General features: G+C 37.8%; 113 protein-coding genes, 1 tRNA gene, 2 pseudogenes and 3 other annotated features (2 of these 119 running past the window's edge). Of the genes and pseudogenes, 94 read left to right on the plus strand and 22 right to left on the minus strand.

Annotated elements, in window-relative coordinates:
* Together AB1280_RS23310 and AB1280_RS23315 are read left to right on the plus strand one after the other, a co-directional pair.
* Positions 1-1026, plus strand: partial view of an ABC transporter permease gene (locus tag AB1280_RS23310; protein WP_429757161.1) — the 3' portion only. Its footprint begins 201 nt before the window's first position; the window shows 1026 of its 1227 coding nt (coding positions 202-1227); its start codon lies beyond the left edge, outside the window; it ends in the stop codon at positions 1024-1026.
* A 176-nt stretch (positions 1027-1202) separates the two neighbouring features.
* Positions 1203-1634: an Rrf2 family transcriptional regulator gene (locus AB1280_RS23315; RefSeq protein ID WP_429757162.1), complete on the plus strand. Its 432-nt coding sequence runs from the start codon at positions 1203-1205 to the stop codon at positions 1632-1634.
* Positions 1635-1676: 42 nt separating this feature from the next.
* On the opposite strand, the gene AB1280_RS23320 is transcribed toward AB1280_RS23315, so the two are convergent.
* Together AB1280_RS23320 and AB1280_RS23325 are read right to left on the minus strand one after the other, a co-directional pair.
* Positions 1677-2312, minus strand: a complete 636-nt coding sequence (locus AB1280_RS23320) for an NAD(P)-dependent oxidoreductase (RefSeq protein WP_429757163.1) — start codon at positions 2310-2312, stop codon at positions 1677-1679.
* Between the two features lie 215 nt (positions 2313-2527).
* Positions 2528-2719 (minus strand): PspC domain-containing protein, encoded by a 192-nt coding sequence (locus AB1280_RS23325; protein WP_272186590.1) that lies wholly within the window; start codon positions 2717-2719, stop codon positions 2528-2530.
* Positions 2720-2990: 271 nt separating this feature from the next.
* Between AB1280_RS23325 and gerE the strand changes: the two genes are divergently transcribed.
* Together gerE and racE are read left to right on the plus strand one after the other, a co-directional pair.
* A complete protein-coding gene (gerE, locus tag AB1280_RS23330) occupies positions 2991-3215 on the plus strand; it encodes a spore germination transcription factor GerE (RefSeq protein WP_020060005.1) in 225 nt (74 codons plus the stop codon).
* A gap of 125 nt (positions 3216-3340) precedes the next feature.
* Positions 3341-4195: a glutamate racemase gene (racE, locus tag AB1280_RS23335; protein WP_429757164.1), complete on the plus strand. Its 855-nt coding sequence runs from the start codon at positions 3341-3343 to the stop codon at positions 4193-4195.
* Positions 4196-4356: 161 nt separating this feature from the next.
* Here racE and AB1280_RS23340 read toward each other — a convergent pair whose 3' ends face one another.
* The 5 genes from AB1280_RS23340 to nirB are packed head-to-tail and all read right to left on the minus strand — an operon-like array spanning position 4357 to position 9725.
* Positions 4357-4806 carry a precorrin-2 dehydrogenase gene (locus AB1280_RS23340; protein ID WP_429757165.1) on the minus strand — a complete coding sequence of 150 codons (450 nt, stop codon included), beginning with the start codon at positions 4804-4806 and terminating at the stop codon, positions 4357-4359.
* A complete protein-coding gene (locus AB1280_RS23345; protein WP_429757166.1) occupies positions 4799-5509 on the minus strand; it encodes a sirohydrochlorin chelatase in 711 nt (236 codons plus the stop codon). Before AB1280_RS23345 ends, AB1280_RS23340 begins: the two co-directional genes overlap by 8 nt.
* Complete coding sequence (locus AB1280_RS23350; RefSeq protein ID WP_429757167.1) at positions 5506-6930, minus strand: uroporphyrin-III C-methyltransferase; 1425 nt, start codon at positions 6928-6930, stop codon at positions 5506-5508. The genes AB1280_RS23345 and AB1280_RS23350 overlap by 4 nt, the downstream gene beginning before the upstream one ends.
* A gap of 59 nt (positions 6931-6989) precedes the next feature.
* Positions 6990-7307 (minus strand): nitrite reductase small subunit NirD, encoded by a 318-nt coding sequence (gene nirD / locus AB1280_RS23355; RefSeq protein ID WP_429757168.1) that lies wholly within the window; start codon positions 7305-7307, stop codon positions 6990-6992.
* Between the two features lie 12 nt (positions 7308-7319).
* Positions 7320-9725 (minus strand): nitrite reductase large subunit NirB, encoded by a 2406-nt coding sequence (gene nirB / locus AB1280_RS23360; protein WP_429757169.1) that lies wholly within the window; start codon positions 9723-9725, stop codon positions 7320-7322.
* Between the two features lie 312 nt (positions 9726-10037).
* Here nirB and AB1280_RS23365 point away from each other — a divergent pair, with 312 nt between their 5' ends.
* The 6 genes from AB1280_RS23365 to AB1280_RS23390 all read left to right on the plus strand — a co-directional run bounded on the left by AB1280_RS23365 (position 10038) and on the right by AB1280_RS23390 (position 14337).
* Positions 10038-11078 carry a GerMN domain-containing protein gene (locus AB1280_RS23365; protein ID WP_429757170.1) on the plus strand — a complete coding sequence of 347 codons (1041 nt, stop codon included), beginning with the start codon at positions 10038-10040 and terminating at the stop codon, positions 11076-11078.
* A 135-nt stretch (positions 11079-11213) separates the two neighbouring features.
* The gene (gene rph, locus AB1280_RS23370) at positions 11214-11951 is read left to right on the plus strand and encodes a ribonuclease PH (protein WP_429757171.1); all 738 of its coding nucleotides are present in this window, start codon (positions 11214-11216) and stop codon (positions 11949-11951) included.
* 10 nt (positions 11952-11961) lie between these two features.
* On the plus strand, positions 11962-12573 hold the full coding sequence (locus tag AB1280_RS23375; RefSeq protein ID WP_429757172.1) for an XTP/dITP diphosphatase: 612 nt from the start codon (positions 11962-11964) through the stop codon (positions 12571-12573).
* A gap of 65 nt (positions 12574-12638) precedes the next feature.
* Positions 12639-13145 (plus strand): metallophosphoesterase family protein, encoded by a 507-nt coding sequence (locus tag AB1280_RS23380; RefSeq protein ID WP_272186638.1) that lies wholly within the window; start codon positions 12639-12641, stop codon positions 13143-13145.
* Positions 13146-13245: 100 nt separating this feature from the next.
* Positions 13246-13319, plus strand: a tRNA-Gly gene (locus AB1280_RS23385).
* A gap of 607 nt (positions 13320-13926) precedes the next feature.
* On the plus strand, positions 13927-14337 hold the full coding sequence (locus AB1280_RS23390) for a hypothetical protein (RefSeq protein ID WP_429757173.1): 411 nt from the start codon (positions 13927-13929) through the stop codon (positions 14335-14337).
* A gap of 560 nt (positions 14338-14897) precedes the next feature.
* On the opposite strand, the gene AB1280_RS23395 is transcribed toward AB1280_RS23390, so the two are convergent.
* Entirely contained in the window at positions 14898-15512 is a 615-nt protein-coding gene (locus AB1280_RS23395; RefSeq protein ID WP_429757174.1) for a PH domain-containing protein, read from the minus strand.
* 159 nt (positions 15513-15671) lie between these two features.
* Between AB1280_RS23395 and AB1280_RS23400 the strand changes: the two genes are divergently transcribed.
* The 8 genes from AB1280_RS23400 to yihA all read left to right on the plus strand — a co-directional run bounded on the left by AB1280_RS23400 (position 15672) and on the right by yihA (position 25901).
* Positions 15672-16085, plus strand: a complete 414-nt coding sequence (locus AB1280_RS23400) for a group I intron-associated PD-(D/E)XK endonuclease (RefSeq protein ID WP_429757175.1) — start codon at positions 15672-15674, stop codon at positions 16083-16085.
* Positions 16086-16353: 268 nt separating this feature from the next.
* Positions 16354-16602: a hypothetical protein gene (locus AB1280_RS23405; RefSeq protein ID WP_429757176.1), complete on the plus strand. Its 249-nt coding sequence runs from the start codon at positions 16354-16356 to the stop codon at positions 16600-16602.
* Between the two features lie 206 nt (positions 16603-16808).
* The gene (locus tag AB1280_RS23410) at positions 16809-17813 is read left to right on the plus strand and encodes a hypothetical protein (protein WP_429757177.1); all 1005 of its coding nucleotides are present in this window, start codon (positions 16809-16811) and stop codon (positions 17811-17813) included.
* A gap of 321 nt (positions 17814-18134) precedes the next feature.
* On the plus strand, positions 18135-19418 hold the full coding sequence (tig, locus tag AB1280_RS23415) for a trigger factor (protein WP_272186644.1): 1284 nt from the start codon (positions 18135-18137) through the stop codon (positions 19416-19418).
* 264 nt (positions 19419-19682) lie between these two features.
* Complete coding sequence (gene clpX, locus AB1280_RS23420) at positions 19683-20948, plus strand: ATP-dependent protease ATP-binding subunit ClpX (RefSeq protein WP_272186645.1); 1266 nt, start codon at positions 19683-19685, stop codon at positions 20946-20948.
* A gap of 155 nt (positions 20949-21103) precedes the next feature.
* Positions 21104-22774 carry an ATP-dependent protease LonB gene (gene lonB / locus AB1280_RS23425; protein WP_272186646.1) on the plus strand — a complete coding sequence of 557 codons (1671 nt, stop codon included), beginning with the start codon at positions 21104-21106 and terminating at the stop codon, positions 22772-22774.
* Between the two features lie 203 nt (positions 22775-22977).
* Positions 22978-25308, plus strand: a complete 2331-nt coding sequence (gene lon, locus AB1280_RS23430) for an endopeptidase La (protein ID WP_429757178.1) — start codon at positions 22978-22980, stop codon at positions 25306-25308.
* Positions 25305-25901: a ribosome biogenesis GTP-binding protein YihA/YsxC gene (gene yihA, locus AB1280_RS23435; RefSeq protein WP_272186649.1), complete on the plus strand. Its 597-nt coding sequence runs from the start codon at positions 25305-25307 to the stop codon at positions 25899-25901. Before lon ends, yihA begins: the two co-directional genes overlap by 4 nt.
* Before the next feature lie 22 nt (positions 25902-25923).
* On the opposite strand, the gene AB1280_RS23440 is transcribed toward yihA, so the two are convergent.
* Positions 25924-26340 carry an organic hydroperoxide resistance protein gene (locus tag AB1280_RS23440; protein WP_429757179.1) on the minus strand — a complete coding sequence of 139 codons (417 nt, stop codon included), beginning with the start codon at positions 26338-26340 and terminating at the stop codon, positions 25924-25926.
* A gap of 2 nt (positions 26341-26342) precedes the next feature.
* Positions 26343-26795 carry a MarR family winged helix-turn-helix transcriptional regulator gene (locus tag AB1280_RS23445; RefSeq protein WP_272186651.1) on the minus strand — a complete coding sequence of 151 codons (453 nt, stop codon included), beginning with the start codon at positions 26793-26795 and terminating at the stop codon, positions 26343-26345.
* 475 nt (positions 26796-27270) lie between these two features.
* Between AB1280_RS23445 and hemA the strand changes: the two genes are divergently transcribed.
* From hemA to ysxE, 8 genes are all read left to right on the plus strand, one after another.
* Positions 27271-28608: a glutamyl-tRNA reductase gene (hemA, locus tag AB1280_RS23450; RefSeq protein WP_429757180.1), complete on the plus strand. Its 1338-nt coding sequence runs from the start codon at positions 27271-27273 to the stop codon at positions 28606-28608.
* Positions 28609-28624: 16 nt separating this feature from the next.
* Positions 28625-29458 (plus strand): cytochrome c biogenesis protein, encoded by an 834-nt coding sequence (locus AB1280_RS23455; protein ID WP_429757181.1) that lies wholly within the window; start codon positions 28625-28627, stop codon positions 29456-29458.
* Between the two features lie 15 nt (positions 29459-29473).
* On the plus strand, positions 29474-30403 hold the full coding sequence (gene hemC / locus AB1280_RS23460; protein WP_429757182.1) for a hydroxymethylbilane synthase: 930 nt from the start codon (positions 29474-29476) through the stop codon (positions 30401-30403).
* A 4-nt stretch (positions 30404-30407) separates the two neighbouring features.
* Positions 30408-31163, plus strand: a complete 756-nt coding sequence (locus AB1280_RS23465) for a uroporphyrinogen-III synthase (protein ID WP_429757183.1) — start codon at positions 30408-30410, stop codon at positions 31161-31163.
* Between the two features lie 28 nt (positions 31164-31191).
* The gene (gene hemB / locus AB1280_RS23470) at positions 31192-32181 is read left to right on the plus strand and encodes a porphobilinogen synthase (protein ID WP_429757184.1); all 990 of its coding nucleotides are present in this window, start codon (positions 31192-31194) and stop codon (positions 32179-32181) included.
* Complete coding sequence (gene hemL, locus AB1280_RS23475; protein ID WP_272186657.1) at positions 32181-33470, plus strand: glutamate-1-semialdehyde 2,1-aminomutase; 1290 nt, start codon at positions 32181-32183, stop codon at positions 33468-33470. Before hemB ends, hemL begins: the two co-directional genes overlap by 1 nt.
* Positions 33471-33640: 170 nt before the next feature.
* Positions 33641-34627 (plus strand): stage VI sporulation protein D, encoded by a 987-nt coding sequence (gene spoVID, locus AB1280_RS23480; RefSeq protein WP_429757185.1) that lies wholly within the window; start codon positions 33641-33643, stop codon positions 34625-34627.
* Between the two features lie 64 nt (positions 34628-34691).
* A complete protein-coding gene (ysxE, locus tag AB1280_RS23485) occupies positions 34692-35714 on the plus strand; it encodes a spore coat protein YsxE (protein WP_429757186.1) in 1023 nt (340 codons plus the stop codon).
* 30 nt (positions 35715-35744) lie between these two features.
* On the opposite strand, the gene AB1280_RS23490 is transcribed toward ysxE, so the two are convergent.
* Positions 35745-35939 (minus strand): hypothetical protein, encoded by a 195-nt coding sequence (locus AB1280_RS23490; RefSeq protein WP_272186660.1) that lies wholly within the window; start codon positions 35937-35939, stop codon positions 35745-35747.
* 211 nt (positions 35940-36150) lie between these two features.
* Positions 36151-36385 (plus strand) — a binding site (T-box leader).
* Positions 36386-36423: 38 nt separating this feature from the next.
* Here AB1280_RS23490 and AB1280_RS23495 point away from each other — a divergent pair.
* The 24 genes from AB1280_RS23495 (at position 36424) to pheA (ending at position 61107) form a co-directional block, all read left to right on the plus strand.
* Entirely contained in the window at positions 36424-39069 is a 2646-nt protein-coding gene (locus AB1280_RS23495) for a valine--tRNA ligase (protein WP_429757187.1), read from the plus strand.
* A 144-nt stretch (positions 39070-39213) separates the two neighbouring features.
* On the plus strand, positions 39214-40524 hold the full coding sequence (locus AB1280_RS23500; RefSeq protein ID WP_429757188.1) for a bifunctional folylpolyglutamate synthase/dihydrofolate synthase: 1311 nt from the start codon (positions 39214-39216) through the stop codon (positions 40522-40524).
* A gap of 156 nt (positions 40525-40680) precedes the next feature.
* A complete protein-coding gene (locus AB1280_RS23505; protein ID WP_272186663.1) occupies positions 40681-41625 on the plus strand; it encodes a stage II sporulation protein B in 945 nt (314 codons plus the stop codon).
* A 211-nt stretch (positions 41626-41836) separates the two neighbouring features.
* Positions 41837-42397, plus strand: a complete 561-nt coding sequence (locus AB1280_RS23510) for a Maf family protein (RefSeq protein WP_429757189.1) — start codon at positions 41837-41839, stop codon at positions 42395-42397.
* Between the two features lie 13 nt (positions 42398-42410).
* Positions 42411-43088: a RadC family protein gene (gene radC, locus AB1280_RS23515; RefSeq protein WP_429757190.1), complete on the plus strand. Its 678-nt coding sequence runs from the start codon at positions 42411-42413 to the stop codon at positions 43086-43088.
* Positions 43089-43257: 169 nt separating this feature from the next.
* Complete coding sequence (gene mreB, locus AB1280_RS23520; protein ID WP_272186666.1) at positions 43258-44274, plus strand: cell shape-determining protein MreB; 1017 nt, start codon at positions 43258-43260, stop codon at positions 44272-44274.
* Between the two features lie 49 nt (positions 44275-44323).
* On the plus strand, positions 44324-45178 hold the full coding sequence (gene mreC / locus AB1280_RS23525; protein ID WP_272186667.1) for a rod shape-determining protein MreC: 855 nt from the start codon (positions 44324-44326) through the stop codon (positions 45176-45178).
* A 12-nt stretch (positions 45179-45190) separates the two neighbouring features.
* Positions 45191-45733, plus strand: coding sequence for a rod shape-determining protein MreD (gene mreD / locus AB1280_RS23530; RefSeq protein WP_429757191.1), 543 nt, complete (start codon positions 45191-45193; stop codon positions 45731-45733).
* 35 nt (positions 45734-45768) lie between these two features.
* The gene (gene minC / locus AB1280_RS23535) at positions 45769-46455 is read left to right on the plus strand and encodes a septum site-determining protein MinC (RefSeq protein WP_272186669.1); all 687 of its coding nucleotides are present in this window, start codon (positions 45769-45771) and stop codon (positions 46453-46455) included.
* Between the two features lie 2 nt (positions 46456-46457).
* Positions 46458-47255 carry a septum site-determining protein MinD gene (minD, locus tag AB1280_RS23540; protein WP_272186670.1) on the plus strand — a complete coding sequence of 266 codons (798 nt, stop codon included), beginning with the start codon at positions 46458-46460 and terminating at the stop codon, positions 47253-47255.
* Positions 47256-47471: 216 nt separating this feature from the next.
* The gene (locus tag AB1280_RS23545) at positions 47472-48188 is read left to right on the plus strand and encodes a M23 family metallopeptidase (protein ID WP_272186671.1); all 717 of its coding nucleotides are present in this window, start codon (positions 47472-47474) and stop codon (positions 48186-48188) included.
* Positions 48181-49041, plus strand: coding sequence for a M50 family metallopeptidase (locus tag AB1280_RS23550; protein WP_272186672.1), 861 nt, complete (start codon positions 48181-48183; stop codon positions 49039-49041). The genes AB1280_RS23545 and AB1280_RS23550 overlap by 8 nt, the downstream gene beginning before the upstream one ends.
* 62 nt (positions 49042-49103) lie before the next feature.
* Positions 49104-50486 (plus strand): Rne/Rng family ribonuclease, encoded by a 1383-nt coding sequence (locus AB1280_RS23555; RefSeq protein WP_429757192.1) that lies wholly within the window; start codon positions 49104-49106, stop codon positions 50484-50486.
* Between the two features lie 77 nt (positions 50487-50563).
* Positions 50564-50641 (plus strand) — a sequence feature (ribosomal protein L21 leader region).
* Between the two features lie 14 nt (positions 50642-50655).
* The gene (rplU, locus tag AB1280_RS23560; protein ID WP_272186674.1) at positions 50656-50964 is read left to right on the plus strand and encodes a 50S ribosomal protein L21; all 309 of its coding nucleotides are present in this window, start codon (positions 50656-50658) and stop codon (positions 50962-50964) included.
* Between the two features lie 11 nt (positions 50965-50975).
* Positions 50976-51320, plus strand: a complete 345-nt coding sequence (locus AB1280_RS23565) for a ribosomal-processing cysteine protease Prp (RefSeq protein ID WP_272186675.1) — start codon at positions 50976-50978, stop codon at positions 51318-51320.
* Between the two features lie 3 nt (positions 51321-51323).
* Positions 51324-51614 carry a 50S ribosomal protein L27 gene (gene rpmA / locus AB1280_RS23570; RefSeq protein ID WP_017150650.1) on the plus strand — a complete coding sequence of 97 codons (291 nt, stop codon included), beginning with the start codon at positions 51324-51326 and terminating at the stop codon, positions 51612-51614.
* Positions 51615-51679: 65 nt separating this feature from the next.
* Complete coding sequence (locus AB1280_RS23575; RefSeq protein WP_272186676.1) at positions 51680-52228, plus strand: sporulation initiation phosphotransferase B; 549 nt, start codon at positions 51680-51682, stop codon at positions 52226-52228.
* On the plus strand, positions 52228-53514 hold the full coding sequence (gene obgE / locus AB1280_RS23580) for a GTPase ObgE (protein WP_429757193.1): 1287 nt from the start codon (positions 52228-52230) through the stop codon (positions 53512-53514). Before AB1280_RS23575 ends, obgE begins: the two co-directional genes overlap by 1 nt.
* Positions 53515-53659: 145 nt before the next feature.
* Positions 53660-54367, plus strand: coding sequence for a response regulator transcription factor (locus AB1280_RS23585; protein ID WP_272186678.1), 708 nt, complete (start codon positions 53660-53662; stop codon positions 54365-54367).
* The gene (locus tag AB1280_RS23590) at positions 54357-55439 is read left to right on the plus strand and encodes a sensor histidine kinase (RefSeq protein ID WP_272186679.1); all 1083 of its coding nucleotides are present in this window, start codon (positions 54357-54359) and stop codon (positions 55437-55439) included. The genes AB1280_RS23585 and AB1280_RS23590 overlap by 11 nt, the downstream gene beginning before the upstream one ends.
* A gap of 93 nt (positions 55440-55532) precedes the next feature.
* The gene (locus AB1280_RS23595; RefSeq protein ID WP_272186680.1) at positions 55533-56309 is read left to right on the plus strand and encodes an ABC transporter ATP-binding protein; all 777 of its coding nucleotides are present in this window, start codon (positions 55533-55535) and stop codon (positions 56307-56309) included.
* A complete protein-coding gene (locus AB1280_RS23600; protein ID WP_429757194.1) occupies positions 56284-58197 on the plus strand; it encodes an ABC transporter permease in 1914 nt (637 codons plus the stop codon). Before AB1280_RS23595 ends, AB1280_RS23600 begins: the two co-directional genes overlap by 26 nt.
* 47 nt (positions 58198-58244) lie before the next feature.
* Positions 58245-60155, plus strand: a complete 1911-nt coding sequence (locus AB1280_RS23605) for an ABC transporter permease (protein WP_429757195.1) — start codon at positions 58245-58247, stop codon at positions 60153-60155.
* Between the two features lie 97 nt (positions 60156-60252).
* On the plus strand, positions 60253-61107 hold the full coding sequence (gene pheA, locus AB1280_RS23610) for a prephenate dehydratase (protein ID WP_429757196.1): 855 nt from the start codon (positions 60253-60255) through the stop codon (positions 61105-61107).
* Between the two features lie 324 nt (positions 61108-61431).
* Here the strand turns inward: pheA and AB1280_RS23615 are convergent, their stop codons facing one another.
* The 5 genes from AB1280_RS23615 to AB1280_RS23635 all read right to left on the minus strand — a co-directional run bounded on the left by AB1280_RS23615 (position 61432) and on the right by AB1280_RS23635 (position 65002).
* On the minus strand, positions 61432-62184 hold the full coding sequence (locus AB1280_RS23615; RefSeq protein WP_429757401.1) for an MBL fold metallo-hydrolase: 753 nt from the start codon (positions 62182-62184) through the stop codon (positions 61432-61434).
* Positions 62162-62377 carry a hypothetical protein gene (locus AB1280_RS23620; protein ID WP_429757197.1) on the minus strand — a complete coding sequence of 72 codons (216 nt, stop codon included), beginning with the start codon at positions 62375-62377 and terminating at the stop codon, positions 62162-62164. The genes AB1280_RS23615 and AB1280_RS23620 overlap by 23 nt, the downstream gene beginning before the upstream one ends.
* A gap of 205 nt (positions 62378-62582) precedes the next feature.
* Positions 62583-63230, minus strand: a complete 648-nt coding sequence (locus AB1280_RS23625; RefSeq protein ID WP_429757198.1) for an MOSC domain-containing protein — start codon at positions 63228-63230, stop codon at positions 62583-62585.
* 87 nt (positions 63231-63317) lie between these two features.
* Entirely contained in the window at positions 63318-63863 is a 546-nt protein-coding gene (locus AB1280_RS23630) for a transcription repressor NadR (protein ID WP_272186684.1), read from the minus strand.
* The gene (locus AB1280_RS23635) at positions 63860-65002 is read right to left on the minus strand and encodes an IscS subfamily cysteine desulfurase (protein ID WP_272186685.1); all 1143 of its coding nucleotides are present in this window, start codon (positions 65000-65002) and stop codon (positions 63860-63862) included. Before AB1280_RS23635 ends, AB1280_RS23630 begins: the two co-directional genes overlap by 4 nt.
* 124 nt (positions 65003-65126) lie before the next feature.
* Here AB1280_RS23635 and nadB point away from each other — a divergent pair, with 124 nt between their 5' ends.
* From nadB to AB1280_RS23660, 5 genes are all read left to right on the plus strand, one after another.
* Complete coding sequence (nadB, locus tag AB1280_RS23640; RefSeq protein WP_429757199.1) at positions 65127-66653, plus strand: L-aspartate oxidase; 1527 nt, start codon at positions 65127-65129, stop codon at positions 66651-66653.
* A 15-nt stretch (positions 66654-66668) separates the two neighbouring features.
* Positions 66669-67502 (plus strand): carboxylating nicotinate-nucleotide diphosphorylase, encoded by an 834-nt coding sequence (gene nadC / locus AB1280_RS23645; protein ID WP_429757200.1) that lies wholly within the window; start codon positions 66669-66671, stop codon positions 67500-67502.
* A 25-nt stretch (positions 67503-67527) separates the two neighbouring features.
* The gene (nadA, locus tag AB1280_RS23650; RefSeq protein ID WP_429757201.1) at positions 67528-68634 is read left to right on the plus strand and encodes a quinolinate synthase NadA; all 1107 of its coding nucleotides are present in this window, start codon (positions 67528-67530) and stop codon (positions 68632-68634) included.
* A gap of 128 nt (positions 68635-68762) precedes the next feature.
* A complete protein-coding gene (safA, locus tag AB1280_RS23655; RefSeq protein WP_429757202.1) occupies positions 68763-70832 on the plus strand; it encodes a SafA/ExsA family spore coat assembly protein in 2070 nt (689 codons plus the stop codon).
* 375 nt (positions 70833-71207) lie between these two features.
* The gene (locus AB1280_RS23660) at positions 71208-71915 is read left to right on the plus strand and encodes a YhcN/YlaJ family sporulation lipoprotein (RefSeq protein ID WP_272186690.1); all 708 of its coding nucleotides are present in this window, start codon (positions 71208-71210) and stop codon (positions 71913-71915) included.
* On the opposite strand, the gene AB1280_RS23665 is transcribed toward AB1280_RS23660, so the two are convergent.
* On the minus strand, positions 71899-72459 hold the full coding sequence (locus tag AB1280_RS23665; protein ID WP_429757203.1) for an AAA family ATPase: 561 nt from the start codon (positions 72457-72459) through the stop codon (positions 71899-71901). The two genes, AB1280_RS23660 and AB1280_RS23665, sit on opposite strands and share 17 nt — an antisense overlap.
* A 659-nt stretch (positions 72460-73118) precedes the next feature.
* Here AB1280_RS23665 and AB1280_RS23670 point away from each other — a divergent pair.
* The 7 genes from AB1280_RS23670 to yajC all read left to right on the plus strand — a co-directional run bounded on the left by AB1280_RS23670 (position 73119) and on the right by yajC (position 78153).
* Positions 73119-73649 carry a BofC C-terminal domain-containing protein gene (locus AB1280_RS23670; protein ID WP_429757204.1) on the plus strand — a complete coding sequence of 177 codons (531 nt, stop codon included), beginning with the start codon at positions 73119-73121 and terminating at the stop codon, positions 73647-73649.
* A gap of 167 nt (positions 73650-73816) precedes the next feature.
* A complete protein-coding gene (ruvA, locus tag AB1280_RS23675; RefSeq protein WP_272186694.1) occupies positions 73817-74434 on the plus strand; it encodes a Holliday junction DNA helicase RuvA in 618 nt (205 codons plus the stop codon).
* 5 nt (positions 74435-74439) lie between these two features.
* Positions 74440-75441 (plus strand): Holliday junction branch migration DNA helicase RuvB, encoded by a 1002-nt coding sequence (gene ruvB / locus AB1280_RS23680; RefSeq protein ID WP_429757205.1) that lies wholly within the window; start codon positions 74440-74442, stop codon positions 75439-75441.
* Complete coding sequence (locus AB1280_RS23685; RefSeq protein WP_429757206.1) at positions 75438-75638, plus strand: DUF2905 domain-containing protein; 201 nt, start codon at positions 75438-75440, stop codon at positions 75636-75638. Before ruvB ends, AB1280_RS23685 begins: the two co-directional genes overlap by 4 nt.
* A gap of 19 nt (positions 75639-75657) precedes the next feature.
* Positions 75658-76710 (plus strand): tRNA preQ1(34) S-adenosylmethionine ribosyltransferase-isomerase QueA, encoded by a 1053-nt coding sequence (queA, locus tag AB1280_RS23690; RefSeq protein WP_429757207.1) that lies wholly within the window; start codon positions 75658-75660, stop codon positions 76708-76710.
* A gap of 15 nt (positions 76711-76725) precedes the next feature.
* Positions 76726-77865 carry a tRNA guanosine(34) transglycosylase Tgt gene (tgt, locus tag AB1280_RS23695; protein ID WP_272186697.1) on the plus strand — a complete coding sequence of 380 codons (1140 nt, stop codon included), beginning with the start codon at positions 76726-76728 and terminating at the stop codon, positions 77863-77865.
* A gap of 27 nt (positions 77866-77892) precedes the next feature.
* Positions 77893-78153, plus strand: coding sequence for a preprotein translocase subunit YajC (gene yajC, locus AB1280_RS23700; protein ID WP_272186698.1), 261 nt, complete (start codon positions 77893-77895; stop codon positions 78151-78153).
* A 329-nt stretch (positions 78154-78482) separates the two neighbouring features.
* Here the strand turns inward: yajC and AB1280_RS23705 are convergent, their stop codons facing one another.
* Positions 78483-78869, minus strand: coding sequence for a TIGR04086 family membrane protein (locus AB1280_RS23705; protein ID WP_272186699.1), 387 nt, complete (start codon positions 78867-78869; stop codon positions 78483-78485).
* A gap of 114 nt (positions 78870-78983) precedes the next feature.
* On the opposite strand from AB1280_RS23705, the gene AB1280_RS23710 reads away from it, so the two are divergent.
* Positions 78984-79631, plus strand: a complete 648-nt coding sequence (locus AB1280_RS23710; RefSeq protein WP_429757208.1) for a DUF421 domain-containing protein — start codon at positions 78984-78986, stop codon at positions 79629-79631.
* Between the two features lie 77 nt (positions 79632-79708).
* Complete coding sequence (locus tag AB1280_RS23715) at positions 79709-80179, plus strand: GNAT family N-acetyltransferase (RefSeq protein WP_429757209.1); 471 nt, start codon at positions 79709-79711, stop codon at positions 80177-80179.
* Between the two features lie 40 nt (positions 80180-80219).
* On the opposite strand, the gene spoVB is transcribed toward AB1280_RS23715, so the two are convergent.
* Positions 80220-81779, minus strand: coding sequence for a stage V sporulation protein B (spoVB, locus tag AB1280_RS23720; protein WP_429757210.1), 1560 nt, complete (start codon positions 81777-81779; stop codon positions 80220-80222).
* 121 nt (positions 81780-81900) lie between these two features.
* Between spoVB and AB1280_RS23725 the strand changes: the two genes are divergently transcribed.
* From AB1280_RS23725 to AB1280_RS23795, 15 genes and pseudogenes are all read left to right on the plus strand, one after another.
* The gene (locus AB1280_RS23725; RefSeq protein ID WP_272186993.1) at positions 81901-82185 is read left to right on the plus strand and encodes a post-transcriptional regulator; all 285 of its coding nucleotides are present in this window, start codon (positions 81901-81903) and stop codon (positions 82183-82185) included.
* Positions 82186-82291: 106 nt separating this feature from the next.
* A complete protein-coding gene (gene secDF, locus AB1280_RS23730; protein ID WP_272186703.1) occupies positions 82292-84553 on the plus strand; it encodes a protein translocase subunit SecDF in 2262 nt (753 codons plus the stop codon).
* Between the two features lie 311 nt (positions 84554-84864).
* Entirely contained in the window at positions 84865-85758 is an 894-nt protein-coding gene (locus AB1280_RS23735; protein WP_272186704.1) for a cation diffusion facilitator family transporter, read from the plus strand.
* Positions 85759-85847: 89 nt separating this feature from the next.
* On the plus strand, positions 85848-88187 hold the full coding sequence (gene recJ, locus AB1280_RS23740; RefSeq protein ID WP_429757211.1) for a single-stranded-DNA-specific exonuclease RecJ: 2340 nt from the start codon (positions 85848-85850) through the stop codon (positions 88185-88187).
* Positions 88188-88235: 48 nt separating this feature from the next.
* Entirely contained in the window at positions 88236-88748 is a 513-nt protein-coding gene (locus AB1280_RS23745; protein WP_272186706.1) for an adenine phosphoribosyltransferase, read from the plus strand.
* A 205-nt stretch (positions 88749-88953) separates the two neighbouring features.
* Positions 88954-91134 carry a GTP diphosphokinase gene (gene relA, locus AB1280_RS23750; RefSeq protein WP_272186707.1) on the plus strand — a complete coding sequence of 727 codons (2181 nt, stop codon included), beginning with the start codon at positions 88954-88956 and terminating at the stop codon, positions 91132-91134.
* A gap of 16 nt (positions 91135-91150) precedes the next feature.
* Positions 91151-91591, plus strand: a complete 441-nt coding sequence (dtd, locus tag AB1280_RS23755; RefSeq protein WP_272186708.1) for a D-aminoacyl-tRNA deacylase — start codon at positions 91151-91153, stop codon at positions 91589-91591.
* 265 nt (positions 91592-91856) lie between these two features.
* The gene (locus AB1280_RS23760) at positions 91857-92270 is read left to right on the plus strand and encodes a hypothetical protein (RefSeq protein ID WP_429757212.1); all 414 of its coding nucleotides are present in this window, start codon (positions 91857-91859) and stop codon (positions 92268-92270) included.
* A 132-nt stretch (positions 92271-92402) separates the two neighbouring features.
* Positions 92403-92579 (plus strand): hypothetical protein, encoded by a 177-nt coding sequence (locus AB1280_RS23765; protein ID WP_020060835.1) that lies wholly within the window; start codon positions 92403-92405, stop codon positions 92577-92579.
* A gap of 68 nt (positions 92580-92647) precedes the next feature.
* Positions 92648-92877, plus strand: a binding site (T-box leader).
* 67 nt (positions 92878-92944) lie between these two features.
* On the plus strand, positions 92945-94216 hold the full coding sequence (gene hisS / locus AB1280_RS23770) for a histidine--tRNA ligase (protein WP_429757213.1): 1272 nt from the start codon (positions 92945-92947) through the stop codon (positions 94214-94216).
* A 12-nt stretch (positions 94217-94228) separates the two neighbouring features.
* Positions 94229-96004, plus strand: a complete 1776-nt coding sequence (gene aspS, locus AB1280_RS23775) for an aspartate--tRNA ligase (protein ID WP_272186712.1) — start codon at positions 94229-94231, stop codon at positions 96002-96004.
* A gap of 331 nt (positions 96005-96335) precedes the next feature.
* Positions 96336-96565, plus strand: a pseudogene (locus AB1280_RS23780) (recombinase family protein); the annotation flags it as partial.
* Positions 96566-96569: 4 nt separating this feature from the next.
* Positions 96570-97127 (plus strand): annotated as a pseudogene (locus AB1280_RS23785) (RNA-guided endonuclease InsQ/TnpB family protein); the annotation flags it as partial.
* Positions 97128-97286: 159 nt separating this feature from the next.
* Positions 97287-98054 carry a tRNA threonylcarbamoyladenosine dehydratase gene (locus tag AB1280_RS23790; RefSeq protein WP_272186713.1) on the plus strand — a complete coding sequence of 256 codons (768 nt, stop codon included), beginning with the start codon at positions 97287-97289 and terminating at the stop codon, positions 98052-98054.
* 109 nt (positions 98055-98163) lie between these two features.
* Positions 98164-98580: a hypothetical protein gene (locus AB1280_RS23795; protein ID WP_272186714.1), complete on the plus strand. Its 417-nt coding sequence runs from the start codon at positions 98164-98166 to the stop codon at positions 98578-98580.
* 79 nt (positions 98581-98659) lie between these two features.
* Here AB1280_RS23795 and AB1280_RS23800 read toward each other — a convergent pair whose 3' ends face one another.
* Together AB1280_RS23800 and AB1280_RS23805 are read right to left on the minus strand one after the other, a co-directional pair.
* A complete protein-coding gene (locus AB1280_RS23800; RefSeq protein ID WP_429757214.1) occupies positions 98660-99310 on the minus strand; it encodes an RsfA family transcriptional regulator in 651 nt (216 codons plus the stop codon).
* Positions 99311-99347: 37 nt separating this feature from the next.
* Positions 99348-100634: a replication-associated recombination protein A gene (locus AB1280_RS23805; protein ID WP_272186716.1), complete on the minus strand. Its 1287-nt coding sequence runs from the start codon at positions 100632-100634 to the stop codon at positions 99348-99350.
* A gap of 216 nt (positions 100635-100850) precedes the next feature.
* Between AB1280_RS23805 and cymR the strand changes: the two genes are divergently transcribed.
* The 7 genes from cymR (at position 100851) to AB1280_RS23840 (ending at position 107144) form a co-directional block, all read left to right on the plus strand.
* Positions 100851-101267 (plus strand): cysteine metabolism transcriptional regulator CymR, encoded by a 417-nt coding sequence (gene cymR, locus AB1280_RS23810; RefSeq protein WP_272186717.1) that lies wholly within the window; start codon positions 100851-100853, stop codon positions 101265-101267.
* A gap of 35 nt (positions 101268-101302) precedes the next feature.
* Complete coding sequence (locus AB1280_RS23815; RefSeq protein WP_429757215.1) at positions 101303-102448, plus strand: cysteine desulfurase family protein; 1146 nt, start codon at positions 101303-101305, stop codon at positions 102446-102448.
* A 16-nt stretch (positions 102449-102464) separates the two neighbouring features.
* Positions 102465-103580 carry a tRNA 2-thiouridine(34) synthase MnmA gene (gene mnmA / locus AB1280_RS23820; protein WP_272186719.1) on the plus strand — a complete coding sequence of 372 codons (1116 nt, stop codon included), beginning with the start codon at positions 102465-102467 and terminating at the stop codon, positions 103578-103580.
* A 115-nt stretch (positions 103581-103695) separates the two neighbouring features.
* Complete coding sequence (locus tag AB1280_RS23825) at positions 103696-104352, plus strand: tetratricopeptide repeat protein (RefSeq protein ID WP_272186720.1); 657 nt, start codon at positions 103696-103698, stop codon at positions 104350-104352.
* 18 nt (positions 104353-104370) lie between these two features.
* Complete coding sequence (gene recD2, locus AB1280_RS23830) at positions 104371-106701, plus strand: SF1B family DNA helicase RecD2 (RefSeq protein ID WP_429757216.1); 2331 nt, start codon at positions 104371-104373, stop codon at positions 106699-106701.
* A gap of 108 nt (positions 106702-106809) precedes the next feature.
* Positions 106810-106998 carry a hypothetical protein gene (locus tag AB1280_RS23835; protein ID WP_035434183.1) on the plus strand — a complete coding sequence of 63 codons (189 nt, stop codon included), beginning with the start codon at positions 106810-106812 and terminating at the stop codon, positions 106996-106998.
* Positions 106999-107015: 17 nt separating this feature from the next.
* On the plus strand, positions 107016-107144 hold the full coding sequence (locus AB1280_RS23840) for a YrzQ family protein (RefSeq protein WP_272186722.1): 129 nt from the start codon (positions 107016-107018) through the stop codon (positions 107142-107144).
* A 101-nt stretch (positions 107145-107245) separates the two neighbouring features.
* On the opposite strand, the gene AB1280_RS23845 is transcribed toward AB1280_RS23840, so the two are convergent.
* Complete coding sequence (locus tag AB1280_RS23845; protein WP_272186723.1) at positions 107246-107461, minus strand: hypothetical protein; 216 nt, start codon at positions 107459-107461, stop codon at positions 107246-107248.
* A 195-nt stretch (positions 107462-107656) separates the two neighbouring features.
* Here AB1280_RS23845 and AB1280_RS23850 point away from each other — a divergent pair, with 195 nt between their 5' ends.
* The 8 genes from AB1280_RS23850 to AB1280_RS23885 form a co-directional block, all read left to right on the plus strand.
* On the plus strand, positions 107657-108733 hold the full coding sequence (locus AB1280_RS23850; RefSeq protein WP_429757402.1) for an AI-2E family transporter: 1077 nt from the start codon (positions 107657-107659) through the stop codon (positions 108731-108733).
* Between the two features lie 368 nt (positions 108734-109101).
* Positions 109102-111744 carry an alanine--tRNA ligase gene (alaS, locus tag AB1280_RS23855; RefSeq protein ID WP_429757217.1) on the plus strand — a complete coding sequence of 881 codons (2643 nt, stop codon included), beginning with the start codon at positions 109102-109104 and terminating at the stop codon, positions 111742-111744.
* A 72-nt stretch (positions 111745-111816) separates the two neighbouring features.
* The gene (locus tag AB1280_RS23860) at positions 111817-112083 is read left to right on the plus strand and encodes an IreB family regulatory phosphoprotein (RefSeq protein ID WP_035434175.1); all 267 of its coding nucleotides are present in this window, start codon (positions 111817-111819) and stop codon (positions 112081-112083) included.
* A 3-nt stretch (positions 112084-112086) separates the two neighbouring features.
* Positions 112087-112500, plus strand: coding sequence for a Holliday junction resolvase RuvX (gene ruvX, locus AB1280_RS23865; protein WP_272186725.1), 414 nt, complete (start codon positions 112087-112089; stop codon positions 112498-112500).
* A 12-nt stretch (positions 112501-112512) separates the two neighbouring features.
* Complete coding sequence (locus AB1280_RS23870) at positions 112513-112797, plus strand: DUF1292 domain-containing protein (protein ID WP_272186726.1); 285 nt, start codon at positions 112513-112515, stop codon at positions 112795-112797.
* A 298-nt stretch (positions 112798-113095) separates the two neighbouring features.
* Positions 113096-113548: a hypothetical protein gene (locus AB1280_RS23875; RefSeq protein ID WP_429757218.1), complete on the plus strand. Its 453-nt coding sequence runs from the start codon at positions 113096-113098 to the stop codon at positions 113546-113548.
* Positions 113549-113756: 208 nt separating this feature from the next.
* Positions 113757-114827: an endolytic transglycosylase MltG gene (gene mltG, locus AB1280_RS23880; RefSeq protein WP_429757219.1), complete on the plus strand. Its 1071-nt coding sequence runs from the start codon at positions 113757-113759 to the stop codon at positions 114825-114827.
* 197 nt (positions 114828-115024) lie between these two features.
* Positions 115025-115343: the beginning of an O-methyltransferase gene (locus tag AB1280_RS23885; protein WP_272186729.1), read on the plus strand. 329 nt of this gene lie beyond the right edge of the window; only the first 319 of its 648 coding nucleotides appear in the window; it begins with the start codon at positions 115025-115027; its stop codon lies off the right edge, out of view.

The raw sequence follows: 115343 nt of genomic DNA on the forward strand, positions 1-115343 counted from the left end.
GAGATGTTAAATAAAATTCTTCCATCAGCCCAAATACGAGTAGAAAAGAAAGAACAGCTAGAAAAATTTCATAAGCAAGTTGAAGAAGGGGAGTTAGATGGCCTCTTTTACGTTACAGAAAAAAATGGAGTACCCGAAGTAACGTATATGTATAATGGTTTTCCAAGTAAAGAAACGTCTACTATTATAGCGAACTATTTAAAACAGCAATATATGCAAGTGATTCTTTCGAACCATAAGGTGCCGTCTGATGTAGCGCGGCAATTACAAGCAGATATTTCGGTGAAAGAAGAAGCGATTAAAGATCGTGCTTCCTCCTTCGGTATTGCATATGCGTTTATATTTGTACTATATATGTTTATCATGGCGTTTGGAAATACAATTGCGATGAATATCGCATCAGAAAAATCTTCTCGTGTTATGGAGATTATGCTTTCGAAAGTGAAACCATTGTATATGATGTACGCTAAAATTCTTGCTGTTGTTACAACAGCGTTACTTCAAATTGCTATCCTTGCATGTGGTTTTCTCGTTCCAGTTTTAATTGGATGGATAGATTTAGATAATGCGTCTTTATTTGGTCTTCCAATTGATTTTGCAAAGTTAGATGCAAAAGTTATTAGTTTGTTTATTGTATTTTTCATTACGGGCTATTTATTGTATGCGATGATGTATGCGGCAGCTGGAGCTGTTGTATCAAAAACGGAGGACTTACAATCAGTATCATTTCCAGTCGCAATTTTAATTATGGCAGCGTTTTTCATTAGTATTAAATCATTATCAGATCCAAATAGTACAATTGTTGTGATTAGCTCATATATTCCTTTCTTTACGCCAATGGTCACATTCTCACGTGTTGTAGCTGGAGAAGCTGGTGCTTTAGAAATTAGCATTGCCTTATCGTTATTACTTGCGACAATTCTCCTTTTAAACTTTATTACAAGTCGCATTTACGTAAACGGTGTTATGAGCTATTCCGATAAAGTGAAATTTAAAGATCTCACTAAATTTATAAAGCGTCATTAATACAGAAAAATCCTGATTCTTTTAGAAGTAAATCAGGATTTTTTTTTCTGGATTTACAATGCTATTTATTATATACCACTTTCTTTCGCTTTATATAACGAAAGAAAGTGGTATATAATAAAAGGCACGTTGTTTTTTGTGATTGATAGAGAATGGAATAAAGGAGGGGAATACAAGTGGGGATTAGTAGTCGTTTTACGGTGGCTGTTCATATGTTAACATTGCTAGCAGTGGACAGAACTTCACGTTGTACGTCTGAATGGATTGCTGGTAGTGTCAATACAAACCCAGTCGTTATTCGCCGAATTACAGGAATGCTAAAAAAAGCAGGACTAGTTGATGTGCAAGCTGGAAAAGGCGGCACTTCTTTAGCTCGAGATTTAGCCGAAGTGACATTACTTGATGTATACAAAGCGGTTGAAGTTGTGGAGGAAGGACATTTATTTTCTTTTCACGATAATCCGAACGTACAATGTCCAGTTGGGGCAAATATTCAAAATGTGTTAGAAATTATATTATTGCAAGCGCAAGAAGCGATGGAAAATGTACTTGCAAATGTAAAAGTAAAACAGCTCGTTACGAATTTAGAAGAAAAAATAAAACGATAAAAGAACCTAGCCTTCTATCATGCAAGGCTAGGTTCTTTTTCATTAAGCGTTACGCACTGTGAAGCGTTGACGTAAGAATTGAGGAGTTTCTACTTCATCTAATAAAGCAACGGCGTAGTTTGGAATGGAAACGCGGCTTTCGCCGTTTTCATCCGTTAATAACTGGTCTGTACCTGTTACATATTTGCCTGTGCGTTCCCCAGGTTCGATCATTGCAGCGGGGCTTAAATTTGTCCAGTTAAAGTCCGACTGTTTATATACTTCTAATGCATCGCGGTGTGCTAATGCGATTGGTTTCCAATCGGCAGGAAAGTCTGATGTATCCACAACTTGTAAGCCAGGTGCTACTTCTAAACTACCTGCGCCTCCAACTGATACTAGACGAGAGATGCTAGCTTGGTTTGCTGCTTGTAATAAAGAATGTGTTGCTTCTACAAGTTTCTCCTCTTCACCATGTTTAGGACCAAATGCACTAATTAATACGTCATGATTTACTGCTTCTTTTGCAATGCTGCTTGTATGAAAGATATCACCTGTTACAACATGTAAATTTTCATGTGTCGTTTCTACGCGAGATGCATCGCGCACAATAGCTGTTACTTCGTGCCCTCGTGTTAAAGCTTCCTCAATGATTTGTTTTCCGATATTACCAGTTGCGCCTACTACTGCAAGTTTCATGTTCATTCTCCTTTTTCATTTTATATAAAAATGTATTTATCTGCACTTAAGTTGTAACTTGTTCGATTACAACTATATGTAACCATTATAGTTACTACTATATTTTTTTGTCAACAGAAAAAACAAATTGAAGAAAGAGAAAGTTTCTATTTTATTTAAAGCAAACAGAAAACAAGGGGGGAATAAAGAAAAGGGCACCGCAGAAAGCAGCGCCCTTATTCATAAGAACTTGGCATAAGCAACATGAGAATGAAATAAGCTAAAAAACCTGTTCCGAAACATAAGATAGCGATTAGCCAAAGAATGCGAATCATACTTGTGCTTATGCCGAAATATTCTCCTAAACCACCGCATACGCCGAGAAACACTTTATCTGTTGAAGATTTACACAATCTTTTTTCTGTCATGAACGTCTCTCCTTTTCATAATTCATCATTTTTTATGTAGCAATGAACAGGAACGATTGAATTATATTGCGATTTTTAGAGAGAAGATGACTGCTTTATCCCGCATTAGCGGACAATGCTTGTGAAAGTGCAAACAATTTTTTATAAATACATGCAATTTCTGCTTATTTGTATTCACCACGCCTTGCTTCTATTCATACAATATCTTGACTAAATAAACACCCAACTTACACACATACAGCTCTGGCTTAAGCAAGGAGGGTTATACCAATTGAAGGAAAAAGAATATCAATCTAAACCGTTGCTCACAAAAAGAGAAAGAGAAGTGTTTGAGTTACTCGTTCAAGATAAAACAACAAAAGAAATTGCAAGTGAACTTTTTATTAGTGAAAAGACCGTACGTAATCATATTTCAAATGCAATGCAAAAGCTAGGAGTTAAAGGACGCTCACAAGCAGTTGTCGAGCTCCTTCGTATGGGAGAGCTTGAACTATAAAGGATAAAACCGGCTTTCAGGTGAAGAAAAGCCGGTTATTTTTGTATCTTGCAAATTACTAGGAAAAGGAGGAAAATGAAAAGGTCTATTCATGTACATAAGGTGAACCTTCTATTATTCTATGAATGAGTGCACTGTTTGGAAATGTACAGTTAGATTATGAAAGAGAAAACGGGGCGATTGTTTTGAATAGAGCGATTGGTGTAATTGATTCAGGTGTTGGTGGTTTAACAGTAGCGAAAGAATTAATTCGACAATTACCGAAAGAGCGAATTATATATTTAGGAGATACAGCACGTTGCCCGTATGGTCCGCGATCTCGTGAAGAAGTAAGACAATTTACATGGGAAATGACAGAGTATTTACTAGCACAGGATATTAAGATGCTTGTAATTGCTTGTAATACTGCAACGGCAGTTGTGCTTGAAGAAATGCAAAAGAAATTATCTATTCCAGTTGTAGGTGTCATTCATCCAGGTGCGCGTACAGCACTTAAAGTGACAAATACGTACCATGTGGGTGTAATTGGAACGATTGGAACAGTAAAAAGCGGTGCATATGAATACGCGTTAAAATCGATTAACAACCGCGTATTAGTAGAGAGTTTAGCTTGTCCGCCGTTTGTTGAGCTTGTAGAGAGCGGGAATTTTGAGAGTGAAATGGCGTATGAAGTGGTAAGAGAAACATTGCAACCATTGAAGAACACGGAAATTGATACGTTAATTTTAGGTTGTACACATTATCCGATTTTAGGACCAGTTATTGGGCGGGTTATGGGCGATTCCATACAATTGATTAGTTCAGGTGATGAAACAGCTCGTGAAGTAAGTACGATTTTGTATCATAGTAAGATGCTGTATGATATAGAAGAGCAAAGTGATCATCTTTTCTTAACAACAGGAGAAATTGATGTGTTTAAAGAAATTGCTTCAAAATGGTTCGGACAACCGATTGAGAATGTGAAGCATATCGTTTTATAAAGCTACTGTTTATGTAAAATATATAAAAGACCAGCCTTATTCAATGTGTATTTGAATAAGGCTGGTCTTTTGTTTGACTGGAAATCATAGTTTAAAGATGAATGAGTCAATACTGTTCATAAGAGCTCGATTGACGAAACTAACCCAACTGATGGTTAGTTTCACTTGATAAGTTGCGGAAGAACAGCTGTTAGTTCTTGTTTGATTCGTTTTGCAAATGCTGGATGTTTACCTGAAGTAGATATACTTACAATATACTCATGATCTCGAATAACAGCAGGTGTGTGAAAAGATGATTGTGTGCCGTCACTTACGATATTAACCCACTGAAAATCATGCGCTGCTTGTTTGACCCTTATATTTACATCGTGATGATTTGTTGCGGCATAAATGAGATGAGCATCTTGTATGTCTTCATCTGTGAACGCTTTTTGTTTCCATGTAATATAGGAGAGTTGCTTCATTTCCTCGCAAATGTCCGGACTCACAACGGTGACAAGGGCTCCTGTATCCTGTAATCCACACGCTTTTCGGTATGCAATTTTGCCACCTCCGATAATGACAACACGCTTGCCTTGTAGATTACATATAAGGGGATATAAGTTACACATGTACATATTCCTCCATTCGTTCTAATAATGCGGACTTCATATAGGGATCAAATTGAAGGCAGTTACATGTTGTCACGTTCGTATGTGTGTGTGCATGGCGCTCAATTTTTCGAAGTAATAATCCGGTAAAGAGAAGGTATGGCATGACATATACATGCTCGGTCGCTGTTGCTATACGATCAAGTTCTTCGGTAAAAGAAGGTGATCCTTTTGTTAAAAAAGAGCAGGAAACTCGTATGTTAATTTTTCGCTCAACTGCTTCTCCAATTTGCTGTAATTCATGTATAGGCTGAGGGTCGCTACTGCCTCGGCCGACGAGTAGAATTTCGCTATCTTGTATAGGCAATGCTTCTTGTATTCTTTTGATTACAAGTTCAATCATGAGCGGGTGTGTACTAAATGGTGGTACAACTGAAAATATAATATGCGGATAGCGCTTTTTCAGTTGATCAATTTCGAAAGGAACGTCACGTTTATAATGAGCCGCTGCAAATAATAAAACAGGGACAAGTAAAACTTCAGTTGCTCCATCTAAAATTGCTTCTGTAATTGCATCTTGGACAGTTGGTGTTGTGAGTTCAAGAAAGCCGATTTTTTGAATACCTTCATTTCGCTCCTTTATAACGGACTGGACAAAGCGGATGAATTGCTCATTGCCTTCTTGTAATCGACTGCCGTGCCCAATATAAACAATTCCTTTCATTGTGCCGTCACTTCTTTCTCGTTAAAAATCGCTTGTAATTCATAATCGATGTTTTGGAATCCGACTTTATTTGCGTACTGTAAAGTTAGTTCATCAGTATACGAGAATGGTAAATTGACAATATGCATGAAACCAAGGCGTCTGGCTTCCGCTATAAATGTATCAATTGCGGCACGTCCTTCAAATACAATGCTATCCCATGTAAATTCAGAGAGCATACGTGTATGAATTTCATCAAAACGATAATCTATTTTATATTCATGTGTCATTATATAAGAACCAGGGCCGATTTTTTCTTGAATAACAGCAATCCGGTTAATATTCCGTCCGAGATACACAGTTGATTTTGTAGAAAAACTTGCTTGTTCACTGATAAGCCCATATTTCATAAGTGCTTCCTCGGTAGTATGATTCATATGCTGGAGAACTCCTTGTAAGGAACGGATATCTTTCCGATGCTGTGTACATGATTGTAACAAGATTGCAACGCTTTCGGCTGAACAGAAAACAAGACGCTTGGCATCGAATATTTCACGGAGTTGTTCCTGTGTTAACGTGTAATCTCGTTTTTGGAAAGTTGGAATTTGATAAGTTTCTGCTCCAGCTTCTTGTAATGTTTGGTCTGCTTTACTTGTTTTATTTGATGAAGAGGCGAGCAAAACTTTTTTTCCATGTAATGGCTTATGCTCTTTCCAAGCGATTTGTTTACGTAAGGATACGACATCCCCAACAATTGTCATGGAAGGATTTGAAATGTGTTCCTTTTTGACACTATCAACAATTGTGGAGAGCGTACCTGTAACAACTCGCTGTCTTCCGGTTGTCCCCCATTCGATGACTGCTACTGGTGTATCTTTTTTCTTTCCGGTTTGTAGTAAGTTTTCGCAAATGGTTGGTAAGTTTTTAATACCCATATAAAAGGCAACAGTATCACTATTTAAGAGTGAGTTGTAGTTGACATGATCCTGAATTGGTCCTTTTGTATGACCAGTTAGTAATGTCACGCTATTACTGTAATCGCGATGGGTGAGAGGGATGCCGGCATACGCGCTTGCGGCGATGCTAGATGTAATACCTGGTACAATCTCATATGGAATGTTTTCTGCTGCTAAAGTGGCTGCTTCTTCACCAACTCGGCCAAAGATAGAGGGGTCTCCGCCTTTTAAGCGGACAACAGTCTTACCTTCTTTGGCAGATTGAAGTAAATGCGTGTTAATCATTTCTTGGCGCATAATATGATTTGTTGGCATTTTTCCGCAATAGACAAGTTCGCATGTTGACTTCGTATAGCGAAGTAAATTTTGATTCAACAAGCGGTCATATAGAACAATGTCTGCTTTTTGTAAGCAATCGATTGCCTTTTTTGTAATAAGCCCTTCATCACCAGGTCCTGCACCAACTAAATATACGTATCCGTTCATCTTTACACCTCATCTGTTTTTACTGGAAAGGAAGCCGAGAAGGGGCTTCCTTGTATAAGTTACATGTATATATAAATATCGCCATCAATAATTTGTACTTCATACGTTTGAATACAGCCATCATCAGGTTTTTGTACTTCACCTGTTCGTAATGAAATTTTCCAATCGTGCAGCGGACAAAAGACAAATTCGCCAGAAACAATTCCTTCCGCTAATGGACCATTTTTATGAGGACACCGATTTTCTACAGCGCGAATGTCACCGTTTGCTAGACGAAATAAGGCAATAGACATGTTCTTTATGCGCACTTCCTTACCGATTTGTACAGGAAGATCCGCGGCAGCCATAATTTTTATTTTTTCTTTCGTTTGTAACATATGAATCACTCCTTATTTTACACTCTCTACTTCATACATCGTTTTTAGTGACTCGGTTTCTAGTGCTTGTCCCCAAGCTTCTTCGTAGGTATTTCGTGCTGTTTGGAAGCGTTCGTTTAATATAGCGACCATGCTTTCATCTTGCAGCACTTCTTTTATTTGATCTAAGCCTATTCGTTCTACCCAAGGAGCTGTACGTTCGCCGTAAATACCAGTTTCACGATAGTATTGTACGTACGCTGTGGCGATGCGAAGTACATCTTCTTCTGAAGGAACAATCATTACAAAGTCAGCTTCACGTACTTCTGTACCGCCGTTACCCCCGATATAAAGCTGGAAGCCATTTTCAACACAAACGACGCCAAAGTCTTTCGTTAATGCTTCTGCACAGTTGCGCGGACAACCTGTTACACCCATTTTCATTTTATGTGGTGTATCTACCATTTCTAATGACTGCTCAAGCAACATGCCAAGTCCTAATGAATCCTTTGTACCGAAGCGGCAGAAGCGGGAGCCAACGCATGATTTTACATTGCGAAGAGACTTCGAATAGGCGTAGCCAGAATTCATATCAAGATCAGCCCACACTTTTGGTAAATCTTCTTTTTTAACACCATATAAACCGATGCGGCTTGCACCTGTTATTTTCACGAGCGGGACGTCGTATTTCTTAGCAACTTCTGCGATTTTCATTAAATCATCTGCTGTTGTAACGCCGCCGTACATACGTGGAATCACAGAAAATGTTCCGTCATGTTGAATATTTCCATTCATTCTTTCGTTAACGAAGCGGGATGCTTTATCATCGGCATACTCTTCTGGACAAATCATACGTAAATAATAATTTAATGCAGGGCGGCATTTTGAACAGCCTTCTTCGTGCGAGAAGTTAAGAACGTTTCGTACTTCTTTCGGTGACTTTAACCCTTTCTCATGAATTGCAGCTACAACTTCATCGCGAGATAAGGTTGTACACCCGCACATGCCTGCAACTTGGACAGAAGCGTCAAAGTTATCTCCAAGTGTATGAGATAAAATTTGTTCCACAACTGGGCGACATTTACCGCAAGAACCTGCTGCTTTTGTACACCCTTTTACTTCTTCGAATGTCTTTAAGTCTTGTTCTAAAATAGCGTTAACAATTGTTCCTTTTGTGACACCGTTGCATCCGCAAACAGTTTCATCAGCACTCATACTTGCAACGTCAAGTCCGTTATCTTCACCAGCTTTATGAAGAAGAGAAGCAGGTGTATATTCTTGTATATCTTCTTCTTTTTTTAACATGCTGAAGAGGCGTGTGCCGTCAGTTGTATTTCCGTATAAAACAATACCAACAACTTTATTGTCTCGGATGAGTACCTTTTTATAGGAACGTGTGCATTCATCGAAAATGGAGATTGCTTTTGTCTTATCATCTTCATAAATTTGACCAGCAGAGAATAAATTGCATCCTGCAACTTTTAGCTGTGTACCGACGATGCTGCCAGTATATCCACTTGTTTGTGTATCTGTAATGTGTTTTGCTAATATAGCACCTTGTTCATAAAGTGGTGCAACAAGTCCATATGCAATCCCGTCATGTTCTGCGCATTCTCCAACTGCATATATTGCTTCATCATTTGTTTGCATATAGTCATTGACTACAACACCACGGTTTACAATTAAATCAGCATCTTTTGCTAATTGTGTATTCGGACGTATTCCAACAGCCATCACAATTAAATCGCATGTTACAATATCGCCATCTGCAAATTGAATGCCCTCAACGTGGTTTGTACCAAGAATTTTTACTGTTTTCTTTTCCATAAGGAACTTCATACCTTGTGATTCTAAATCTTCGCGTAGTAGTGAAGCTGCTTTAGCGTCGAGTTGTTGTTCCATTAAGTGCGGCATTAAATGAACAACATGTACGTCCATTCCTAAGTCAATAAGTCCTCGTGCTGCTTCTAAACCAAGCAATCCCCCACCAATGACAACAGCTTTTTTATATTGTTTAGCGGTATCCATCATAAATTGTGTATCTTCAATTGTACGAAAACCTGTTACACCAGGGAGGTTTGCACCTTCCACTGGTAAAATAAATGCACTGGATCCTGTTGCGATTATGAGTTTGTCGTACATAACAAGACGATTTTTTTCTGTAACAATGACTTGTTCTTCTCGATCAATTTTCAGCACTTTTTCATTTGTATACAACGTAATATCATTTTCTTCGTACCAACTATATTCGTTCATAATGATATCTTGCATGTTTGTCTTTCCTTGTAGGACGTGGGAGAGCATAATGCGATTATAGTTTGGGTGCGGTTCATCTCCAAAAATGGTAATGTCATATAAGGTATCGTTTTGTTTTAAAATTTCTTCGATGCAGCGTATTCCAGCCATACCATTCCCGATCATGACTAAACGTGTTTTCATATTTATTTCCCTTCTTTTATGTGAAATGTTTAACAAACTTTTATACTTGTATTATAAAAGTTTTGGAAAATAAGGAGATGTGATATTTATCACATCTTTGGAGGATTCATAAATTGTTCAAAAATGTATATAATCTATTTTTGCATTTGATGATTGGATCCTACTAGTTATAGGTAGTAATCCGTTGCTAATAGAAAATTCCTTTTATCTAGATGTTTTTTTAAAAAGATAAGTTGTCATTGCTTGTTCTAAAGTGAAAACGAGGCTCGTATATATATAGTACAAACTTAGATTTTTTTAGGGGGAAAGCGTATGCCTAAATCGACTTTCAAATGGATTGTTTGTGCTACATTAAGTACAGTTTTATTAACGGGATGCGGTTTGTTTAGTAAGGAAAAAGGGACAGAGCAAATTGATCCACCTAAGAAAGTAACATATACGGATGGTGAGAAGAAAGAAACTGCAAAACAAGGGGAAACAAAAAAATTAGATTTATATCTTGTAGATAAAAATGGTTATGTTGTGCCGCAAACGGTACAGTTACCCGCTCCGAAAGATAACGCAGTAATTAAGCAGTCATTACAATACCTAGTGAAAGACGGACCGGTAACAAATGTATTGCCAAATGGATTTCAAGCTGTGCTCCCAGCGGATACAGAAATGACAGTTGATGTGAAAAAAGATGGGACTGCAGTTGTTGACTTTTCAAAAGAACTGAAAAACTATAAAAAAGAAGAAGAACGCCGCATTGTAGAAGCGGTTACTTGGACATTAACGCAGTTTAAAGAAGTAAAGAATGTGAAGTTCAGCATGAATGGGCAAGATTTAGCGAAAATGCCTGTTGCTGGTACGCCGATTGGTAATGGATTCAGCCGAGCGAATGGTATTAACTTTGATGATGAGCAAGTTGCGGATCTTGCAAATACAAAACCAATTACGCTGTATTTCTTAGCGCAAAATAATAAGCAAACGTATTATGTGCCGGTAACGCGCCGCGTTGCTGAAGGGAAAGAAAATGAAGCTGCGACAATTGTAAAAGAACTTGTGAAAGGACCGTCGCAGAAATCGGCGTTAACATATGATTTTAATCCAGATGTGAGGTTAATTAATGAACCAAAACTTGAAAAAGGGACCGTGACATTGAACTTTAATGAAAATATTTATGCAAATAAAGATAAAAGTGCGATTTCCAACTATGTATTACAGTCGCTTGTATTATCTTTAACAGAAAAACAAGGTGTGGAAAAAGTGTCCATTCAAGTGAATGGAAAGGCAAATCTTGTTACAGAAAAAGGTGATAAATTAATAAAACCGGTCGATCGGCCACAAAACGTGAATACAGGTGGTTTTTAAACAGAAATAATTTGATATACTGAATGTAGGAAGAGAAGGGGAATGCAGCTAATTCCCCTTCTTTTATTTCAATACATAACATAAATTTTGAATGGGCTATACTAACAAGTAGTAGTTACAAGGGGGTTATTTTTTATGCGAGTAGATGGTAGACAAGCATCAGATTTGCGTCGTATACATATTCAAACGAATTATTTAAAACATCCAGAAGGATCGGTATTAATTGAAGTTGGTGATACGAAGGTGATTTGTACAGCAACGATTGAAGATCGAGTTCCTCCGTTTATGAGAGGGGAAGGAAAAGGATGGGTTACAGCGGAGTATTCCATGATTCCTCGTGCAACAGAACAGCGTACTATCCGTGAATCAAGTAAAGGAAAAGTAACGGGACGTACAATGGAAATTCAACGTTTAATTGGACGAGCATTGCGTGCTGTTGTTGATTTAGAAGCGCTTGGTGAAAAAACAATTTGGATTGACTGTGATGTCATTCAAGCTGACGGCGGAACGCGAACTGCTTCGATCACCGGTGCATATGTAGCGATGGTATTAGCATTTGAAAAGCTTGTGGAAGCCGGGAAAGTATCGAAACTTCCAGTGAAAGATTTCTTGGCGGCAACGTCTGTTGGGATCGTTGATGAGCATGGAGTTGTATTAGATTTAAATTATGCAGAAGATTCTAAGGCGAATGTTGATATGAATGTCATTATGACAGGAAAAGGACACTTTGTTGAAGTACAAGGTACAGGAGAAGAAGCGACATTTAGCCGCGGTGAATTGAACGAGTTGCTTGATGTAGCAGAACAAGGGATTTTACGGCTTGTTGAAATACAAAAAGAAGCATTGGGTGATATTGTAACTCATATGGAATAGAGGTGGAAATATGAAACAAGTTGTCGTAGCAACAAAGAATGCCGGGAAAGTACGTGAATTTGCCGAGCTATTTGAAAAATTTGATTTAGAAGTAAAATCACTTTATGATTTTCCTCATATTGAAGAAGTAGAAGAAACAGGTGAAACGTTTGAAGAAAACGCGATTTTAAAGGCGGAACATCTGTGTAAAGAGCTAGATGAAATTGTCATTGCTGATGATTCTGGTTTAATTGTAGATGCATTGCAGGGGAAACCAGGAGTACACTCTGCTCGTTATGCAGGTGAGGAAAAGGATGATCAAGCTAACATTCAAAAAGTGTTAGACGGATTAAAGAATATTTCAATGGAGAAACGTACGGCACGTTTTTACTGTGCATTAGCTGTTGCATTCCCGCAAGAAGATAAAGAACCATTGATGGTAAATGGAACGTGTGAAGGGAAGATTTTAGAACAGCAGCGCGGGGAAAATGGTTTTGGATATGATCCTATTTTTTATGTAGAAGAATACAAAAGCGCGATGGCGGAATTGTCGTCGGATGAGAAAAATAAAATTAGTCATCGCGGACGTGCGCTTCGTAAATTAGAAGAAAAAATTCCAGTCTGGTTTTTAGGGGAAGAATAAAGTGAAACTGCTATTCGTGGGGTCTTACTGCCCACGAATAGCAGGATAATAAGGGAGCGAAACCGATGAAGGCGTTAATTGTGAGCGACAGTCACGGTTCTGTAAAAGAGTTAAAGCAATTAAAAGAGCAGTACGAGGGAAATGTAGATGTGATGATTCATTGCGGTGATTCGGAATTAACATCGCAGCACGCTGAACTAGAAGGATTTCATGTAGTGAAAGGAAACTGTGATTTTACGGGAGACTTTCCAAATGATATTCTTACAGAAGTACAACATACACGGTTTCTTATCACGCATGGACATTTATACAATATTAAAATGACGCTGCAAACACTTTTATATCGTGCCAAAGAAGCTGAGGCAAATGTCGTTTGCTTCGGTCATTCGCATATATTAGGAGCAGAAATCATAGACAATGTTTTATTTATCAATCCAGGAAGTATTCTCTTGCCTCGTTCGAGAAGAGAAAAAACATTTGCCTTATTTGAAATAGAAGAGGGTATAATGGACATTCGCTTTCTTACTTTAGAAGGCACAATCGTAGCGCAAAAAACATTAAAAATAGGGTGAAAAACTCTTCACCCTATTTTTAAAAAATGGTGTTGACTTTCATTGGTATCGATAATATAATAAGTAATGTCGATGAGGCAATTAGAAAAAATCATATCATGCGGGTGTAGTTTAGTGGTAAAACAAGAGCCTTCCAAGCTCTGGTCGAGAGTTCGATTCTCTTCACCCGCTCCATGTCCCAGTAGCTCAGCAGGATAGAGCAACGGCCTTCAAGAATAGGAGCCTTTATAGGGAAACAAGAACCTATAAAGTGGACGACACTATATCGGTGAAGCCTTAACAGTACGGCTGATGGTAATACCGAGGAAACTTACGATCTTCTAAGAAGATTGAGGAGTTTTGAATGATTAAGGAAACACCTTAATGGTAAAAACTCTAAAGTATGATGAAAATCATCGTGAGGTTCCGTAGAGACTACACGTGTCGCACCTGAAATGGTGAAGATATAGTCCAGACTACAAACAGTATTTGCTGGTAGCGAAAGCTATGGTGGTAAGCTAAGCCGTCGGTCGGGAGTTCGAATCTCTCCTGGGACGCTACAGAGAAGTGCATGAGTGCACTTCTTTTTTTTATACCTCTTATATCGTTTGTTTAAACGGTGTGAGAGGTTTTTTGTTTTGGTTAAAAGAAAAGGTAGTAAAGGAATCTGTAATCTTTAATCTGCTTTAACTTTTGATTATGTTAAAAATTAAAGCAGGTTATTTGAATAATGAACAGAATATTTATTTTAGTAGTAGAAATATCGAATGGGAAGATTTGTAGTTCGCGAGGGGATAAATAAGTGAAACAATTTTTAGTTGTAATAACGGTTATGGTCATAGGGATTGTAGGGCTTGTGGGCTATGTTCTTGTGCAAGATGGATTTGATATTAAGGTGAAAAATCAAACAAATAAAGAAGTGTCGGGTTTATATTTGACTTATGATAATATTAAATCGGATATTAAGATACCCTTAATTGCATCAGGTGAAATTTATAAACTCAATGTAAATCCAACCGAGAATTCGAATAAGGATTTTGATGAGGGTGCAATGAAACTTCAATATAAAGATAACAAAGGAATTTTACACACAGAATATGTGATTGGATATTTTGAAAAAGGTTATTCTGGAAATGCTGTAATAACGATAAAATCTATTGATGACAATGGAAAACTTGATATAGAAATTAAAGAAAATACATCTTTGTATTAAAATGTGCAATTCTGGTTCGTCACCGTAACATGGGGTTGATTTTTTGAAAGTGAATCATTTTCAATACACGGAATGGAGAGTGGCGACTCCTGCGGGAATAGCGAGGAAAGTGAGACTCCGCAGGCTTGCTGAGGAGGCTCGCTCTCGCCCGCGGAAAGCGTCCACTCGGAGTGGGGTGTACATCTATCTAAATGTCACCCCCGTCTTTTGGTGATGAACCGCAATTCTTCATTAAAAGTTATTTTTTGGTACTAAGGTTTTTTATTTGTTTCTTGAACGTATTCTTTTTTGCATCAGCCAATAGAATGGCAATGCTAGAAAGAACGGCAGGGTAGATTGCGTTGTTTGTTTCAAAGAACCGTCAGAGAAGTAAAGTGTATTTTGGTACATAAGCCAACTAATTTGAAACATATACCCAAAATGTATAAAGGATGATTATAGCTAGTAAATAAATAGAGGGATTATCGATATGTTAAGTTTCATGTGATTTTCCTTCAAAAAGATATAGAGCAAAAAAGGAAAGTGTCCTAAAGGATACTTTCCTTTTTTGTGATGTCATATTAATTGTTAATAAACTTTTCAAACACAAACCCAAAATCTTTTACATTGTACTGTTTTTTCGTATCCACAAGCCAGTTGAACGCAATTTGATTAATTTCTCTAAACTGTGCTGCAAGATCTACTTCGGCATTTTTTACACTACCTAATGTAGAAGATGCCATTTCTAGGCTTTTATGAGCGTATTGCGTTGCGATGTCATTTTCGTGAGTAATTTCAGCAATTTTTAGAAGTGCTTTATATAAATCTTTTACTTCTTCAATATGTTTTTTATGTATGTCAATGGAGTAATGTTCCCCGCCCATAGTAAATTTAATTTCGATATCTAAATCGACGGTTCCAGCTGTTTCAAGCAGGACGTTCGAAATTTTATATGTGTTGTAATTATAACGGCGAAGTGTACGTTTCTTGCTTACCGCACTCGTGCCGTCAACGTGAATAAGAGCGGTATTTGTAAAGCAATACTCGTCTGTTTTTGATTTGATTAAAAAATAAATTTTTTCATTTTCTTCATGCATCACATAATCGTCAGCATCTACTTTATCGTAATCAGCAGGGGTAATAACGGATCCAATATCACTTAGGCCAAGCATATCAGCTGCAACTTTTTTGAACATAGTGAATCATCCTTTCGTTATTGTTTTCAGAATCATCGCAATAATATTATATCATTTGCGTGGAAAGAAATGTTAAATATAAGAAGGAAGAAACGAACGATGGAATGAAATTTTATAGTGGTAATTCTGTTTGAGAAAATCTCTATAGGTGGTGTTATTGTGTATCATCATACAAAAACAAAAGGGGATTTAGGAGTTTTAAAAGCACAAGTTGATTTGTATGAAAAGGGTTATATGATACTTGTTCCTCATACTGAACATGCTCCTTTTGACCTTATTGCTTATAAAGATGGCGTGTTTACACGGATTCAAGTGAAATATAGAGAATTGAATGACAAAGGAATTCTTGAAATAAGATTTCGCTCCAGTTATTCAACTGGAAAAGGGACAACTATGAAAAATGTAGATAAAGAAGAAATTGATGTTTATTGTGTGTATTGTCCTCAAACTGATTTGTGTTATTATTTCGATCCTAAAGTCTTTCGGAAATCAATTAGTTTAAGAGTTAAAGCTCCGCAAAATTATCAAGAAAAGTATATAAATTTTGCGGATAAATATAGGGAAATACCATAAAACTACCCCAGTATATGTTAACTGGGATATTGTTTTTTGAGAAATCTTACAATTCTGTAAGGTATATGTAAGGTAGTTCGATGGTAACTATTTCTAAACATTTTATAATAAAGGTAACAAAGACGAATCGAGGAGGAAAAGTAATGAAAGGATTAGCTGTAGCGGCTTTAACAATTGCTTTTGGTGTTGCTGCGTATGACAAACTAGCGCACATGATCGAGGTTGTGAAACAGTTAATAGCATAAATAAAGACTTAAGGGGACAGAGAATGGAATGGCTATTAGGAATGATTGGCGTTTGTAGTGTAATCTTATTATTCATGCTTCCGGGCGGATTATTAAGTTCAAGTGTAAGTATACTTTTCGTCTGTTCAATTATCTGTACAATTATAATTATTATGTTATTGATGAAACGTAGTAAGCTTATTTTCTTTTTTGGCGTCATTGTGATGACGTTTATTGTTCTTCAAGTCATAACCCTCTTTATATATCCTACTATTATAAAAGCTTTCCATTAGAACTCTCCGCACCGGTAGCAGAGAGTTGTTTATTTTATTCATGAAATTTCTGCTTTCGTATTTCCCGCTGGTATATTCTATTTTTATATAGAAGAAATTGATATTTTCTCAATAAAAACGAACAGATTCCAATTATTGTGTTCCGAACTGTCATTTGTTATATTAACTTTAAAGTGTATTGAAAATCTAAAAAAAGAGGCGAGCGTATGGATAAAAAAGAAAGTACGGTCGTATTGTTTCCGCAATTGTCAGTGCGATTTACCGACGAAGGGTTTATTGCTTTACGTGAACGTCGGTTTGAGGAAGCGTTAAAAAACTTCGAAATGTTGCGCCAATACGGAGCACAGACAGAGCAATCAGAATTAGCTTCTGTTATTTGTTTGCTAGAATTAAAGGAAATGGAAGAAGCGAAAGAACGATGCGAGAAATTACTTGAAACAGGGGAGTTCTTATTTCAAGATATTCTCGAAACGTATATTACGATTTTAGTGCAAACAAATGATTATGAAGGTATTATTGAAACAGTGCAGTCTGTTTTACAAACGAAAGAAATAACAGTAGAACAAAAGGAAAAATTAGCACAACTTGCCTTGTTTGCGAAGGGTATGCTAGAGAGTGAAGAAGTAGTAGAGATTGATGAAAGTTTATCTTTTGATGAACCTGCGTTTGCAGATGCTTTGTTGAATGGTGACTACGGAGAGCAGCTGCGCGCGGTGAATCGTCTTGCGACTAAACATGTTGAGAAGGCGTTGCCGACGTTGCGCATTTTTTTATTAGATGAAACGAAACACCCATATATTAAAACTTCTATCTTATACGTACTAATGGACTTTGGAATACAAGAGAAGGTAGATATAGAGAAGTTTGGTGATACAATAACAGTTATACCGGCTAATTTGGTTTATAATCAATATGATACAGAAAAAGTGTTACATATATTGTCTGAACGATTAGAGCATGATAACCCATCGATGTATGGGGCGATTATTACATATTGGAAAGAAATGCAGACAAGTCTCTTCCCGTTTCCTCTATTAACGGACAAAGATGAGTTATGGGCAGCTGTTTTAGAGAGAGTTGGAAGGAAACGCTTTGGAATGCCAATTCATGAAGAGAAGCTTCTTCGTGAGTATGGTATTACACTGGAAGAATACCATATTGCATATCAGTGGTTTTTACGTATTGAGAAAGAAGGGTTTATGCCAGTATAATGAAAAAGAATGTTTCAGTTATTGAAACGAGAGTATTCTATGTTATAATGTAAGGGTTGCAAAAGGCTTAAATATGCCTTTTTATAAGAGAATAGAAACAAATATTCTCTTACTTATATGTTTCATATTATTCTCGAACAAAATATACCGCATTTGTCTTTTCGACAAATAATAGATTGAGAAGTATATCCAAAGCTTTTTATAGTGGGTAGAAGGCTGAATTTATCAGTTTGCGTTTTTTGTTTCTATATTGAGAAACGATAAAGGCTTCGATCTCTAAAGGTATGTGCATACATTATTATAGTTGGAGGGAAAGAATAAATGGCTGCAAAATGGGAAAAATTAGAAGGTAACGTTGGCGTTTTAACAATCGAAGTTGATGCGAAAGAAGTAAACAACTCTTTAGACGCTGCGTTCAAAAAGGTAGTAAAAACAATCAATGTACCGGGCTTCCGTAAAGGGAAAATGCCTCGTCCTCTATTCGAACAACGCTTCGGTGTAGAATCTTTATACCAAGATGCTTTAGATATCATCTTACCAAAAGCATACGGAGAGGCAATCGATGAAACTGGTATCTTCCCAGTTGCTCACCCTGAAATTGACATCGAGAAATTCGAAAAAGGTCAAAACTTAATTTTCACTGCAAAAGTAACTGTAAAACCTGAAGTGAAATTAGGCGAATACAAAGGTTTAACAGTAGAGAAAATCGATGCTACTGTAACTGAAGAAGATGTAGAGAACGAATTAACATCTTTACAAGAGCGTCAAGCTGAGCTTGTAGTGAAAGAAGATGGCACTGTTGAAAACGGTGATACAGCTGTAATCGACTTCGAAGGTTTCGTTGATGGCGAGGCATTTGAAGGTGGAAAAGGCGAAAACTACTCTTTAGCAATCGGTTCTAACACATTCATCCCAGGATTTGAAGAGCAATTAGTTGGTCTAAAAGCTGGGGAACAAAAAGAAGTGGAAGTATCATTCCCAGAAGAATACCATGCAGCTGAACTAGCTGGTAAACCAGCAACATTTAAAGTAACAGTTCATGAGATTAAAGTGAAAGAACTTCCTGCTTTAGATGACGAGTTCGCAAAAGATGCAAACGAAGAAGTTGCAACTCTTGATGAGTTAAAAGCAAAAATTCGTGAAAACTTAGAAGTAAGCAAAAAGCAAGAAGCTGAGCAAAAAGTTCGTGACGAAGTAGTAGAAAAAGCTTCTGCAAATGCAGAAATCGAAATTCCAGAAGCTATGATCGAAACTGAGTTAGATCGTATGGTTCGTGAATTCGAGCAACGCCTAAGCTACCAAGGCATGAACTTAGAACTTTACTACCAATTCACAGGTACTGATGAAGAGAAATTAAAAGGACAAATGAAAGAAGACGCTGCAAAACGCGTAACAACTAATCTTGTTCTTGAAGCTATCATCGAAGCTGAAAAAATTGAAGCAACAGAAGAAGAAGTAAATGCAGAAGTTGAAAAAATGGCTGAAATGTACAACATGCCAGTAGACGCTGTGAAACAAGCTCTTGGTAACGTTGAAGGTGTAAAAGAAGAACTTCAAGTTCGTAAAGCTGTAGATTTCTTAGTAGATAACAGCAAGACTGCATAATAAAATAACAAGGCGCGACATTGCTCGTGCCTTGTTTTATAAATATAAATATATTTGTAAAACATTTTGTTATGAAGAAGGAAATGATTCTTCGAAAGTCGAATATACATATTTCAAAAGTTTTAAAAATTTTTTATTTGTACATAACTAACCATATTATTTGTATTTCTCGCCACGTAGTGACATAATATGTATTTACATACGATACATTTATCGTGTACATACGAAGGCAAGGTTTTAGCACTTTGTAAGGGGTGTGAAAATATGTTTAAATTTAATGATGAAAAAGGACAATTGAAATGTTCTTTCTGTGGTAAAACACAAACGCAAGTTCGAAAACTTGTGGCAGGTCCTGGGGTTTACATTTGTGATGAATGTATAGAACTTTGCACAGAAATCGTGCAAGAGGAGCTTGCAAAAGATGAAGAAGTAGAATTCAAAGATGTACCGAAACCGGTAGAAATTCGTGAGATTTTAGATGAATACGTAATCGGACAAGATCAAGCGAAGAAAGCATTAGCGGTGGCGGTATATAATCATTACAAGCGCATTAATTCTAGCAGCAAAATTGATGATGTAGAATTAGCGAAAAGTAATATTGCCTTAATTGGGCCAACAGGTAGCGGTAAAACGTTATTAGCTCAAACGTTAGCACGTATTTTAAATGTTCCATTTGCAATTGCTGATGCAACATCTTTAACGGAAGCTGGATATGTAGGGGAAGATGTAGAAAACATCTTATTAAAACTTATTCAAGCAGCTGATTATGATGTAGAGAAAGCAGAAAAAGGAATCATTTATATTGACGAGATTGATAAAGTGGCTCGTAAGTCAGAAAATCCGTCAATTACGCGTGACGTATCTGGTGAGGGTGTGCAACAGGCACTTCTTAAAATTTTAGAAGGAACTGTAGCGAGCGTTCCACCTCAAGGTGGTCGTAAGCATCCGCATCAAGAGTTTATTCAAATCGATACAACAAACATTTTATTCATTTGTGGCGGTGCATTTGATGGTATTGAACCAATCATTAAACGCCGTCTTGGTGAAAAAGTGATTGGTTTCGGTTCTGAGAAGAAAAATGCTGATGTAACAGAAAAACATGTTTTATCGCATGTATTGCCAGAAGATTTATTAAAATTCGGATTAATTCCAGAATTTATTGGTCGTCTTCCAGTTATTGCGAACTTAGAGCCACTTGATGAAGGTGCTCTTGTTGACATCTTAACAAAGCCGAAAAATGCGCTTGTGAAGCAGTTCCAAAAGTTATTGGAGCTTGATGATGTTGAATTAGAGTTTGAAGAAGGAGCTCTTGTTGAAATTGCCAAAAAAGCAATTGAACGTAAAACAGGTGCACGTGGACTTCGTTCTATCATTGAAGGTTTGATGCTAGATGTGATGTTCGAACTTCCATCTCGTAAAGACATTGAAAAATGTGTGATTTCAAAAGAAACAGTAACAGAAAATGCTACACCAAAATTAGTGTTGCAAGATGGTACTGTACTTGAGCAAGATACAAAAACATCTGCATAAAGTGTTTTGAATAATGGGGGCTTTGGCCCCCATTATTTATGAAGTGGAATATAAACGATAGAAACAGCAATTATATAATTGCTGTTTCTTCTTATGTTTAGCGTGTTTCCTCCCAGGGGATACTGAAGAGTAAAACATAGCGGGAGGAAATGAATATGAGCTGGACAAATATTTTTTTAATCGTTCAACTAGTCTTTGGTGTAATTGTCGGATTATATTTTTGGCATTTACTCCGTAACCAGCGAACGCAAAAAGTTTCAATCGATAGAGAATCAAAGAAAGAGCTGGAGCAACTTCGGAAAATGCGAGAAATTTCTTTAACAGAACCGCTTGCTGAAAAGGTTCGTCCGACGTCATTTGCCGATATTGTCGGACAAGAAGATGGCATTAAATCATTAAAGGCAGCTTTGTGCGGACCAAATCCACAGCATGTCATTATATATGGACCACCAGGAGTTGGGAAAACAGCAGCGGCTAGGCTCGTATTAGAAGAAGCGAAGAAAAATATGAAGTCTCCGTTTCGCATGAATGCAACATTTATTGAACTTGATGCCACTACAGCTCGGTTTGATGAACGAGGGATTGCTGATCCGTTAATTGGTTCTGTTCATGACCCGATTTATCAAGGGGCTGGTGCGATGGGACAAGCGGGTATTCCTCAACCGAAAAAAGGAGCGGTCACAGATGCACATGGAGGCATTTTGTTTATTGATGAGATTGGAGAGCTTCATCCAATTCAAATGAATAAAATGTTAAAAGTGTTGGAGGATCGCAAAGTGTTTTTGGAAAGTGCATATTATAGTGAGGAAAATTCCTTTATTCCAACGTATATACACGATATTTTCCAAAAGGGATTACCAGCTGATTTTCGTCTTGTTGGCGCAACAACACGTTCACCGGAGGAAATTCCTCCAGCGATTCGCTCGCGTTGTTTAGAAGTCTTTTTTCGTGAATTAGATACAGACGAGATTGAAGCGGTAGCTAGAAACGCTGCTGAAAAGGTAGGTATGGAGATAGGGAAACAAGGCGTAGAAATGATTGGGATGTACGCACGAAATGGAAGAGAAGCCATTAACCTTGTACAAATCTCTGCTGGAATGGCAATTAACGAAGGACGCTCTTCCATAAAGGATGAAGATATTGAATGGGTGATTCATTCCAGCCAACTGACTCCTAAATATGAAAAACGTATATATCCAATTCCGAGAATCGGCCTTGTAAATGGTTTGGCTGTATATGGGCCTAATACAGGAGCATTACTCGAAATGGAAGTAACAGCAATTCCAGCAAAGGAAAAAGGGTCTGTAGTGGTAACAGGGATTGTTGAAGAGGAAAGTATCGGCAATCAATCAAAATCGATTCGCCGTAAAAGTATGGCGAAAGGTTCTGTTGATAATGTTGTAACTGTCCTTCGTTCCCTGGATTTATTACCAGAAGGATATGATATACATATTAACTTTCCAGGTGGTGTTCCAATTGATGGTCCATCTGCCGGCATTGCAATTGCAACAGGTGTATATTCTGCAGTTCATCGTATGTATGTCAATAATGAAGTAGCGATGACCGGTGAAATTAGTATTCACGGGGAAATAAAACCAGTTGGCGGCGTTTATGCGAAAGTAAAAGCTGCGAAAAAGGCTGGGGCAAAGAAAGTGCTCATCCCAGCAGAAAATATGCAACCTCTTCTTTATACAATTAAAGGTATTGAAATTGTTCCTGTACGAAAATTAAAAGAAGTATTTGTATTAGCATGTATACAAGAGAAAATAGAGCGAACAGACGATACGTTGCTTGCTTTTGGGGAAGATGATGCACAATCGATTTGAAGAAATTTGTTAGCAAATCAAATCGGGCCGTTTTCGTTAAAAAGAAAGTTAAATCACTCGAATATTTTAGACTTCGCTAAAGTCATTATATGCTTAAGCGAAGTCCTTTTTCTTGAACAGGAAACAGCGTATTAAGTCTCTGCGATTGCATAAGGCTTTATTGTAATATAAAATAGGGAAACAAAGATATTTATGGAGGTGCTATGTCTAATATGAATGCAAACGAAAGAATCGTGCCCCTCCTACCATTAAGAGGCGTTCTCGTATATCCGACGATGGTTCTGCATCTTGATGTAGGACGTGATAAATCGATCAAAGCGCTTGAGCAGGCGGCTATGGATGAAAATGTGATTTTTTTAGCGATGCAAAAAGACGTGAATATCGATGATCCGAAAGAAGATGATGTTTATAAAGTAGGTACGTTAGCAAAAGTGAAGCAAATGCTTAAATTACCAAATGGGACGATGCGTATCCTTGTTGAAGGTTTACATAGAGTAGAAATGACAGAGTTCATTGAAGAAGATGATGTAATTACAGCTAATGTCCGCATGTTAATTGAAGAAGAAGAAGGCGATTTAGAAGAAAAGGCGCTTATGCGTACATTAATTGAGTATTTTGAGCAATATATTAAGCTGTCTAAGAAAATTTCTGGTGAAACATTTGCGACAGTTGTTGATGTTGAGGAATCAGGTCGATTAGCTGATCTCATATCATCTCATTTGCCGCTCAAAATGAAGCAAAAGCAACAAATTTTAGAAATTACTGCAGCGAAAGAACGATTACATACGCTTATTTCTTTTATTCAAGATGAAAAAGAGTTATTAAACTTAGAAAAGAAAATTGGTCAACAAGTGAAACGTTCTATGGAGCGTACACAAAAAGAGTACTTCTTACGTGAACAAATGAAAGCTATTCAAAAAGAGCTTGGTGATAAAGAAGGAAAAGGCGGCGAAGTAGAAGAGCTTCGCGAAAAGATTGAAGAATCAGGAATGCCGGAAGAAACGATGAAAGCGGCATTGAAAGAGCTAGATCGTTATGAGAAATTGCCGGCAAGTTCAGCGGAGAGCGGTGTCATTCGCAATTATATTGATTGGTTATTATCTCTTCCTTGGACGGAGGCAACGGAAGATCGTATCGATCTTGTACGTGCTGAAAATATTTTAAATGAAGAGCATTATGGACTTGAAAAAGTGAAAGAACGTGTGCTTGAATATTTAGCGGTACAAAAGCTTACTAATTCGTTAAAAGGGCCTATTCTTTGTTTAGTTGGTCCTCCTGGGGTTGGGAAAACATCGTTAGCTCGTTCAATTGCGACATCAGTGAATCGTAATTTTGTTCGTGTATCACTTGGCGGTGTACGTGATGAATCGGAAATTCGTGGTCATCGTCGTACGTATGTCGGTGCGATGCCCGGTCGCATTATTCAAGGGATGAAAAAAGCAAAAACAATCAATCCTGTCTTCTTATTAGATGAGATTGATAAAATGTCCAATGATTTCCGCGGTGATCCTTCAGCAGCATTGTTAGAGGTATTAGATCCGGAACAAAATCATAATTTTAGTGATCATTACATTGAAGAGCCATATGATTTATCAAAAGTGATGTTTGTTGCAACTGCAAATACGCTTGCAAGCATTCCAGGTCCGCTTCTTGACCGCATGGAGATTATTTCTATTGCTGGTTATACAGAACTTGAAAAAGTACATATTGCCCGTGAACATTTATTGTCGAAGCAGTTGAAGGAACATGGGTTGAAAAAAGGGAATTTACAAGTGCGCGATGAAGCGATTCTTGAAATCATTCGTTACTATACGCGTGAAGCGGGTGTTCGTACGTTAGAACGTCAGCTTGCGAAGCTTTGCCGGAAAGCGGCGAAGATTATTGTAACGGAAGAGCGTAAGCGCGTCGTTGTAACGGAGAAGAATATTACTGAATTACTTGGAAAACGTATATTCCGTTATGGTCAAGCAGAAACGAAAGATCAAGTAGGTATGGCAACAGGCTTAGCGTATACAGCAGCTGGTGGAGATACGCTTGCGATTGAGGTATCTGTATCCCCGGGTAAAGGGAAGTTGATTTTAACGGGAAAACTTGGTGATGTGATGAAAGAATCTGCACAAGCGGCATTTAGTTACATTCGTTCTCGTGCAGAAGAATTACATATTGATCCTGATTTCCATGAAAAACATGATATTCATATTCATGTTCCTGAAGGTGCAGTGCCAAAAGACGGACCATCAGCGGGGATTACGATGGCAACAGCTCTTATTTCAGCATTAACAGGTATTCCTGTTAGTAAAGAAGTGGGAATGACAGGTGAAATTACACTTCGTGGCCGCGTGTTACCGATTGGTGGATTGAAAGAAAAAACGTTGAGCGCACATCGAGCAGGGTTAAAGAAAATTATTTTACCAGCAGAAAATGAAAGAGATTTAGAAGATATTCCAGAAAGCGTAAAGGAAAACCTTACGTTTGTGCCAGTCTCTCATTTAGATGAGGTACTAGAGCATGCATTAGTAGGAGTGAAAAAATGAAGGTAACAAAAGCTGAGATTGTCATTAGTGCAGTCAAACCAGAGCAATATCCTGAGGGCGATTTACCAGAAATCGCATTAGCGGGTCGTTCAAATGTAGGAAAATCATCCTTTATAAATAAAATTTTAAATCGAAAAAAATTAGTGCGTATTTCTTCTAAACCAGGAAAAACGCAAACGCTAAACTTTTTCATCATTAATGATATGATGCATTTTGTGGATGTACCAGGTTATGGTTACGCGAAAGTATCAAAATCAGAACGAGCAGCATGGGGTAAAATGATTGAAACGTATTTCACAACAAGACAGCAGCTAAATGCAGCTGTTCTTGTTATTGACTTACGTCATAAGCCAACGAACGACGATGTGATGATGTATGATTTCTTAAAACATTATGAAATTCCAACAATCATTATTGCAACAAAAGCTGATAAAATTCCAAAGGGAAAATGGCAAAAGCATTTGAAAGTTGTGAAAGAAACGCTTGATGTAGAACCAGGAGATGAAGTTGTACTATTCTCTTCAGAAACGGGTCTTGGGAAAGAAGAAGCGTGGAAAGCGATTCATAAGTTTACAAGTACAAAAAACGTGTGACGAGTGTCACACGTTTTTTGTTTTATAGTACGTTTAAAGTAACTTCCATATTTCCTCTTGTTGCCTTAGAGTATGGGCATACTCCGTGTGCAGCTTGGACTAATTGTTTTGCTTCTTCGTGAGATACGCCCGCTATACGTACATCTAATGTGGTAGCTAATCCAAATCCACCATCTGTATCTTTGCCAATGGATACATGAGCAGTTACCTCTGTACTTTCTACTTTTACGCGTTTTGTACGAATGACAAGCTGCAATGCACTATCAAAACAAGCTGCATAACCTGCCGCAAATAATTGTTCAGGATTTGTTGCTGCGCCGCCCATACCACCTAATACTTTTGGCATTTTTACATCAAGGTTTAATACACCATCCTCAGAAATTACTTTTCCGTTTCGTCCACCTGTTGCTGTTACAGTAGCAGTATATAATGTTTCCATGGTTATTCCCCTTTTCTATCATTAATTGTCTTCATTGTTTCAATTAATTTATTTAATTGAATTAATAAAGTTGTATAATTTTTTTCTGTAATTCCTAAATGTGATGCCATTGTTTCTGGTAATGAACATGCTTTTTCTTTTAAAGCAGCTCCTTGTTCTGTTAGTTCAATACATACTTTTCGCTCATCTTCCTTCGAACGAACACGTTTAACAAGGTGTAAACTTTCCATTCTTTTTAACATGGGCGTTAATGTACCAGAGTCTAAAAATAATCGCTCGCCAATTTCTTTTACTGTAATGCCGTCTTGTTCCCATAATACTAACAAAGTGATGTACTGCGGATACGTAATGCCCATTTCTTCTAAATAAGGACGATAAAAACGTGTAACTTCTCTAGAACAAGCGTAAATAGAAAAACAAAGCTGATTATCTAGATGTAAAGGATTCTCATGCATGAGTATCTCTCCTTTTTAAATTGTGCACAATTTAATTTTGTGAAATTAATATAAAATAAAAAAAACGAAATGTCAAACAAAAAGAAAATCTATCGTTTGGAATAATCATACATATTTTCATTCAATTGAAAGAAGCTAAGGAAAGTTAGTCTTTCTGATATGTATGGAATAGTTTCCATTACTTGATTCCGACAATTTTTTTTGGTAACGTACAGGTAGAATCGTTATTTTATAATTATTATAAAGTGGAGTTTCCTTTTCGGAAGAGGTTAGTTAAGCGAAGAAACGAAAATTATTCTTCTATATGAAAAGTTTTTCTCACTTTTCATTCTTTACTTATCAAGGGAGATGGCTTATTGTCAGATAAGTAAGAGAGAAAAAGAGAAGGTGTTCACACGATTGTCAGATTTATAAGGGGAAAGTTGTATTATGATAGTAGATAAGATGAAAAAACGGTTGAAGGGGGACATGCTGCGTGCATATTCTTGTTGTTGGTGTTAACTATCGAACAGCCCCTGTAGAAATTCGTGAGAAACTAACGTTTCAGGAAGCAGAATTAGAGACAGCAATGACAACGTTGCAAAAGCAAAAAAGTGTATTAGAAAATGTCATTGTATCAACGTGCAATCGAACGGAAATCTATGCTGTAGTAGACCAGTTACACACAGGACGTTATTATATTAAGAAGTTTATGGCTGATTGGTTTCAGCTTGAAATAGAAGAAATTGCACCATATCTGTCTCTATATGAACAAGACGGTGCCACAGATCATTTATTCCGCGTAACATGTGGATTAGATTCAATGGTAGTTGGAGAAACGCAAATTTTAGGTCAAATTCGTAATAGCTTCTTACTTGCGCAAGAAATAAAAACGACAGGAACGATATTTAATACATTGTTTAAACAAGTCGTTACATTAGCGAAACGTGCACATTCTGAAACAACAATTGGCGGTAATGCAATGTCGGTAAGTTATGCAGCTGTTGAACTTGGAAAGAAAATTTTTGGTGATTTGAAAGATTGCCACGTTCTTATTCTTGGTGCGGGGAAAATGGGGGAATTAGCACTGCAGAATTTGTACGGGAGCGGTGCTCATAAAGTAACTGTTATGAATCGTACGTTTGCAAAAGCAGAAACGATGGCAAAAAAATATATGGGGCTTGCAAAGCCGTTGGATCAGTTGCAGTGCGCACTGTTAGAAGCTGATATTGTAATTAGCTCAACAGGGGCTACTGAATATGTGATTACGAAAGAAATGATGTCCAAAGTAGAAAGCATGCGTTCTGGTCGTCCGCTCTTTATGGTAGATATTGCAGTGCCGCGTGATATTGATCCAGTAATTGATGCGTTAGAAAGTGTTTTCTTGTATGATATTGATGATTTACAAGGTGTTGTGGAAGCGAATCGTGCTGAGCGATTAAAAGAAGCTGAGAAAATTCAAATTATGATTGAAGAAGAAATGATGCTATTTAAGTCGTGGTTGAATACACTTGGTGTTGTACCGTTAATTTCGGAACTTCGCGATAAAGCATTAGCAATTCAAAGTGAAACAATGCAAAGTATTGAACGGAAAATCCCAACGTTAACAGAGCGGGAACGAAAAGTGATTAGTAAGCATACGAAAAGTATTATTAATCAATTGTTAAAAGATCCGATTTTAAATGCGAAAGAGTTAGCGGCCCAAGAGGATGCGAAAGAAAAACTTGCTCTATTTGCGAAAATTTTCGATTTAAATGCGAAAGAAGTAGTGGAAGAGAGCGAAGCAGAATGGAAACAAACGGAGAAGTGGACAGTATCCGTTCCATCTTTGTAATGGAAAGGATAAACGGATGGGTGTTTTAAACAATAGCATTATTTATCATATTGCCATTATTTTATATGCCTGCAGCGTTAGTTTATATTTCATAGATTATTTTCAAAGTAACCGAAGGGCGAATAGGATTGCCTTTTGGTTACTTTCTGTTGTATGGATACTCTATTCAATATTTATGTTACTTCGGGCAACAGAAGCGGAAATTAATCCAATTTTAACGTTGCTATCGGGTATTTATTTTTATGTATGGCTATTAATTACACTATCATTAATGATTAACCGATTCATGCGCATTGACTTTTTAGTCTTTTTCACAAATATGATTGCGTTTGGCGTAAGTGTTTTTTCTATTTTTACACCGCTTGGAAAAATGTCGCCGGTATTAGCAGATCAATTAGTTTCGGAGCTTGTTTATGTACATATTGGTATGGCGATTACTTCCTATGCGACGTTTACAGTTTCTTTTATTTTTTCCATTATGTATTTAATTCAATATCGTTTATTAAAGCAAAAAAAATGGAATGCAAGATTAAGGCGGTTGGGGAATTTGCCGAAGCTGGATTCTATGTCGTACGGTTTAAATTTATTTTCTGTACCTTTCTTTTTATTTGCCATTTTGCTTGGGTGTCTATGGGGATATACGAAGTTAGATAATTTTCATTGGTATGACGCAAAGGTAATCGGATCTTTCGTCGTCTTGTTTGTATACTGTGCAGGTATTTATTTACGAGGATCAGATACATTACAGGGAAAGAAAATTGCGAGCTGGAATATTGGAGCCTTTCTTATTATGTTAATTAATATTTTCTTATTTAGTAGTTTATCGAACTTCCATTTTTGGTACTTATAATGAGGAGAGAAAAATATGCGCAAAATTATTGTAGGATCAAGAAAAAGTAAATTGGCATTAACGCAAACAAATTGGTTTATTGATCAATTAAAGGAGCTAGGATTGCCATATGAATTTGAAGTAAAAGAAATTGTAACGAAAGGTGACGTTATTTTAGATGTGACACTTTCGAAAGTCGGCGGAAAAGGGTTATTCGTAAAAGAGATTGAACATGCGCTCTTAACAAAGGAAATTGATATGGCTGTTCATAGCATGAAGGATATGCCAGCGGTACTTCCTGAGGGATTAACAATTGGATGTATTCCAAAACGTGTGGATCCGCGTGATGCGTTTATTTCTAAAAATGGGGAGCTGTTTGAAGAGTTACCAGAAGGAGCGGTAATCGGTACAAGTAGTTTACGCCGCAGTGCACAGTTGTTAGCTGTGCGTCCTGATTTACAAGTGAAATGGATTCGTGGAAATATTGATACGAGACTACGAAAGCTAAAGGAAGAAGATTACGATGCAATCATTTTAGCTGCTGCAGGACTAAAGCGAATGGGCTGGGCAGATGATGTGATTACAGGGTATTTAGAAGAAACGGTATGTGTACCAGCTGTCGGTCAAGGTGCGCTATCTATTGAATGTCGCGAGGATGATGCGGATTTATTACAATTATTAAGTCATTTAAATGATCATGTAACAGCGAGAACAGTAGAAGCAGAGCGTGTATTTCTACACAAGTTAGAAGGAGGTTGTCAAGTTCCGATTGCTGGATATGCAACGCTCCAAGAGGATGACCAAATTGAATTAACAGCTCTTGTTGGATCGACAGATGGCACTGTCTTATTGAAAGAAGTTGTTGTTGGTAAACATGCTGGGGAAGTTGGAGAGCGAGCAGCAGACTTGTTAATCGAGCGAGGCGCAAAAGAACTGATTGCTGCAGCAAATCAGGAGAAAAATTAGCAATATGATTTCCCTTTGCGGAAAAACAGTGCTAATTACAAGAGCCCAGCAACAAGCGAAGCAAATGAGTGTAGCAGTGCAAAAACATGGCGGAATTCCAGTGGAAATTCCGCTTTTACATATAACAGCAACTGCCCATGAACAATTTCAACAGGTGCGTGAGGAATTAAGTACATATGATTGGATTGTTTTCACAAGTAAAAATGGTGTGAATTTTTTTTTAGATGGTGTGGGGCAACCGTTGCCGCATACTATGAAAATTGCTGCGGTTGGCGTGAAGACAAAGCAAGAATTAGAGCGTCGTGGCTACGATGTTCATTTTGTACCAACTACATTTGTAGCTGAAGCATTTGCGAAAGAATTTGTAAATCATATTGAAAGCGGGACGCGTATATTACTGCCAAAAGGAAATTTAGCAAGAGATGTTATAAGAGAGGCGCTGCGAAATCACGGGGCAATTGTCCGCGAACTTGTTGTATATGAAACAGCAGTCCATCTGCAAATGCGTGAACAACTTATCGATGCTCTGCAATCAAGAGGAATTGACGTGATTACTTTTACAAGTCCGTCAACTGTACAAAGTTTTCTTACATTGCTTGAAGGTGAAAACTGGAGAGAATGGATAAAAGGATGTACAATTGCTTGTATAGGTCCTGTTACAGAACGAAAAGCTCGGAAATATTTTCAAAATCTTCTCGTTCCAACAGAATATACAATTGAAGCTATGTTACAATGCATTTCAGAAAATATAATAAAGTGAAACTTTAAGAATTGGAGATGGAAAAGTTATGAATCCTTTACAATTTAACCGTCATCGTCGTTTAAGACAAAGCGCGAATATGCGTGCCCTTGTACGTGAAACACATTTACATACAGAAGATTTCATTTATCCGATTTTTGTTCTAGAAGGAGAAAATAAGCGTAATGAAGTTCCTTCTATGCCAGGTGTATATCAAATTTCATTAGATCACCTGCAAGCAGAGATGCAAGAAGTTGTTGATTTAGGCATTCGCTCTGTTATTGTGTTCGGTTTACCTGCTGAAAAAGATGAAGTCGGTTCTTCCGCTTATTGTGAACATGGGATTGTACAACGTGCCATTTCACAAATTAAAGAGCAGTTTCCAGAGCTAGTTGTTGTTGCAGATACATGTTTATGCCAATATACAAGTCACGGACATTGCGGTGTAATTGAAGACGGGATGATTGTAAATGATGCATCACTTGAACTACTTGCGAAAACAGCAGTAAGTCAAGCGAAAGCGGGGGCAGATATTATTGCACCATCTAATATGATGGATGGGTTTGTAACTGCTATTCGTCATGAGTTAGATGAAAATGGCTTTACGCATGTTCCGGTTATGTCATACGCAGTGAAATATGCGTCTGCTTTTTACGGACCGTTTCGCGATGCTGCACATGGTGCACCGCAATTTGGTGATCGTAAAACATATCAAATGGACTCAGCTAATCGCCTAGAAGCCATTCGTGAAGCTGAATCCGATGTGATGGAAGGAGCAGACTTCTTAATAGTAAAGCCAGCGCTTTCTTATTTAGATATTATTCGTGATGTGAAAAATAACTTTAACCTTCCAGTTGTTGCATATAACGTGAGTGGTGAATATTCGATGATTAAAGCAGCAGCGCAAAATGGTTGGATTAATGAACAAGATATTGTTCTTGAAAAATTTTTAAGCATGAAGCGTGCAGGAGCAGATTTAATTATCACGTATCATGCAAAAGACGCAGCGAGATGGTTACAAGAAGGAGGCGCACGATAATGAAAAGTTTTGAGAAATCGATTGAAGCATTTGCAACAGCAAAAGATTTAATGCCGGGCGGTGTAAATAGTCCAGTGCGTGCTTTTAAATCTGTCGGTATGAATCCATTATTTATGGAGCGCGGAAAAGGCTCTAAAGTTTATGATATTGATGGAAATGAATACATTGATTACGTACTATCATGGGGGCCGCTTATTCATGGTCATTCCAACGATCAGGTTGTGGAAGCGTTAAAAGCAGTAGTAGAAAAAGGAACAAGCTTCGGAGCACCGACGGAAATTGAAAATAAATTAGCGCAGCTTGTAATCGACCGCGTTCCGTCTATTGAAATTGTACGTATGGTTAACTCTGGAACAGAGGCGACAATGAGTGCGCTCCGCTTAGCGCGCGGTTATACAGGCCGTAATAAAATTTTAAAATTTGAAGGCTGTTATCACGGACATGGTGATTCCCTTTTAATTAAAGCTGGTTCTGGTGTGGCTACGCTTGGTTTACCTGATAGCCCTGGCGTGCCAGAAGGCGTTGCGAAAAATACAATTACTGTTGCGTATAACGATTTAGAAAGTGTGAAATATGCATTTGAACAGTTCGGTGATGATATTGCGTGTGTCATTGTAGAGCCAGTAGCTGGAAATATGGGTGTCGTACCACCGCTTCCAGGGTTTTTACAAGGTCTTCGTGATGTGACAACAGAATACGGGGCGCTTCTTATTTTTGATGAAGTAATGACGGGCTTCCGCGTAGCTTATGATTGCGGACAAGGATATTTTGAAGTAACACCTGATTTAACATGTTTAGGGAAAGTAATTGGTGGCGGACTTCCTGTCGGAGCATATGGTGGTAAAGCTGAAATTATGAAGCAAGTAGCACCGAGCGGACCAATTTATCAAGCTGGTACATTATCTGGTAATCCATTAGCAATGACTGCAGGATATGAAACGCTTGTCCAGTTAACACCAGAAAGCTATAAAGAATTTGAGCGTAAAGCTGAAATGCTTGAAAAGGGTTTACATGAAGTAGCGGTAAAATATGGTGTTCCACATTGTATTAATCGCGCTGGTTCTATGGTCGGTATTTTCTTTACAGATGAAAAAGTTATCAATTACGAAACAGCAAAAGCGTCCAATTTAGAATATTTTGCAGCGTATTATCGCGAAATGGTAGAACAAGGTGTATTTTTACCACCTTCTCAATTTGAAGGTTTGTTCTTATCAACAGCACATAGCGACGCTGATATTGAAGCAACGATTGCTGCTGCAGAAATTGCTATGTCTAAATTAAAAGGATAAAAAGCCTTTTTTTTAGGAGAGGCGAGAGGGCCTGACCGTGCGTAGAAGCGGTCAGGTCTTTTTTTGTCTGGTGTGAAAATAAAGAGAGAAGATGAGTGCAAGTCACTTTTGGTTTTTGGGCGCAGTAATTTTTTTATTCATAAAGTCGCTATTCCTCACATAAACCTGTAATGACATATAGTTTGAGAGGGGGATACGAAGTGGCAGCAGATCAACAAACTTCATTGCGGTTTTCGTTGAAAGAATCTGTGTGGTTCCAAAAAGGACAGGAAGTCAGTGAATTACTTTCGATTTCATTAGATCCTGATGTTGCTATAGAAGAGCGTGAATATGAAATTGTTGTATTTGGACAGCTAGATCTAACAGGAGAATATATCCCGAAAGAAGAAACAGAGACGTTTTCATTACGAGAATTATCACCAGCACGTACGATAGATTATGTGGAAACGCGTGATGATGGGGTAAATGAATTAGTGCATTCGTTTCCACTGGAGATTTCCATTCCACGCGGCCGCGTGAAGCAAGCAGAAGATTTGTATGTGGGTATCGAAGAGTTTGATTATGAACTATTAGAAAATGGTTGTTTGCAGCTTTTGGCGGATATTTCAATTCATGGATTGCGTGACGAAGAGCATGAAGTGGAAGAAGCAATGGAAGAAAGAGTAGAAGAAGCAATGGAAGAAAGAGTAGAAGAAGAGGTAGAGACTGATGAATGGGAAGATTATGCTTTTGAGCCATTTCAGCTAGAAGCTCGTCAAGAACCGGAGCCTGAACTAGATGAGGAGGAAGAAAACGAAGAAGAGGAACAAAGGCAAGAGGAAGAACAAAGACATGAAGAAGTTGTCGCACCGCAGTTGGTCTTTGGGCGTAAAGAAGCGAAAATACAACATATTGATGAGGAAGAGCAAGAAGAAGTTTTATATTCACAGCGGGATGAAAACGCGCTATATTTAACAAAATTATTTTCAAAGCAACCAGAAGATGAATTTACAAAGCTGCGACTATATTTCGTGCAAGAAGGTGACACGATTGAATCTGTTGCAGAGCGTTATGATACTTCCGTGCAACATTTACATCGTATCAATCAAACCGAAGATTTGTATTTAACAGCAGGACAAATTTTATATATACCAGTATCAAAGGCGAGAACAAAGTGAGTGAAGAGAAATCTTCCTCACCTCTTTTCTGTTTTACGCTCCTGTAGAAAGGGTCGTTGTTCGTATGGACATGGAATTACGAGACCGTTATGCGTCTATTTTGCAGCTATATCAATTAGCTCCTGAGCATATTGAGGAATATGGGAATGTAATCAAAATTTATACGAACCAAGGTCCATATGCGTTAAAAAAATTGCCTCCTCAAAAATTAGAACGCAGCAATCTTATGTATTATGTTCAGTTTTTACGAGAAAAAGGATTTACGAATTTTGCTCCTATTTATCATACGAAAGATGGAAGGCACGTTTTAAGTGATGGTGAGCATAGTTATTATTTAATGCCTTGGCTTGGAAGCGCAGAGAGTCAAGGAGAAGATAATGATCAGTATCATAAAATGTTTCAAACACTTGCTATGATGCATAAAAAAACAGTGCGAGAAGAAGATGTAACAGAAGAAGCAATTCAAGGACATTTTGATACGATTTCAAATCGCTGGGAACAAGATAGTGTATTACTAGAGGAGTTTTTAGTTGAATCAGAAGCGAAGTGGTATATGTCTCCGTTTGAATTGCAATATTGTACGTACTTTCATCAAGCGATGCGTGCTCATGAATTTGCAAAGAAACAATTTTCAGAATGGCATGAAGCGATGAAAGAAAAAGAAAAAACACGTATTTCATTTACTCATGGCAATGTTTCCATGAATCATTTTTTATTCGATTATCAGCGAAATGGTTATTTTATTAGTTTAGAAGATGCAGGGTTTGCTACTCCGGTTCAAGATATTGTTCAATTTTATTCACGCTCCTTTAACACGTATCCAATTGCAAGAAATGATCGGTATGAATGGTATCAAATATATCAAAAGAACTTTGCGTTTACGAAAGAAGAAAAGCTGCTTATGCTTGCATATTTAGCGTATCCTAAACCATTTATTAAACAAGTGCATGACTATGCAGATACCCGAAATACTCGTAATAAAACGAAGGAATTGCATGATGTGGGAATGCTCCAACAAGCACATTGGCTTATAAGCAATATTGAATATTTCGTGGCACAGCTTCAAGCTGCTGAGCATCAATCATAGTAAAAAATGGCCGTAGCCCAAATAAAGAGGTTACGGCTGATAATGTAAGCGAATCGTTGCCGCGATAAAAATAGCAAGAATAACAAAATCTAAAAACGTAGGAAGCAGCAAAGTACGAATGCCTTGGAAAATTGTAAGTGGAATTGCAAAATCAGAAAACATCGTCTGTAGATTTCTTAACCATGAGGGAGTTGAAAAGTTGTACGTGCGTCGATAGCGTCGCATAATTGTCCTCCGTATTACAACCTTCTCTAGAATAGAATCATAAGAGAAGTGGAAATGTGATATTACAATATGCAGGATGGGCATTTAATGTGCTTGTGCTGCACTTTTTTCATTTTCTTTGCATATGTTATAAAAAACTTGGTTAAGCTTATTGACGATTGCGCATTTCTTTTTTAGACTATAAGGTATATTATAATTTTAAAACGTATATATAAATGCGTTGATAGGGAAGAGTACAACGTCCTACATCTTCAGAGAGAGAAATCAATTGCTGTGAGATTTCTTAGATGGTAGTGTTGGAAGGTCGCCCTTGAGCAGTTTCTTTGAACTCACGTCTGAAAGTAGGAGAAACCGGGTAGCCCGTTACAGATGATAAGTGTACAGGTGTAGTGTATCTATTTACGCCTGTAAAAAAAGGTGGTACCACGATCTCCGTCGTCCTTTTGGATGAGGGAGTTTTTTATTTTTTTAAGGAGGGAAAAATATGTCAAACACGGAAAAGAATTTACCAACAAAATACGATCATATATCCGTAGAAGAAGGCCGCTATAAATGGTGGCTTGAAGGCAAATATTTCGAAGCTAAAGGAGACGCAGAGAAACAACCATACACGATTGTAATTCCGCCTCCAAATGTAACTGGTAAGCTTCACTTAGGTCACGCTTGGGATACAACACTTCAAGATATTTTAACACGTACAAAGCGTATGCAAGGCTATGATGTATTATGGCTTCCTGGTATGGACCATGCAGGTATTGCAACACAAGCAAAAGTAGAAGGAAAGCTTCGTGAAGAAGGTATTTCACGTTACGATCTTGGTCGTGAGAAATTCCTTGAAAAAGCATGGGAATGGAAAGACGAATATGCTTCTCATATTCGTCAGCAATGGGGGAAAGTTGGCCTAGGACTAGATTACTCTCGTGAGCGCTTTACATTAGACGAAGGTTTATCTGATGCGGTTAAAAAAGTATTCGTTCAATTATACGAAAAAGGCTTAATTTACCGAGGGGAATATATTATTAACTGGGACCCAGCAGCGCGCACTGCTCTTTCTGATATTGAAGTAATCCATAAAGATGTTCAAGGTGCATTCTACCATATGAACTATCCATTAACAGACGGTTCTGGTCACATTCGTCTTGCAACAACTCGTCCGGAAACAATGCTTGGTGATACAGCAGTAGCAGTTCATCCAGAAGATGATCGTTACAAACATTTAATCGGAAAAACAGTTACACTTCCAATCGCTAGTCGTGAAATTCCAATTATCGCAGACGACTATGTAGATCCAGAGTTTGGAACAGGGGTTGTGAAAATTACACCAGCTCATGATCCGAATGACTTTGAAGTAGGTAACCGCCATGACTTACCACGTATTCTTGTAATGAACGAAGATGGTACAATGAACGAAAAAGCTGGTAAGTATAACGGTATGGATCGCTTTGAATGCCGTAAGCAATTAGTAAAAGACTTGCAAGAAGCAGGTGTATTAGTAGAAATCGAACCTCATATGCATTCTGTTGGCCATAGTGAGCGCAGCGGGGCAGTTGTTGAGCCTTATTTATCAACACAATGGTTCGTGAAAATGGCGCCACTTGCAGAAAAGGCAGTTGAACTACAACAAAAAGAAGATGAAAAAGTAACGTTCGTACCAGACCGTTTTGAGAACACATATTTACGCTGGATGGAAAATATTCATGATTGGTGTATTTCTCGTCAATTATGGTGGGGACATCGCATCCCAGCTTGGTATCATAAAGAAACTGGTGAAGTATACGTAGGTACAGAAGCGCCGGCGGATATCGAAAATTGGAACCAAGATAATGACGTACTTGATACATGGTTTAGTTCAGCATTATGGCCATTCTCAACACTTGGTTGGCCAAATGAAGATGCAGCAGACTTCAAACGTTACTATTCAACAGATGCACTTGTAACAGGGTATGATATCATCTTCTTCTGGGTATCTCGTATGATTTTCCAAGGGTTAGAGTTTACAGGAGAGCGCCCGTTTAAAGACGTATTAATCCATGGTCTAGTTCGTGACGAGCAAGGACGTAAAATGAGTAAATCTCTTGGTAACGGTATTGATCCAATGGATGTTATCGAGAAGTATGGTGCAGACGCAATGCGCTTCTTCTTATCAACAGGAAGTGCACCTGGGCAAGATCTACGCTTTAGCATGGAGAAGGTAGAATCTACTTGGAACTTCATCAATAAAATTTGGAATGCGTCTCGTTTCGTATTAATGAACATGGAAGATATGCAATATGAGGATATCGATTTAACTGGTGAAAAATCTGTTGCAGATAAATGGATTTTAACTCGTCTAAATGAAACGATTGAAAGTGTAACACGTAACATGGATAAATATGAGCTAGGTGAAGTTGGCCGTGCATTATATAACTTCATTTGGGATGATTTCTGTGATTGGTACATTGAAATGGCGAAAATTCCATTATACGGAGAAGATGAAGCAGCGAAGAAAACAACTCGTTCTGTTTTAGCATACGTACTAGATCAAACGATGCGCTTGTTACATCCATTCATGCCATTCGTAACTGAGAAAATTTGGCAACACTTACCTCATGAAGGTGAATCTATTACAGTAGCCGCTTGGCCAACAGTTCGTGAAGATTTACAAGATAAAGAAGCAGCAGCAGAAATGCATCTTCTTGTTGATATCATCCGCTCTGTTCGTAACATTCGTGCGGAAGTAAATACGCCAATGAGCAAAAAAGTACAATTGCAAATCAAAGCAAAAGACGAAGCAGTACTAGCACAGCTTACGAAAAACAGCTCTTACATTGAGCGTTTCTGTAATCCAAGTGAATTAACAATTCAGACGGATTTACAAGCACCGGAAAAAGCGATGACTGCAATTGTATCAGGTGCAGAGTTATTCTTACCACTAGCTGATCTGATCAATCTTGATGAAGAAAAAGCACGTCTTGAAAAAGAACTTGAGAAGTTCGATAAAGAAGTAGAACGTGTACAGAAAAAACTTGCAAATCAAGGATTCGTAGCAAAAGCCCCGGCGGCAGTTATTGAAGGAGAACGCGCGAAAGAGAAAGATTACCTAGAAAAACGTGAAGCAGTTCGCCAACGTCTAGCAGATCTACAAAAATAAAGTGAAACTATAATCAGCCCTCACCAATCGGGGGAAATTATTTAAAATAACGAACCACGGCAAAGATTGTTCTATTTGAGTATAATAGGGCTAGGGCAATCTTTTGCTTTGGTTCTTTTTTTGATGGAAAGGGGAATGGTATACGTGATACATACATATGAAGAAGCAATCGGCTGGATTCATAACCGTTTGAAATTTGGTATAAAACCAGGATTAGAACGTATGGAGTGGATGTTAGAGGAACTTGGAAATCCAGAGCGTCATATAAAATGTGTTCATCTTGCGGGAACAAATGGAAAAGGTTCTACTCTCACATATATGCGTTATATGTTACAGGCGGCAGAGTACAAAGTAGGGACATTTACTTCACCGTACATTGAAACATTTAATGAACGGATCAGTGTGAATGGTATACCAATTGCAAATCAAGAAATTGCAGATCTTGTAAATGTGGTCAAACCTGTTGTGGAAAAGTTAGATGAAACATATTTAGGCGAAGCGACAGAATTTGAAATTATTACTGTTATGGCACTTTATTATTTTGGAAAGATGAATATGTGTGACATCGTTTTATTTGAGACAGGACTTGGAGGACGATTCGATTCGACGAATGTCATTCACCCTGCATTGACCATTATTACAAATATCGGCCGCGATCATATGCATATTTTAGGTGATACGTTAGAAGCAATCGCATTTGAAAAGGCGGGAATTATAAAATCAGGTGTACCTGTTATAACTGGTGTGCAGCAAAACGAAGCTTTAGAGGTCATCAGTATGACTGCCAATAAAAAACGTTCTAACTTATATGAACTAGGAAATCAAATTCAAGTAAAACACCTTTCTTCAGAGAAAGAAGGAGAAAGCTTTACATTCTCGTCTCCATTCCATACGTACGAAGATCTTTTCATTTCTATGAAAGGCCAGCACCAAGTGAATAATGCTGCGCTGGCACTTATGGCGATGTCATACTTAAACGTATATCAAGCGTTTTTAATTGATGAAGAGCATATTCGAAAAGGATTAGCTGAAGCATATTGGATTGGGCGTTTTGAACAACTGTCTACGCACCCGCATGTCATTATTGATGGAGCACACAATCCAGAAGGGATACATAGCCTTGTAGAAACGGTTCGTGCACACTACGGTAAAAAACGAATTATTATTTTATTTACAGCACTTGGGGACAAGCAACTGGATGAAATGGTTGGACAATTAGAAACAATTGCAGATGAAATGATTTTTACAACTTTCAAGTTTGATCGTGCTATCTCTGCCGAGGCTCTTGCTGCTCATTCAAAGCGAGAATCAAAACATATCTTTGAAAATTGGCAGGAAGCCATTAGTGAGACAATGGATTCTTTACAAGAAGAGGATCTTTTCTTATTAACAGGTTCTCTTTATTTCATATCAGAAGCTCGTAAATATGTGGTTCAAAAAGCTAGACAGAAATAAGCTGTCTAGTTTTTTTGTTCTACAAATAAAGACGTAAGCATACATATAAGATAACAATATAGGGTAATTTGACGAATCTCTTTGACAAGTATCTCGTTTTTTTTTGAAACGAGTATGATACGATGCTGGCAATGAGAAGAAGTAAGGAGTGGGGGTATGGACAAACAATCGCGACCAATTTCAATTAAAGTAAATGGAACGGAAGCAAATTATATAGAGAAGAAAGAAGAGGAAATAAAAAAAGAAGAGTTTGATTGGCTGCTCCCGGAGAATGCGGTGACAAATAATGTTGTGTCGTTTCAAAAACATGCAGCATCAATACGTAAAGGGAAAAAAGAATGGAGTAATAGGTTTATTGTCACGGTATCTACAGCAATTGTAATTGGGACAGGGTTTGGGATGGGAATGCTGCACTTACTAACGGGACAAGAAACTGTTCATGAAAAGACAGCTCCAGCAGCAAATGTTACAAAGAATAATGAAACACAAAAACCGACAAATGAGAAACCAGCACCAACTGCTTTAGCGCCGCTGACGATTTATTTTGCGCAGGGCGGAGTCTTTTCTTCGAAGGAAAAGGGACAGGCATCATTAAAAGAGTTACAAGAAAATGGAGTCTCTGGAGCAGTTATGCAGTCAGGGGATAAATATTTACTTGTTCTTGGGGTGGCACATGATGAACAATCTGTTATGCAATTAATTACGCAATATAAACAAAAAGATATATCAGTTGTAAAAAAGAAATGGGAGATTACAGATCAAGCGCTTTTAAAACAGGATCAAGAATATGGAGCGTTTTTGGAAAAGCTGCAATCGTTGTATGGGAAACTATTGCAACAAACTGCTGCCCTGCAGTCCGGGGGGGGGATAAGTAAAGCGCATATAGAACAGATTGAAAATGAATGGAAAGCAATCAAAAAAGAAGAGGCAGCATTAAAGCAGGATGATATAAAGAAATTGTTTACGTATGCATCAGTGGCGGTGCAGACAATACAAGAAGAGAAACAAGATATGGAAACGATGACGAAATTACAGCAAGTGCTAGTAGATAGCTTTCTTTCTTATGAAAAAATAGTTTCACAAAAAAACAAAAACGTATAATAATTAGATGAGATTTAAATCACCATCAGTATGTGGTGCTTTTTTCTAATATTTATTCGTACGGAAGAAAGGAAAAGCAAGGTTGTGCTTTTTCCTTTCTTTTGTATTTTTTAAAAAGAAAAATGATATTTTTAAAATTTGAGGAGAATCTATACATTTAGTATGGTTATGCTGTATCTTCCTGCTAATTTTAAAAATGAAAGGAGAACGTATGAAAAAACTTATTTTAGCGTCTGGTTCACCAAGACGTAAAGAATTACTTGAGCTTGTGGATATGCCATTTGAGGTTGTAGTTAGCGATGTGGAAGAAACGATTGGAGCATATTCATCACCACATGATATCGTAATGTCACTTGCGTTGCAAAAAGCATCTGCCGTAGCAAAGGATTACGAAGATGGTGTTGTGCTTGGTGCTGACACAATTGTTACTTTTGAGTCGCGTATTCTAGGAAAACCAGAGGATGAGAGTGAAGCGAAAGAAATGTTACGGCTCTTGTCAGGAAAAACTCATGAGGTGTATACGGGAGTTGCTCTTATTTCAAAAGAAAAAACAGTGACATTTTATGAGCGTGCTGAAGTAACATTTTGGGAATTAACTGAAGAAGAAATTCATGCATATGTGCAAACGAAAGAACCGCTTGATAAAGCTGGTAGCTATGGGATACAAGGAAAAGGTGCAATTTTTGTTCAGCATATACAAGGTGATTATTATGCGATTGTTGGTTTGCCGATTGCACGTGTTGTGCGTGAGTTGAAACAATTTAATATGTAAAGGAGGCTGGAATATGAGCTGCATTCGTGATGTTGTGAAAGAAGATCAACCACGGGAACGTTTATTGCTAGAAGGAGCAAGCAGCTTATCAAACACAGAACTTCTCGCTATATTACTTCGAACAGGTTCAAAAGAGGAGTCGGTCTTAACATTAGCAAATCGAATTTTGCATTACTTTGACGGATTACGAATGTTAAAAGATGCGACAATTGAAGAGATGACAAGCATTCATGGTGTTGGGGTGGCAAAAGCATCCCAACTTATTGCTGCTTTTGAACTTGGACGAAGAATGGTACGCTTAGAATATCAAAATAGATATAGCATTCGTAATCCAGAAGATTGCGCACGTTATATGATGGAGGAGATGCGCTTTTTACAACAGGAACATTTTGTATGTTTATATTTAAATACGAAAAATCAAGTGATGCATCGACAGACGGTATTTATTGGAAGTTTGAATGCCTCGATTGTGCATCCGCGCGAGGTGTTTAAGGAAGCATTTCGCCGCGCTGCTGCCTCTATTATCTGTCTTCATAATCATCCTTCGGGCGACCCCACGCCAAGCAGAGAAGATATTGAAGTCACGAAAAGACTTGTAGAATGCGGGAAAATTATTGGGATTGAAATTCTCGATCATATTATTATTGGTGACCATAAATTCGTCAGTTTAAAAGATAAAGGTCATATTTAAGACTATTTTTTTTCTTTATTTTGTTTTATAATGTGAGTTATGAGTTTTTTGTAGGCTTTCGTCTACACTATAACAAAGAACATGTAAAAACGTTATGTTTTATATAAATATAATAATGTTGAAAGAAAAAATGAGCATTTTGTTAAAATTAGAAAGGAAGATATAGAATATGTTTGGATTTGGTGGTTTTACTCGTGATCTTGGAATAGACTTAGGAACAGCGAATACGCTTGTATATGTAAAAGGAAAAGGTGTCGTTGTACGCGAGCCATCTGTTGTGGCATTGCAAACAGACACAAAACAAATTGTTGCAGTTGGTAACGATGCAAAACAAATGATTGGTCGTACACCTGGAAATGTTGTGGCACTTCGTCCGATGAAAGACGGTGTTATCGCAGATTATGAAACAACAGCAACAATGATGAAATATTATATTCAACAAGCACAGAAATCAAATGGCTTCTTCTCTCGTAAACCTTATGTAATGGTATGTGTACCATCTGGTATTACAGCGGTTGAAAAACGTGCAGTAATCGATGCAACTCGTCAAGCAGGTGCACGCGATGCATACCCAATTGAAGAACCATTTGCAGCTGCAATTGGTGCAAACTTACCTGTTTGGGAACCGACAGGTAGTATGGTTGTAGATATCGGCGGTGGTACAACAGAAGTTGCGATTATCTCTCTTGGCGGTATTGTAACAAGCCAATCTGTTCGTGTTGCCGGTGATGAAATGGACGATGCAATTATTCAATACATTAAGAAAAACTACAATTTAATGATCGGGGAACGAACTGCAGAAGCATTAAAATTAGAAATTGGTTCTGCTGGCGAGCCAAACGGTGTTGAGCCAATGGATATTCGTGGTCGTGACTTAGTGACTGGACTACCAAAAACAGTATCGATTCGCCCAGAAGAAATTGCATCAGCGTTAAAAGATACTGTAGATGCAATTGTTGAGTCTGTAAAAAATACATTAGAAAAAACTCCACCAGAATTAGCAGCGGATATTATGGATCGTGGTATTGTTCTAACAGGTGGTGGTGCGTTGCTTCGCAATTTAGATAAAGTAATTAGCGAAGAAACAAATATGCCAGTTCTTGTTGCAGAAAACCCATTAGATTGCGTAGCAATTGGAACGGGTAAAGCGTTAGACAACATCGACCTTTTCAAAAGTGCTCGATAAAATCCATTATTTCAACATAAAAAATTAGGGAATTTAAGAGGGTGTGAACGTGCCACAGTTTTTCTTAAACAAAAGATTAATTGTTTTATTAGTTAGTATTATTCTTCTCGTGGCATTGATCGGAATCTCATTGAAAGAACGGAAAAATCTAACGTGGCCAGAGCAGTTTGTAAAAGATACCGTAGGAGTTGTAGAACGTGTATTTCAAAAGCCAGCGAATTATGTTGCCGGATTCTTTGAGAACGTAGAAGATGTAAAGCGCACGTATGAAGAAAATAAAGAATTGAAATCGAAATTGGACAAGTATGCAGAGTTGTCCGTAAAAGTAAAAGAATTAGAAAAAACAAATGAAGAACTTCGTGATATTCTTGGAAAAAAAGATACACTGAGTGATTTTAAACCGATTCAAGCAACTGTTATTGCTCGCAATCCAGATAAATGGAATGACTTAATCGGGATTGATAAAGGTGCACAGCAAGGCATTCAAAAGGATGCAGCTGTTATTACATCAAAAGGTTTAGTTGGAAAAGTAAAAAGTGTTTCACAATTTACTTCAACGGTTGAGCTAATCAGCTCATTAAACCGAACAAATCGTATTTCAGCTGTTGTCCGAGGAGATAGTAATGTTTTCGGTTTAATTGAAGGGTACGATAAAGAGAAGCAGCAACTTGTTTTCACAAAAATCCCATCTGGTGTGAAAGTAGAGAAGGATCAAACAGTTGTAACTTCTGGTCTTGGCGGTGTGTTCCCAGATGGATTGGTTATTGGACAAATCGTTGAGGTAACAGCGGATGAGTACGGATTAACACAAACAGCTTATATTAAGCCTGCAGCAGACTTAAGTGATGTTAGCAATGTTATGGTTGCTAAACGGACTATGTCGACAGTAGATTTAGGGAAATAGGAGGGGGAAGAGATGGAGATTTTAAAAAAAGCGATTCTTCCTCTTCTACTTCTTCTCGTATTTGTATTGGAGAATATGTTTTCTACTATTGTTCCAACGAGTCTTTTTTGGAAGAATACAATTGTAGCACCACATTTTTTAATGATTGTTTTATGCTTTATTGCAATTTACTTTAATTCTGTACATGGTGTTTACTATGGGCTATTATTTGGATTTTTATTTGATATCGTGCATACAGAGTTAGTTGGTGTGTATATATTTGCTTATCCAATTTTAGTGTATCTTGTCTATCAGGCAATGCGAATTTTACAAGTGAACCTTTTTATCGTGTTCTTTATTGTATTAGCGAGCATTGCTGCGTTAGAGTATTATGTGTATGGATTTTTGACGTTAATTGGTCGTATTCATATGCCAGCGCATATCTTTTTCACAGATCGTCTTCTTCCGACGCTGTTGTTGAACGGAATTTTTTTACTACTGTTTTGCTTCCCACTGCAACGATATCTTTTACGTCTTTCAGACGCTATGGAAGAAAAAGAAAAAAGGATTTTCTGATTTTATGTCGAATTAAATCGGTGGGGTGAGCATTGGTGACAGAAAAAAAGCAACAAAATGTGACTATAAAAGGAACGAAGGATGGTTTAGCATTACATCTGGATGATTCCTGTTCATTTCGTGAATTGCTGCAAGAACTTGACGAAAAGCTTTCCACTCATTACTACGAGGGTGATGGACGCTCTCTAATTGAAGTGCAGGTGAAAGTTGGGAACCGTTATGTAACAGAAGTCCAACAAGAAGAGTTGCGCACACTTATTCGTAATAAAAAGAATTTAGTCGTAGATTCTATTGAGAGTGATGTTGTAACGAAAGAACAAGCGTTGGCATGGAAAGAAGAAACAGAAATTGTTTCTGTTTCAAAAATTGTTCGCTCAGGTCAAATATTGCATGTAAAAGGCGATTTACTATTGATTGGAGATGTGAATCCAGGCGGTACGGTTATCGCTGGAGGAAATATTTTTATTATTGGAGCATTACGAGGAATTGCACATGCTGGATATTATGGGGATACAGGGGCTGTTATAACAGCTTCTGTTATGAATCCAATGCAGCTTCGGATAAGCGATGTGACAACGCGCGCTCCTGAGGAGAAAGAAGACGGGGCGGAAGGGGCAGAATGTGCCTACATTAATGAGAATAATCACATTGTTGTCGATCGCATTCAACTTCTCACTCATCTTAGACCTAATTTAACAAGGTTAGAAAGGGGAATTGTATAGCTGTGGGAGAGGCAATAGTTATTACATCTGGAAAAGGCGGAGTAGGTAAAACTACAACGTCTGCAAATATTGGTACAGCCTTGGCTTTATCTGGGAAAAAAATATGTTTAATTGATACAGATATCGGCTTGCGAAATTTAGACGTAGTAATGGGATTGGAAAACCGTATTGTATATGATCTCGTTGATGTTGTTGAAGGACGTTGTCGTTTACCTCAAGCTCTTATTAGAGATAAGCGCTTTGATGAACTTTATTTATTACCTGCAGCACAAACGAGTGACAAGTCGGCAGTAACACCTGAACAAATGGAAGAATTAATACAACAATTACGTCAAGACTATGATTACATATTAATTGATTGCCCAGCTGGCATTGAACAAGGTTTTAAAAACGCTGTGGCAGGTGCTGATAAAGCGATTGTTGTGACAACACCAGAAGTATCTTCAATGCGTGATGCTGATCGGATTATCGGACTATTGGAAAAAGAAGATATCGAGCCGCCTAAGTTAGTTATCAATCGTGTCCGCAGTCATATGCTACATGAACAAGATATGTTGGATGTAGATGAAATTGTACGTACCTTGTCTATTGAATTGCTTGGGGTTGTTGAAGATGATGATGCCGTGATTCGAGCAACAAATACAGGAGAGCCTGTAGCTTTGCAGCCGAGTGGAAAGGCATCCATTGCTTATCGAAATATTGCAAGACGCTTGCTTGGAGAAAATGTGCCATTGCAACCGCTTGAAAATGAAAAAGAAACGGTATTTACGAAAATGAAGAAATTCTTCGGAATACGCTAGGAGCACTTCGCATATATGCGGAGTGCTTTTTTTGCCCTGCTATACGTGGGCAGTAAGATCCCGATTGGGCGGAAAACACTGATTAAAGTTTCACTTTATTTTGAGGATAGCTGCTGGTATACGCGCTGACCTTCTAGGAGAAAAGCATTCCTATGAATATCTTTCCCGGACAACTCATACATATGTACAAACTGATGGGAAGAGGAAGGGGTCAGAATGAGAAATAAACAAGTAGAAGAAATTAAAAAGCGTATTGAGAAGAGAAAAGCGCAGCAGGAAAGAGAAGATGAATTATTTTCGTATGAAGAACAAGACTATACACCGCTTCTTGTTGAAGAAGGAGAAAAGACACATCCTCTCTTCCGAAAGGAAATATTTCTTTTTAAGCTACTGCTATCGGCTATTCTTGTTCTTGTCGTAGCCATCTTATTTAAAAACACAACAACTTCTTTTGAAGGTCCACGTACAGTTGTTGAACAAACAATGAAAGAAGAATTTCAATTTGCAACTGTGTCGAAGTGGTATGAATCAAAGTTTGGAAAACCGCTATCTTTTTTACCTTCCAGTGAAAAGAAAACAAAGCAGAAAGAAAAGAATTACGCTGTTCCCGCTTCAGGAAAAGTAACGCAAAGTTTTCAGGCAAATGGACAAGGGGTGTTTGTCCAAACAGCCGCAAATGCCGTTGTAGAATCAGTTAATGAGGGCATTGTTGTCTCGATTGGTCAAAAAGAGGGGTTTGGAAATACAGTTGAAATCCAACATGCAGATGGTACGGAATCTTGGTATGGAAATTTAGGAGAAGCATCAGTTAAGTTATATGATTATGTAGCGAAAAAGCAAAAAGTTGGAACAGTTGCAAATGGAAAGTTTTATTTTGCGTTCAAAAAGAATGAAAAATTTATCGATCCAATTCAGGTGATTTCATTTGAATAAATATAGTGGGATTTTTTCAAAGATTACCATTCATCCGTTGTTTTGGGGAGTTATAGCAATTGCGGTTTTTACGGCTCGTTTTAAAGAGGTACTTATTTTATTTTTCATTGTTTTTATTCATGAATTAGGTCATGCGATAGCAGCCGCTCATTTTAAATGGCGCATTAAACAAATTCAGCTCTTGCCATTTGGTGGGGTAGCTGAGCTTGATGAGCATGGGAATAAGCCGTTAAAAGAAGAAATGATTGTTATTATAGCAGGGCCTGTTCAACATATATGGATGGTAGCTGCTGCCTATCTATTGTACACAATAGGCTGGATGGGGGAAGGCCTTTACCATTTTTTTCTGTGGAACAATATGACCATTTTATGTTTTAATTTATTACCGATTTGGCCTCTTGATGGAGGGAAGATTGCACTAAATATATTATCGCATCGCTTTCCATTTTTACAAGCGCACAATATTATGATGAGAATTTCAATTGTGTGTCTTAGTGTTGTATTTGGGCTGCAGCTTCTTTGGAATGGAAAGAATGCAATGGTGTGGGCGTTACTTCTTTTTTTAGTATTTTCTTTATTTCAAGAATGGAAACAACGTCGTTTTGCATTTATGCGTTTTTTGTTGGAGCGGTATTACGGAAAGAAGCGAGAAATTGCCAAGGTCACAACAATTACAGTTCGAAAGGAAACGAGTTTATATCATATTTTCACTCAGTTTCGAAGAGGATATAAGCATTCAATTATCATAAATGGAGAACATAAAAATCAATACACGCTAGATGAAAATGAATTGCTTTACGCATATTTTACAGAAAAAAGAACAACATCATCTGTAGAAGAGTTAATAGGTTAGTGTTGACGGTAACACTAACCTTCTATTATTGTATAAAAAAGGATAAAAGAGAGGAATAGACTTTGAAGACGCTATACATAAATTACATCGGTTCGGAAAAGCGAGTTGCTGTTGAAGAAGAGAAAGAAATTGTAGAACTCTTATGGCAACGAAATGAACAAGAACAAATTGTTGGAAATATATATATTGGTCGTGTCATGCGAACAATCGCGGGGATGAATGCTGCCTTTGTCAATGTTGGCTTGGAGAAGCATGCTTATTTATCATATGAAAATGTGCCATCATCTATGCGATTACACGAAGGGCAATCGCTTCTTGTACAAGTTGTGAAAGAAGCGATTGATACGAAAGGACCAAAAATAACAGCAAATATAGAATTCACCGGGAGATATGTTGTATATATGCCCTATGACACGGTTTTTGCCGTTTCCCGGAAAATAAAAGATGAGAAAAAGAGAGAACAACTTCTTGCGCTAGAAAAAACAGGAGGATTTATTTTTCGTTCTGCATGTGAAAAAGTACAATTACAAGAAGTGCAAGCCGAGATGCAACGCCTTCAATCTCAATTTGAACTTGTGAAAAAACAAGAACAACGAGGAAAGGCACCGCTTCTCGTTTATTCTCCTTCTAGTTTTTTAGATCGAATTTTTCAAGAAATACCAGTAGAGACAGTTTCGCAAGTGATTGTAGATCAGCGCAGTATGATACAAGAATTAGAAGGAAAAATAGGTGCAGAAAAAGTTACTTTCTTTCATGAAAAGACACCGTTATTTGCTCGCTATGGAATTGATCGTGAAATTGAAAAGGCGCTAAAAAGAATAGTGTGGCTTCCAAATGGAGCGTATTTACTCATTGAACAAATGGAAACGATGACTGTAATCGATGTAAACACTGGTAAATTCACCGGGAAACAAAATTTACAAGATACAGTACTGCGCACAAATGAAATAGCGGCAAAAGAAATTGCACGGCAGCTGCGACTTCGTGACATTGGCGGGATGATTTTAATTGATTTTATTAATATGAAGCGCCGTGAGGAAAAAGAAAAAATAAGAGGAATTGTAAAGTCGTACTTAGAAAAAGACCATACTTATACGAGGGTATTAGGATTTACAGAGCTTGGTATTTTAGAAATAACAAGAAAACGAAAAAAACAATCGCTTCGTGATATGCTGTTAACAGATTGTAAAATTTGTCAAGGCAGTGGTTATATGTTATCACATGAAACGGTAGCATATGAGTTAGAGAGAGAACTAATTGCTTATAATGGGACAGATGATGAAGCCGCTCTTATCGCTGCTCATCCGAGTGTGCAACAAATCTTTTTTGAGAAAGAACTGCAGCGCAATATATCTTTTCAAATTTGTTTTATTGATGATGAAGCAGCACGTTACACGATTCAACGCTTTGGAACGAAGAAAGAGATATGCGTGCGGAAAAAATAGTTAGTAGAAGATTCATTGACAATAGACTATGTTTCATGATAACATCTCTATGTTATAGTTTATAGCACCTAAACTGCTATATACTACAACCGCACAGGACAGGTTCCTAAAAGACATTGTATGTCTACCTCGTTTTGGCGAGTCTTAGTAATTATGAGGAGGTGCAATTATGTACGCAATTATCGAAACAGGTGGAAAACAAATTAAAGTTGAAGCTGGTCAAGAAATCTACGTTGAAAAATTAGATGTAGAAGCTGGTGAAACTGTTACTTTTGACAAAGTTCTTTTCGTTGGTGGCGAAACTGTTAAAGTTGGTAGCCCAGTTGTAGAAGGTGCAACAGTTACTGCGAAAGTTGAAAAACAAGGTCGCGCTAAGAAAATCATCGTTTTCAAATACAAAGCGAAAAAGAACAATCGTAAAAAACAAGGTCATCGTCAACCATACACGAAATTAGTGATTGAAGCAATCAACGCTTAATTCGGGTTGTCATGATTAAAATTACGATTAACCGCACGAATTTAGGAAGTATCCAATCATTTAAAATGACCGGGCATGCGAACTTCGCTCCGCATGGACAAGATCTTGTCTGCGCTGGAACGACAGCGGTTGTGTTTGGTGTAATAAATGCAGTGGAATCACTTTGTAATGTGCAAGCAACCATTGAACTTGGAAAAGATGGTGGATTCTTAATGTATGAATTGCCTAGTGATCTAGACGATTCCACAAAAGAAAAAGCATGTTTTCTGTTAGAGGGCATGGTTGTTTCGCTTAAAACGATTGAACTTGATTACGGAAAGTATATCCGTTTAATAGAAAAAGTGCAGGAGGTGTAACGTATGTTAAGATTAGATCTTCAGTTTTTCGCATCTAAGAAAGGTGTGGGTAGTACAAAGAACGGTCGTGACTCTCAGTCAAAACGTCTTGGTGCTAAACGTGCAGATGGTCAAATGGTTTCAGGTGGTTCAATTCTTTACCGTCAACGCGGTACAAAAATTTATCCAGGTGTTAACGTTGGTCGTGGTGGCGATGACACATTATACGCGAAAGTTGACGGCGTAGTACGCTTCGAGCGTCTTGGCCGTGACCGCAAACAAGTGAGCGTATATCCTGTTGCTCAAGAAGCATAAGAAACTCACGGAAAACTCTAACCTGAGTGCAGGTTAGAGTTTTTCTATATTAGAGGGGTATATGAATGGAAGAAAAATGGACAATTATAGATGCGTTGCGTCATTCAAGACATGATTGGCTTAATCGTATGCAGATGATTAAAGGAAATCTTTCGCTCGGAAGAGTGGAAGAAATTCATGGACTCATCGATCGTTTTGTCCAAGAAGCGAGACAAGAATCGAATCTGATGGGGCTTTCTATGCCCAAGTTTTCAGAATGGATTTTAACATATAATTGGAAACAGCACCCGTGCTTGTTGGAGTACGAAGTATTAGGAGAAATACATAACTTATCGCATCTAGATGAAAGAGTATCTGTATGGACGGCTCAATTTTTCCAAATACTTGAGCATAGTTTAGACGTTTATGTTGAAAATTATGTTTGTATCACAGTTGAATGTGAAGAAGAGGATGCTCGTTTCTTTTTTGATTTTCGTGGCAAGCTAACAAATGTACAAGAGATACAAGAGTGGCTTGCTAGTCAACATAATAAATGGTTCTCCATTTCTTATACAGTGCGAGATAAAGAAATCTCGGTTATATTACAACTACTAGAAAAAAGTGTGGTGAGATAATGTTTGTAGATCAGGTCAAGATATATGTAAAAGGCGGCGATGGTGGTAACGGAATGGTTGCGTATCGTCGTGAGAAATATGTTCCAAAAGGTGGCCCAGCAGGCGGTGACGGTGGTAAAGGTGCCGATGTTGTTTTCGTAGTAGACGAAGGATTACGTACATTAATGGATTTCCGCTATCAGCGTCATTTTAAAGCGGATCGCGGTCAACATGGAATGAGTAAAAACCAACATGGCCGTAAGGCAGATGATTTAATTGTAAAGGTTCCGCCGGGAACAGTTGTAAAAGATGTAGCTACTGGTCAAATTCTTGCGGATTTAGTAACGCATGAGCAATCAGCAGTTATCGCAAAAGGTGGTCGTGGTGGCCGTGGTAACTCACGTTTTGCGACGCCAACGAATCCAGCTCCAGAAATTGCTGAGAATGGTGAACCAGGTCAGGAACGTGAAGTCGTACTAGAATTGAAAGTGTTAGCTGATGTAGGTCTTGTTGGATTCCCAAGTGTCGGTAAATCAACATTATTATCTGTTGTATCATCAGCACGTCCAAAAATTGCTGAATATCACTTTACAACAATTGTTCCAAACCTTGGAGTAGTTGAAACAGGGGATGGACGCAGTTTTGTTATGGCTGATCTTCCAGGATTGATTGAAGGGGCGCATGCAGGCGTTGGACTTGGACATCAATTTTTACGTCATATTGAGCGTACACGCGTTATCATTCATGTGATTGATATGTCTGGTTTAGAAGGACGCGATCCATATGAGGATTACGTAACAATTAATAATGAGTTAAAAGAATACAATCTACGTCTAACAGAGCGTCCACAAGTTGTTGTTGCAAACAAAATGGATATGCCAGATGCAGAAGAAAACTTACAAGCGTTCAAAGACAAAGTGGGCGATGAAGTAAAAATCTTCCCAATCTCTGCAGTTACGCGTCAAGGTGTTCGTGATTTACTATTTGAAGTAGCAAATCTTATCGAAACAACACCAGAATTCCCAATACATGAAGTTGTAGATGAATCTGAAGCAAGTGTAATGTACAAATTTGAGGGTGAAGGCTCTAAATTTGAAATTACGCGTGAAAGCGATGGTACATTTGTCATTACTGGTTATGATATTGAGAAAACATTCAAGATGACGGACTTCAGCCGTGATGAGTCTGTCCGCAGATTCGCTCGTCAAATGCGCGGAATGGGCATTGATGAAGCACTACGTGCGCGCGGTGCAAAAGACGGCGATATTGTAAAAATTCTTGAGTACGAATTTGAATTTATCGATTAAGGACTGCCGAAATTCGGCAGTCTTTTTTGTATTGAAATAAAAAAATCTCCTCAAATGGAAATTTACCCTTATAATGGAAAATGGGTAGTGTAGGGCAGATAGTAATGATATCTACATGTACTTCTTATAAGGGAGTGAGAATGATATGTATAAAATATTAATTGTTGAAGACGATTTGAAAATTGGTGATATTTTAGAAGGGCACCTCGATAAATATGGTTATCAGTCATTTCGTGTACAAGATTTTCGGTATATAAAAGATGAATTTGCAAAAGTGAACCCCCATTTGGTTTTACTGGATATTAATTTACCATATTTTGATGGGTTTTATTGGTGCCGTCAAATTCGTACTGTTTCCAACGCGCCGATTATTTTTGTATCTGCACGTACAGGAGAGATGGATCAAGTAATGGCGATTGAAAATGGCGGTGATGATTACATTACGAAGCCGTTTCATTTAGATATTGTTATGGCAAAAGTAAAAAGTGCATTGCGCCGTGTGTATGGCGAATATGCTTCATCAACAGAAAGTGATTATTTTGGCGTGAATGGATTGCTTTTATATCAAGCGCAGCATATGGCAGAGTGGCAAGGAAAGCAAGTAGAACTTACAAAAAATGAGTACTATTTATTAGAATGTTTAATGAAGCAAGCGGATCAATATGTAACGAGAGAAGAGTTACTAGAAGCGTTATGGGATGAGATTGCTTTTGTTGATGATAATACATTAACTGTAAATGTAAAGCGTGTCCGTAAAAAGCTAGAAGAGATAGGAATTACTGATGCCATTGTTACGAAGCGGAGCTATGGATATGCGCTCTTAACGAATTGGGTGAACGAACATGAATCTTAAAAAATATGTGATGGACCGCATCGCCTTACTTGTTTCTTACATAATGAGTATCATCCTATTCGGTCTTGTCTTGCAACTGCAATCTTTTCTACAGAAACAATCTATAAATTGGAGTACATGGCTATATGGATTGTTATTATCAATTGTCGTTTTTGCTTTCTTTTTGATACATGATTATCGGAAAAGACGCGCCTTCTTACAAAAGGTAGAACATTACATTGCAGAGGGACAGGAGTTGCATCACTCTTTATCTGTCGGTTCATCTTATACATACGAACAAGAAACAATCGTGGAAGCTTTTTCGCTCTTAAGACAACAATATATGAATGAAATCCATGAAGGGCAGGCAAAAGGAGAACAGCAGACAATCTTTATGAATCAGTGGATTCACCAAATGAAAACGCCTGTATCTGTCATTGAATTATTGCTGCAAAAACTTGGACAAACACACCGCGAAGCAAGAGATACGATTGAAAGTATTCGTGAAGAAAATAATCGTATTTTACAAGGATTAGATTTAGCGCTTCACATGGCACGCCTCGAACAGTTTGGGAAAGATTATAAAATAGAAGAAGTCAATGTAGTGGACATTGTTCGTGACAATATTAATCAGCATAAAAAGACGTTCATTCAGTATGCTGTATATCCGAAAGTTATATTTGAGAAAGAACAGTACAGGGTAGCTTCGGATCAAAAATGGCTCAGTATTGCCATTAATCAAATTGTCATAAATGCTTTGAAGTATACAAGAATTACAGAGAAAGAGAAAAAAGAGATTACATTTCAAATCGAAGAAACAGAAAGTGTTATTGCATTGCATATTCGTGATAACGGAATAGGTATTCCAAAGCAGGATATAAAGCGAATTTTTGAACCGTTTTTTACGGGGGGCAATGGGCGAAAAACGAGAGAAGCAACAGGGATGGGCTTATATATTACAAAGCAAATTTGTGATCATCTTAGCCATGGAATTTCTGTGCAATCAATAGAGAAGGAAGGGACAACATTTACATTCCAATTCTCAAAAGATAAAGGATATCATCAAATGATGAGGAAAATGACAAAATTGTAAGATAACAAACTGTTTTGTAAGGGAAATCACTCGTTACTTTCCTTCATTTTTTCTATAGTAAGAGTAAGAAGAAAACGTATAGGGGGATTCAAAATGAGTGTTCTTGAAGTAAAAGGTTTGACAAAGGTGTATCAATCAAAAGGATCGGTAACAACGACAGCGCTAAATAATATTAACTTTAAAATTGAAGAGGGTGAATTTGTCGGCATTATGGGACCATCAGGAAGCGGAAAAACAACGCTTCTTAATTTATTAGCAACGATTGATAAGCCGACATCGGGTCACGTTTATATGAATGGAGAAGAAATTAATCAAATGCGTGCTGCAAAGCTTGCGGCGTTTCGTCGAACACATTTAGGTTTTATTTTCCAAGATTTTAACTTACTTGATACGTTATCCATTAAGGAGAATATCATTTTGCCACTTGTAATGGCAAATCGTCCTGTGAAAGAAATTGATGCGAAAGTATTGGAAATTGCAAAGTTTTTAAACATAGAGGGAATTTTACATAAAAAAGTGTACGAAGTATCAGGCGGTCAGCAGCAGCGTGCGGCAGCAGCGCGGGCGATTATTCATCAGCCGACGTTAATTTTAGCTGATGAACCGACAGGAAACCTAGACTCCAAATCAGCTAAATCACTGATGGGTGCTCTGCAGGAACTTCATGAAGAGAAGAAGGTAACGATTGCAATGGTAACGCATGATCCTGTTGCGGCAAGTTATTGTGAACGTATTTTATTTATTCGTGACGGTGAAATTTTCTCAGAGATTCATAAAGGAGAAACAAAACAAGCCTTTTTCCAAGAAATATTAGACGTACTTGCGATGTTGGGGGGAGAATACCATGAACTTTCGCCAGCTCGCGTTTAATAATGTCAAAGGGAATTGGCGCAATTACAAAGCCTTCTTAATTAGTAGCTGTTTATCGATTTTTGTGTTCTTTATGTATGCTTCGTTTATATATCATCCAGATGTTGTGAATGGTAACATTAGTATGAAAATGCGTATTGACAAAGGATTAGAGACATGTAATTATATTGTTATTTTATTTTCAGGGTTATTCATTTTATATTCGAACTCCATCTTTTTGCGGGCTCGTAAAAAAGAGCTAGGGTTATTTACTTTAATTGGTGCGACAAAAGGACAGCTAGGAAGAATGATCATGCTAGAGCAAATAATTCTTGGCTGCATTTCAATTGTCAGTGGAATTGCTCTTGGTATGCTCGGTTTACCACTCTTTTTTAAAGCAGTGAGTGCTGTAGTTGGAATTGAAAAAGCATTGCCATTTGTCTGGAATGGAAAGGCAATCGCAATTACTGCCGGTGTATATTTGATTCTCTTTTTCGTGTTATCATTATTTGGATTATGGACGATATGGAGATTGCAAATTATTGATTTACTTCGCGGCGCAAGAAAACAAAGAGTTGAGCCGTTTTCGTTTACATGGTTATTTTTAGCCGGATTACTAAGTATTATCGTTGCTTATGTTCTTTGCTTTCAAGTAACATTCATGAACCTTACGGTGTATTTCCTTCCAATTGTTGGTTTAACAATTATCGGAACATATTTTTTATTCACACAAGGAAGTGTTGTTCTATTAAAAGCATTGCAAAAAAGAAAGTCGCTTTTTTATAAGCAGCCGAATTTGTTTGTTATTAGTAATCTCGTTTATAAGATGAAAGATAACGCCCGTTTTCTGTTTGTTGTTTCGATCATCACAGCAATTGTTGCCTCGGCAATGGGAACGTTATACGTCTTCTTTGAGGATATGAGTGCAAAAGTAGTGCAGCATTCTCCTCATGCTATTTCCATTCAAGAAAAAGGAGTAAATTCTCATGAAGTGGTGAAAGAAGAAACATTGCAATCGCTGCTTAAAAAACATAATTTTGAACAGGCAAGAAAAGTAACCTTAACAGAAATACCAGGAACATTTCATATAAAATGGATGAAAGAAGAGAAAGAATTTGATTTAAGAATTATCTCTGAGCGAGAATTTAATGCAGAAGCACGCAAGCAACAGGAAGCAGAAATTCATAATAAACCTGGAACTGGCACAATGGTTGTGTTGGATATGATGAATGAACTCATGAAATTTGATGCAGCGAAGCCTTTTACATTTAAAGTACAAAATCAATCGTATGAGCTGAAATTAAATAAGCCGTATACAAAAGCGTTATTTAATACTGGTAATTTATTAGTTGTAAATGAACAAGACTACGCCAAGTATGCAGCTGCTGTCCCGGATGCAGAAAAGATGATGTATTACGGCTATTATATTCAAAACTGGAAAGATACGGAGGCTCTCGTGAAGGAATTAAAAGGTCACATCGCCGATGATAAAAAAGAAAATTTTGATAATGCTATTCTTGTTTATCAAAATGTAAAAGAAAATGGTGCGATTACGATGTTTATTGGTTTCTTCATAACAATATTGTTCTTCTTCTTTGCTTGCAGCATGACATATTTTAAGTGGTTTAATGATAAAGAACAAGACCGTATTCAATTTCATTCTTTAAAACGAATTGGTATGACGGATCAAGAGATTCGTAAAATTGCAGTTCGGCAAATGGGAGCTATTTTCTTTATTCCGATTTTAATAGGTGTTTTGCATAGCGGATTTGCATTATATACACTAGGAAATATGTTGTATCTAGACTTATGGAAATCAGGAGCGGTTATTATTATAGCATATGTACTAGCATCCGCATTATATTTTGCCATTGCACAAAGAGGATATTTAAAGCACGTAAAAAGCTAGGACTTCCTAGCTTTTTACGTATGTAACGGATTTTAGGAGGGGGAAAGGTGAAGTTTTATCAACTTACTTTTCAAAATGTTAGAGGGAATTGGCACAACTACAAAATATTTTTCTTAAGTAGTTGTTTCTCTATTTTTGCCTTTTTTATGTATACATCTATTATTTTGCATCCTCAGTTGAAAGTGAGTGGGCTGTATAAAGGCTTACAGTGGGGCCTGATTGTATGTGATGTAATTGTAATTGCCTTTTCGATTCTATTTATTCTGTACTCTAGTTCAATTTTTATACAGTGTCGAAAAAAAGAATTTGGGCTATTCATCTTAATGGGAGCCACAAAAGTAAATCTTGTCTGGATGATGATCATGGAACAAATGGCAGTGGGACTCCTTGCGAGCTTTTTCGGCATTGGGATTGGAATATTATTTTTAAAACTATTTTTTATGATTTTTAGTTTGTTGCTTAATATGTCGACTGAATTGTCGTTTGTGCTCAGTTCAAAAGCTATTGTGATAACGTTTATGACATATGGTGCTATATTTCTTCTTTTAGCTATTTTTAGTGCGCTGCGCATATGGAAAATGGAAGTTATTCATCTATTAAAAGAAATGCAAGAAGGAAAAAAAGAAACAAGAAGTAAGAAGTGGCTTTGTTGGCTTGGTTTCATCTGTATAAGTATCGGTTATGGTTTAACAACAAAAGTGACGATGATGAATATTGCCTTGTACTTTATACCTGTTTCTATTTTAACGATAGTTGGTACGTATTTTGTATGTACACATGGCCTCGTTCAAGTATTACAAGTAATTAAAAATAGAAAGAGTGTCATGTACCGCTATCCGTATGTATTCGTTATCAATCAGTTGTTACATACAGTGAAAGATAATCGGCGCTTTTTCTTTATTTTATCTATGCTAACAACGATAGTAGTAACGGCGACAGGCTCTGTTTATTTGTTTTTTTCAAACATGAGAGAACTATTTCGCTATGAACAGCCGCATGCTTTTTCCTATGTTGAAAAAGGGATTGACTCTAAGGAAGTAATGGAGAAAGAGACGGTCGAAAAGCTATTGCGCAAGCACGGTGTCAACGATTTTCGATACGTAACATTTGTCGGACTCCCAGCAACATTTCAATTAGATTCTGGTAATGAGTCTTATGCAACTGTAATTGGAGAAGATGAATACAATAGAGAAGCGAAAGGACAGTCGAAGCAGCAGATTCATCCGAAAGAGGGAACAGTAACATTCATTTATTATAGTAAGTATGATCTTCTCCCTAAAGATCCTAAGAAGTATATAAATTTTAAAGTACTAGGGGAAACATATCGCTTTACATATAACGGAGCATATGTAGGGAATGCATTTAATAGTGATACAAGTCAGCGGAGCGGAAGATTCTTCGTTATGAACAATCGAGATTTTCAGAAGCTTTCTCGTCAAGTTCCGAATCGCGAAAAATATGTATACAACGGATATGAAGTAAGAGATTGGGATAATACAGAAAGATTAGGCGAAGAATTACAATCTCACATTTTAAAAGGGAAAGAGTCAGTAACTCGTAATAATATGTACATATATAAGATGACGAAAGACGGAGGGAATCTAGTATTATTTGTCGGTTCGTTCATTAGTGTGCTCTTTTTTCTAGCATCCTGTAGTACAGTTTATTTTAAATGGTTTCATAATATTGAATATGACCGCATGCAATATCGATCTCTTTTGAAAATAGGGATGACAAAGCAAGAAATAGATAAGGTTTCACGTTGGCAATTAGGAATTCTATTCTTTTTCCCAGTTCTATTAGGAAGCGTACATAGTGCGGTTGCTTTACATACGTGCCAAAAGGCCTTTTCTATGAAATCATCTGGGGGCGTTTTAGAGGTCATTGCTATTTATCTTATCGCATGTGCACTCTATTTCTTCTTTGCGCAAAAAGAATATATGAAACAGATCGGCTAGCTCTTGCTAGTCTTTTTTGTTGTAATTTTCGAAAAACAAGTAGAAGAATAGAGGTGTTTATGATATAACAGTAAGAAAACGAAAAAGAGGGGACGAGATGACGATTCGAGTTGGCTATTTAGGACCAGAAGCAACATTTACAAATATGGCGGTGAGTCGCTTCTTTCCTGAGGCTGAACATGTACCGTATCGAACTATTCCAGATTGTATAGATGCAGCGGCAAATGATGTTGTCGATTTTGCAGTTGTCCCGCTTGAAAATGCGATTGAAGGCTCCGTCAATATTACGATTGATTATCTTGTGCATGAGCAAACACTGCCGATTGTTGGCGAAATTACAGTGCCTGTCCAGCAACATTTGCTCGTTCATCCACAGCACGCACAGGCTTGGCAAGATGTATATGCAGTGCATTCTCATCCGCATGCGATTGCGCAGTGTCATAAGTTTTTAAATCAAGAATTAAAAGGTGTAACGGTGCGTGACATGACATCAACGAGTGCTGCTGCGCAGTTTGTGATAGAACATCCAAATGAAAAAATTGCGGCAATTGCTAATAGGGATGCGGCAGAAAAGTATGGGTTATCGATTGCTCAACGTGATATTCATACGCATAAAAATAATCATACGCGTTTTCTTGTGTTACATAAGAGCGAGCGTGTGGAATTACCGAGAAATGGAGAGCGACGCGGGACGAAAACAACGCTTATGATAACGTTACCTTCAGACTATGCAGGAGCGTTATATCAAGTATTATCCGCATTTGCATGGAGAAAATTAAATCTTTCCAAAATTGAGTCTCGTCCGATGAAGACAGGTCTTGGTAATTATTTTTTCTTAATTGATGTGGAGAAAGAGTATGATAATGCTCTGCTTCCAGGAGTGAAAATGGAATTAGAAGCACTTGGTTTTTCGGTTACATTACTTGGGAGTTATTCTTCTTATTGGGTTTGAAAAAAGAATCTCATTTCGTATTTTATCCCGCATTAACGGGCAGTAAGACCCCCACATCAAGATTCAGAGAGAAACGAGGAAGATAGATGGGGGATAACTGCCCGTAAAAGCCCGATTGGTTCAACTAACCATCAGTGGGAGATGAAAAAGCTCTCCAATGATGGAAGTTTCACTTTATCAAGATTTAAATGTTAAAAACAAAACACGCTAACATATTATATACGATTAATATGTTAGCGTCATATGTTTCATTCATTTCAGTACAATAAACGAGTTATTTTAGAAACAATATTTCCCCTAAATTTTGTCTCTAACAATCTACTACTATTTTTCTTTATGTTCATTGTATACAATAGTAAGGTTTCGTTTGTATCCATCGACACCTGTCCAGTTGGCATATTCTTTAGGAATATTAGTTGATAAGAGTTGTTCTAAGGATTCTCCCTTTTCTAAAGCAGATGCTACTCTCATATTAAGGTGCTGCAAATATTGTGATATAACTCCAATTTGACCTTTTTTCACTATATTACCATGACCAGGAATTATTGTTTGTATATCAATCGCATCAACTTTAGATAAGTTGTCAATAAATTGCTGGGAATTAAAAATAGGAGGATGTAGATTCTCTAAGACTAGATCGCCCATAAATGCAATTTTCTCCTCTGGCAAATATAGAAATGCATCACTTGGAGTATGACCACATCCGTAGCAATATAATTCAATTGTTCGGCAAGTTCCGTGAATTACTAGTTTATCATTAAAGGTCAAACTTGGAAGTACAATTCGTAATTCAGGTAATGATGCGTGTACTTTTGACATTTCTTTAAATTGAATATCAAGGCTTTCTAATAAGACAGGATCACTTTCAGTCAGTATTCTTTGTTCTAGTTGATTCAAGTATAGTTGCATTTCTACTTGTTCTTTATTTAAATCTATAATAACGTTTTGCTGTGCATGTAAATCTCTTGTAAGTGAAGTTGAAATGATTGTTACGTCTTCAAAAATTTGATTACCAAAGGTGTGATCTCCGTGATAATGGCTATTAAAAACATATTTAATTTTTTTTTTGAGTAATATCTTCTGTTACTTTTCGCAACTCTTTAGCAGCTCTAGGAGTTACAAATGTATCAAATATAAGAACCTCGTCCCCTAAATCAATGAAACCAGCATTACTCATTGCTCCTTCACCTTTTTTGGCGATTGCAGCATATACACCTTCAGAAAGTTTTGCTATTGAAAAATAAGATGATGTTGTGTTAATAACTTGCATACGTAATCACCTCCAAATAATTTGAGCGTTTCTTTATTTCATAAATATTATTTTCAACTTACTAGAGTGATTAGTACTAAACATAATCTTGTCATGTTTTAATAGATACAATTGCGTTTCTATTCCATACAAACAAGCAGTTAGACTTCGATTGGTAGCGGTATCATCAGCGGGAGATGAAAAAAACACTGATGAAAGTTTCACTTTATGTTAATTTTTCAAGCCGTGCGGTTAATGATTTTCGCCAATCTTCGGCGAGTTCGGGAACAGCAATAATTTTTTTCATGCCCTCTACATCTTTTTGTCCCCGGAAATAGATTTCGTTCGCAAATAGAATGGAAATTTGGTGTGGATGACGTTCGAGTAATGTAATTTGTGAATCTTTACGAACTGCCCCTTCTTGTAGAACGCGGCATAAATATCCTGTATAGCCAGTTTCAACAATGCGAGGTAACATGCCAGGAATGCCGATTCGTTTCGAAATTGTACTGCACGGAATTCTTCCTTGCGTCACTTGAACAATTGCATCTCCGAGCTGATAAATGTCGCCAATACAAACATCTTGCTCTAACATATTTGTAACTGTTACATTCTCTCCAAATGCAGATGAAGGAAGGGATGTATGAAACTCGTTTTCCCACAAATCATAATGTTCATAAGGATAAATACAAACAGCACGATCAGGCCCTCCGTGAAAGCGTAAGTCTGCAACACCGTCTCCTTGAAATCCATCTTTTGATAAAAAAGCATCTTCAACAAGCTGTTTACATATGCCGCTTGTCATTTCTTTATTTTCTGCATATTGAATTGTTTTTGGCTTCCCGATGCTAAAGTGAATGAGTTCAATTCCCATATATTATCTCCTTTCCCATCATTTTCTCCATTGTAGCATGATGAAAATAAAAAACGCACAGAGAAAATAAAATTCTCTGTGCGTTTTTTAATGAACAAGAAATCCAGCCCGGTCCAATGCCTCACAAGCAGCATGTAACTTTTCGAGCGAATCTGCTTCAATTGTATGCAAATGAATCCCATCTGTAAGCTGAGATAGATAAGTTGCTTTTGTTTCTTCAATCTTTTTTAAATACTGTTCAAGTTCAAAGCGGTTACTTACCAGAATTAAAGCAGTTAAGTCTCCGTACACTGGATGTTCCACTTTTACATCTTTAATTGTAACTCCATGATCAACAAGTATTGTAAGCTCTTGGCGTACTTGTGATGGCAGATGATTGGAAACGATAATACGCTCGAATGTAGTATGTTGTTTTTCTGTCGGTTTCAAATATAAATATCCTTGCGCTGTTGCAATAATAGGTTCGTTTCGTGCTTTTAATAAAGAAATATCTTGTACAATAACTTGACGGCTTACGTTTGTTTTCTTTGCTAATTCACTACCGGACAATGGTTTATTTGCAGCGAGGAGCCATTCTAAAATGAGCTGTCTTCTTTCCTCACCTAAAATTTTTTTTTGGTCATTTTGATTCATTTTCTATTAACACCTCTATTGAATTGATTTCTAACTTCTGTAATTGCATGAATCACTGCATCAATGTGTTCTGTTGTTGTTTGCTGTCCGAATGAAAAACGGACATATTGCTTCGCTTCATCATGTTCTTTGCCAATCGCAAGCATCGTTTTAGAAGGCTCTTGTTTCCCCATTTGACAAGCACTTCCTGTTGAAATCGCAATGCCGCGGCGGTTGCATTCTAGCATCGTATACTGACCTTCTATTCCTTTTATTGTAACCCCAATGATATGCGGTAAACAAGAAGTAGAATGACCTTCAACTTGTATTTCGGGTGATAGAGCTTGTAATTGCTGGATAAAGTATGTTCGCAATTCTTGTAAATGAGTAACTTCCACTTGTTGATTCTTTAACATGTGCTGCGCTGCTGTAATAAACGAAGCGATGCCAGGAACATTCACGGTACCGGGACGAAATCCTTTTTCATGAGAGGTACCAGGAAACACTTGTCCAAAGCGTACTTGCGGGTTTATATAGCATGCTCCCACCCCTTTTGGACCGTAAATTTTATGAGCTGAAACAGAGAGACTATCAATATTCATCTTAGTCACATTGATTGGTATTTTCCCAAATGTTTGCACACAATCTGTATGAAATAAGACGTTATGCTTTTTAAGAATGGCTCCAATTTCAGTAATTGGGTGCAGTGTGCCGATTTCAGAGTTTCCATGTTGAATACTTGCAAGCACGGTTTGTTCTGTAATCGCACGCTCGAGTTTGTCAAGTTGAATCATGCCAAAGCAATCCACCGGAATTTCAGTAATTTCATAGCCCTGCTTTTGAAGAAGGTGAAAATAATTTCGTATTGATGCATGTTCAATAGGTGTTGTAATAATATGAGTACCGCTCTGAGTATTTAGTAACGATTGAATCGCAAGATAGTTCGATTCAGATCCACCGCTCGTAAAAAAAACGCCTTGTTCTTTCCCACTGATCATCGCAGCAAATGTTTGGCGGCAAGATTGTAATAAAGAGGAGGCAGTCCCGCCAATATCGTGTAAGCTTTGTTCGTTTCCAAAATAACGTTCAGCGGCTTTTGTGTACGTCTCTAGTGCTTCCTTACTCATAGGTGTTGTTGCAGCATAATCCATATATATCATAGAGCATAGCCCTTTCTGTATTAGATTTTTTTGTCGGTTTCTAAAAAGTTCTTGTTATTATTTTAAATATATGTAAATATAGGTGTCAAGACAGTTGAAAAGTGTAAAGTAGGGGGCAATGAAAATGCCAAATGCAGATGTCTTAATTATCGGAAGTGGGGTTGCGGCGCTGCGCGTTGCACAAACCATTTGTCACGAAAAGAATGTGATGATTATCACAAAGAAAACAGGGCGAAACAACAATACAAATTTAGCACAAGGCGGGATTGCAGCAGCAGTATCTTCATCGGATCATCCAGATAATCATTATGAAGATACGCTTACAGCAGGTTGCCATTATAACAATACCGAAGCGGTGCGCTATTTAGTAGAGCATGGGCCACGAGAAATGCAAACATTATTAGATAACGGGATGCGCTTTGATGGCGATGAACGAGGGCTTCATCTTGGAAAGGAAGGAGCGCATCGACAAAGGCGTATTTTACACGCAGGCGGGGATGCAACCGGGAAAAACTTATTAGCGCATCTTGCAGAGCAAGTACTTCCATACGTGACGGTTGTTGAACAAGAAATGGTCTTGGATTTGATAATAGAAAATCAAACTTGTCATGGTATCGTAGCACGTGATAGTGAAGGAAATATACAAAAGTATGACGCGCAGAGTGTTGTATTGGCAACAGGAGGTATTGGAGGACTGTATGCCTTTACTTCCAATGATTGTACTGTTACAGGCGATGGGTTAGCCATGGTGTATCGAGCTGGCGGAGAACTTGTTGATTTAGAATTTGTACAGTTTCATCCAACAATGTTGCATGTCAATGGTGCTTGCTGCGGCCTTGTTTCAGAAGCGGTGCGCGGAGAAGGAGCGATTCTTCGAAATGGAAAAGGAGAGCGCTTTATGACGAATATTCATGAGCAACAAGACCTTGCACCGCGTGATGTGGTGGCACGTGCTATTCATGAACAAATGTTAGCTGGTGAAACGGTACACTTAGATATATCATCTATTGCAAATTTTGAAGAACGATTTCCAACGGTCTCTTTTTTATGTGAAAAAAGTGGCGTTAACATGGAAAGTAAGTGCATTCCAATAGTGCCAGGCGCTCATTTTCATATGGGCGGTGTAAAAACAAATTGTAACGGGGAAACGTCAATCAATTGTTTATATGCAGTTGGTGAAGTCGCGTGTAATGGTGTACATGGAGCCAATCGCCTTGCGAGTAATTCATTATTAGAAGGTCTTGTATTTGGAAAACGTGTCGGAGAACACATTTTAGAAAATAGTAGACCGCGAATCGTCGGTAACGATGAAATAGTGAATGGTGATTTACAACAAATACAATTACCAAACAAAGAAGAAATACAAGAGATGATGATGCAATACGTTGGAATCGTCCGAACAGAAGAAGGTTTATTATACGCGAAGCAATGGTTAGAGCAGTATGGAACATATAACAAACCGCTTCCATGTGAAAATCTCACAAATGAAGATATAACAATTATCAATATGTTAACAGTTTGTCAGCTACTAACAAAAGCTGCACTGCAAAGAAGAGAGAGTATCGGCGGTCATTATCGCAGTGACTTTCCAAATCGGAGTAATAAGCTACGCGAAATTGTAATGAGAAGAAACCTGTTGAGATTTGCGTAAGAAAAGAGGGGTACTATGAATTCATTAAAAGTAAAAGAGGCATTAAAGCAATTTTTTCTAGAAGATATCGGGGAGCGAGACGTAACATCGCAGCTTATTTTTCCAAACGATCTGCAAGCAAAGGGAACGTTTCTTGTCAAAGATACGGGTGTATTTGCAGGAGCTGATGTAATTAAGGAAGGTTTTGCAGTATTAGATCATCGAATTGAAGTTACACTTCATAAAAAAGACGGGGACATGGTAACAAACGGAGAAATTCTTGCTACTGTACAAGGGTCGATTGCGCCTTTGTTAACAGCTGAGCGTGTTGTGTTAAATGTTATTCAGCGTATGAGCGGTGTAGCAACGATGACAAGAAATGCAGTTACTGCACTTGAAAGCAATCATACACGCATTTGTGATACGAGAAAAACGATGCCAGGGCTTCGTATGTTTGATAAATATGCCGTTGTATGCGGCGGCGGTTATAATCATCGTTTCGGATTATACGATGGTGTCATGATTAAAGATAATCATATTGCATTTGCCGGGTCGATAACAAAAGCGGTAACAGCGGTGAAAGAACAGCTCGGACATATGGTGAAAGTAGAAGTAGAAACCGAGACGGAAGAACAAGTATTAGAAGCAGTTTCTGCCGGAGCAGACATTATTATGTTTGATAATCGTACACCAGAAGAAGTGCGCGAATATTGTAAGCTCGTGCCAAGCGCAATTGTTACAGAGGCTTCGGGCGGGATTACGATGGAAAATATATCCAAGTATGGCCAAACCGGTGTGGATTACATTTCGTTAGGGCTCTTAACGCATTCTGTTAAAGCGTTAGATATTAGTTTTAATATTGAAGTGTGATTGAGGGAAGAGGGGGACTTCACTGATGAATATTTTAGAAACAGTGCAACTGATTGAAACGATGTTACCAGATCGTTATGGAACAATGTCAATCGAAGAGATGGAAGCGCGTGTGCGTGAAATTAAAGAAAAGATGGGGAAAAAGCTTTTCATACCAGGACATCATTACCAAAAAGATGAGGTCGTTCAGTTTTCAGACTGGGCAGGAGATTCTTTGCAGCTTGCCCAAGTAGCAGCGCGTAATAAAGAGGCAAAGTATATTGTATTTTGTGGTGTTCATTTTATGGCAGAAACAGCTGATATGCTAACAACAGATGAGCAAATTGTTATTCTTCCTGATATGCGAGCTGGTTGTTCGATGGCTGATATGGCTGATATTGAACAAACAGAGCGAGCTTGGAAAGAATTGCAGCAACTATTTGGAGATACAATACTTCCATTAACTTATGTAAATTCAACCGCTGCAATTAAAGCGTTTTGCGGCCGAAATGACGGCGCGACAGTTACATCTTCTAATGCGAAAGAGATGGTAAAATGGGCGTTTACACAAAAAGAGCGGATTTTATTCTTACCAGATCAGCACTTAGGACGTAATACAGCATATGACCTTGGTGTACCGCTAGAAAACATGGCAGTTTGGGATCCGCATACAGATTCATTAGAATATGATGGGAATATGGAAGATATTCAAGTCATTTTATGGAAAGGGCATTGTTCCGTCCATCAAAATTTTACTGTGAAAAATATTGAAAATGTAAGAAAAAACCATCCGGATATGAATATTATTGTTCATCCGGAATGTTGTTATGAAGTTGTTGCAGCTTCTGATTATGCTGGCTCAACAAAATATATTATTGATATGATTGAAAAAGCTCCGTCTGGAAGCAAGTGGGCAATCGGTACAGAAATGAACTTAGTCAATCGTATTATTCAGCAGCACCCGGATAAAGAAATTATTTCATTGAATCCATTTATGTGTCCATGTTTAACGATGAATCGTATCGATTTACCACATTTACTATGGGCACTGGAGGCAATTGAGCGCGACGAACATGTAAATGTAATTGAAGTAGATAAAAAAGTAACGGAATTCGCGGTACTTGCATTAAACAGAATGTTAGAGCGAGTATAAAAGCAACGGATTTTCGTTGCTTTTTCTTTTGTACATAATTTTGTTTTTATGAGCATACATTGTGGTGAAGCAATCATTGTGTTTATACTCGTTTTTATTATAGATAAGTTATACAGGAGGGGGAAAAATTGAAAATTCATATCGTGCAAAAAGGGGATACCCTTTGGAAAATTGCGAAAAAGTACGGGGTGGATTTTGAAGCATTGAAACAAGCGAATACACAGCTTAGTAATCCAGATTTAATTATGCCAGGCATGAAAATTAAAGTACCATCTAACGGTGTTCCAATTAAAAAAAATCCAGGTGCGGGTTCAGTCCCTCCAAAAGAATATGTAAAAGAAGTACAGCAAAAAGAATTTCCAGTAGCGCCGAAACCTCTTGGTATAGAAGAAGAGGAAGAAATGACTCCACAAGCCGGACCAATTACAGAACAGCCGGCAATACAAAAAATGCAGAAGGAAATGCAAGTAAAAGCGCAAAAGGAGCAACCTATCCAAAAAGAACAGCCTATCCAAAAAGAACAGCCTATCCAAAAAGAGAAACCGGTGGAAAAACAACCTATTATTGAAAAGCAACCGACTGTTAGTAAAGTGGAAAAACAAAAAGAGAGCACAAAATTTTCCGTAAACATTTTACCACAGCCGCCGCAAGCGCCGGTTAAACCTGCGAAAGGATATAAAATTGCTGATATTATAAAAAAAGGGAACGATTTAATTGCTCCGCAAGTAAATAAAATGAAGGGAAGTAATGTCGTTGTCCCGGAAGTGAAGAAAGAAAACGTAAGTAATGTCGTTGCTCCGGAAGTGAAGAAAGAAAATGTAAGTAATATCGTTGCTCCAAAAGTGAAGAAAGAAAACGTAAGTAACATCGTTGCTCCAGAAGTAAAGAAAGAAAACGTAAGTAACATCGTTGCTCCAGAAGTAAAGAAAGAAAATGTAAGTAATGTTGTCGCACCAAATGTCACAAAAGAAATTCCACAAGCACTTCCACCTAATATTACGGTGCCAATCATGGAAAATAGCCACATGCCAAACGTGATGCCAATCATGGAAAGTAATCAAATGCCAAATATGATGCCAATGATGGAAAATGATCAAATGCCAAACATAATGCCGATGTTGGAAAGCAATCAAATACCAAATATGATGCCAATGTTGGAAAGCAATCAAATGCCAAATATGATGCCAATGCTGGAAAGCAATCAAATGCCAAACGTGATGCCAAACATGGAAAGTAATCAAATGCCAAATATGATGCCAATGATGGAAAGTAATCAAATGCCAAACGTGATGCCAAACATGGAAAGTAATCAAATGCCAAACGTGATGCCAAACATGGAAAGTAATCAAATGCCAAATATGATGCCAATGCTGGAAAATAGTCAAATGCCAAACATAATGCCAATGCTGGAAAATAGTCAAATGCCAAACATAATGCCAATGCTGGAAAATAGTCAAATGCCAAATATGATGCCAATGATGGAAAGCAATCAAATGCCAAATATGATGCCAATGATAGAAAGCAATCAAATGCCAAATGTGATGCCAATGCTAGAAAGTAATCAAATGCCAAATGTAATGCCGATGCTGGAAAATAGTCAAATGCCAAATATGATGCCAATGATGGAAAGTAATCAAATGCCACACCAACAAAATCCATACTACGGAATGCCGCCAATGCAGGGAATGCCGCCAATGCAGGGAATGCCGCCAATGCAGGGAATGCCGCCAATGCAGGGAATGCCGCCAATGCAGGGAATGCCGCCAATGCAGGGAATGCCACCAATGCAGGGAATGCCACCAATGCAGGGAATGCCGCCAATGCAGGGAATGCCACCAATGCAGGGAATGCCGCCAATGCAGGGAATGCCGCCAATGCAGGGAATGCCACCAATGCAGGGAATGCCGCCAATGCAGGGAAGACCACCATATGATATGCAACACACTTTTATGTCGAATTCGAATGTTGCGCCTGTCACAATGGATAATAATGTACCGCCAATGGAGCTAATGCAAGAAGATTGTGGTTGTGATGGTGAACCAGAACTGTATAGTCCGCAGCCAGGTATGCCTTATTTCCCGCGGGAGCTTCATCAGCAAAACCCATATATTCCGTATACACCGCAGCCGGGCACAATGTATTACCAACAAAGTTCTCCCTCTGTATTTGGAACACCTTATCCAGAAGAAGAAAATTAATAAGAGTGATAAGAAGCCGTTCTTTTATAAAGAACGGTTTTTGTATGAGAATCTGTTTGGTAATTTGGTGGAGATTACAAAATAAAGTATTTTGAGTACAAAGAATTGTAAAAGGACTTATTGTTGGGAGCAGTATTGTATTAGATGTATGTAGTAAGCGCAGGTTTTTAGGGAGTAAAATGAAAGGGAGTTCCTAAAAAAGATCTCCTTAATTATTGAGCGTCTTCATGCTCACTTAGGTCATAAGTGTCATTTAGAAGCAGCACATTCGAAATTTTAAGTAAAATACTTACAGTGTAAAAAACCTCTTTGTGACTCATGATAAGAAGGAGCTTTTCGAATGAAAAGTTCATTCTAACAGAGGGGGTTTTTGCATTGAACAAAAAAATTAAAATTATTGCTGCTTCTTTGTTAGTTACCAGTGCGTTAGCTGCATGTGGTACACCGAAAAATAAAAGTGCGATGGACCGTAATGCTACTTATAATTATGAGCGCACATCTTATGAGAATGCGTATCCGCATAGAGATAATGTAGCAGGTACAGACCGTTACACAGATTATGTCACATACCGTAACGATACGCGAACTGACCAGTATGGGAATGTAAAGTATACAAAAATTAATCAAGACGTTCACAATCGTCGTGATAACGTTGGATACAATTATTACCGTGATGTAAACTATCATGGACAAATGACGAACCCATACCCAACTCGTAATGTAACGATGAACAACACGTATATAAACAACGATGGAAAAGTAGCTGAAGCAGTTTCCAACCGAGTAAAAGGGATGGATAATGTAGATCGTGTTTCTACTGTTGTACGTGGTAATGATGTTGTCATTGCGGTCAAAACTCGCAACAATCCAGACGAAAAAGCGCTAGAAAATGACATTCGCAAAGCTGTTGCGCCTCTTGTGAACAATCGTAATGTCTATGTAACAGCGAAAGCAGATATGTTTACTCGCGTTGATACAATGAGTACGCAGCTACGAAATGGAACAATTACAAATGATTTAAATCGTGATGTAACAAATATGTTCCGAGACCTTCGTACAAATGTAACTAACGTGGTGCGATAATGGAAAGAGGGGGAATTATTTCCCCCTTCTTTTTATTTATGTAGTGTATTGCTTTTTCTGTTAATAAATGAATATTTTCTATGCAGTCTAATTGAAGTTCATCTTCTAATAAGTCTGCATTAATTGTACTATAATGTTGTTTTAATTCATGTAAGTCCGTGATGAGTTGATTTGGCTGAGGATTTGTTTTTCGTTCATTTAGTCGACGCGCCCAGACAGATTCATCACTGCAAATACATGAAATAGACGTTAAAATCCCTTCTCGTTGTTCGACCCAAGATTTTAACTTCAGTACGTCCTCTAAATGGTTATAGCCAAAATCGATAATAACGGTTGCATTGCAAGCAAGAGTGGATTCTAACAATCGGAAAAGAATATCAAAGCAAATTTTGTTTCGAGTAAAATGATCTGTTACATGTTTAGCGATGGAGTCATATAAATCGTCTTTATGAATAACCGGTATATGTAGCTGTGCGCCTACAGAATTTGATATTGTTGTTTTACCGGTACCTGCTTTTCCTCTAAATAAGATTACTTGTGTCATCATTCTATATCCTTTCTTTATAAGTGTTCTCCATATTCGACATTTTGTGAAATGATCCTTCTTTTTAGAGACAGCGTTTTTGATTATTATTTTTTTCTTGCTTTCTCTTAGCATTAATGTTATATTAACAAAGCGATGAGCTAATTTACGTAAGACGAGAGATATGCTTAAGTGCTAAACACGCGGATGTGGCCGCCTGGTCTCTCGCCGTAAACGCATCAAGACGCCTGCATGACAGGCGTCTTTCTTATTTATATAGAAAATGGTAGCGGAATAGGTTGAAGAGCTTATTCCGCTTTTTTGTGTTCTTAATCTTGTACACCTCCTTCTTTATGGATAAAAGAAATTATTTTATACAAATTCATTTTAAATTCTTCGACATATCAATTGCTGTTATGCAGAATAAAACATAACCGCTACTTGCTTTCTCCTTTTGTTTTAAACCTTGCATGTGGCAGGAACAGGCCCTGACCGTTTCTATGTATGGCCAGATGCTCTCGCCCACCTAAAAGCGAGGGGTTTTTAATTTATATCTATATAATGAGTTAATGCTGCTTTTCGAGATATCTAACTTCGAATCTTCTAAGGGGCATAAAACTTCTATTTTCGGCCAAACTGTAAATAGAAGTTTTTATTTTCCCTAAAAGAGGTGACAGCATATGAAGTTCATGATCGTTGCCATGCAGATTGTGCTAGCTGCGTTTTGTTTGTATCATGAATCGAATGTAGCATTGGCAGAGAGTTCGGGTAATGCAGCTAGACAGGAGCCTCAAATTACAGTCATGTTGCAGCGTATATATTTAGATGGGGAAGTGAGTCAGGAGATTATTAGAGAAGAAGTTGTGAATTTAGAAAAGCTTTTAGAGCAATATAAAGATTGGCAACTCGTTGACCGAGATGATGTGCAAATTGTATTGCAACAGCACATTGATGATATTTCGCCGTTATTAAAAACGAGTGGGTATTTTGGCGTTTCGAAAGAGGGAATTCTCCAAATTTTTAACGGTGTGCCGAAAGATGACAATGCCATTCATTCCTTCTTTCAAATTGATATAAAAAAGATGGAAAGTTATCAGCGTGAACAGCTGAAGCGAGGAATTCGGGTGAAGTCAAAAGAGCGGTTCGTAAAAGTGATGAAAGATATGGAACAATATTCTCTGAGAAATGGAAACAGCCGTAGCGTAAGGTAGCTGCGGCTTGTTTCTTATTTTTATTTTGCTAAAATCATTTTTCAAGAGCAGCGTGTTAATATGAAAATGAAAAAATAGGATAGAGAACATTTGTTGGGGGAACCTCGCATTTCTAATGTTATTTATGTTAAAATGGAATACATGATTTGAGAGGGAGAGATACAGTTTTGTTTGAATATATTACAGGTTATGTGGAATATGTAGGACCGGAGTATATCGTTCTTGATCATAATGGAATTGGTTATCAAATTTTCACGCCAAATCCGTATGTATTCCAAAGAAGTAAACAAGAACTTCGTGTATATACATATCATTATGTAAGAGAAGATATAATGGCCCTTTACGGATTTAAAACGCGTGAAGAGCGTTTACTATTTACAAAGCTTTTAGGTGTATCAGGGATTGGGCCGAAGGGAGCGCTTGCGATTTTAGCTTCAGGTCAAACGGGGCAGGTTGTACAAGCGATTGAACATGAGGATGAAAAATTCTTAGTGAAGTTCCCAGGTGTTGGAAAGAAAACAGCGCGTCAAATGATTTTAGACTTAAAAGGGAAATTGGCGGATGTTGTGCCTGATGCTTTTGTTGACTTATTTTCAGATGCAGAGCGTTTCGATGAGAAGAAGGGAACATCTGTCGAACTTGATGAAGCTTTGGAAGCACTTAGAGCACTTGGATATGCAGAGCGAGAAGTATCTCGCGTCGTGCCAGAACTATTAAAAGAATCACTTACGACGGATCAATATATTAAAAAGGCACTTAGTCTTTTACTAAACGGTAAGAGGTGAGTAGAATGGATGAACGTCTCGTTTCAGGAGAATCCGCGTATGAAGATGCGGACTTAGAATATTCGTTAAGACCACAAACGCTCCGTCAATATATTGGCCAAGATAAAGCAAAGCATAATTTAGAAGTATTTATTGAAGCGGCGAAAATGCGTGAGGAAACGTTAGATCACGTCTTATTATATGGACCACCAGGACTTGGGAAAACGACATTAGCAAACATTATTGCGAATGAAATGGGCGTGAATATTCGTACAACGTCAGGACCAGCAATTGAACGACCTGGTGATTTAGCAGCAGTATTAACAGCACTTCAACCGGGTGATGTTTTATTTATTGATGAAATTCACCGTTTACATCGTTCAATTGAAGAGGTGTTGTATCCAGCAATGGAAGATTTTTGTCTTGACATTGTCATTGGAAAAGGCCCAAGTGCACGCTCCGTTCGGCTCGATTTACCTCCATTTACGTTAATTGGAGCAACAACGCGTGCAGGGGCGTTATCTGCACCACTTCGAGATCGCTTCGGTGTATTGTCTCGTTTAGAATATTACACAGTTGATCAGTTATCAGCCATTGTAGAACGTACTGCAGAAGTGTTTGAGGTGGAAATTGACTCCTTAGCTGCCTTAGAAATTGCAAGGCGTGCACGAGGTACGCCTCGTATTGCCAATCGTTTATTGCGCCGTGTACGTGATTTTGCGCAAGTTCGAGGCGATGGAACGATTGCGATAGAAATTACGCAAATGGCCCTCGAACTACTACAAGTAGATAAGCTTGGGCTTGATCATATTGACCATAAATTATTGCTTGGTATTATTGAAAAATTCCGCGGTGGTCCAGTTGGATTAGAGACGGTTTCTGCAACTATAGGTGAAGAATCACACACAATTGAAGATGTGTATGAGCCATATTTACTACAAATTGGCTTCTTGCAAAGAACGCCAAGAGGTCGTATTGTTACACCGCTTGTATATGAACACTTCGGATTAGAGATGCCTGGGGCATGACGGATATGCCAAAGCTGCTCATTACAGTAGGTATTCTTTTCATAGTTGTTGGATTAGCTTGGAAGTTTATAGGTAGGCTTCCAGGCGATATTTTTGTGAAAAAGGGAAACGTTACCTTTTATTTTCCCATCATTACGTGTATTGTGATAAGTATTGTATTATCTTTTATTATGTACGTAATAAATAGATTTAAATAGAAATAGGTGAACATAAGTTATGGATATTAATCTGTTTGATTTTCATTTACCAGAAGAACTCATTGCACAAGTGCCACTTGAAGAGCGGGAAACATCAAGATTAATGGTGTTAGATCGTGAAACGGGCGAGATTCAGCATAAACATTTCATGGATATTCTTTCTTATTTACATGAAGGGGATTGCTTAGTTTTAAATGAAACGAAAGTAATGCCTGCTCGTTTGCACGGTGTAAAAGAAGATACAGGTGCACATATTGAAGTGCTTTTATTAAAGCAAGAAGATGGGGATACTTGGGAGACACTTGTTAAACCAGCGAAACGTGTGAAAGAAGGAACGATTATTTCTTTTGGCGAAGGAAAGCTAAAAGCAACATGTATCGGAACTGGCGAACAAGGCGGACGTCATTTGGAATTTTCATATGACGGCATTTTCTATGAAATTTTAGATGAGCTTGGTGAAATGCCGCTCCCTCCGTATATTAAAGAAACACTTGAAGACCGTGACCGTTATCAGACGGTATTTGCACGTGAGGTTGGTTCAGCAGCAGCGCCAACAGCAGGACTTCATTTTACAGAAGAGCTGTTAGAAGAACTGAAGAAAAAAGGTATTCAGTTAGCGTTTATTACGCTTCATGTTGGTCTAGGGACATTTAGACCGGTTTCTGCAGATACAATTGAAGAACACCATATGCATGCGGAATATTATCATATGTCAGCGGAAACGGCAGACCTTTTAAATCGTGTGAAGCAAGAAGGTGGTCGTATTATTACTGTTGGAACAACATCAACGCGTACACTTGAAACGATTGCAACAGATAATAATGGTAAGATTTGCGCGGCTTCTGGCTGGACTGATATTTTTATGTATCCAGGATATGAATTTAAAGCAATTGATGGTTTAATTACAAACTTCCATTTGCCAAAATCAACTTTAATTATGCTTGTGAGTGCATTTGCAGGAAGAGAAAATGTTCTTCATGCCTACAATGAAGCGGTAAAAGAAAAATATCGTTTCTTTAGCTTCGGTGATGCGATGTTTGTTGCATCTCACTCTCAAGTAGAGAAGAAATAAAAAAGGAGTAAAGATATGACAGCAATACGTTATGAATTAATTAAAACATGTAAACAAACGGGCGCGCGTTTAGGTCGTGTTCATACACCGCACGGTTCATTTGAAACACCAATTTTTATGCCAGTTGGAACACTTGCGACAGTAAAAACAATGTCACCAGAAGAGCTAAAAGCGATGGATGCGGGTATTATTTTAAGTAATACGTATCATTTATGGCTTCGTCCTGGTCATGAAATTGTACGTGAGGCAGGCGGCTTACATAAATTTATGAACTGGGATCGTTCGATTTTAACAGATTCTGGCGGTTTCCAAGTATTTAGTTTAAGTGACTTCCGCCGTATTGAAGAGGAAGGTGTTCACTTCCGTAATCACTTAAATGGGGATAAATTATTCCTATCACCAGAAAAGGCAATGGAAATTCAAAATGCACTTGGTTCTGATATTATGATGGCATTTGATGAGTGTCCGCCGTTTCCGGCAACATTTGAGTATATGAAAAAATCAGTAGAGCGTACGAGCCGCTGGGCAGAACGTTGCTTAAAAGCACACCAGCGTCCAGAGGATCAAGGTCTATTTGGTATTGTACAGGGCGGAGAGTTTGAAGAACTTCGCCGTCAAAGTGCACGCGACCTTGTTTCAATGGATTTCCCAGGTTATGCGGTTGGTGGTTTATCTGTTGGAGAACCGAAAGACATTATGAACCGTGTGCTTGAATTTACAACACCGCTTCTTCCTGATAACAAGCCGCGTTATTTAATGGGTGTTGGATCACCAGATTCGTTAATTGACGGTGCAATCCGTGGTATCGATATGTTTGACTGTGTACTTCCAACTCGTATTGCACGAAATGGTACGTGTATGACAAGTGAAGGCCGTTTAGTTGTGAAAAATGCAAAATTTGCGAAAGACTTTGGTCCGCTTGATCCGAATTGCGATTGTTATACATGTAAAAACTATTCACGTGCGTACATTCGTCACTTAATGAAATGTGATGAAACATTCGGAATTCGTTTAACGTCTTACCACAACCTGCATTTTCTGTTAAACTTAATGGAGCAGGTGAGACAAGCCATTCGTGAAGACCGTCTTGGAGATTTCCGTGAGGAGTTCTTTGAACAATATGGCTTTAATAAACCGAATGCTAAAAACTTCTAATACATAATAATTGAGGAGGAATAAAAGATGAATCCAGGTATGATGAATATTGTCATGATCGTTGCGATGTTTGCGATTTTCTACTTCTTATTAATTCGTCCGCAACAAAAACGTCAAAAGGCTGTAGCGCAAATGCAAAGCGAACTGACAAAAGGTGATGTAATCGTAACAATTGGTGGCTTACACGGTACAATTGAATCTGTAAATGATACAACAATTGTGATTAAATCTGGTGGTTCACACCTTACATTTGATCGTAGCGCAATTCGTGAAGTTGTGAAAAACTAATGCAAAAGGTGCCCTAAAAGTATTACTTTTAGGACACCTTTTTTTAATAAACGTAAGTATTGCTAAATCAGTAAATAATAACGAGAATGAGAAAATATAATTTGCTTTTTCTAGTGGATTTTGACTTGTGAAATGTATCCCGCTATTCGTGGGCAGTAAGCCCCTCACCTCAAGGTTGAGAGAGAAACATTGTCCAGCTTCAGTGGCTAGAATGTTCGGTGGCTTCGCTTCTTCCTGCGAGGTAGAAAACACCTCTATGTCAGAAGCTCCATCCCCCTCACATTCTGAACGAGCCACTTCCGCATTTCTTTATTGTCCAGCTTCTATGTTTAATATGTTGTTCGCTTACCGATGTTGACTCCAAGTATGCCTCCAATTGTACTTGCTGCAATAATGATAAGTTGATATAGAAGTTGTGCGCTTGATAATGTCGATGAAAACCCTAAATAATTTACAAGAAATACGAGAATAGCAAATATGCCTCCAGTGGATCCACCAACAAACCATCCTTTTCCTTGTGCTTTTACTCCAGCAACAAATCCAGCGATTACTGTCGACACAATGGCAAGGATAAGAAGTGCGATGGATAAAGTCCCTTCATTTATGTTTGTAAATTTCAATAATAAAGCAATGATGATGCTTGCTAGGCAAGCGAAAATAAGTAAGGTAACGATGCCGAATCCAACTGCAATTGATAATTTTTTCGTTCCATCCATAGAGCATCTCTCCTTTCTAATACAAGCATATTTCCTCTTTTACTAAGTTAGACTAGTTTCTTTTTGTGCGGGGAAACTAATGGGTAGAAATTGCAATGAGAAAGGAAAGAGAAGATGGAACTACTTCAAATTGTCTTTCGAACAATTCTTTTATACAGTGTGATGTTAATTATTTTTCGGCTCATGGGAAAACGTGAAATTGGTGAATTAAGTGTTTTAGACTTAGTTGTGTTTATTATGCTTGGTGAAATGGCGGTTATTGCAATTGAAAATATGGATAAGGCAATTTGGCATCAACTCGTTCCGATGGTGCTGATTATGATTATTCAAATTGTGTTATCCTTTGTCTCACTAAAAAGTCAGCGTATGCGTCACATATTAGAAGGAGAACCAGCTATTATCGTACGTGAGGGAAAGATAGATGAAAAGCAAATGCGTAAGCAGCGATACAACATGGATGATTTACTTATGCAATTACGTGAGGAAAGTATCGGTGATATACGTGATGTCGAGTATGCGATTTTAGAGCCATCGGGAAGGTTATCAATATTTGAAAAACAAAAAAGTAAAAATGACACACCATTATTTTCACTTCCGCTTATTATTGATGGAGAGATTCAGAAAAAACATTTATACATGATGGAACATACTGATATATGGCTGAAGGATAAGTTAAAGAAATTAGGACATACCGATATTGAGAAGATTTCATATTGTAGTTTTCAAAATGGTCAGTTTTTTGTGGATTTAAAAGATGAGTAAATATACGATCCAAACAGGACTTCATGGAACTTTGTAGAATAGAAGAGGGAAAAGAAGTCTAATTTGGAGTGAATGATATGGGAGTCAGACTAGAAAAAGCAACAGTTTCTGACGCGGAATTGATTTACGCTATGCAAGTAGAGGCTTTTCTACCGTTATTGGAAACATACCAAGATTATAATACGAATCCGGCAAATGAGAAGCTTGATAGAGTCATTACAAGAATTAACAATCCGTACGGTGGATTTTATAAAATCATATACAATAAGGACGTTGTTGGTGCTGTGAGTATAGTTTGGAAAGAAGGGGCAACTGAATTTTGGATTAGTCCAATGTTCATTCTTCCGAAGTATCAAGGGAAGGGAATTGCCCAGAAAATAATATTGTTATTAGAAGAAATGTTCCCGCAAGCAACAAGTTGGGAATTAGCCACAATTTTAGAGGAAAAACGGAACTGTTATCTGTATGAAAAAATGGGTTTTGTACAGACTGGGGTAAGAAAAAGGTTGAACGAACATACAACGCTTGTTTATTATGAAAGACTGTAATAAATAAAAACAGCTATCGAATTAAAATCGATAGCTGTTTTTATTTAAAAAAGGAAAATTTACGAAGAATCGGGAGTCTTAGTAATTCTTCTTTTCGAATAATGCCAAAAAGGATTAATAGGAATACATATAGTGCGGAGGTAGATAGTACTTCCCATAATGTTTGCATGCCAAGTGAAGGAGAGAAGATTATGTGTTTATGTATGTAATAGCCCACGCCCCCAGCGATGATAATAGCAAGTAAACCATAAATATAATCTTTTATATAAATAGTAAACGTAATTTTTTTTAAGACAGTTGCATAGTGAAGTAAAGTAACTGTAACGATATTGGCTGCAATTGCAAGAGCGACGCCCATCATTTGAAACTGTGGTTGTGAGGCAAGAACGAAAATAACGAGTAATTTCACAATTGCCCCGATAAACGTATTCATCATAGCAGCTCGTGCTAAATTTAGAGCTTGTAATACAGATGTGAGTGGCCCCTGAAAATAGTGAAATAAAAAGCAAGGTGCAAGTACTTGAATGAAAAGTGTAGCACTATCGGAACCGTACATAAGCGTTAAAATGGGCGAAGTGAATACATATAAAATGACGACGGACCATCCCCCTGTAATAAGAGAGATGCGCAGAGCTTGTTGTAATCTATGCTCTACTAGACGGAGCTGTTTTTTTGCATTTGCTTCACTAATAGAGGGAACAAGTGCTGTAGAAAGAGCGTATGTAATAAAGGCCGGCAGAGACAAAAGTGGAAAGGCATACCCATTTAATATACCGTATTGCTGCGTTGCGATAGAAGCTGCAACTCCGGCAATTGCTAAACTTTGCATAACAACGATTGGTTCGAAAAAGTAAGAAATAGATCCAATTAAGCGGCTTCCCGTCGTAGGAAGTGCAATATCCATTAAAGAATAAAAGGTGCTTTTACTTTCTTTTACAGTACTTATAAAATGGGAATGAATGGCAAGGTGTTTTTCTCTTTGAAATAATGTTAATAAAAATAATAAAGAAGCGATTTCTCCAAGTACAGCTGAGAGCATGGCACCTGCTGCAGCATACTCGACTCCATATGGTAAAAAAAAGCGAATGCATACAGCAATAATCGTAATGCGAACGACTTGTTCTAGCACCTGTGCATAGGCGCTCGGTTTCATATTTTGTCTTCCTTGAAAGTAACCACGAAGTACAGAGGAAACGGCAATGACAGGTACAACTGGTAAAATAGCAATTAATGGATAGTAGGTTCGTTTATCAGTTAATAATGTTTCTGCTAATAAAGGAGCAAGAAGCATAATTCCAATTGTTAATAGAATACTAATGACTGAGGTAATAGCTAATGAAACGGTTAATATTTTTTTAACTTGTTGTTTATCGTGTGTAGCTTCTGCTTCGGCAATCAGTTTTGCAATGGCAACTGGAAGGCCGATTTGTGTAATGGTAATAGCTAATATAAATGTTGGAACAGCCATCATATATAGCCCAACGCCTTCTTCACCTAAAATGCGCGCCATTACAATACGGTTAATAAAGCCTAATATTTTTGTAATAAAACCAGCGAGCATTAAAATAAAAGCACCACGTAAAAAGGTTTGTTTCGTCATCGTTTTCTCCTACCTTCTCAAAATCAGTGGAATGATTTACAATAATTTATATGCATGAATAAGATAAGCATGACAAGCTTTTGAAATGAGGAACGTGAGATCAGAAGGAGATGAGCTAGAAATGGCTGAGAAAGAGGCATTAGTAGAAGCGTATCGAGAGCAATTACAAATCGTTTTGGACAGTAAGGTGGAAGAGTTTCAAATGCTCGGCTATGATCGTGTTACACTAGAAGATGTATGGAAGTGTTTAAAGGATAGAAAGTGGAAAAAAGTAGGGCGCGATGTCAGATTGTATGAGCTTGTAAATGATGTGCTAACGTTAACAGCTAACGATTATATGACATATTTAACGATGAAGGCATATCAAGCACCGCTTTGGTCGTTTGAAGAATATGAAAATAAATAATAAGGTTGTAATTGGTTTGTTCTTCCTCTTGCAGTATAATAGTGAGTATTGATAAAGAGGTAATTTTGGAACAAGCGCTTTTGTTCAAAGGAGGAACAAGAAACATATGGCAAAGCGAAGCAGCAGAATCGTTGCCTTTTTCCTCGTTGTGTTATTAATTGGAGGAATCATTGGAGCAACGACAAAAAACATTACAAAAGGAATTAATCTCGGACTTGATCTTCGAGGCGGCTTTGAAATTTTATATGAAGTAAAGCCAGCGAAAAAAGGGGATAAAGTTACAAGGGATACTCTTGTGAGTACGGTTGGTGCACTCGAAAAACGTGTAAACGTTCTTGGTGTAAGCGAACCGAATATCCAAATTGAAGGAAATGATCGCATTCGTGTGCAGCTTGCTGGCATTAAAGATCAACAGCAAGCGCGAGATGTATTATCAACGCAAGCGAAATTAACGTTCCGTGATGTAAATGATAACATCCTTATGGACGGTGCGGACTTAGCAACGAACGGTGCAAAGCAAACGTTCGATGAGCAAGGTCGACCAAGTGTTGGCTTAAAGTTAAAGAGTGCTGATAAATTCCGTCAAGTGACTGAGAAAGTATTAAACATGAAGCCGAACAACTTAATGGTAATTTGGCTTGACTTTGAAGAAGGAAAAGATTCTTACAAGGCAGAAGCAGCGAAGCCAAAACCGAAATATTTATCAGCAGCTACTGTGAGTCAAGTATTTAATCAAGCGGAAGTATCTATTGTTGGTGGAAACTTTACAGTAGAGAGCGCAAAACAACTTTCAGAGTTGTTAAATGCCGGAGCACTTCCTGTTGATTTAAAAGAAATATACTCTACTTCGGTTGGAGCGAAATTTGGTGAGCAAGCACTGCAAAAAACAATTTTTGCTAGTGCAATCGGTATAGCGCTTATTTTCTTATTTATGCTTGTATTCTATCGTCTACCTGGTCTTGTAGCGATAATTATGCTTGGTTTATATATTTACATAACGTTACTCGTATTCAATTGGATGCACGCGGTTCTTACATTGCCGGGTATAGCAGCACTCGTGCTCGGGGTCGGGATTGCGGTTGATGCAAACGTTATTACATATGAAAGGCTGAAAGAAGAACTGCGCATAGGAAAATCGATGCTATCGGCATATCGTGCAGGTAATCAGCGTTCATTATCAACCATTCTAGATGCAAATGTTACAACACTTGCAGCAGCAGGAGTATTGTTTGCGTATGGTACAAGTTCTGTTAGAGGATTTGCGACAAGTTTAATTGTAAGTATTTTAGTTGGCTTTATCACAAACGTATATGGTACACGTTTCTTACTTGGCTTACTTGTGAAGAGCCGTTACTTTGATAAAAAATATGCTTACTTTGGTGTAAAACCGAAGGAAGTTATTCCGCTATCAAAAGGTGTAGAACACGCACCAACGAAATTTGACCGTATTAACTTTGTTAGTATCGGACATAAATTCTTCTGGTTCTCAGTTGTTGTCATGATTGCGGGTGCGATTATTTTACCGATTTTCAAATTGAATTTAGGCATTGATTTTGAAAGTGGTACGCGCATGGATATTAAAACAAATCAAGCGATAACGGTATCACAAGTACAAAAAGAGTTGCATGATTTGAAAGTAGATGTGAAGCAAGAAGATATCGTGCCAACAGGTAATGATAATAAAGGATTTGCTGTTCGTACAATTGGTGTACTATCAAAAGATGATATTTCGAAAGTAAAAACAGCCTTCCACGATAAATATGGTACAGAACCAAACGTAAGTACAGTTTCTCCGACAATTGGGAAAGAAATTGCGCGAAATGCACTTATAGCTGTGTTGATTGCATCAGCTGTTATCATTTTATATGTGAGCATTCGCTTCCGCTTCACATATGCATTATCAGCAGTATTAGCGCTTCTGCACGATGCATTCTTTATTATTGTTGTGTTTAGTCTACTTCATTTAGAAGTTGATCTTACGTTTATCGCAGCGGTGTTAACAATTATCGGTTATTCTATTAACGATTCGATTGTTACGTTTGACCGAAATCGTGAGTTATACAAACAGAAGCAAAAAATTCGCACATTAAGCGATTTAGAAGAGATTGTGAATGCGAGTATTCGCCAAACAATCGGTCGTTCTATTAATACGGTTATGACGGTGTTACTGCCTGTTATTACATTGTTAATTTTCGGCAGTGAGTCATTACGTAACTTCTCAATTGCATTATTTGTTGGTTTAATTGTTGGTACTTACTCTTCTGTTTTCGTTGCATCCCAAATTTGGTTGATGCTTGAAAACCGCCGTTTGAAAAAAGGAAAAGGTCAGAAGAAAGTAGAAGTAAAGACATCTGAACCGCAAGTATAAGAAAAAATCATGTGAATTTGAATGAAAAGAGATGCCTCTTTGCAGGCATTTCTTTTTTTGTTCTGGGATAGAATAAAGTGAAGGTTAGTACGGGACTTTATCCCTCGCTGATGGAAAGTCCGCCCAATCGGACTTTTACGGACAGTTATCCATCATCTATCTTCTTTAGAAAAGCGGAAGTGGCTCGTTCAGAATCGCAGGACGCCCACGTCCCTGACAGGGAGGTGTTTTTTGCCTCGTTCGAGGCGAGGGTCTTACTGTCCGCGAATAGCGGGATAAAGTGTACGTTGATGAAAGAAAGGGTTTCGATTATGGAAAAAGATGAACGTTTTAAACAAGCAGAATTTGGGGCAATTGTTGGAATTGTCGGCAATATTGTGCTTGCGATTGTCAAAGCTGTTATTGGATATATTGGAAATAGTAAAGCACTTATGGCGGATGCAGTTCATTCTGGTTCGGATGTTATCGGCTCATTAGCAGTCTTTTTTGGACTCCGCGCAGCGAAGCAACCGCCTGATGAGGATCATCCATATGGACACGGAAAAGCTGAATCTATTTCTGCAATCATTGTAGCTGTTCTTTTGTTTATTGTCGGAATTGAAATTGTTATTTCTTCTGTTAAAGCTTTTACACAAGTGCTTGAGCCTCCGCGCTGGATTACTGTGATTGCTGTACTTCTTTCGATTGTTGTGAAAGAAGGGATGTTTCGTTATAAATATAAGTTAGGCAAAAGGATAAATAGTGATGCAATTATTGCAAACGCGTATGAGCATCGTTCGGATGTGTTTTCATCAATTGCGGCTTTAATTGGTATTGGGGCAGCAATTATAGGGGATAAATTTGGGATGGAGTGGCTTGTATATGCCGATCCAGCTGCCGGTTTATTTGTATCTTTACTCGTTATAAAAATGGCTTGGGATATCGGCAAAGAAGCGATTCATACAACACTGGATCATGTGCTTCATGAGGAAGATATTATTCCGATGAGAGAAGCGGTTATGCAAGTAGAAGGAATTAAGAAAATAGGTTCGCTATATGCAAGAGAGCATGGGCATTATGTCATCGTCGATATTAAAGTGTCTGTTGATCCATACATTACGGTAGAAGAAGGACATCGTATTGGTAAACGTGTGAAAGAGGTGCTCATGCAGCAAGATCATGTACAAAATGTTTTTGTTCACATAAATCCCTATTCTCCTGACTAATGAAAACTTGTAAGCGCCAATTGGTTAATCAAACCTCATTGTCACCCCTTAATCTGTCTAGTATAATAGACAGGTTAAGGGGTGATTTCGTGTTACAACCGAAGACGCGTTGGAAAGAAAAGGATAATAATGAGGAACTTGTAGAACAATTGGCAAATAAACTTCAATTGTCATCTCTTGTTACTTCGTTATTATTAAATAGAGGTTTAGATACAGAAGAAAAGATTGTGGATTTTTTAAATACAGAGCAGCAAGAATTTCACGATCCTTTTTTACTTGAAGGTATGGATCGTACTGTAGAGCGCGTTCGCGAAGCGATTCAAAACGGTGAACAAATTTTAATTTTCGGTGACTATGATGCGGACGGTGTTAGTAGTACAACCGTTTTATTCTTAGCATTACAAGAAATCGGAGCGGATGTAGAGTTTTATATTCCAAACCGATTTACAGAAGGATATGGACCGAATGAAGAAGCGTTTCGCTGGGCGCATCGCGCTGGTTTCTCGCTTATTATTACAGTTGATACAGGGATCGCAGCTGTTCATGAGGCGCAAGTTGCGAAGGAGCTTGGTATTGATTTAATTATTACTGATCATCATGAGCCTCCGCCAGAATTGCCGGAAGCTTTGGCTATCATTCATCCGAAGTTAGATGGCGGTATATATCCATTTCACTATTTAGCAGGTGTTGGTGTGGCGTTTAAAGTTGCTCATGCTTTGCTTGGTAGTGTACCAGAACATTTATTAGAAATTGCTGTTATTGGTACAGTAGCCGATTTAGTGTCTCTTAATGGTGAAAACCGTCTACTTGTACAGCGTGGATTGAAAAAAATGCGAACAACGCAGCGAATAGGTTTACAAGCGCTGTTCAAAGTTGCTAATATTTCGCAAGGTGAAATTACAGAAGAAAGTGTAGGGTTTGCAATTGGACCACGCATTAACGCGGTTGGACGATTAGAAGATGCTGCCCCAGCTGTTCATTTATTATTATCAGAAGACGTAGAAGAAGCAAAAGAACTTGCACAAGAAATTGATGAACTAAACAAATTACGAAAAGACATTGTAAAGCAAATTACAGAAGAAGCGATTGCAGAAGTAGAAGCACATTATCCACCAAAAGAGAATACAGTATTAGTTTTAGCAAAAGAAGGATGGAATCCCGGTGTAATTGGGATTGTTGCTTCGAAGCTCGTAGATCGTTTTTACAGGCCGACAATTGTCTTAAGTATTGATCCTGAAAAAGGCACAGCAAAAGGTTCAGCTCGTAGTATTGAAGGTTTTGATTTATATTCGAATTTATCAGATTGTCGTGATATTTTACCGCATTTTGGTGGGCATCCAATGGCGGCTGGTATGACTCTTAATATAGAGGATGTTGATGAACTGCGCCGCCGTCTAAACGAGCAAGCTGCTGCATTGTTATCAGATGAAGATTTTATTCCTGTCACTACGGTAGATGTAGTATGTAAAGTGGAAGATGTCACGCTGGATGCAATCGAAGAAATGCAAAAGCTTGCTCCGTTCGGTGTCGGGAATCCAAAACCGCGCGTCGCTGTGAAAGATGCAAGTCTAGAAAGTATTCGTGCCATTGGTTCTGATGGCTCACATTTAAAAATGACACTTCGCGATGGACCAGCAACATTAGATAGTATTGGCTTTGGTTTCGGAGCATTTGCAAAAGAAATTTCTCCTGTAGCGAAAGTATCAATCGTTGGAGAAGCTTCTATTAATGAATGGAATAATTTCCGTAAACCACAAATTATGGTTCAAGACATTGCTGTAGAAGCTTGGCAATTATTTGATTGGCGTAGCATGCGTAATGTAGAAACGAATTTAGCAGATCTTTCGCGTGATAAACTGACAATCGTGTATTTTAAGGAAGAAGCATTGCAAAAGTTTTCGTTAGAAGCATATAAAGATTACGCAATACAGGCTAAAGATGTGACAACATTAGAAGATCGCTACGTTGTTATTCTTGATTTACCGGATGCGACAGAAGATTTAAAGCACATATGTGAAAAAGGATTTCCAGCCCGCATTTATACGGTTTTTTATCAAGAAAATAATCATTTGTTTAGTACAGTTCCAACGAGAGAACACTTTAAATGGTACTTTTCATTCCTGCATCAAAAAGCACCGTTCTCGCTTCGTCAATACGGAGAGCAGCTTTGCCGTCATAAGGGCTGGTCAAAAGATACAGTAAATTTCATGACACAGGTGTTTTTTGAGTTAGAATTTGTTACAATAAAAGACGGTGTCATTTTTATGACAGAAGAAATGAAAAAGCGTGATTTAACCGAATCAAACACGTATCGTGAGAAAATAAACCAATTACAATTAGAAAAGGAACTGGTTTATAGCACATATCAGCAGTTATATGCATGGTTTGAAACGCTTCGTAACCATAAAGAAGTAGAACAGTTAGGATAAAGGACTTGTATTTACAACGCTTTTTATATTCGAGGAGGATTCATAAATATGGATTTCAAGCAACATATTGCAATCGTACCAGATTATCCGAAAGAAGGTATTGTCTTTAAAGACATCACACCTTTAATGAACGATGGAAAAGCATATAAAGCAGCAACAGATGCAATCGTTGCATATGCAAAAGAAAGAAATATCGACCTAGTAGTAGGACCAGAAGCACGTGGTTTTATTATTGGATGTCCAGTTTCTTACGCATTAGAAGTAGGCTTTGCACCAGTTCGTAAATTAGGTAAATTACCACGCGAAGTAATCACAGTAGATTACGGTAAAGAGTATGGTAAAGATGTGTTAACAATTCATAAAGATGCAATCAAACCAGGTCAACGCGTATTAATTACAGATGACTTATTAGCTACAGGTGGAACAATTGAAGCAACAATTAAGCTAGTAGAAGAACTTGGCGGTGTTGTGGCAGGTATCGCATTTTTAGTAGAGCTTACTTACTTAGATGGCCGTAAAATGTTAGATGGCTATGATGTGTTAGTGTTAGAACAATATTAATTGTAAACAGGGCGACATGCGGAGTACCCGTGAATCTCTTTGAGAGGATCGGGTATTTTTATATATGTATCGAAAAAAGTAAAGTGAAATGTCAGTAAAATCTTTTCCTTTTCACAATTCACAATCATTACGTTATAATGGTAAGATAAAAATTATTCTAATTGGCAAGGAAAGAGATTATGAATCTTTAATAAAAGGTGATTAGATGGCGAATGAACAAGTACTAACAGCTGAGCAGGTACTGGAGAAAGCAGGGCAATATTTACACGATGATGATATCGATCTTGTGGCGCGCGCTTATGAATTTGCACGTGCGGCACATAGCGAGCAATACCGAAAATCAGGTGAACCGTATATTATCCATCCTATTCAAGTAGCAGGAATTTTAGTGGACTTACACATGGATCCATCTACTGTATCTGCGGGGTTTTTACATGATGTAGTAGAAGATACAGATGTAACATTAGAAGACATTGAACGTGAATTTACAAAAGAGATTGCGATGCTTGTTGATGGTGTAACGAAGCTCGGGAAAATTAAATACAAATCTCATGAACAGCAGCAGGCGGAAAATCATCGAAAAATGTTTATCGCAATGGCGCAAGATATTCGTGTTATTTTAATTAAGCTTGCAGACCGACTTCACAACATGCGAACATTGAAACATTTACCACAAGAAAAGCAGCGCCGCATTGCAAATGAAACATTAGAAATTTTCGCTCCATTAGCACACAGGCTCGGAATTAATACGATTAAGTGGGAACTAGAAGATACATCGCTTCGTTACTTAAATCCGCAGCAATATTACCGTATTGTCAACTTAATGAAACGTAAACGTGCAGAGCGCGAAGAATATTTGGATGAAGTTATGATGGAAATTCGTGACAAATTAAAAGAAGTCGCGATTCAACCAGAAATTTCTGGTCGTCCAAAGCATATTTATAGCATTTATCGAAAAATGGCAATGCAAAATAAACAATTCAATGAAATTTACGATTTGTTAGCTGTTCGTGTTGTCGTAAATAGTATTAAAGATTGCTATGCCGTTTTAGGTATTATTCATACGTGCTGGAAGCCAATGCCGGGGCGTTTTAAAGATTATATCGCAATGCCAAAAGCGAACTTATATCAGTCGCTGCATACGACAGTAATTGGACCGAAAGGCGATCCGCTTGAAGTGCAAATTCGTACGAAAGAAATGCATGAAATTGCCGAATTCGGAATTGCGGCCCACTGGGCATATAAAGAAGGAAAAACGGCTGAAACAACAGGTACACTTGAGAAAAAACTAACATGGTTCCGTCAAATTTTAGAATGGCAAAATGAAGCCTCCAATGCAGAAGAATTTATGGAATCATTAAAAATTGATTTATTCTCTGATATGGTGTTTGTCTTTACACCAAAAGGCGATGTCATGGAATTGCCGCTTGGCTCTGTACCGATTGACTTTGCTTACCGCGTTCACTCTGAAATCGGGAATAAAACGATTGGTGCAAAAGTAAACGGTAAAATGGTCACTTTAGATTATAAGTTAAAAACAGGTGACATCATTGAAATTTTAACGTCTAAACACTCGTATGGCCCGAGTCAGGACTGGGTGAAATTAGCGCAAACATCCCATGCGAAAAATAAAATTCGTCAATTTTTCAAAAAGCAACGCCGCGATGAGAATATTGAAAAAGGCCGCGAGCTTGTTGAAAAAGAGGTGCGAGGCCTTGAGTATGAGATGAAAGAAGTGTTAGCATCTGATAATTTAAAGCGCGTTGCTGAGAAGTTTAATTTTGCAAATGAAGAAGATATGTTTGCAGCTGTTGGATATAACGGAATTACTGCATCGCAAATTGTGACGCGCTTAACAGATAAATTTCGTAAGCAACGTGAAGAAGATTTAACAGAAGTAAAAGAAGTTCGAAAACCAATGAAAATTCGTAAATGGGATTCTGGTGTAAAAGTAAGCGGTGCAGATAATTTACTTATCCGTTTATCGAAGTGCTGTAATCCAGTTCCGGGCGACGATATCATTGGTTATATTACAAAAGGTCGCGGTGTCTCGATTCACCGTACAGACTGTGTAAATATTCATACAGAAGAAGCGCAGGCAAGACTGTTAGAAGTAGAGTGGGAAGGCAGCCCAGAAAAAGAAATTGAATACAATGTTGATATTGAAATTTCAGGGTATGATCGCCGCGGTCTACTAAATGAAGTACTGCAAGCTGTAACGGAAACGAAAACATATATTTCAGCTGTTTCAGGAAGAAGTGATCGCAACAAAATGGCGACGATTCATATGTCTATTTCAATTCGTAACTTACAGCATTTGAAAAAAGTTGTCGAGCGCATTAAGCGGGTTCCAGAAATTTATGCAGTGCGCCGCATGATGCATTAATAGGGAGTGAAGTGAAATGAGAGTTGTCTTACAACGATCAAAAGAAGCATCTGTAACGGTAAAAGGTGAAGTTGTAGGGCAAATTCCTTTCGGCTTAACACTATTAGTTGGAATCGCCCATGAAGATACAGAAAAAGATGCAACATATATCGCTGAAAAAATTGCAAACTTACGCATTTTTGAAGATGAAAACGAAAAAATGAACCATTCTGTATTAGATGTTGGTGGACAAGTTCTTTCCATTTCTCAGTTCACGTTATATGGAGATTGCCGAAAAGGAAGAAGGCCAAACTTTATGGATGCAGCAAAACCTGACTACGCAGAGCGCTTATATGAATTCTTTAACGAAGAACTTCGCAAACAAGGACTGCATGTAGAAACAGGGCAGTTCGGAGCAATGATGGACGTTCAGCTTGTTAATGATGGTCCAGTGACATTGATTGTAGAGAGTAAATAATGATGGTCGAAGAGAGGAGATGTGTTCTCCTCTCTTTTTTGATTTGTTTAAAACATATGCATAACGTTTCTGTTGATTGTTAGAACGATTGTTTCATTCTTGAACATAGTAAAAAAATATAATATATCTATCCCTGTTTGTATAGCGCATCACGATCAGGATACTATTATGAGAACCAAAAAGGACTAGTTATAGGTAAAAATAAGGAATGATATTTCCAGTTATTATTGTTATGGATTAAATTATATAGAAGGTGCTCGATATTATGCAGTATTCATACAAGGAATTTTTGCCAAATTTATTAGCACAGATTAAGGAGATAGAACAATCTTTAAAAGAGCCTATTGCATTATTGTTAAAAAAATATAAACCCGTTTTCGCAGAAAAAAATATAGATTTTGATGTAGGACTTGAGATAGAGGGAGAAAATCATTTTACTCCTGGATACAATTCTGCTGTTGTTATGGCAATATCGGAAGAAGATGAGTTACTTGGTGTATATATAGTGACAATTTGGAAATGTGAACGAACGTGGCTTGGTTTACCTGTTTCTAAGAATATACCTGGATGCAGAATTATGGGAGATTTAGTAAAGGAATCAGTAGAAGAAATTTTATTAGAGCTAACAGAACATATTGAAGAAATATGGAAAGATGATGCGATTGAAGGTAAGTTATAGTATGTGTGTAGTGTGATTGTTAGGCGAAAAGAACTTTATCAGATGATCCCTCTTAGTAACAACGTATAACCCTTACATCAATATGGAACACTATTCATTAGAATTCCACTACCGAATGTGAGGGATATAAGTATGCGTATGAATGAAAAGGGAAACTCTGCTACTAACGGAGCAAACCAATTGTTTAATGTGAATTTTCATGAGTTTATTTCAAAAGAACAGCAAAATACATCGCTAGAACTTGCTTCTGAATTTGGGATTTCTTTAAAAGATGTAAAAACGTTAAAGAAGCACCTCGGACGTTCTTGAGAATCTTGACAATAATTGTGAATAATCGTATAGTAGTAAACAAATTCATTTTTTACAGTTACATATGGTATAAACCGATGATAGAGAAGAGTAGATAAGAGACACATGAAAAGAGAGGAAATGTCTAAGGCTGAAAACATTTCTGCATGATGACTAATCGAATGACACTCTGTAGGTTTCGTCTTGAACAGCATAGTGCTTAGTAGAGGTCGAACGCAATTTAAGCGTTATTAAAAAAGTGGAAGCATACGTGCTTCAATTAGGGTGGCACCACGGGTATTATACTCTCGTCCCTACTGTACAATCAGTAGAGGCGGGAGTTTTTTTATTTTTATTACTATTGAGAAAATGAGGAGGAACTGAATATGTCTATTCAAATCCCGCGCGGAACGCAAGATATCCTTCCTGGTACTGTGGAATTATGGCAGTATATTGAAGGGCAAGCACGTGAAATTTGTCGTCGTTACAACTATAAAGAAATTCGTACACCAATTTTTGAGCATACAGAATTATTTTTACGCGGTGTTGGAGATACGACAGATATCGTACAAAAAGAAATGTACACATTCGAAGATCGCGGGGAGCGTAGTTTAACACTTCGTCCAGAAGGAACAGCTCCAGTTGTACGTTCTTATGTAGAAAATAAAATGTTCGGTGATGCGACGCAGCCGACAAAATTATATTATATCGGACAGATGTTCCGTTATGAAAGACCACAAGCTGGACGTTATCGTCAATTTGTTCAGTTTGGTATTGAAGCGATTGGTAGTAATGACCCAGCAATTGACGCAGAAGTGATTGCGCTTGCTGTTGAGTTTTACCGCGGCATGGGCCTAAAAAATATTAAAGTTGTGTTAAATAGCTTAGGTGATGCAGCGAGCCGTAAAGCACATCGCGATGCGTTAATTGCACACTTTGAGCCTCGTATTGGTGAGTTTTGTTCAGATTGCCAATCTCGTTTAGAGAAAAATCCACTTCGTATTTTGGATTGTAAAAAAGATCGCAATCATGAATTGATGAGCACGGCACCATCGATTACAGAATACTTAAACGAAGAGTCAAGTGCGTACTATGAAAAAGTACAAGAATTATTAACAATGATGGGTATTCCATTTGAGAAAGATCCAAACCTTGTGCGCGGCTTAGACTATTATCAGCACACTGTATTTGAAATTATGAGCGAAGCAGAAGGTTTTGGTGCGATTACAACATTAAGCGGCGGCGGCCGATACAACGGACTTGTACAAGAAATCGGTGGCCCAGAAATGCCTGGTATTGGTTTTGCGATGAGTATTGAACGTTTAATTATGGCGTTAAAAGCTGAGAATATTGAATTACCAATTGTTCATAACATTGATTGTTATGTTGTAGCGCTTGGTGAAAAGGCGAAAGATCATGCTGCAAAAATTGTCTTTGACCTTCGTAAGGCTGGATTAGCGGTTGAGAAAGATTACTTAGATCGTAAAATGAAGGCACAGTTTAAATCAGCGGATCGTCTAAGTGCAAAATTTGTAGCTGTATTAGGTGATGATGAATTAGAAAAAGGCATTATCAACTTAAAAGATATGGCAACAGGCGAACAAGAAGAAGTTGCATTAGATGTATTTGCTTCTTACGTAGCAGAAAAGTCACTATAGGGGGAAAAAGAAATGGCTGAAAGAACGCATGCATGCGGAAAAGTAACAGTAGAAGCTGTGGGACAAACGGTTCAATTAAAAGGTTGGGTGCAAAAGCGCCGTGATTTAGGTGGATTAATTTTCATTGACTTACGTGATCGTACAGGTATTGTACAAGTCGTATTTAGTCCAGAAACTTCAAAGGAAGCGTTAGAAGTAGCAGAAACAATTCGCGGTGAATACGTACTGCACGTAGAAGGTACAGTTGTTGAGCGCGCAGCTGGTGCGATTAATGAAAATATGGCAACAGGCCGTATTGAAGTACAAGTAACGAAAGTAAACGTACTAAATGCAGCAAAAACAACACCAATTATGATTACAGATGATACAGATGCATCAGAAGATGTCCGCTTAAAATATCGTTATTTAGACTTACGTCGCCCTGTTATGTACAACACATTTAAAATGCGTCACGACGTAACAAAAACAATTCGTAATTTCTTAGATAGCGAAGATTTCTTAGAAGTAGAAACACCAATTTTAACGAAAAGTACACCAGAAGGAGCTCGTGATTACTTAGTACCGAGCCGCGTACATGAAGGCGAGTTTTATGCACTGCCGCAATCTCCGCAGTTATTTAAACAGCTTCTTATGGTCGGCGGATTTGAACGCTATTATCAAGTAGCGCGTTGTTTCCGTGATGAAGATTTACGTGCAGACCGTCAGCCAGAATTCACACAAGTCGACATTGAGACATCATTCTTAACACAAGAAGAAATTCTCGAAATGATGGAACGTATGATGACAAAAGTAATGAAAGAAGCAAAGGGTGTAGAAATTAATGCACCATTCCCGCGCATGACGTATGCTGATGCAATGTCTCGCTACGGTTCTGATAAGCCAGATACACGCTTTGCGATGGAACTAATTGATCTATCAGAATTTGCAGCGGGCTGCGGATTTAAAGTGTTCACAAGCGCTGTAGAGAGCGGCGGACAAGTAAAAGCAATCAATGCCAAAGGTGCAGCGAGCAAATATTCCCGTAAGGATATCGATGCATTAACAGAATTCGTAAAAGTATACGGAGCAAAAGGTTTAGCTTGGTTAAAAGTTGAAGAAGACGGCTTAAAAGGACCAATCGCAAAATTCTTTAACGAAGAAGATGCAAATACGCTTATGAGCACGTTAGATGGGGCTGCTGGTGACTTATTATTATTCGTTGCTGATAAGAAGAGCGTTGTTGCGGATAGCTTAGGAGCACTTCGTTTACGTTTAGGTAAAGAACTTGAGTTAATTGATGAAAGCAAGTTTAACTTCCTATGGGTAACAGATTGGCCGCTTCTTGAGTATGATGAAGATGCTGATCGTTATTTTGCAGCGCATCATCCATTCACAATGCCATTCCGCGAAGATGTTGAGCTACTAGAAACAGCACCAGAAAAAGCGCGTGCACAAGCGTATGACCTTGTATTAAACGGTTATGAGCTTGGTGGTGGATCACTTCGTATTTATGAGCGTGATGTACAAGAAAAAATGTTCAAAGCGCTAGGTTTCTCACAAGAAGAAGCGCAAGAGCAGTTTGGATTCTTATTAGAAGCATTCGAATACGGTACACCGCCGCACGGAGGAATTGCATTAGGTTTAGACCGCCTTGTTATGTTACTTGCGGGTCGTACGAACCTTCGTGATACAATTGCCTTCCCGAAAACAGCAAGCGCAAGCTGCTTATTAACAGAAGCACCAAGCCCAGTTGCAGATGCACAGCTTGAAGAGCTTTACTTACAATTAAAAGTAAAAGAAGAGAAGTAAAAATGAATCCTAGGTGGACATACTAATTCCATCTAGGATTTTTTGTTTGAGTATATAACTCTTTCGTAACGGCCCAGTTACTTTATGAAGAAAAGAAGAAAAGTATCTTTTTTAAATGGTCAAGAGGGACTGGCCATATATGGTAGCGGTCAGGGCCTATTTCTGCCACGGGCAACGTTTTAAAACAAAGAGAGGTAGCAAGGCGCATTGCCATTTGTATTGTCATGGCAGCAATCTATATGTTGAAAAATGAAATGTATAGCTGAGTAATTATACTTTTTCTATACAAATAGTCAGAAAAGCGCTAGAATACATGGTAGACCATTTTGTAAATAGAAGGTATTATACTTATGAACAATATCTTTCGTATAAAGGGATTCGCAAGAAACATAACGATAGAAGAACATCTATACAAGATTTTCAACTTCTAATCAAAAAGATGATTTAAAAAGTCAAGTTGACTTTCTTAGACAATATGCTAATGCAAAAGGAATAATAGTTGATGAAATAATTGAGGACTATGGAAGTGGATTAAACTATAATCGTAAAAAATGGAACAAATGAAGTTCACGAAAACATCAACAAAACTGGAAGAGTAAGAAAGCTAGAAAGAAAACTAAAACGTGAGCAGCGCTCTTTATCACGAAAGTATGAAAATCTAAAAAAGAGAGGTGAAAAATCTGCTACTAACAAAAGAGCAAATATAGACAAAAATATTCTTAGCGTACAAAAACTACATGTTCGTTTAGTAAATATTAGACTAGAGTATGTAAAGTCTGTTGTGAATAAGTTAGTGAAAACCAAACCAACGTATACCACAATAGAGGACTTGAATATAAAAGGGATGATGAAGAATAAGCATCTATCTAAAGCGGTCGCACAGCAATGTTTTTATACGTTTCAAACATGGTTATTAGCAAAGTGGAAAGAATATGGCATTGAATTACGCCAAGTAGGCAGATTCTATCCTTCTTCTAAGTTATGCTCATGTTGTGGCCATAAGAAAGTGGATTTAAAACTGTCTGACAGAGTATATACATGCGAGTGTGGAAATGAAATAGATAGAGATTTAAACGCATCCATCAACCTTTTACAAGCAAAAGAATATACCATACTAACTTAAACTAGTGGGTATATATGTACGGTGGGCTACATCGGAATTAACGCCTGTGGAGAGCCATATAAACCAAAGTAGCAAGATAGTGGCGAAATGGGGTTCGTAGAAGCAGGAAAACTCTAAGAGTATACATTTGCATATGTTTTTAGTAGCAGTGTAGACCCCATGTTACATCAATTTTCACGTAATGAATTAGCCTTCGGAAAAGAAGGTATTGAAATATTAAAAAATAGTACAGTTGGTATTCTAGGAATTGGCGGCGTTGGTTCGTTTGCAGCAGAAGCATTAGCGCGTTCTGGCGTCGGTCGTCTTGTATTAGTTGATAAAGACGTTGTTGATATTACAAATGTTAACCGTCAAATCCATGCGTTACTTTCTACTGTGGGTCGTTCAAAAGTAGAACTAATGAAAGAACGTATTGCTGATATTAACCCAGACTGCGAAGTTATCGCATTAGAAATGTTTTATACAGATGAAACATACGAAGAGTTCTTTAAACATGGTTTGGATTTCGTAGTGGATGCATCTGATACAATTACGTTCAAAATTCATTTAATTAAACAGTGCTTGCGACGTAAAATTAAAATCATTTCAAGTATGGGTGCAGCAAATAAAATGGATCCAACTCGTTTCCGTATTGCCGATATTTCTAAAACGAACACAGATCCAATTGCGAAAGTGATTCGTACGAAACTTCGTAAAGAAGGTATTAAAAAAGGTGTGAAAGTTGTATTCTCTGATGAAAATCCAATTGTGATTCGTGAAGATATTCGTAAAGAAATCGTTCCAGATGAAAATGCAAAAATTCGCAAAGCGAAATTACCACCGTCCTCTAACGCATTCGTTCCGTCTGTGGCCGGCTTAATTATGGCAAGTCATGTTGTGCGTGAACGTTTGAAGGATGTTGAAGTAAAACGTGTCGGACAAGACTAAAATGAGGCACACATGTTTCTTTATGGAAGCATGTGTGTTTTTTTATGTTAAATATTCAGAGAAATGTTAAGAGTTAGATGTGCATATTTTTATATGAAGGAGGGAGACAATGAGAAATAAGAAACTTCTGTTAAGTTTTATTATGTTGCTTTGTTTCGTTTCATTTTCCGCATGTAATTCATATGAAGATTATTGGGTATTAGAGAAATCAAGGTATAATGAGGCGCCAGAAATGATTGACTATTTTCCGAAACGTGCACAGGAGAATCCTTCACTCGTAGGCTATTCTACCTATACAATTTCAGAAGGAAGAAAAATGATTGTGTTAGCAGTTGGGTCTAAGCATAAAGGTAGTGAAATTGAAGTAACAAAATTTCAGGAAAAAGGTGATACAACATATGTCACTGTGAATATCAAAAAGGGCAAATCGAATGAAGAAAATCCTGTTATCTTAATTGGAGTAAGTAAGTTACATAAGAATATTGTGATACAAGATACGGATGGAAAGAAATATAAAAGCTTATAAAATTGAAGAATAAGTAAAACAGAGAATATGAAACGCATGAATTTTATCCATGCGTTTTTTATGTGCTCGTTTTGTTATTTTAATTTTCGGCTGTGTAAACAATATCTAAGTTTCCGTTCTGATCCATTTTGAAAATTGGTGCCATCTGTTCTTGCGGGTTATCTAGTAGAACGAGCTTGCGTGCACGGTCCATAATTCTAACGAGTGTTTCATAATCTTCCTGCACAGATTGCTGTTGTTTCTGCAGTGTTTTAAGCTTTTTCTCTAATTGATGATTTGTTTTTTGCAACGTTTCGAGCTGCCTACGTAATGTGTCGTTTTCAGTTTGTAACTTTTCTGTACGTGGATTGTTTTGTTCTATATTTTGCAAAAATGAAATGACATCTTGCATCGTAAGTGACGACTCATTTGTAATAACATCTTCCGAAAACTCACCCTCAATAACAACTTTTTTCTTCGGCTCTAATCGTGATACTTGTGGTTTCGGCTTCACTGCTTGTTCTCTCTTTAATTCTTTGCGTTGCTTTCTCGCAATTTGCACAGCTTCTTCATAGCCTTGCCGAACTTCTGCGTTCCAACGAAAGCCACAAGCGGCAGAAGTTCTGTTTAATTGATCGCCCACTTCATCAAATGCTTTTAATTGCGTACTGCCTTCGCGAATGTGACGTAAAACGGTTTCTGCTAGAAGTAAATCATCTTCTCCAGTCCATGCATCTTGACGCATTTTCATTGTGAAACCCCCATATTTCATGTCGTTTTCGCTTATGTTACCCTTTTGATTCACTTTTATACGAATGTTGTAATCTTTCATAAACAGTAGCAAGTGCTTGCTCAAATTTACCAGTCGTTTTTGGTTTATAGTATTGCTTATTTTTAATTTTATCTGGTAAGTACTGCTGCTGCACCCATCCACTAGGATAATCGTGTGGATAGAGGTAACCAATTCCTCTGCCGAGCGATTCGGCGCCTTTATAGTGACTATCTTTTAAATGAGCTGGAACATCACCTGTTTGTCCGTTTCGTAAGTCCTGAAGCGCTGCATCGAGCGCTTTGTATGCTGAATTTGATTTCGGTGATAAGCATAGCTCGATGACCGCATTTGCCAGTGGAATGCGAGCTTCTGGAAAGCCGACGCGTTCTGCGGATTCGATGGCCGCAAGTGTACGGGGCCCAGCCTGAGGGTTCGCAAGTCCAACATCTTCGTATGCCATAATTAGTAAACGTCTGCCAATGCTTTGCATATCACCAGCTTCAATAAGGCGGGCTAAATAATGAAGAGCGGCATTTACATCACTTCCGCGCACTGATTTTTGGAAAGCTGATAATACATCGTAATGGGCGTCGCCGCCTTTGTCGTGTACAAAACTTTTCTTCTGTAAACATTCTTCAGCGATTTCAAGTGAAATTTCTACTGTTTCTTCATTTGTTGTAAAGCTAGATAAGACTGCGAGCTCAAGTGCATTATAGGCAGAGCGCATATCACCGCCAGATGCGTTTGCGAAGTGACGCAGAGCTTCATCGGTTACGATTATGTTATATTCTCCTAGTCCTTTTTCCTGATCTGTTAAAGCGCGTTTTAATCCTTGTAAAAGGTTTTCTTCCGTTAAAGCTTGTAGTTCGAAAATTTGACAACGGCTTCGAATAGCAGAATTAATTGCGTGAAATGGATTGCTTGTCGTCGCCCCAATTAATGTAATGAGTCCGCTCTCTAAGTGAGGAAGAAGGAAATCTTGTTTTCCTTTATCTAATCGATGCACTTCATCTAAAATTAAGATGAGATGGCGATGCATTTTTGCTTCTTGGACAACAATTTCCATATCTTTTTTATTATGAGTAACAGCATTTAATAGACGAAAAGGCATACCGATGCTGCCGGCAATGGCGCTTGCAATTGATGTTTTTCCTGTTCCGGGAGGCCCGTACAAAATCATTGATTGTAGATGTTTTGCTTGTACCATCCGCCATAAAATTTTGCCTTCGCCCACTAAATGTTCTTGTCCGATAACTTCTGTGATATTGGTCGGACGCATTCGATGTGCGAGTGGTTGTTTCATATGTTCTCTCTCCTTCAGTGCCTTGTTTATATAATAAATTCCGAGTTATTTGGTATACTTATATGTTATCATTTCTGTTAGAAAAGTTGAAATTCCTTATCATACTATATTATGCTATAATTTCAAAGGATTTTGATTTCAGAGAGTGTTTTTCCTATAAAATAAAAGAATAACGAAGAAGTAGAAGCAAAAGACTTGAAAAGAGGTGCTACATATATGAAAATTTCAACAAAAGGCCGTTACGGTTTAACAATTATGATTGATCTTGCGAAAAAGTTTGGGGAAGGCCCAATTTCATTAAAATCAATTGCACAGGCGCACGATTTATCTGAACATTATTTAGAACAATTAATTTCTCCGCTTCGTAATGCTCGTCTTGTAAAAAGTACACGCGGTGCATATGGTGGTTATGTATTATCAGATCAACCAATTAATATTACAGCAGGTGATGTAATCCGCGTATTAGAAGGGCCGATTAGCGTAGTAGAAATGTTGGATGAAGAAGAACCAGCACAGCGTCAGCTTTGGGTCCGTGTTCGTGATGCGGTGCAAGAAGTTCTTGATAGTACAACGTTAGAAGATTTAGTACGTTATGAAGAAGAAAACAACGGCGGTTATATGTTTTATATCTAATTCCGTGTGTAACGATTTGGAAAGAAGGAGATATGATGGAACGCATTTATTTAGATCACGCTGCGACATCTCCGGCTCACCCAGAAGTAGTCGAAAAGATGATTCCATATATGACAGAAGTATTTGGTAACCCGTCAAGCATCCATTTCTTTGGGCGCCAAGGGCGTCATGCAGTAGATGAAGCAAGACGTGCGTGCGCGCGCAGTATTCATGCAAATCCAAATGAAATTATTTTTACAAGCGGCGGTACAGAGGCTGATAATTTAGCCCTTCTTGGTATAGCTCGTGCGAATCGTAAGAAAGGAAATCATATTATTACGACAACAATTGAGCATCATGCGATTTTGCATACGTGTAATGTGTTAGAACGAGAAGGGTTTGAAGTGACGTATTTACCTGTTGATGAAACAGGGCGTATTCACATTTCAGATTTGCAAGCAGCGTTAACAGAGCAAACGATTCTTGTGTCTATTATGTTTGGAAATAATGAAGTTGGTACAGTACAGCCGATAGCAGAAATCGGTGCTCTATTAAAAGAACATAGTGCTTATTTTCATACAGACGCAGTACAAGCATACGGTTTAACAACAATTGATGTGAACGAGCTTGGTATTGATCTCTTGTCAATTTCTGGACATAAAATTAACGGTCCAAAGGGTGTGGGCTTTTTATATGCAGGGCAGCATGTAAAGTTTGAACCGCTGTTAACAGGCGGAGAGCAAGAACGAAAACGCCGTGCTGGTACAGAGAATGTGCCGGGAATTGTTGGACTTTGGCAAGCTATTTTGTTAGCAGAACAAACTCGTGAGCAAAAAATTGCCCAATATAATGGATTTAAAGATATAATGATATCTGTCTTTAAAGACGAAGGCATTACTTTCGAGGTAAACGGAAACTTAGAGCATAGCTTACCACATGTATTAAATGTAAGTTTTATAGGAATGCATATTGAGTCATTTTTAATGAATTTAGATTTAGCGGGAGTTGCAGTTTCAAGTGGATCTGCTTGTACAGCAGGCTCGATTGATCCGTCACATGTGCTTGTAGCGATGTTCGGAAAAGAATCCGATAAAATACGTTCATCCGTACGTTTTAGCTTCGGGCTTGGGAATACGAAAGAACAGGTCGAAAAAGCAACGTACGAAACAGTGAAGATCGTGAAGCGATTAACACAAAATTAATATAGGAGGTGACCTGATGAACAAACTACCTCACGAAACGCGCGTTGTCATCGGGATGTCTGGTGGCGTCGATTCATCTGTAGCAGCAATGTTATTAAAGAAACAAGGCTATGATGTAATCGGAATCTTTATGAAAAACTGGGATGATACAGACGAAAATGGTGTATGTACAGCGACAGAAGACTATAACGATGTCATTGAAGTATGTAACCAAATTGGAATCCCATATTATGCAGTCAATTTTGAAAAACAATATTGGGATAAGGTATTTACGTACTTTTTAGATGAGTACCGCGCTGGTCGTACACCGAACCCAGATGTAATGTGTAATAAAGAAATTAAATTTAAAGCATTTTTAGAACATGCGATGGCGCTTGGTGCAGATTATGTAGCGACAGGACACTATGCGCGCGTAGCGTATATGGATGGGGAATATAAAATGCTGCGCGGCGTTGATGATAATAAAGACCAAACATATTTCTTAAATCAACTAGGTCAAGAACAATTATCAAAAACAATGTTCCCACTTGGGGAGTTAAAGAAGCCGCAAATTCGTGAAATGGCGAAAGAAGCTGGTTTAGCAACAGCGGCGAAAAAAGATAGCACAGGCATTTGCTTTATCGGCGAGCGTAACTTTAAAGACTTTTTAAGCAACTACTTGCCAGCACAGCCAGGTCAGATGCAAACATTATCTGGTGAAGTGAAAGGGAAACATGACGGGTTAATGTATTATACAATTGGACAACGTCATGGCCTTGGTATTGGCGGCAATGGTGATCCATGGTTTGCTGTTGGGAAGAACTTGAAAGAAAACATTTTATATGTAGAACAAGGATTCCATAATGAACTGTTATATGGTGATGAAGTATTTGCCACAAATGTAAGTTGGGTAAGCGATAAGCCGAAAGAAAAAGAATTTACATGTACAGCGAAATTCCGCTATCGTCAAGCAGATAACGGTGTAAAGGTTCAAATCGTTGATGAGAATACCATTCGCATTCTTTGTGATGAACCAATTCGCGCAATTACGCCAGGACAAGCAGTTGTTTTCTATGATGGAGATGAGTGCTTGGGCGGTGCGACAATTGATGACGTATACTGTAATGGTAAGAAACTGGATTATTTAGGATAAGAAAGAAGAACCTCTGCCTTGTATTGGTCAGAGGTTTCTTTTTAGATAAAAGCGAATTTTCGTTCGCTCGGAAAATAGATTCTTTGTTATAATTTGTTGTAGAGGTGAAGGATACATGTCAAATAAACTGGAAATAGGTATTCAATATATGCAAGAAGGAAACTGGGAAGAAGCCGCAAAGAATTTTACTGAGGCGATTGAGGAAAATCCAAAAGATGCACTTGGTTATATTAACTTTGCAAATTTACTAGATGTATTAGGAGATAGCGAGCGCGCGATTGCCTTTTATAAACGTGCGATTGAATTAGATGAGGAATCTGCTACAGCATACTATGGATTAGGAAATATATATTATCAGCAAGAACGTTTTGCAGAGGCAAAAGAAGCGTTTGAGAAGGCGATGCAAGCAGGACTGCAGACAGGAGATGTGTCGTTTATGCTTGGCATTACATATGTGCAGCTTGGAAATGACCGTTTAGCGCTGCCATTTTTACAACGTACTACTGAATTAGATGAAAATGACGTTGAAGCCATTTTCCAATGCGGATTATGCTTAGCACGGCTAGAACATGTAAAAGAAGCAAAACCTTATTTTGAAAAAGTTGTAGCACTTGATGAAGAACATGCGGATGCATATTACAACTTAGGTGTTGCATATGCGTTTGAAGAAAATCGTGAGAAGGCACTTGCGATGTTTAAGAAAGCTGTAGCGATTCAGCCAGATCACTTTTTAGCTGGTAATGGTATTCGTTTATTAGAGCAAGACGCATAAAATGGAAGGAGGGGTAAAATGGGAAATCAACATGCGATGGATTTGTTTGAGGAAGAGCAAAAGTTTATAAAAGCACAAGTTCTTCATACCATTTTCCACAACGAAGAAAACCTCTATTCCGTTGTCAGTATGAAAATTATTGAAACGAATGAAACATATGACGAAAAAAAGGTCATGATAACAGGTCATTTTCCCCGAATGCATGAAGATGAAGTGTTTACACTAACGGGTCATTTTAAAGATCATCCAAAGTACGGGAAACAATATCATATTGAAACGTTTAAAAAAGAATTACCGCAAACAAAAACAGGAATGGTGCAATATTTAGCGAGCGATTTATTTAAAGGAATCGGGAAACGAACAGCGGAAAAGATTGTTGATCATCTTGGTGAACATGCGATTTCGAAAATTATGGATGATCCCGCAGCTTTGGACGGGATTGTAAATAAACAAAAAGCACAAGAAATATACGAAACGATTATTGAACATCAAGGTCTTGAAAAAGTTATGAGCTTTCTAAATGGTTATGGGTTTGGAACGAAGCTTTCTATTAAAATTTACCAACAGTATAAAGAAATGACACTTGAAGTCATCCGCAATAATCCGTATCAACTGATTGAAGAAGTAGATGGTATTGGGTTTGGACGAGCTGATGATATTGGCCGCGCGCTTGGCATCTCTGGTAATCATGCCGATCGTGTACGAGCAGGATGCTTTTATACATTAGAGCACGTTTCGCTGCAAGAAGGTCATGTGTATATGAATAGAGCACAGTTAGTGCAGCAAACGATGGAGTTATTAAATAACCAGGAAGCGGCTGTTGCAGAAGAAGATGTTTTGCAATGTGCGGAAATGATGCAAGGAGAAGGGAAAATTATTATAGAAGATGAGCGTGTATATTTAGCCTCCTTGTACTATTCTGAAAAAGGTGTTGTAGCCTCCATCAATCGTTTACTTGGCCAAGAAGAACTTCCTTCCTTTCCTGAATCGGAGCTGTTGTTAACGCTTGGGAAAATTGAAGAGCAGTTCGGCGTGCAATACGCACCGCTTCAGCAAGAGGGTATTCAAACAGCTCTTCATAAGCCAATGATGATTTTAACAGGTGGACCTGGTACTGGAAAGACGACTGTTATTAAAGGGATTGTTGAAATGTATGCTTCTCTTCATGGGTTATCATTAGACCCGAAGGATTATAGTGATGAAAATCCGTTCCCGATTTTATTAACAGCACCGACCGGAAGAGCAGCAAAGCGTATGAGTGAATCAACAGGATTGCCTGCTTGTACGATTCATCGTCTGCTTGGATGGACACCGGAAGGGGCATTTCAACGTAATGAGCACGATCCTGTTAAAGGGAAATTACTCATTATTGATGAATTTTCTATGGTTGATATTTGGCTTGCGAATCAATTATTCAAGTCATTGCCATCTAGTATTCAAGTCATCATCGTTGGAGATGAAGATCAATTGCCATCCGTTGGTCCTGGACAAGTGTTGAAAGATTTATTAGAATCCAGCGTTATTCCGACAGTAAAGCTTACGGAAATTTATAGACAAGCAGAAGGTTCATCTGTTATTCAGCTTGCTCATGCGATTAAAAAAGGTGCATTACCTTCTGATGTAACGCAAAACAAGCAAGACCGTTCGTTTATTGCTTGCACAGGTACGCAAATTGTTGATGTTGTGAAAAAAGTATGTGAAAACGCAAAAACAAAAGGATTTAGTGCGCGTGATGTACAAGTGCTAGCTCCGATGTACAAAGGGCCAGCAGGTATTAATACATTAAATGAAGCGTTGCAAGAAGTATTTAATCCGAAAAAAGAAAAAAGAAAAGAGATTGCATATGGCGAAGTTGTATACAGGACTGGAGATAAGGTGCTTCAACTTGTCAATCAACCGGAAAGTCAAGTGTTTAACGGTGATATTGGTGAGATTGTGTCGGTGTTTTATGCGAAAGAAAACGTGGAACAACAAGATATGGTTGTTGTATCTTTTGACGGTATCGAAGTGACCTATACAAAGGCAGATTTAAATCAAATTACACATGCGTATTGTTGTTCAATCCATAAATCACAAGGAAGCGAATTTCCAATTGTAATCATGCCTGTTGTGAAAAGTTATTATCGTATGCTGCGCCGCAATTTAATTTACACAGGGATTACACGCAGTAAAAAGTTTTTAATTATTTGCGGGGAAGAATCAGCGTTTCAATCTGGTGTAAATCGCCTTGATGATGCACTCCGGCAAACGACATTATGCAATCGCCTGCAAGGAAAGACCGAAGTGACTGAGGTAATGACTGAGGAAGGTCTCGATGTGGAAAACATTTCACCGTATGATTTTATGTAGCAAGGTGAAATTATATAGTGTAATGCAGTTCTTCTCATGTATAAACATATACAGTTTGGACATAATGGCGTAATAGAATACGGGAGATTGTAAGGAGATGAACGTCATATGTTCAGTTGTCCAAACTGTAAAGGAAAAGATATTGGGAAAATCGGTGTGAATCAATATTATTGTTGGAACTGCTTTATTGAATTATCGATTTCAAAGGGGAAAATTCATACACATCAAGTCGAAGAAGACGGTTCATTAAGTTCGTTAGATGATTTGTTTGATGATAATGAACGGACAATCGGTTAATAAGGAGAGTGTTAACTTTGAAATTGCGCTCATCATTAATAGCATTAGGTGTAGGAGCAGCGGCATATCAATATGCACGTAAGCAAGATGTATTTTCAAAACGAAATATGAAAAAAGCACGTAAAATGCTGAAGTCTTACTTATAAATTACATTATGTATGTGAAAGGCTCCCTAATTTTTGGGAGCTTTTATTATATCTAGCGATTCATCCCCCGCCTCAAGCGCGAAACGGTAGGTGGGGGTAGTTCAATATGTACTTGTATAGAGATAAAACAGTCCGATTTGGGAGAAGAGATGAGAAAGTCCGTAGCAACCGAGTCCTAAAATGCCATAGTGCCAAAGATGCCTGGCACGTTCTTGATTTGAAGAGGGAATGAAGAATCCCTTCCAAATGCCAAAACCAATACATACCCATTCTAATAGCATACAAAGTGTGGAAAGACCCAGCATTAACCATACCATTGTATTCCCTCCTAACTTTGTGGAACAAATTGGGATATTGTTGCTTATTCATACGTAATATCGCATGAAATTGTAATCGTTATAAGTATATGTATTTTTCTACAAAACAGTAAGAATCCCTACAAAAATATTGCAACGAGGCAATGTTTTTTATTTTTTACACATAACCTTCTTTATTTCTTTTCAAACTAAGAAATAGAGGAGGTTTTTCTGTTGAAGAATCTTAAAATTATTTGGATTTATCGATTGGGTTTATTATTGCTGATTTTTTTGTGTTTACTTGTCTTTTTGAAAATTAAGCCGCTATGGGCACCAATTTTGTTTGTACTCAAGGTTGCTGTTACACCATTTCTCATCGCTTGCTTTATTGCCTATTTGCTGCATCCGCTTATTGAAAAATTACATGAAAAAGGTGTGCCGCGCACACTTGCTATTTTACTCATTTACATTCTTTTCTTTGGCGGTCTTGGATATGTTGTGTATAAAGGAACACCAGCTATTGTTGCACAGCTCCAAGAAATGAACGAACAATTCCCGCAATTTGTAAATATGTATGAATCGTGGACGGATGGAGTAAGAGAGCAAACTGAAAATTTTCCTGAGTTCGTGAATGAGAAAGTGAAGCAAATGTTTGCGGGGGTTGAAGGGAAGATACAAGCGCTGTTAAATAAAGTAATGGGTACAGCAAGAGGAATACTTGATTCCCTTCTTATCATTTTCTTAATTCCATTTATCGTATTTTATATATTAAAAGACTACGGAGAGTTTTATCATATTTTTTGGAAGCTTATACCGGCTAAGTGGCGGAAGGATGGACAACAGTTAGCAAAAGAAATTGATAAGTCTCTTGGAAATTATATTCGCGGCCAATTATTTGTTTGTTTAATTTTAGGAGGGGTTTCTGCACTAGCTTTTTGGTTTATTGGAATGAAATATCCACTGCTTTTAGGAATTATTGTTGGGGTTACTGATATTATCCCATATTTTGGCCCTATTTTAGGAGCGATTCCAACATTAATGATTGCTGCAACAGTATCGACGAATTTAGTTATTAAGGCTGGCATCGCGCTTGCGATTTTGCAATTTGTTGAGAGTAATATACTATCTCCGTATATTGTAGGAAGATCGCTGCGGATGCACCCAGTTGTTATTATGTTTGCATTGCTTGTTGGTGGAGAAGTTGGCGGCATTATTGGGCTTTTATTATCCGTGCCGCTTTTAGCAGTTCTTCGTACGATTATTGTACATACTAAGCCGTTTTGGAAACATTGACAAATGGAAATGGATTCGCTACAATTTGTGCATATAGTATATGATAAATTGATGACGGAACGAGTATGTTACAGTCCATTTTGCAGAGAGAGGCTTCCTTAGGCTGTAAGAAGCTTCAGATGAAGGGTAACAGAACGCTATTCCTGAGAGCAGCTAATCCCTGCCGTCTTGCCACGTTACGGCAACTTGAGGTGATGAAATATATGCATATGATATACGATATGCAATCTAGCTGTCGTGTCTAAAAGTGAGACACATCCGCTTTTTATTTCATAATCAGGGTGGTAACGCGAGTCAACTCTCGTCCCTGCTATAGGGGACGGGAGTTTTTTGTTTTCTAATTGATTTTAATGAAGGAGGAAATACATATGAAACACTTAACAGGCGCACAAATTCGTCAAATGTTTTTAGATTTTTTCCAGGAAAAAGGACATGCAGTAGAACCAAGTGCATCATTAGTTCCACATGAAGATCCATCTCTTTTATGGATTAACAGTGGTGTTGCAACATTAAAAAAATATTTTGATGGCCGCGTAATTCCGCAAAACCCACGCATTACAAATGCGCAAAAATCAATTCGTACAAACGATATTGAAAACGTAGGAAAAACAGCTCGTCACCATACATTCTTTGAAATGTTAGGGAACTTCTCAATTGGTGATTACTTCAAAGAAGAAGCAATTACATGGGCTTGGGAGTTTTTAACAAGCGAAAAATGGATTGGTTTCGATAAGGAATTACTATCTGTTACGATTCATCCAGAAGACGAAGAAGCATTTACGATTTGGCATGAAAAAATGGGCGTGCCAAAAGAGCGCATTATTCGTTTAGAAGAAAACTTCTGGGATATCGGTGAAGGCCCAAGTGGACCAAATACAGAAATTTTCTACGACCGCGGAGAAGCTTATGGCAATGATTTTAGTGACCCAGAGTTATATCCAGGCGGAGAAAACGAGCGTTATTTAGAAGTATGGAACCTTGTATTCTCACAATTTAACCATAACCCAGACGGTACGTATACGCCGCTTCCAAAGAAAAATATTGATACAGGGATGGGTCTTGAGCGTATGGCGTCAGTTGTACAAAACGTGCCAACGAACTTTGACACTGATTTATTTATGCCAATTATCGGCGCAACAGAAGCAATTTCTGGTGAAAAATATCGTGCTGGTAATAATGAACAAGACACAGCATTTAAAGTAATTGCTGACCATATTCGTACAGTAACGTTTGCTGTTGGGGACGGAGCGCTTCCTTCTAACGAAGGCCGCGGTTATGTATTACGTCGTTTATTACGCCGTGCTGTACGTTATGCGAAGAAATTAAATATTAATCGTCCATTTATGTACGAATTAGTACCAGTAGTTGGGGAAGTAATGAAAGATTTCTACCCAGAAGTTCTAGAAAAGAAAGATTTCATTGCACGCGTTGTGAAAAATGAAGAGGAACGTTTCCATGAAACACTTCATGACGGTGAAACAATTTTAGCTGAAGTAATCGGTAAAGCAAAAGAGGCAAAATCAACGGTTATTTCTGGTGAAGATGCATTCCGTCTATATGACACATACGGATTCCCAATTGAGTTAACAGAAGAATATGCAGAAGAAGCTGGCATGACAGTTGATCATGAAGGTTTTGAAGCAGAGATGGAAAAACAACGTGAGCGTGCACGTGCAGCACGTCAAGATGTTGATTCTATGCAAGTACAAGGCGGGGTTCTTGGTGAAATTAAAGTAGCAAGCGAATTTGTTGGTTACAATACTGTTGGAACAGAAAGTAACGTTGTTGCACTTGTGAAGAATGGTGAGTTCACAGACAGCCTACAAGCAGGTGAAGAAGGACAATTAATGTTAGATGCAACACCATTCTATGCTGAGAGCGGTGGTCAAATTGCTGACCGTGGTTATCTTCTTGCTGATGGCGTAAAGGTACTTGTAAAAGATGTACAAAAAGCGCCTAATGGTCAAAATTTACACAAAGTAGTTGTAGAAGAAGGAACATTAACGAAAGATGCAGCAGTAAAAACGTTAATCGATACGAAAAACCGTGCAGCAATCGTGAAAAACCATACAGCAACTCACCTTCTGCATCAAGCATTAAAAGATATCCTTGGCGGACACGTAAACCAAGCGGGATCTCTTGTCACATCAGAGCGTTTACGTTTTGATTTCTCTCACTTTGGTCAAGTGCAAGCAGATGAACTTGAAAAAATTGAGCGTATTGTAAACGAGAAAATTTGGGAAAGTATCACAGTAGACATTTCTCAAAAAGCAATTGAAGAAGCAAAAGAGATGGGTGCAATGGCACTGTTTGGTGAAAAATACGGGGATGTAGTACGTGTTGTACAAGTAGGCGATTATAGTTTAGAGCTTTGCGGCGGTTGTCACGTAGATAATACGGCATCTATTGGTATTTTCAAAATTGTTGCTGAATCTGGTATCGGAGCAGGAACGCGCCGTATTGAGGCAGTAACAGGGAAATCGGCATATGAACTAATGAATGAACAAGTAGGTTTATTAAAAGAAGCAGCAAATAAAATGAAAACAAACCCGAAAGACATTTTAACTAGAGTAGATGGCTTATTTGCTGAAGTAAAACAACTGCAAAAAGAAAATGAATCTCTTGCAGCAAAACTAAGCAACATTGAAGCTGGTAATTTAACAGATGCAGTGCGTACAATTGATGGTGTAAATGTACTTGCGACGAAAGTAAATGTTGCAGATATGAATAATTTACGTACAATGATGGATGATTTAAAGAATAAGTTACAATCTGCAGTTATCGTGCTTACAGCTGTTAGTGATGATAAAGTTAACATTCTTGCTGGTGTAACAAAAGATTTGATCGAGCAAGGATACCATGCTGGTAAACTTGTAAAAGAAGTGGCATCTCGCTGCGGCGGTGGCGGCGGTGGTCGTCCCGATATGGCACAAGCTGGTGGTAAAAATCCAGCACAAGTAGAAGATGCACTTGCATTTGTAGAAGAGTACGTTAAATCTGTTTCAAAATAAAGAGATAGTAGTGTACAATATAGGGAGAAGGGATATCTTTCTCTCTATATTTAGTAAAGTGAGGTGCTTAAAATGGACGGATTCGATAAAACGATGAAGTTTAACTTCCAAGAAGAAAAACAAAATGTCCATGTCAATGACGTACTATTAACTGTGTATGATGCACTTCAAGAAAAAGGGTATAATCCAATTAATCAAATCGTCGGTTATTTATTAAGCGGTGATCCGGCATACATACCTCGTCATAAAGATGCTCGCAATATTATTCGTAAGCTAGAACGTGATGAATTGATTGAGGAGCTTGTTAAGTCTTACTTGAAACATCATCGTGAGGAGTAGTTTATGCGTATATTAGGTTTAGATGTTGGTACAAAAACAGTCGGCGTTGCAATAAGCGATGAGATGGGCTGGACAGCACAAGGTTTAGAAACGATTAAAATTAATGAAGAAAGAGGCGAATTTGGTTTTAATCGTATTTCTGAATTAGTAAAACAGTACAATGTGGACAAGATAGTAGTAGGATTGCCAAAGAACATGAATGGTACAATCGGTCCGCGTGGCGAGGCTTGTCAGCAATTTGCAGAAAATTTGCATGAACTCGTGCAATTAGAAGTTGTACTGTGGGATGAACGTCTGTCAACAATGGCAGCGGAGCGCTTGCTCATTTCGGCAGATGTAAGTCGGAAAAAACGAAAGCAAGTCATTGATAAGATGGCGGCTGTCGTAATTTTACAAGGATATTTAGATAGTAAATAAGAGGTGACCATAATGGAAGAAAATCAAATTACAATTGTTGACGAAAAAGGTAACGAACATCTATGTGAAATTATTTTCACTTTTGATGCTGACAAATTCGGTAAAAAATCTTACGTAGTATTCTCACCAATCGGTGAAGTTGACGAAGATGGCGATCCAATTTATGATGCAATGGCTTTCGAGCAAAACGAAGATGAGTCTGGTGGTACATTACTTCCAATCGAATCAGAAGAAGAGTGGGAAATGGTACAAGAAATGTTTAACACTCTTGCTGAAGAAGAAGGCGAAGAAGAGTAATATGGTAAGTAAACAAACTGATTTCATATTGAAATCAGTTTGTTTACTATATAAGGTACTTATATATGCCAATTAAAAATCTGACATTAAAATCTCCTTTCTTTTTAGTGGGGAGAGAGCATCCGGCCATGCATAGAAGCGGTCAGTGCCTTTTCCTACCACATGCGATGTTGAAAACAAAGGGAGAAAGCAAGTAGCGGATATGTTTTATTCTGCATAGCAGTAACGAAAATTAAAATATATTTAGTGGATATTTTGAATATTTATTTATTTGGATTTATCGAAAAGGGTTATTCATATGAAATGGAATGAAATAAAGAGAACGAAAGATATAGAAACATTTCTTGAAATATTTGGTCATTTTCATGATAGCTGTTTAAAAGAATTATACATGTGGACAGAAAGTTATGTAAGTGAAGAGCTATCTATGGCAGTATCAACTGAACTTGATACAAATGTAAGAATACTTTTTCAAAGACAGTTCGATAATCCATCAGCGGTTGAATTAGTATTTGAAGGTGTAACGCAATTTCATATCATTCCAAGTCCGGTAAATTATGATTCAATTATTTATGATGTTACGCTTCTCTTACAAGATGATATGTTTTACTGGGCAAATGCGTACGACTGGAAATTAGAGGATGAGAATTCCAAAGATGTAAGTTGGATCGCAGCTAAAGCTGTGAAGTGGCGTGATGTAAGTTCTTGGATGGGAGAGCAAATGAGATATGGTGTGCTTGAAGACTGTTAATCATTTTTTGTTCATAAACTGAAATCATATTTATACAATAAATGAAAGATTTTTTGTCGAAAGCATACGATTATTTGTAGTATAATGATACAGATTGTAGAAAAAAGGGAAACATGTCTACGGATAGACATGTTTTTTAATATTCCTTAGATTTTGTATAGGGTAAACCAGTGCAGTCTATAATGGGGAGTAAGGAGGAAGTACGGTAGTGAATCAAAGGAAAACAAAGAAACTAAGACGAGTGATTGCAATCATTTTCATCACGTTGCTTGTTGTATGCGGCGGCGTATATGCGTATGTTACATCAGCTTTAAAACCACTAAATACAGCAAGTAAACAGGAAATTGAGGTGGAAATTCCAAAAAGTTCTTCTACAAGTAAGATTGGAGAAATTTTGGAAGATAAAGGAATTGTGAAAAGCGGGACTATATTTAGTTTTTATGCAAAAATGAAATCTAAAAATTTACAAGCTGGTACATATTTATTAAACCCATCGATGAATGTAGAAGAAATAATGGGACAAATGTCATCAGGTAATGTGCATCGTCCAGTTGCTTATAAAGTGACAGTTAAAGAAGGCGCACAAGTTGTTGAAATTGCAGATACAATTGCAAAGGAATTGAAGTGGAATAAAGAAGATGTTGTTCGCCAACTAAACGATAAAGCATTTGTACAAAAACTACAGAAGAAATATCCGGTTTTATTAACAGATAAAATTTATGATGCAAATATTAAATACCCATTGGAAGGATATTTATATCCAGCAACATATCCTTTTTATAAAAAGGATGTAACGTTAGAAGAAATTATTATTCCGATGTTAGAGAAAACAAACAAGCTCATTGTTGAAAATGAACAGAAGATGAAAGAAAAAAATTGGGATGTTCATCAATTATTAACGTTATCTTCACTTATTGAAGAAGAAGCAACTGGTTATACAGATCGTCAAAAAATAGCAAGCGTGTTCTATAATCGCTTAGCGAAAGGAATGCCTTTGCAAACAGATCCAACAGTGCTATACGCATTAGGTAAGCATAAAGAACGTGTATTATACAATGATTTAAAAGTAAACTCTCCGTATAATACATACGTTATAAAGGGGTTACCAGTTGGACCAATTTCGAATTCTAGTGTAAAATCAGTACAGGCAGCACTTGAACCTGAAAAGACAGATTACTATTATTTCTTGGCGGCACCAGATGGTCAAGTGTACTACGCGAAGACATTAGAAGAACATAATGCGTTAAAACAAAAGTATATTACACAAAAGCAATCGTAAATTTTTTGAGGGAAGCGAGAAAAATTCGCATATCCCTCTTTTTTATGATAAAATATAGCGGGTTAAAAACTGGTAGAAGAATCGTTTTTAATACAGAAACGGGATGTACAAGCTAAGGATAGAGCAGGCTTGTATTTTTCTTTCCATATAGAGACAATATTCTTTTTTACTTCTCCATGCGATAAGGAGGACTATCTATGGAGCAACAAGATGTAGTTAGTGAATATTTGCTGTCTTTTATCGATCCAAAAGATGAGCTCATTCTTGAAATCGAACAGTATGCGTGTGAGCAACATGTACCAATTATGGATCGTCTTGGCATGGAATTTATGTTGCAATTTTTGCGTTTAATTGGGCCAAAGAGCATATTAGAACTTGGTACAGCAATTGGATATTCTAGTATTCGCATGATGCAAGCTATTCCAAATTCACGTATTGTGACAGTAGAACGAAACGCAGATCGATACGAAAAAGCACTTGAATATATAAATCGTTCCCCAGTAAAAGAGCGCATTT

The sequence above is a fragment of the Bacillus sp. S10(2024) genome (assembly GCF_050473865.1).
In the GTDB taxonomy this organism is placed as follows: domain Bacteria; phylum Bacillota; class Bacilli; order Bacillales; family Bacillaceae_G; genus Bacillus_A.

Coding starts and splice junctions, on each gene's coding strand:
- AB1280_RS23845 (WP_272186723.1), bottom strand. CDS start 107,461: ATGGTATGGTTAATGCTGGGTCTTTCCACACTTTGTATGCTATTAGAA.
- AB1280_RS23365 (WP_429757170.1), top strand. CDS start 10,038: ATGCCTAAATCGACTTTCAAATGGATTGTTTGTGCTACATTAAGTACA.
- rph (WP_429757171.1), top strand. CDS start 11,214: ATGCGAGTAGATGGTAGACAAGCATCAGATTTGCGTCGTATACATATT.
- queA (WP_429757207.1), top strand. CDS start 75,658: ATGGATATTAATCTGTTTGATTTTCATTTACCAGAAGAACTCATTGCA.
- AB1280_RS23620 (WP_429757197.1), bottom strand. CDS start 62,377: ATGCAAGTTATTAACACAACATCATCTTATTTTTCAATAGCAAAACTT.
- AB1280_RS23635 (WP_272186685.1), bottom strand. CDS start 65,002: ATGATATATATGGATTATGCTGCAACAACACCTATGAGTAAGGAAGCA.
- AB1280_RS23875 (WP_429757218.1), top strand. CDS start 113,096: ATGAAATGGAATGAAATAAAGAGAACGAAAGATATAGAAACATTTCTT.
- AB1280_RS23565 (WP_272186675.1), top strand. CDS start 50,976: ATGATTAAAATTACGATTAACCGCACGAATTTAGGAAGTATCCAATCA.
- yajC (WP_272186698.1), top strand. CDS start 77,893: ATGAATCCAGGTATGATGAATATTGTCATGATCGTTGCGATGTTTGCG.
- rplU (WP_272186674.1), top strand. CDS start 50,656: ATGTACGCAATTATCGAAACAGGTGGAAAACAAATTAAAGTTGAAGCT.
- tig (WP_272186644.1), top strand. CDS start 18,135: ATGGCTGCAAAATGGGAAAAATTAGAAGGTAACGTTGGCGTTTTAACA.
- nirB (WP_429757169.1), bottom strand. CDS start 9,725: ATGAAAACACGTTTAGTCATGATCGGGAATGGTATGGCTGGAATACGC.
- ruvB (WP_429757205.1), top strand. CDS start 74,440: ATGGATGAACGTCTCGTTTCAGGAGAATCCGCGTATGAAGATGCGGAC.
- AB1280_RS23790 (WP_272186713.1), top strand. CDS start 97,287: ATGTTACATCAATTTTCACGTAATGAATTAGCCTTCGGAAAAGAAGGT.
- mreB (WP_272186666.1), top strand. CDS start 43,258: ATGTTTGGATTTGGTGGTTTTACTCGTGATCTTGGAATAGACTTAGGA.
- AB1280_RS23685 (WP_429757206.1), top strand. CDS start 75,438: ATGACGGATATGCCAAAGCTGCTCATTACAGTAGGTATTCTTTTCATA.
- AB1280_RS23725 (WP_272186993.1), top strand. CDS start 81,901: ATGGCTGAGAAAGAGGCATTAGTAGAAGCGTATCGAGAGCAATTACAA.
- AB1280_RS23835 (WP_035434183.1), top strand. CDS start 106,810: ATGTTCAGTTGTCCAAACTGTAAAGGAAAAGATATTGGGAAAATCGGT.
- AB1280_RS23505 (WP_272186663.1), top strand. CDS start 40,681: ATGGACAAACAATCGCGACCAATTTCAATTAAAGTAAATGGAACGGAA.
- mnmA (WP_272186719.1), top strand. CDS start 102,465: ATGAACAAACTACCTCACGAAACGCGCGTTGTCATCGGGATGTCTGGT.
- secDF (WP_272186703.1), top strand. CDS start 82,292: ATGGCAAAGCGAAGCAGCAGAATCGTTGCCTTTTTCCTCGTTGTGTTA.
- hemC (WP_429757182.1), top strand. CDS start 29,474: ATGCGCAAAATTATTGTAGGATCAAGAAAAAGTAAATTGGCATTAACG.
- AB1280_RS23715 (WP_429757209.1), top strand. CDS start 79,709: ATGGGAGTCAGACTAGAAAAAGCAACAGTTTCTGACGCGGAATTGATT.
- AB1280_RS23710 (WP_429757208.1), top strand. CDS start 78,984: ATGGAACTACTTCAAATTGTCTTTCGAACAATTCTTTTATACAGTGTG.
- spoVB (WP_429757210.1), bottom strand. CDS start 81,779: ATGACGAAACAAACCTTTTTACGTGGTGCTTTTATTTTAATGCTCGCT.
- cymR (WP_272186717.1), top strand. CDS start 100,851: ATGAAAATTTCAACAAAAGGCCGTTACGGTTTAACAATTATGATTGAT.
- AB1280_RS23670 (WP_429757204.1), top strand. CDS start 73,119: ATGAAGTTCATGATCGTTGCCATGCAGATTGTGCTAGCTGCGTTTTGT.
- AB1280_RS23325 (WP_272186590.1), bottom strand. CDS start 2,719: ATGACAGAAAAAAGATTGTGTAAATCTTCAACAGATAAAGTGTTTCTC.
- AB1280_RS23595 (WP_272186680.1), top strand. CDS start 55,533: ATGAGTGTTCTTGAAGTAAAAGGTTTGACAAAGGTGTATCAATCAAAA.
- clpX (WP_272186645.1), top strand. CDS start 19,683: ATGTTTAAATTTAATGATGAAAAAGGACAATTGAAATGTTCTTTCTGT.
- AB1280_RS23765 (WP_020060835.1), top strand. CDS start 92,403: ATGCGTATGAATGAAAAGGGAAACTCTGCTACTAACGGAGCAAACCAA.
- AB1280_RS23585 (WP_272186678.1), top strand. CDS start 53,660: ATGTATAAAATATTAATTGTTGAAGACGATTTGAAAATTGGTGATATT.
- obgE (WP_429757193.1), top strand. CDS start 52,228: ATGTTTGTAGATCAGGTCAAGATATATGTAAAAGGCGGCGATGGTGGT.
- spoVID (WP_429757185.1), top strand. CDS start 33,641: ATGACATATAGTTTGAGAGGGGGATACGAAGTGGCAGCAGATCAACAA.
- pheA (WP_429757196.1), top strand. CDS start 60,253: ATGACGATTCGAGTTGGCTATTTAGGACCAGAAGCAACATTTACAAAT.
- AB1280_RS23795 (WP_272186714.1), top strand. CDS start 98,164: ATGAGAAATAAGAAACTTCTGTTAAGTTTTATTATGTTGCTTTGTTTC.
- lon (WP_429757178.1), top strand. CDS start 22,978: ATGTCTAATATGAATGCAAACGAAAGAATCGTGCCCCTCCTACCATTA.
- AB1280_RS23455 (WP_429757181.1), top strand. CDS start 28,625: ATGGGTGTTTTAAACAATAGCATTATTTATCATATTGCCATTATTTTA.
- AB1280_RS23575 (WP_272186676.1), top strand. CDS start 51,680: ATGGAAGAAAAATGGACAATTATAGATGCGTTGCGTCATTCAAGACAT.
- AB1280_RS23340 (WP_429757165.1), bottom strand. CDS start 4,806: ATGTGTAACTTATATCCCCTTATATGTAATCTACAAGGCAAGCGTGTT.
- AB1280_RS23375 (WP_429757172.1), top strand. CDS start 11,962: ATGAAACAAGTTGTCGTAGCAACAAAGAATGCCGGGAAAGTACGTGAA.
- AB1280_RS23800 (WP_429757214.1), bottom strand. CDS start 99,310: ATGAAAATGCGTCAAGATGCATGGACTGGAGAAGATGATTTACTTCTA.
- AB1280_RS23350 (WP_429757167.1), bottom strand. CDS start 6,930: ATGAACGGATACGTATATTTAGTTGGTGCAGGACCTGGTGATGAAGGG.
- hemB (WP_429757184.1), top strand. CDS start 31,192: ATGAATCCTTTACAATTTAACCGTCATCGTCGTTTAAGACAAAGCGCG.
- AB1280_RS23735 (WP_272186704.1), top strand. CDS start 84,865: ATGGAAAAAGATGAACGTTTTAAACAAGCAGAATTTGGGGCAATTGTT.
- AB1280_RS23380 (WP_272186638.1), top strand. CDS start 12,639: ATGAAGGCGTTAATTGTGAGCGACAGTCACGGTTCTGTAAAAGAGTTA.
- nirD (WP_429757168.1), bottom strand. CDS start 7,307: ATGTTACAAACGAAAGAAAAAATAAAAATTATGGCTGCCGCGGATCTT.
- AB1280_RS23705 (WP_272186699.1), bottom strand. CDS start 78,869: ATGGATGGAACGAAAAAATTATCAATTGCAGTTGGATTCGGCATCGTT.
- aspS (WP_272186712.1), top strand. CDS start 94,229: ATGGCTGAAAGAACGCATGCATGCGGAAAAGTAACAGTAGAAGCTGTG.
- AB1280_RS23825 (WP_272186720.1), top strand. CDS start 103,696: ATGTCAAATAAACTGGAAATAGGTATTCAATATATGCAAGAAGGAAAC.
- relA (WP_272186707.1), top strand. CDS start 88,954: ATGGCGAATGAACAAGTACTAACAGCTGAGCAGGTACTGGAGAAAGCA.
- AB1280_RS23345 (WP_429757166.1), bottom strand. CDS start 5,509: ATGAAAGGAATTGTTTATATTGGGCACGGCAGTCGATTACAAGAAGGC.
- AB1280_RS23760 (WP_429757212.1), top strand. CDS start 91,857: ATGCAGTATTCATACAAGGAATTTTTGCCAAATTTATTAGCACAGATT.
- AB1280_RS23545 (WP_272186671.1), top strand. CDS start 47,472: ATGAGAAATAAACAAGTAGAAGAAATTAAAAAGCGTATTGAGAAGAGA.
- AB1280_RS23490 (WP_272186660.1), bottom strand. CDS start 35,939: ATGCGACGCTATCGACGCACGTACAACTTTTCAACTCCCTCATGGTTA.
- AB1280_RS23510 (WP_429757189.1), top strand. CDS start 41,837: ATGAAAAAACTTATTTTAGCGTCTGGTTCACCAAGACGTAAAGAATTA.
- ruvX (WP_272186725.1), top strand. CDS start 112,087: ATGCGTATATTAGGTTTAGATGTTGGTACAAAAACAGTCGGCGTTGCA.
- rpmA (WP_017150650.1), top strand. CDS start 51,324: ATGTTAAGATTAGATCTTCAGTTTTTCGCATCTAAGAAAGGTGTGGGT.
- AB1280_RS23870 (WP_272186726.1), top strand. CDS start 112,513: ATGGAAGAAAATCAAATTACAATTGTTGACGAAAAAGGTAACGAACAT.
- yihA (WP_272186649.1), top strand. CDS start 25,305: ATGAAGGTAACAAAAGCTGAGATTGTCATTAGTGCAGTCAAACCAGAG.
- lonB (WP_272186646.1), top strand. CDS start 21,104: ATGAGCTGGACAAATATTTTTTTAATCGTTCAACTAGTCTTTGGTGTA.
- AB1280_RS23405 (WP_429757176.1), top strand. CDS start 16,354: ATGGAATGGCTATTAGGAATGATTGGCGTTTGTAGTGTAATCTTATTA.
- tgt (WP_272186697.1), top strand. CDS start 76,726: ATGACAGCAATACGTTATGAATTAATTAAAACATGTAAACAAACGGGC.
- AB1280_RS23465 (WP_429757183.1), top strand. CDS start 30,408: ATGATTTCCCTTTGCGGAAAAACAGTGCTAATTACAAGAGCCCAGCAA.
- AB1280_RS23665 (WP_429757203.1), bottom strand. CDS start 72,459: ATGACACAAGTAATCTTATTTAGAGGAAAAGCAGGTACCGGTAAAACA.
- mreD (WP_429757191.1), top strand. CDS start 45,191: ATGGAGATTTTAAAAAAAGCGATTCTTCCTCTTCTACTTCTTCTCGTA.
- AB1280_RS23600 (WP_429757194.1), top strand. CDS start 56,284: ATGAACTTTCGCCAGCTCGCGTTTAATAATGTCAAAGGGAATTGGCGC.
- hisS (WP_429757213.1), top strand. CDS start 92,945: ATGTCTATTCAAATCCCGCGCGGAACGCAAGATATCCTTCCTGGTACT.
- AB1280_RS23495 (WP_429757187.1), top strand. CDS start 36,424: ATGTCAAACACGGAAAAGAATTTACCAACAAAATACGATCATATATCC.
- AB1280_RS23630 (WP_272186684.1), bottom strand. CDS start 63,863: ATGAATCAAAATGACCAAAAAAAAATTTTAGGTGAGGAAAGAAGACAG.
- AB1280_RS23395 (WP_429757174.1), bottom strand. CDS start 15,512: ATGTTCAAAAAAGTTGCAGCTGATATGCTTGGCCTAAGTGATATTGGA.
- AB1280_RS23815 (WP_429757215.1), top strand. CDS start 101,303: ATGGAACGCATTTATTTAGATCACGCTGCGACATCTCCGGCTCACCCA.
- AB1280_RS23410 (WP_429757177.1), top strand. CDS start 16,809: ATGGATAAAAAAGAAAGTACGGTCGTATTGTTTCCGCAATTGTCAGTG.
- nadA (WP_429757201.1), top strand. CDS start 67,528: ATGAATATTTTAGAAACAGTGCAACTGATTGAAACGATGTTACCAGAT.
- racE (WP_429757164.1), top strand. CDS start 3,341: ATGAGTGCACTGTTTGGAAATGTACAGTTAGATTATGAAAGAGAAAAC.
- radC (WP_429757190.1), top strand. CDS start 42,411: ATGAGCTGCATTCGTGATGTTGTGAAAGAAGATCAACCACGGGAACGT.
- AB1280_RS23860 (WP_035434175.1), top strand. CDS start 111,817: ATGGACGGATTCGATAAAACGATGAAGTTTAACTTCCAAGAAGAAAAA.
- AB1280_RS23440 (WP_429757179.1), bottom strand. CDS start 26,340: ATGGAAACATTATATACTGCTACTGTAACAGCAACAGGTGGACGAAAC.
- hemL (WP_272186657.1), top strand. CDS start 32,181: ATGAAAAGTTTTGAGAAATCGATTGAAGCATTTGCAACAGCAAAAGAT.
- nadB (WP_429757199.1), top strand. CDS start 65,127: ATGCCAAATGCAGATGTCTTAATTATCGGAAGTGGGGTTGCGGCGCTG.
- AB1280_RS23445 (WP_272186651.1), bottom strand. CDS start 26,795: ATGCATGAGAATCCTTTACATCTAGATAATCAGCTTTGTTTTTCTATT.
- AB1280_RS23625 (WP_429757198.1), bottom strand. CDS start 63,230: ATGGGAATTGAACTCATTCACTTTAGCATCGGGAAGCCAAAAACAATT.
- AB1280_RS23590 (WP_272186679.1), top strand. CDS start 54,357: ATGAATCTTAAAAAATATGTGATGGACCGCATCGCCTTACTTGTTTCT.
- alaS (WP_429757217.1), top strand. CDS start 109,102: ATGAAACACTTAACAGGCGCACAAATTCGTCAAATGTTTTTAGATTTT.
- AB1280_RS23805 (WP_272186716.1), bottom strand. CDS start 100,634: ATGAAACAACCACTCGCACATCGAATGCGTCCGACCAATATCACAGAA.
- ysxE (WP_429757186.1), top strand. CDS start 34,692: ATGGACATGGAATTACGAGACCGTTATGCGTCTATTTTGCAGCTATAT.
- dtd (WP_272186708.1), top strand. CDS start 91,151: ATGAGAGTTGTCTTACAACGATCAAAAGAAGCATCTGTAACGGTAAAA.
- nadC (WP_429757200.1), top strand. CDS start 66,669: ATGAATTCATTAAAAGTAAAAGAGGCATTAAAGCAATTTTTTCTAGAA.
- AB1280_RS23320 (WP_429757163.1), bottom strand. CDS start 2,312: ATGAAACTTGCAGTAGTAGGCGCAACTGGTAATATCGGAAAACAAATC.
- recD2 (WP_429757216.1), top strand. CDS start 104,371: ATGGGAAATCAACATGCGATGGATTTGTTTGAGGAAGAGCAAAAGTTT.
- AB1280_RS23745 (WP_272186706.1), top strand. CDS start 88,236: ATGGATTTCAAGCAACATATTGCAATCGTACCAGATTATCCGAAAGAA.